Genomic DNA, 111,615 nt, shown 5'->3' with positions numbered 1-111,615 from the left:
GCAATAGGGAAAGACCTCGAAGCCGTCCTTGATCAGGATGGTCGCAGCCTCGACCAGGCCGACGACGTCGGGCTGCAAGGTGTCGTCATCGGCGATCACCTCGAGCTTGATCCAGGATGTCTCGAACAGTTCGCGGGCGAGTTTCGCCGTGGTCACCGCGTCGCGCACGCTGCGGCAGCCGGCGGTGTTGGGCAGCACCGCGACGCCGAGCTCCTGGATCAGCGCCCAAAAGCCCTGCCCCGTGCCGCCGCCGGCGGTCTCGCGGCGCACCGAGACCGTGACGATCTCGGAACCGGCCGCCCGCACCGCCTCCTGCATGATGGCGGGTGACGGATAAAGCGCCGTGCCGATGAGCAGGCGCGAGGAGAAGCTGCGGCCGTAGAAATCGACCATGGCCTCAGCCGCCCTGCCGCGGCGTGATGATCTCGATGGCGTCGCCGTCGTTGAGCGCGGCCTTCGCCCAGGCGGCGCGCGGCACCACCTCGTGATTGACGGCAATGGCGAGATGGCGGTGCTGGTAGTCCAGCTCCTCCAGCAGGGCCGGCAAGCTGGTCGCCGCCGTTTCAGTTCGTTCGCCGTTGACGATCAGGACCATGACATCACCTCTCTGTCGATCAGGTCGCGTTGCAGACCTTGGTGCAGCTGCGCGAGCGTCAGTTCCGCGAGCGCCGGTGCGATGAGAAATCCGTGGCGGTAGAGCCCGTTGACGGTGATCCGCTCCCCGTCGATGGCAATCCGCGGATGGTTGTCGGGAAAAGCCGGCCGAAGCGCCGCGCCGAGCTCGACGATGCGCGCCTCGGCAAAGGCCGGATGCAGCGCATAGGCTGCGGTCATCAGCTCCATGGCCGAACGCAGGCTGACCCCCTCGCCCTCGCTTTCGATCGAGGTTGCACCGATCAGAAAGCGGTTGTCCAAGCGCGGCACGACATAGAGCGGCCAGCGCGGATGCAACAGCCGGATCGGCTGGGTCAATGTGATCTCCGATGTCTCGACCAGCACCGTCTCGCCCTTGACGCCGCGCAGGCCCGGCGCCCGGTCACGGCCGGCGAGCCCGCGGCAATCGATCACCAGCCCGGCCAGCTCGTCGGGATCGCGCGCGGCATCAAAGACGATGCGCCCGCCAGCCTCGGCGATCAGCCGGCGCAGCAGCGGCATGACCAGCCGTGGCTCGACATGGCCCTCGCCGAGGAAATGCAACGCCTCGCGGAAACGCCCCTCGAGCGCCGGCTCGAGGCCGGCAATGGCCGCCGCATCCAGGCGGACATGGCCATCCGTCATCCGGGCGAAGCGCTCGAAATCCGAGCGGTCGCGGGCATGGGCGACCACCAGCGAGCCCTTGAAGGCGAGGTCGGGCAGCGCCTCGCGCCAGAGCGCGAGCGAGCGGATGCCGAGCCGCGTGACCACATCGTCGGCACCTTCGCGCTCGCACCAGGGCGCCAGCATGCCGCCGGCCCAATGGCTGGTCGCCTGGCTCATGGCGTCGTCGCCACGCTCGAACACCGTCACCGCATGGCCGGCCCGCGCGAAGGCCAGCGCTTGCCACAGGCCGGCGATCCCGGCTCCGATGATGCTGATCGGCGCATTGCGCCCTGACGCGTCCTGACGCATCCCTGTCCCTCCGCCGGCATGATCCGGATCAGGTTCAAGGGTCGCCACGGTGCCGGCATCCAAACCGGCGTTGCAGCCTCTCAGCCCCGTCGCGGGGCTCCCCTCAGAGTTTCATGGAATCTGGGCCCCTCGCCCCGCCGCGTCAACCCCCGTCGGCGACGGTGGACAATCCCGCTCCGATGGCGTGAGCTTGGGGCCGAGCCGCCGATGCCCGAGACGGCCGCAGCAAGGAGCCGTGGCCATGCCCAGGGATTGTCGTGGACTGACCGTGACCTGCGCATCGCAAGCGGCGGCGGAGGCCTTCGACCATGCGGTGGCCGGCTATCTGACCTATCGCCTGGACACCGCCGCCCGGCTGAAGGCCTGCCTGGAGCTCGACCCGGACTTCTGTCTCGCCCATGTCCTGCGCGGCTACCTGACGCTCGCCGCCTTCAACCTCGCCGTGGTTCCGGTGGCGCGCGAGGCGCTGGGCCAGGCGAAGCGGACCGCGGCGACCACGACGACCCGCGAGCAGGCCCATGTCGCGGCGCTGGAGGCCTGGGTCGACGGCCGGCTCGATGAATTGCTGGCGCGCTGGGAGGCGATCGTCGCCGACGATCCGACCGATGTCGTCGCTTTCCGGCTGCATCATTTCAACGCCTTCTGGCTCGGCCGGGCCGAGCAGATGCTGAGCACCGTCGAAACCACCTTGCCGCAATGGGAGCTGGGACTGGCCGGACGCGGCGCCGTGCTCGCCTGCCGGGCCTTCGCCAATGAGGAATGCGGCAACTACACGGTCGCCGAGAATTCCGGGCGCGAGGCGATCGCGCTCGATCCCGGCGACATCTGGGCCACCCATGCCGTTGCCCATGTCCTGGAAATGCAGGGGCGGCGCAGCGAAGGCATCCTGATGCTGCGCGAGCTGGAACCGCACTGGCAGGGCGGCAACAATCTCAAGCATCACCTCTGGTGGCATCGTGGCCTCTATCATCTCGAACGCGAGGAGTTCGGCGAAGTCCTGGATCTCTACGACCAGGGCTTTCGCAATCTCGCCTCGCCGATCGTCGCGATGCAGCCCGACCTCTATATCGACGTGCAGAACGCCGCTTCCATGCTGTTCCGGCTGGAACTGCAGGGCGTCGATGTCGGCGACCGCTGGATCGAGCTGGCCGACAAGGCCGAAGGCCGGATCGGCGACTGCCTGAACACCTTCACCTTGCCGCATTGGATGATGGCGCTGGTTCGCACCGGGCGCTTCCAGGCCGCCGACGCCTTCCTGGCCGGGCTCAAGGCCGCGGCGGCGGGCTCGGACACGGTCGCCGGCCTCGTCCGGCTCTATGCAATGCCGATTTCGGCGGCGGTGCTCGCCCATGGCCGCGGCCGTCACCAGGAGGCGGTCGAGCTGATGCGGCCGGCGCTCGGCGGCATGTACCGGCTCGGCGGCAGCCACGCGCAGCAGGACGTGCTGGAGCAATTGTTCACCGACGCGGCGGTGAAGGCGGGTTCCATCGGCGATGTCCGGCTGATGATGGAGCGGATCGCGGGGCGCTACCCGCTGCCGCCGGAAAAGCGCATCGGCTATCGCCACGCGGCCGCGCTGACGGCGTGAGGGAGCGGCGGGTTGGTAGACTGCCGAGTGACGATGATGAGCGCCAAACGCGCCCCTTGTATGAAGAGCAAGACTGAAGTCGTGGATGGCCGGGGCAAGCCCGGCCAAGACGAAAAGTGCCTTCGAGGGCGCGCGTTGGATCGACGATCACATGACGTATCGTGCCCCCGGCCGGCGTGAGGCCCACGTCGTCTTGCCCGGGCTTGTCCCGGGCATCCACGACTTCTCGGCACCGAACTCAACCGGCCATGATTGCCGTGCCGCTGGGGCTAGCCGGCGTCCGGCTTGCTCGGCGGCGGCCCGTCGCCCGCCCAGCTCACCCCCGACGTGATCAGGCGGGCGCTGCGGCCGAAGCTGAGATAGGACCAGACCCAGTCGAGCATGACCGAAAGCCGGTTGTGAAAATCGATCAGGAAGAAGATGTGCACCATGCCCCAGAACCACCAGGCCAGGGTGCCCTTGAGCTGCAGCCGGCCGAGATCGGCGACCGCTTCGCCGCGGCCGATGGTCGCGAGATTGCCGCGGTCGACATAGTGGAACGGCCCGGAATGGGCGCGGCCGGCAAGCCGCGCGGCGATGACCGCGGCGACGTAGGCGCCTTGCTGCTTGGCCGCCGGCGCGATGCCCGGCACCTGCCGGCCGTCCTTGCCGGCGACGTGGGCGGCATCGCCGACCACGAAAATCTCGGGATAGCCATGGACGGACAGGTCATCCTCGACTTCGACGCGGCCCGCGCGGTCGAGCTTGATGTCGCCGCCGAGCCATGAACCGACGGGCGAGGCCCGCACGCCCGCGGCCCAGATGATCGTGCGGCAGGCGATTGCGTCGGCGCCGACTTCGACACGGTCGGCAAAGCAGCCGGTGACCGCGAGGTTCAGGCGCACGTCGACGCCCAGGCGCTCCAGGCCGGCCTTGGCCGCTTCCGACAGTTTCGCCGGCATGGCGGGCAGCACCCGCGGCCCGGCCTCGACCAGGATGATGCGCGCCAGCTTCGGATCGATATTGCGGAAATCCGCGGCCAGGGTATGGCGCGCCAGTTCGGCGATGGAGCCGGCCATCTCGACGCCGGTCGGACCCGCGCCGATCACCACGAAGGTCAGGAAGGCCTCGCGCTGAACCGGATCCGCGGCGAGCTCGGCGTGTTCGAAGGCCTCCAGGATGCGCCGCCGGATCGCGGTCGCATCCTCCAGCGTCTTCAGGCCGGGGGCATGCTCGCTCCATTCGTCATGGCCGAAATAGGCATGGGTCGCGCCGGTCGCCAGGATGAGAAAATCATAGGGTATGGCGCCGGCGCTGCGGCCATGGACCTGCTTGCGCGCCCGATCGACCCGCACGACCTCGTCGAGCAGGACGGTGGCATTGGCCTGGCGCCGCAGGATCGAGCGGATCGGCTGGGCGATCTGGCCCGGCGACAGGCCGGCGGTCGCCACCTGGTAGAGCAAGGGCTGGAACAGGTGATGGTTGCGCCGGTCGACCAGGACCACGTCGACCGGTGCCCTGGCGAGCGCCTTGGCCGCCGTCAGGCCACCGAAGCCTCCCCCGACAATTACCACGCGTGGCCGGCTCATGACATCTCACCTCTCGACAGGTCCTCACCTCACCCTCATATGGGCTGCGGCGGCAAGCGCGTCATCGCCCCGGTCCCCGGAGATCTGCGTGAGTTCAGGCTTTTTCATCACTCACCCGGAAGTGGTCATCGATCCCGCCGTGCCGGTTCCGCGCTGGCACCTGTCGGACCAGGGGATCCGGCGCATGCGGACCTTCGCCGGCTCAACGCAGACGCGCGGCCTGACGGCGGTCTGGGCGAGCAACGAGACCAAGGCGATCGAGGCGGCGGGAATTCTCGCCGGACGCGCCGGATTGCCCGTCGGCGTGCACCCGGGGCTGCACGAAAACGACCGGAGCGCCACCGGTTTCCTGCCGCCGGCGGAGTTCCAGAGCGTGGCCGACCGCTTCTTCGCGAGCCCTGAGGACAGCGTGCGCGGCTGGGAGCGCGCGGTCGATGCCCAGGCCAGGGTCGTGGCCGCCGTCGATGATATTCTCGCGCGCCATCCCGGCGGCGACCTCGCCTTCGTCGCCCATGGCGGCGTCGGCACCCTGCTGCTGTGCCACAGGCTCGGCGTGCCGATCAGCCGGGCTCTCGATCAGCCCTTCGAGGGGCATTATTGGGGCTTCGACATTGCCACGCGGCGGGTTCAACATGCGTGGCGGCCGATCGCACCGCGCTGACGGCGGGGCACGACGCTTTTCGTCGCGGGATAAAGGGCATGAACTCCCGGCCAAGAGCCCGGTATGCCTAGTCCTCGCTCTCGTCCCGACGCGGCGCCAACCCGGCCAGACGCTCGCGCTCACGACGGGTTGCGGCCTCGTTGGCCCAGAACTGCGCCATTTTTTGCCGCTCGGCCGCGTCGCGCGCCATGTTGGTCTGCATCAGGCAATTGGCGTAGCCGTCGCTGCCACGGGCAAATCCGTAGCCGGCGCAAGCCGAGTTGTCCTGGGCACGCTGCTGTTCCGGCGAAACACAGGCGGCGAGACCAAGACAGACGAAGACGCCCAGCGCCGACACATGAGACAATTTCAAAATTGCACCTCCCGAGACCTCCCGCACCGCGGGAGGCCGATATTGATTGGGCGCAACCAGTGACACGGCGCTCGGGCATGTCTCAATCGCTATTAATCGCTTTTTTTGGATTTTGGGGCGTCCGGATCTCGCGCGCTGCTCCCGGTTGCCGGACAGTCGGATGCGCATCAAACTGCTGTTGCAACTCCGCCAGCGCCTTCCGCCCTTGAGAGAGCCCGGTCTCATCTTGAAAGCGGGTTCATCGCGGCAAAAATGTCCTCGTAGCGACCGTCCCGCTCAGCCCGGCGTCGGGCGCGGTCGCGCTCGACCAGCACCTCGCCTCCAGGATGGTTTGCCGCCTCCAGCAGTTGCATGACCTCCGCGACATAGGCGGCACAACCGGCATGGCCCGTGGATCGGACGCTTGCCGATCGCCGGTCAGTTCCGTCCGCACATAAGGCGGCGCCAGTTCGAGCACGGCGACGGGAACGTTGCGAAGCTGGTGACGCAGCGACTGCAACCAGGAATGCAGGAAGGCCTTGCTGGCGCAATAGGTCGGGAAGTCGGCGCGTGGAATGAAAGCCAGGTTCGAGCTGGTCGCCATGATTGTCGCGCCCGGCCGGGTTTTCAGCAGGGGCAGGAACGCCGCCGTCACGCGCAGGACGCCCATGATGTCTCGATGATCGACCGGGCTACGGAAACGTCCCAGCCACGCCCTACCCCATCAGCGCCTTGGCGACCGCCATGAAGGCCGGCAGCGTCACCGGGTCGTTGGCGACATTGCCGGCCTGCGGGTGCGAGCCGTAGCGCACGATCACCATTTCGGCCTTCGGGTCGACATAGATCGACTGGCCGTGAATGCCGCGCGCCATGATGACGCCATGCTCGTTATGGCTGACCCACCACATGTTCCGGTAGGACCAGCCGGGCAAGGTCGCATAGCCCGCCGGCTTGAATTGCGCGGGATCGCCGCCGCGCGCGATATCCGCGATCGCCGCGGCCTGAACGATCTGCCGGCCGTTGAAGGCGCCCCCGTTGCGCAAACATTCGCCGAAACGGGCGAGGTCGCGCAGCGTCGTGTTGAGCCCGCCGCCGCCCGATTCCGTGCCTATGCTGTCGACGCTGAAAAAGGCGTCCTCCTCGGCGCCGAGCTGCGACCAGATCCGGCTCGACAGGAGATCGCTCAGCGACTGGCCGCTGGCGCGCCTGACAATCCAGGCCAGCACGTCGGTATTGACGGTCTTGTAGGCGAAGACCTTGCCATGCTCGCCCTGCTTCTGCTGGCCAACCAGGAAATCGTAGAGGGTGGTGGCGCCCCGGTAATCCGGATCGCGCGCGGCCATGCCATTGGCCCGGCGAAGGCCCCAGACGTCGGAATTGGCGTCGGTATAGACCTCGGTGTAACGCAGCCCCGTGGTCATATCCATGACCTGGCGGACCGTGGCATCACCGAAGGCGCTGGCGGCGAGCTCGGGCACATAAAGCGTCACGGGTGCCGCGGGATCGATCGCGCCGTCGGCGACCAGCATGCCCGCGAGCACGCCGACGAAGGACTTGGTCACCGACATGGCGAGATGTTGCTTGTGCGGTTTCAGCGCACCGAAATAGCGCTCGTAGACGATGCGCCCCCGGTGCAGCACGCAAATGCCGTCGGCATAGGTTTCCGCCAGCGCCTGGTCGAAGGTCATGGGGCGGCCGTCCATGGTGGTCGAGCCGAGCTTGCCGAGATCCTGCTCGTCGCGCGGCAGCGCGCAGACCGGGCCGTCGCCGCGCCAGACATTGGAGGTCGGCACCAGCTGGCGGATATTGCTCCAGGCCCAGCGGAATTCCGGAAAGCTGCGGAACGAGCCGTCGGCGAAGGCAACCGTCCGCTCGGCCGGCGGCGGAAAGCCCCGCATCATGCCGAGCGCCTGGGGATCGCTTTCGGCTGCGCTCGGTGTCGCGGAGGCTTTCGGCGCGGGCGTCGTCATCGGCATGAACTCCAGGGCGGGAATGCGAAGCGGGGCTCGCGGCGTGATTGTCCGGCGGATCCGGCGCTTGCGCAACGTCCGGGCCGGCGGCCCATCCATGCGCTGAGGCCACGACCCAATACCGCTCAGGTATTATCAGTTCAGTCTAAGCATTGCAGCTCGGTCAGCCGTCCTTCGAGGCTCGCAAGAGCTCGCGCCTCAGGATGAGGTTGGTAGTGAACGGCAGTAACGTTGCTTATGGAGCGTCGAGCGTGTCGCACATTCGCCACCGCCGCTCTTGCAATTCTCCACGACCCTCATCCTGAGGTGCGAGCTCTTGCGAGCCTCGAAGGACGGCCAACCGAATTGCAATACTTTGATTTCGAAGGAACGAACTCGAGCGACAGTACCGGTCAAGAAAAGAGCGGGGCCCTGCCCCGCTCTCCTCTCGTCATCCAATCGCCGCTCAGTTGCGCTTGGGCGGGCTCGCCGGCCAGGACCGGATCAGCGCGTCGTAATCGACCGTCTGGCCCTGCGGCTTCTCGTTGGTCAGCTTGCGCTGCGGCGCCACCGTGCCCGCGGTCTCGGCGCGACGGTACCATTCGTCGGCCGAGGTCTTCGGGTTGATGCGCGGGCCGCAGGCGCCCTGGACGCCCGACCGCTCGAGCCGGATCATCACGTCGTCCATGGCGTCGGCGAGCGAATCCATGGCCGCCTGCGGGGTCTTGGCGCCCGACGAGGCATCGCCGATATTCTGCCACCACAGCTGTGCCAGGCGCGGATAATCCGGCACGTTGTTGCCGGTCGGCGTCCACTGGGTGCGCGCCGGCGAGCGGTAGAACTCGACGAGGCCGCCGAGGTTCTTGGCCCGATCGGTGAAGCTCTGATGCCAGATGTCGCTCTCCCGGATGAAGGTGAGACCGACATGGCTCTTCTTCAGGCTGGTCGTCTTGGAGACGCAGAACTGGGCATAGAGCCAGGCGGGCTTGCGCCGCTCGACCGGGGTCGATTTCATCAGCGTCCAGGATCCGCAGTCCTGATAGCCGAGCTTCATGCCGTCGCGCCAATAAGACCCCTTGGGCGACGGCGCCATGCGCCATTTCGGCGTACCGTCGGCATTGACCACCGGCAGGCCGGTCTTGACCATGTCGGCGGTGAAGGCGGTGTACCAGAACATCTGCTGGGCGATATTGCCCTGGGCCGGCACCGGGCCGGATTCCGAGAAGGTCATGCCGGCGGCACCGGGAGGCGCATATTTCTTCAGCCACTCGACATATTTCTCGACCGCATAGACGGCGGCCGGGCCATTGGTGTCGCCGCCGCGCGCGATATGGGCGCCGCGCGGATTGCAGCCTTCCATGCGGATGCCCCATTCGTCGACCGGCAGGCCGTTCGGAATGCCACGATCGCCATTTCCCGCCATGGACAGCCAGGCATCGGTGAAGCGCCAGCCGAGCGAGGGATCCTTCTTGCCGTAGTCCATATGGCCGTAGACGCGGACGCCGTCGATCTCCTTCACGGTGTTGGTGAAGAACTCGGCGATGTCCTCATAGGCCGACCAATTGGCGGGGACCCCGAGGTCGTAGTTGAACTGCTTCTTGAAGGCGTCGCGGATCTGGGCGCGCTGGAACCAGTCGTAGCGGAACCAGTAGAGATTGGCGAATTGCTGGTCGGGCAATTGATAGAGCTTGCCGTCCGGCCCCGTGGTGAACGAGCGGCCGATGAAGTCTTCGATGTCGAGCGTCGGCAAGGTCACGTCCTTGCCCTCGCCGGTCATCCAGTCGGTCAGCGGCACGGCCTGCTGGTAGCGGAAATGGGTGCCGATGAGGTCGGAATCGTTGACCCAGGCGTCATAGACATTGCGGCCCGACTGCATCTGGGTCTGGATCTTCTCCACCACGTCGCCTTCCTGGATGACGTCGTGCTTGATCCGGATGCCGGTGATCTCGGTGAAGGCCTTGGCGAGCGTATTGGCCTCGTATTCATGGGTCGTGATGGTTTCCGAGACGACGTTGAAGTCCTGCCCACGATAGGGCTGCGCCGCCTTGATGAACCATTCGAGCTCGGCCGCCTGCTGGTCCTTGGTCAGCACGGAGGGCTGGAATTCGCTGTCGATCCAGCGCCGGGCGGCGTCGATCTGGGCACGCACCGGCGTCGACAGATAGGGCGCCGCGACGAGGCTCGAGGTTGCTGCGACGAATGCTCTTCGATTGATCTTCATCGTCTCCTCCTGGGTTTGTCTCGTGTCCGGTGTTCCGGATTTTCTTGGTGTCGCGCGTCAGACGTATCGGAACACTCCGAAGGCCCAGACGAGCGAAAAGAGCGTCGCGCCCCAAAGGCTCGAGGCGCCCAAGACCGCGATCCACAGGATGTGGATGATCGCGGCGCTCAAAAGCGAAAGAAACAGCCGGTCGCCGCGGGTCGTGGCGATCCTGAGGACACCTGTCCGTTCGACCTCGGGGTGATTGACGGCGAGCACCGTCATCACCACCAGCGTGCAGAACAGCGCCGCGAAGAACAGGCCGGTCTGCCAGGTCCAGGCCATCCAGGCGAAAGTCTGGGCGAACCAGTCGGCCATCACACCCTCCCCAGGGCGAAGCCCTTGGCGATGTAGTTGCGGACGAACCAGATCACCAAGGCGCCGGGAATGAGGGTCAGCACGCCGGCGGCCGCCAAGAGCCCCCAGTCCATGCCGGCGGCGGAGGCCGTGCGGGTCATGATCGAGGAGATCGGCTTGTTGTTGGTCAGCGTGCGCGCCAGCAACAGTTCGACCCAGGAAAACATGAAGCAGAAAAAGGCGGCGACGCCGATGCCGCTGGCGATCAGGGGCGTGAAGATCTTCACGAAGAAACGCGGGAAGGAATAGCCGTCGATATAGGCGGTTTCGTCGATCTCGCGCGGCACCGAGGACATGAAGCCCTCGAGGATCCACACCGCCAGCGGCACGTTGAACAGGCAATGGGCGAGCGCCACCGCCAGCGGCGTGTCGAACAGGCCGATCGCCGAATAGAGATTGAAGAAGGGCAGAGCGAAGATCGCCGGTGGCGCCATGCGGTTCGACAGCAGCCAGAAGAACAGGTGCTTGTCGCCGACGAAGCGGTAGCGCGAGAAGGCATAGGCCGCCGGCAGGGCGATGCCGATCGACAGGAGCGTGTTGATGACCACGAAGGTCAGCGAATTGACATAGCCCATATACCAGGACGGATCGGTGAAGATCTTCTCGTAATTGCGCAGCGTGAAGCTCTGCGGGTAGAGCGAGAAGGCCGTGGTGATCTCGGTATTGGTCTTGAAGCTCATGTTGATCAGCCAGTAGATCGGCAACATGAGGAAGACGAGATAGACGACCAGGATGGTGCGGCTGGCTCTCACGGCTCGCCCTCCCGCTGGTTCTGGTCCTGGGTCATGACCGTGTAGAACACCCAGCAGACGGTGAGCACGATGACGTTGTAGATGATCGACAGCGCCGCCGCCTTGCCGAGGTCGAACTGGCCGAGTGCGATCTTGACGAGGTCGATCGACAGGAAGGTGGTGGTATTGCCCGGGCCGCCGCCGGTGACCACGAAGGGCTCGGTATAGATCATGAAGCTGTCCATGAAGCGCAGCAGCACGGCGATCAGCAGCACGCGGTTCATCTTGGGCAGCTCGATCTTGCGGAACACCGCGAAGCGCGAGGCACCGTCGATCTTGGCCGCCTGGTAATAGGCGTCGGGGATCGATTTCAGGCCTGCATAACAGAGCAGCGCCACGAGGCTCGTCCAGTGCCAGACATCCATGACGATGATGGTGACCCAGGCGGCCAGGGGATCGCGGACGTAGTTGTAGTCGATGCCGAGCTTGTTCACGACGAAGCCGAGCAGGCCGATGTCGCCGCGGGCGAAGACCTGCCAGATGGTGCCCACCACATTCCATGGAATGAGCAGCGGCAGCGCCATCAGGACCAGCGTCCAGGCGACGCCCCAGCCGCTCTTGGGCATGGACAGCGCGACCAGGATGCCGAGCGGCACCTCGATGGCCAGCACGATGGCCGAAAACATCAGGTTGCGCCCGAGCGCGTCGTAGAAGCGCTGGCCGACCGAGGAACTCGGGTCGAGCACCTCCTGGAACCAGCCGATGCCGTTCCAGAAGAACTGGTTGTTGCCGAACGTGTCCTGGACCGAATAATTGACCACGGTCATCAGCGGCACGAGCGCGTTGAACGCGACGATGACCACGACCGGCAGGACCAGGTACCAGGCGCGGTTGTCGGCGATCTTGTGCATGGTCAGACCTCCCGCTCGGGCGTGACGAGCCGTCCGTCGGCATAGATGTTGACGCGGGCCGGATCGAACAGCACCGACACCGCCTCGCCGCCCGGCACGGCCGCGCCGTCGGGCACGGTCACCGCGAGCGCCCGGCCGGCGACCTCGACGCGGGCCAGCCGGATCCGGCCGAGATCCTCGATGCGCAGGAGCCGCGCCGGAATGCCCGCCCCGGCCGGCCCGAGCCGGGCATAGTTCGGCCGGATGCCGATTTCGACGCCGCCTTGCAACGGCCCGTAACCATGGGCGAGACCGAACTCGGTTCCCGCCACCAGCGCCTTGCGGCCGGCAACCGAACAGGGCACGAAATTCATGCCCGGCGAGCCGATGAAATTGCCGACGAAACTATGGGCCGGCCGCTCGAACAGCTCTTCCGCGCCGCCCGCCTGCAGCACGCGCCCGTCCGACATCACCACCACCGTATCGGCGAAGGTGAGCGCCTCGGTCTGGTCGTGGGTGACATAGATCATGGTGACGTCGAGCTGGCGGTGGATGACCTTCAGCTTGGAGCGCAATTCCCATTTCAGATGCGGGTCGATGACGGTCAAAGGCTCGTCGAACAGGATCGCCGCGACGTCGGACCGGACGAGGCCCCGGCCAAGCGAGATCTTCTGCTTGGCATCCGCGGTCAGGCCGCGCGCCTTGCGGCCGAGATCGCGGCCGAGATCCAGGAGATCGGCGATCTCGCCGACCCGCCGCTTGATCGCGGCTTGGTCCAGGCCACGGTTCTTCAGCGGGAAAGCCAGGTTCTCGCCCACCGTCATGGTGTCGTAGACCACGGGGAACTGGAACACCTGGGCGATGTTGCGCTGGACCGTGCTCGCCTTGGTGACGTCGCGGTCGTCGAATTTCAGCTGGCCCCGGGTCGGCACGACGAGGCCGGAGATGATGTTGAGAAGGGTCGTCTTGCCGCAGCCGGAGGGCCCGAGCAGCGCGTAGGCGCCACCGTGGCGGAAGGTGAAGTCGAGCTCCTTCAGCGCCCAGTCGCCGTCGGCGCTCCCCGGCGCGCGCAAATAGGAATGGGCCATGCGCTCGAGCGTGATCGCGGTCATCGCGCGCCCTCCCCGCCGGAGCCCGCATCGGCCCGGTGCCCCAGCGCGTCGAACAGGAAGGCCTGCTGCGGATCGAGCCAGACGGTGATCGCCTGGCCCGGCTCCAGGCTGCGCACCCCTTGCGCCAGGGCCACCAGGAGATGGGCGCCGGCGGCCAGATGGACGAAGCTCTCCGAGCCCGTGATCTCGGAAACGCGGACCGTCGCCGGCAGGGCCAGCGCGACGTCGCCGAGCGGATCGAGCGACAATTGGTGGGCCCGGAAGCCCATGGCATAGGCGCCGTCGGCTACGTTCGAGAAGCGCCCGGCGGCGGTTTTTCCAAAAGCGCCGAAGTCGAGCACGCCGGCCTGTTTGGTCACGTCGATGACGTTCAATGGCGGGTCGGAAAAGACCCGCGCGGAGGTGATGTCCCGAGGCTGCCGGTAGACTTGCCCCGTCGGCCCGAACTGGGTCAGCCGGCCCTGATGCAGGGTCGCGGTCGAACCGCCGAGCATCAGCGCCTCCGCCGGCTCGGTGGTGGCATAAACGAAGATGGCGCCGGATGCCTCGAAAATGCGCGGCAATTCCTCGCGCAGCTCCTCGCGCAGCTTGTAGTCGAGATTGGCGAGCGGCTCGTCCATCAGGACGAGATCGGCGCCCTTCATCAGCGCGCGGGCGATTGCGGTGCGCTGCTGCTGGCCACCCGACAGTTCCAGCGGCGTGCGCTTCAGATAGGGCTCGAGCCGCAACAGCTTCGCCGCCGCCGCCACCCGGGTTTCGACCTCGGCGCCGGCGATGCCCTTCACCCGGAGCGGCGAGGCGATGTTCTCGAACACGCTGAGCGTCGGGTAATTGATGAACTGCTGGTAGACCATGGCGACGTTGCGCCGGCGGACCGGCACGCCGGTGACGTCGGCGCCGTCCATCAGCACCCGGCCGGCGGTCGGCGGATCGAGCCCGGCCATGATGCGCAGCAAGCTGGTCTTGCCGGCAAGCGTCGCGCCGAGCAGCACATTGAGGCTGCCGCGTTTCAACGTCAGCGACACGCCATCGAGATGTTTCTCGGCCGCGACCGATTTCGAGACATTGTCCAGGACGAGGCTCATGGCGCCCCCCGCTGGACCGTCTCGCTCTCGGCCAGACCGCCGGCGGCGGTGGCCATGAAGGCTTCCAGCGCCGCGAACTCCGTGGCGCTCATGCGTAGCCCCAGTTTCGAGCGGCGCCAGACCACGTCCTCGGCGGTGACCGCCCATTCCCGGTCGATCAGATGGCGCAGCTCGGCCTCGCTCAAGGTGGCGCCGAAATCCCGGCCGAGGTCGTCCGGGCGGCGCGCCTTGCCGAGGATCGCCAGGGCCTGGGTCCCATAGGAACGGGCCAGGCGCGCGGCGTGGGCCTCGGTCAGGAACGGATAGTCGGTCCGCAGCCGCGCGGCCAGCGCCGCGCGTCCCCCGATCGGGAAATCGCCGCCGGGCAAGGCCGCATGCGCGGTCCAATTCGCGCCCAGGGGGCCGGCGCCGATGCCGAGTTTGGCGAGCGCATCCTCGGCGAGCCGGCGATAGGTGGTGATCTTGCCGCCGAAGATCGACAGTAGCGGCGGCAGGCCCAGCACCTCGTCCAGCTCGAAGACATAGTCGCGGGTTGCCGCGCGCGCTTCGCTCGCGCCGTCGTCATAAAGCGGCCGGACCCCGGAATAGCGCCAGATCACGTCGGAGGGTTTGACCGGCGAGCGGAAATAGACGCTGGCCGCCTCGCAGAGATAGTCGACCTCGTCCTGCGTCGCCTCGACCGCCGCGGGATCGCCGTGATAGTCGCGGTCGGTCGTGCCGATCAGGGTGAAATCGCCTTCATAGGGGATGGCGAAGACCACGCGCCCGTCGGCGGTCTGGAAAATGTAGCAGCGCTCGTCGGTGAACAGCTTGCGCACGACGATATGCGAGCCCTGGACCAGCCGGACCTTGGCGCGCGCCGCGACCCCCAGCCGCTCCGACAGCACCTCGGCGACCCAGGGACCGGCGGCATTGACCAGCTTGGTCGCCGATATCACCTCGCGCCGGCCGGTCTCGGCGGCCTCGACGGTCACCCGCCAGCCTTCGGCGAGCCTCTCGGCTCCGATCACCCGGGTCCGGGTGCGGATGACCGCGCCGCGATCGGCCGCGTCGCGCGCATTCAGCGCCACCAGCCGGGCATCGTCGACCCAGCAGTCGGAATATTCGAACGCCCTGGTGAACAGGCCGGGCTTCAGCGGCAGGCCGGCAGGATCGACGGTCAGGTCCAGGGTGCGGGTCGCCGGCAGGTGCTTGCGACCGCCGAGATGGTCATAGAGGAACAGGCCGGTGCGCAGCAGCCAGGACGGACGCAGGCCGGCATGGTGGGGCAGCACGAAGCGCAGCGGGCCGACGACATGGGGGGCGATGCCCCACAGCACCTCGCGCTCCCTGAGCGCCTCGCGCACCAGGCGAAATTCGTAATATTCGAGATAGCGCAGACCACCATGGATCAGCTTGGTCGATGACGACGAGGTGCCGCTGGCCAGATCGTCCATCTCGACGAGGCAAACCGACCGCCCTCGCCCGACCGCATCGCGCGCGATGCCGCAGCCGTTGACGCCGCCGCCGATCACCAGGAGATCGAATGGGCCCTGCAAGCGCAACCTCCGGTATGGCCGTCTGACGCGGCCTGTACCAGACAAAGGCTAAAACGAAGATCGAAACGCACGCAAGCGAAAACAGATCCGAAGAACCACGAACCTCAATCGACCTCGGCCTGGATCAAGGCACCGGCCGGATCGGCCTCGATCAGCGCGACCTGCGCCTCCTCGCACATTTGCCGGACCTCGGCTGACGGCACCATGTCGGTGACGAAACTGTCGATCTGGCTCATATGGCCGATGCGCACCGGCGCCTTGCGGCTGAACTTGCTCTGATCGGACACCAGGATCACGTGGCGGGCATTCTCGATGATCGCCTGGGTGACCAGCACCTCGCGATAGTCGAAATCGAGCAGCGTGCCGTCGCTGTCGATGGCGGAGACGCCGATCACCGCGTAGTCGACCTTGAACTGGCGGATCAGATTGGTGGCCGCCGCGCCGACCACCGCGCCGTCAGCCTTGCGCACCGGGCCGCCGGTGACGATCACCTCGATGCCGGCGTGGCGGTAGAGCTCGTTAGCGACATTCAGATTGTTGGTGATGACCAGGAGGTCGTCGCGAAAAGCCAGCGCCCTGGCCACTTCCTCGGTGGTCGTGCCGATATTGATGAACAGCGAGGAGCCGTTGGGCACCAGAGCGGCGGCGGCGCTGCCAATGGCGCGCTTGGCGGCGGCGGCAGCGAAACGGCGGGCATCGTAGGACAGGTTGGCGACCCCCGAGGCGACCACCGCGCCGCCATGGACACGCTGCAGCACGCGCCGCTCGCAGAGCTCGTTGAGGTCCTTGCGCACGGTCTGCGGCGTCACGTCGAAGCGCCTGGCCAGGTCCTCCACCCCGACCTTGCCGGCGCCACGCGCCAGCGCGAGGATCTCCTGCTGCCGCGGCGAAAGCTCGCTCATCGTTGGCCCCACGCCTCCACCCTGTCGCCTCACTCGGGCTGCCGAGCCGGCAAAGTTCATTGTCCTTTCGATATTGTCACATTCGAACTATTTACGAAATGCCACTGTAAGAGCCGTGTTGTACCCCTCTTCCCACGAAGGCGTGAGCGAGGGTCGACGCGCTGCCGGCGCGGCATCATCCCCTATTCGCCACTCGCTATTCGCCATTCGCCTATAGCAACCCGAGATCCCGCGGACGGACGGTGGCGAAGACCCTTTCGAGGCCGTTCTGGTCGAGCCCGTACATGCGCTGAAACAGGCCGCCGAGCAGTGCGCGATAGTCGGTCAGCACGGGATAGTCGCGGTTCTGGAACAGTTGCGCCTGGTCGACCTTGACCTGCTCACCGACGATGCGGCCGCCCTTCAGGCCGCCACCGAGCACCCAGTAGACGCTGCCATGGCCGTGGTCGGTGCCCCGGTTGCCGTTCTCGCGGAAGGTGCGGCCGAATTCGGAGATGACCACCACGACGGATTCGTTCCAGGCCGGACCGACCTCCTCGGCGAAACCGGCCAGCGCGCGGCCGAGTTCGCTCAGCCGGTCCGCCAGATAGCCGGTGGCGCCGCCCTGGTTGACATGGGTGTCCCAGCCGCCGACATCGACGAAGCCGAGATTGAACTGGTCGCGCATCAGCCGGCCGATGCGCCGGGCCGAGAGCTCGAAGCCCCTGGGCGACACGGCGCCGCGGCTCGCCTCCATCATGTGTTCGGAAATCGTGCGGAACACCTGGTCGCGCACGCGAAAACCCTCGCGCACGGAGGCGCCCAGCGGGTTCGCCTCATACATGGCGGCGATCAGCGCGGCCTGGCGGTCGTCGATGCCCGGCCGGCCGACCGCGTTGATGGCGATGTTCGGCACCGGGTCGCCGCCCTGGAAGGTCAGCGGCATCTGGTCGGTGAAGGCGATCGGCCGGACCCGCGTCAGCTCCTTGGCGAGCCGGGCCATGAAACCCGAGCGGTAGTCGCGCGAGCCGCCGATGTTCTGGCCGAGCTCGATCGTGTCCTGGGTCTCGAAATGGCTGCGGGTGAGGTCATCGGTGCCGGCGAAGGGTACGAAGGCCGCCTGCCCCTTGGCGAAGAGCGGCAGGATGGTCTCGCGCAGCGCCGGGTGCAGGCCCCAGTCGGCGTCGAGTGGCGCAGCCGTGCCGGCGACCGCCGGATCGGGCCGGGCAATGGCGAGCGTCGGCCGCGAGGCGTAGTAGAAATCCGAGGCGACGGGAATGACGACATTGGCGGCGTCATAGGCGCCGCGCAGGAACACGACCAGCAGGCGCGCATTGGTCGCGGGCGCCGCCCAGACCCGCCCCGCCAGCGTCAGCGGCAAGGCTCCGGCCATGGCTTTGAGGACATCGCGACGATCCATGATGGCATCCTCCCGTCCGTTCAGTGCATGAATTCGGGCGAGGACAGGAACAGCGTGTTCCAGTCCTGCGGCGAAATCGCCTTGGCCAGCGCGGCCGTGGTCGGCCCGCTCAGGCCATGGCGCAAGCCATTGAAGAAGAGGGCGTTCTGGAGCAGCGGAAAAGCCGGTTCCTCGGTCGCGTTCGGCCCTTCCGGCTTGAACAGGCCGGCCGCGCCAGAGCCGATCTGCCGGGCGATCTCGAAGCGGACCATCATTTGACCCGGGCCGTTCCAGGCCGGCGAGACCAGCGAATAGCCGTCCGGCGTCGCATGATTGTAGAGGCCCTGGCTCAGGCGATTGAGCCAGTTCTGCACCGGCATGGTGTTGAGGATGACCCGGTCGTCATAAGCGAGCCGCACGGCCGAGAACACGAACCGGACCGGGTCCTTGAATTTCGGCGCGGTATCGATGGCGGTGCTGAATTCCGGCGCGCGGATCATGGCGCCGAGCGTCGCGGCGATATCGCCGTCGCTCTGCCGGAAGGCGTCGGCCATGCGCCGGACCAGGGCCTCCGGCGGCGTATCCGCGACGAAATAGGTGGCGATCTGCCGCGCGACATGGGTGGCTGTCGCCGGCTGGCGCACCAGCATGTCGAGCGCCTCCTCGACCTCGGCGAAGCCGCGTCCCTTGATGGGCCGGCCAAGAAAGACCTTGTCGCCATAATCGTGGCGGGCCGGGTTGAATTCGAACAGCCCGTTGCGGACGAGCTGGGCCTGGAGCTCCGGCCTGAGCCGCGGATTTTCCGGCCGCGCGTCGATGCCGACGCCGGTCAGGATGCGCGCCAGCTCCTCGACGTCGTGCTGGGTGTAGCCGGAGCCGACGCCCAGCGTGTGCAGCTCCATGATCTCGCGGGCATAGTTCTCGTTGATATGGCCGGCGGCATTGTCGGCATTGTCGAGATAACGCAGCATGGCCGGGTGGCTCAGCGTCGCCGCCAGCAGGTCGCGGAACCGGCCGAGCGCATAAGGCCGGATCGCCCGCGCCTCATAGTCGCCGAGCATGGCGCGGATGTTCGCCTTGTACTGGTGGATGTTGAAATGGTTGAACCAGAACCAGGCCATGCGCTCGCGCAACTGGTCCGGCGCGTAGAGGGCGCGCAGGATCGCGGCCGTCGCCGCGGCTCTCGCCTCGGCGTTGAGCGCCTGCTGGAAAGCCTGTTGCGCGGTCTTCTTCTGCTCGGGGTCGCCGATCTGATTGGCCTCGCGCCCCTGCTGGTCAAAGGCCGTCACGGTGTCGAACAACGACCGGCCGAATGGCGTCGCCGCGTCGACCGCCGCCTGGGCGGCGGCCGGCATCGCCGGCTCGGCGGGCGGATGCAATTGCTCGGCAAGCCAGCGCTCGACGCCGACGGCCTGGAAGCGTGCCATGGTCGAGGGATTGGCGCCCCAGGTCAGCGCGTTGATCAGAGCCAGATCGTGAGCGGAGGGCGCGAGACGCACCGGCTCGGCCGCGTTCAGGCGCCCCGGCGCGAACGCGAGAACCGCGAGAGCGAGGACCAGGAGCGTGGAAACCGGACGTCGCGGCATGATCGGCCTCGGTGTCATGCAAGCCGTAATCGAGCCCAGGAGGCGAGACGGACAGGTCCTGGATCCGGCCGCTATTTGGACTCCGGCAATGTGAACACCGCCTGACGAACCGGTTCAGGCTGCTGCCGGCGGCCCGTCATGCGATCAACTCCGATTGAAGACCGGCTTCAATCTCCCGTGAGAAGGCGCCGGAACGAGACCGGGACGGCGTGCCCTCGGCCGGATCGCCTCTCCCGCGATGCCGACCGCTCACTCCGCCGCGACCCGCGCCCGGTCGATGATCCCCTGCATGTCGAGGCCCTGGGGCATGGTTCCGAAGGCCTGGCCCCAGTCGCCGTCGAGGCGGGTGGCGCAGAAGGCGTCGGCCATTGCCGGCGTGGAGAAGCGCAACAGCAGGCTCGCCTGCAGTGCGAAGGCCATCATCTCGACGACCCGGCGCGCGGCGCCCTCGAAATCCCTGACATGGCCGAGACGGCGTTCGATCTCGTCGGTGAAGGCATCGAGGCGCCGGTTGGCGCCCCGTGCCTTGCGGACCTCATCGAGGAACACCGTCACCGTGTCCGGCTCGCGCTGCATCGCGCGCAGCACGTCGAGGCAAATGACGTTGCCGGTGCCCTCCCAAATGCCGTTCAGCGGCGCCTCGCGGTAGAGCCGCTCCATGAGATGGTCGGCGATGAAGCCGTTGCCGCCATGGCATTCCAGGGCCTCGACGACGAATTGCGGGGCGCGCTTGCAGGCCCAGTATTTGGCGACGGGGGTGCAGATCCGCGACAGCAATTCCTCGGCACGGTCGTCGCCGGACCGGTCGAGCGCCTGGGCGAGCCGCATGGACAGCCACATCAGCGCCTCGCTCTCGACCGCGAGATCGGCGACGACATTGCGCATGATCGGCAGGTCGACCAGCGATTTCTGGAAGGCCCGGCGACGGGTCGTATGGTGGATCGCCTGCGACAGGGCCTGGCGCATCAGGCCGGACGAGCCGACCGCGAAATCGAGCCGGGTGACATGGGCCATCTCGATGATGGTGCGGATGCCTTTGCCCTCCTCGCCCAGCATGGTCGCATGAAGCCCGTGGAATTCGACCTCGGAGGACGCATTCGACTTGTTGCCGCACTTGTCCTTCAGGCGCTGCAGTTTCAGGCGGTTGCGTGTGCCGTCCGGCAGCCAGCCTTCGGCCAGAAAGCAGGAAAGCCCCTTCTCCGTGCGCGCCAGCGTCAGAAAAATGTCGCTCATCGGCGCGGAGAAGAACCATTTGTGGCCGGTGATCAGATAGGGCGCACCGGAACCCTGCCGGCCGGTCGCCGGCCGAGCGGTGGTGATGGTGGCACGGGCGTCCGAGCCACCCTGCTTCTCGGTCATCGCCATGCCGACGGTCACGCCGCGTTTCGCCGCGGCATGGATCGGGCGCGGATCATAGTCGGATCGGAGGATTTGCGGCGCCCAGCGGTCGAACAGCGTCGCCTCGTGCCGCAAGGGCGGAATCGACGCGAAAGTCATGCCCATCGGACAGCAGATGCCGTTTTCGCCCTGGTTCCAGAGATAGCTGAGGATCGCCCGCGCCACGTGCGCGCCGGGCCGCTTGTTGGTCCAGGCGAAACTATGAGTCTCGGTGCCGTAGATCAGGCCCATCAGCTCGTGATAGGCCGGGTGGAACTCGACCACGTCGATGCGATTGCCGAAGCGATCGTGGGTCCTCAACTCCGGAAGATGCCGGTTGGCCTGCCGTGCCAGGCCCTGGAGCTTGTCGCTGCCGACGATGGCGCCGGTTCGCCCGATGTGCTCGCGCGCCCAGCCGGCGCCGAACACGTCCGCCGCCTCGACCAGTGCCCGGTCCGCGGCAAAGGCATTGTAGTCGGCCAAGGCGCCGGCCTGGTTGAACACCTCGTGGGTGGCGTAGCCTGCCGCGTCCTCGCGCAGGTCCGCCATCGTGCCGGTGTCGTCCGCCATCACGCCCTCCCTCATCGCGACGGTGGTCGCCTGAGGGATCATGCACCCGCGGCCGGTGGTCGGCGAGCCCCCTAAGGGACCAGGATGGAGGGCGCCGAAATCCTGGCGCGGAACATGTTCTGGTGGCCCGGACTGCCGGCGCGCGTCACTTCGGCGCTGTCGATATCGAGCTGGAGGCCGCGTTCCGCCAGGGCCTCGGCCACCTGGTTCAAGGCCGCGATCGCGGCAATGATCTTGTCGCGTATGTCCTGAGGTATGGCGTCCATGACGGGCTCCGGCCGGCCGGCTGCGAATGGTCGCGTCAGCGGCGCGTACGCCGCCCGACCATGACTATCCAACATCGTCGGCGGCGTGCAGTTCCGCTTCGGAATGGCCGGCATGCGCCCGCATCCGGCCGGCGGCGGAACAAAGTTCGACCTGACTGGTTGTCGAACCGCAATGGTCCAGGCGGCCACATCGTCGCGGCCACATCGTCCCGAGCGCTCCGGCGCCGTTTCGACGGAGGTTCATGCCATGCGCGAGCACATCCACGACCCGGCCCCGCGCTGCCTCTATTCTCCGGAGGACATCAAGCGGATGCGGATCAAATTCGACCAGACCTGCGAGGAACTGGGACTGTTCTGCGAAGACGAGGCCGCCCGCGCCGCTGTCGGCCGCGCCGTGGTCAAGGCCTTCGCCGCCGGTCTCACCGAGGCCCCTGCCCCGACGTCGACCGAGGTGCTTCGCTTCGAAGGCGAAGAAGAGGTCGTGCGGATCCTGATGGAGTGATGCGCGGGCGCTTCGTCCGCCACGCTACGGCATCCGGCAGCGCCGCCGGATCGCTTCGGCATAGGGCTGAAGCGGCGTCAGGTCGAAGGTCTGCTCGACCCCGGCGAATTTGATGAACAAGCGGCCGGCGCCGGCAATGTCGCGCAGGAACACCTCGGCGTAGTGCGCGCTGACATAGGCCGTGCGGCCCGGCGTCGTCCAACTGATCGGCTTCGATGGGCCGTCATCGATCTGATAGATGCCGGCAATCGGCCGGTCCCGCGGCCGGTCGACCCGAAAGCCGGCAGAATAGGAAACGAAGACGCCGGTCTCACTGCAGACGACGGTAAATTTCTCGCCCGAACTCCGATAGGTCAGGTCAAGAACAGCACCGCTGCCAGGCTTGGCCGCGATGTCCTGCACCAGCCATTGGGCTTGCGTTGAACCAGCGCTCAGCAGCGTCCAGAGCAGGGCAATGAGAACAGGGCGGGTCGGCAGGGTCACATCCTTGGCCAGATCTTGCGAATTCATCGGCCATCAATGATCCGGCCTTGCCTCAAACTATATGATCATCCATGCCATGGTCGAGTGCGTTGCGGCACATATCGGCCATTCCTGTGCCGATCGCAGGGGATTTCGCGCCAGATCTTGGCTCTCGCCGCGGCAGATCCGGCATCGGCCCTGCCGGCACCGGCCATCGCGCCCATCGCGCCCGCCTCCGGCCGCTGCGCCCGGCGCTGCCTTCAGCCGGCAAACGGCCGGCATCATGACCGCCCGGCGCCACCGATCCGGCCCGGAACAATCCGCCGAGGCGAGGCGTTGATCGGGCGCCCGGTCGATGGCGGAACCCGGCGAAGGCCAAGATATGGTGTGGGACAATTTGTTGAACTCACTTGCGCGCCGCGATGCGACACTGGATGACCCGGGCGACGACCGGCCTGACGATGCGGCGATCGTCGAGCACGATCCGGTGCTGCGCTACGCGGTCGTCGGCATCTTCGTCATCCTGGCGACCACAGCCCTCAACATCACCCGGGTCATCGCGCTGCCGGTGACCGCCGGCGTGATTCTGGGCCTGGTTCTCGGCCCGGTCGTCGACCGGCTGGTACGGCGCGGCGTGCCGCAACATCTGGCGGCGGCCATCGTCGTGCTCGCCAGCATCGGCGTCACGCTCGCCGCGCTGTCGCTGCTGGCGGTGCCGATCGCCGCGTGGAGCGACCAGCTGCCGGCCATGATGACCGCGCTGAGGACCAAGCTCGCCGGCGTGTTCGCGGTCATCAAGCAGATCGAAGGCGCATTCGAGAGCTTCTCGACCTCGTCCGGCCTGCAGGTCAGCGTCGCCGACAACAGTCCCCTGATGCATTTCGCGATGTCGTCGTCGGCGGCTGCCGGCGGCGTGCTCATCTTCATCGCCACCACCTATTTCTACCTGGCGACCCGCCGTGTGCTGAAGGCGCGGATCCTGCGCCTCTGTCTCGGCCGCGAGGCGCGCAAATCGGCAGGCGGCTTCTTCGAGGAGATCGAGGAGCGGGTCGCCGCCTATCTCGGCATCGTCACGCTCGTCAATCTGGCGCTGGGCGCCGCCACGATGGTCATCGCGTGGATCGCCGGCCTGCCCTTTCCGATCTTCTGGGGAGCGCTGGCCTTCCTGTTGAACTATCTGGCCTTTGTCGGCCCGATCATGGTCGCGGCTCTGCTGTTCGCCGCCGGCCTGCTCACCACCACGACCACGGTCGGCGCGCTCTGGCCGGCCGCCGCGTTCTACGGCCTGCATCTCATCGAAAACAACGTGCTGACGCCGGCCATCGTCGGAACCAAGCTGACGGTATCGCCCTTCCTCGTGTTCATTTCCTTCATTTTCTGGCTGTGGCTGTGGGGCCCGGTCGGCGCCGTCCTGTCGACGCCGATCCTGCTCATCGCCATGGTCGGCTACGAGACCTTCGCCGAATACCGCGCGCGGGAGCGCTGCGAGCCGGCGGATGCCGCCGAGTGACGCCGATCGCCGGGAACCGATCGGCGGCGCCGGCGTTCATCCTCCGATCGAAGCGGCGCGACCCAGAGTTGGGTCCGGCGCAATCCCCACCACCCCATGCCCAGGAGAGCCCGATGGCGACCGCCCCGACAGGAAAACGATTGTCCGCAGTGACCACCGCGGCCGAGGATACCGCCGATCGCATCTCGGAGGCCGCCGGCAAGGCCCGCGAGGAGGCTTCCGAATTGCAGGACACCGTCATGCGCAATGCCGAGGAGATCGCCTCGAACGTCAACCAGAAGCTGAAGGCCGCCGGCGTCGACACCGATGTGATGGTCAAGGCCGCCAAGGGCCAGGCGAGCGAGTTGCAGCGCCTGGTCTCGGATGAGCTGCAGGCCCGGCCCCTGCGGGCCCTCGGCATCGCCGCGGCCATCGGCCTGGTCGTCGGCTTCATGACGGCGCGCTGACATGTTGAAGCTGCTCGGGGCCCTGGCCTTGGCGGAGGCCGGCCAATCCGTCAGGAAAAGCCTGATCGTCCATGGTCTCTACGGGGTTGCCATCCTGATCGGCATCGTCTCCGGCGGCTTCGCCCTGGCCGGGCTGCACACCATGCTCGCGACGCGCTACGACGCCGTCGTCGCGAGCATGGTCATCGCCGCCGGCCTGCTCGTCGTCGCGCTGCTGGTCTTTGCGATCGCCGCCTTCATCCAGTCGCGCCCGCGCAAATCGAGCCCGATGGCCGCGACCGCCCTCGTCGCGGCGCCGCTGGCCGCGAGCGCGCTGACCTCCAAGACCGGCCTCAAGGTCGCGACCCTGGGCGGCATCGTTCTGCTGGGAGCTGCGCTCGGGCGTCATCTGGGCCGTTGAGCCGACGAGATCGCGGGCCGAGCCCGGCCCGCGGGCGCACTTTGCCGCAGCGGCATGGGGCGCCCCGATGTCTTTTGACATAGGCCAAGGAGCCGCTTTAGCCTAACCCGATCCGATGGCAGGTTCGATAAAGACATTCGCCGCGATGACCACTGCATGGCCAACTCAACGCGCGAGGTCTTCGGCCGCCTGGATCAGCGGCATCCTGGCTCTGGCCGCGGTCGCGGTGACCATCCTCATGGTGGCCTGGATCAACCTCCAGGCGCTCCAGGCGGTGCGCCTGGTCGTCCATTCGCTCCAGGCCCGTGAACATGCCGAGCGCCTGCTCGGCCAGTTGCGCGATGCCGAAACCGGCCAGCGTGGCTTCCTGCTCACCGGCCGCCAAGATTTTCTCCAACCCTATGACAGCGGCAAGCGGGCGATCGAGGCCGAAATCGCCGGACTGGCCGCCTTGGTCACCGACAATCCCGCGCAGAGCGTTCGCGTCGCGCGGCTGCGCAATCTGGCGAGAGCCAAGATCGCCGCTCTCGACGAAGCGATCCTGGCCTACCGGGCCGGCGACATGGCGAGGGCTCTCGACCAGGTCAGCCAGGGAGTCGGCAAGGGCCTAATGGACGAGCTGCGCATGACCGTCGCCGAATTCCAGGCGGAGGAAACGCGGCTGCTGGCCGAACGCAACGCCGCCGAGAGCCAGCGCCGCTGGCTCAGCACGCTCGGCATCGGGCTGGCACTGGCTTTCCTGGCCTTCGCGGCCTGGCGGCAGCTCTATGTCGGCAACCGCCGCAACATCAACCTGGCCAAGACCAACAGCCAGCTCGACCAGCGCGTCGCCGAGCGCACACGGCAGCTCGAGAGCGAGAAACTCAGGGTCGAAGCGCTGCTGAAAGACGTCAATCACCGGGTCGGCAACAATCTGGCCATGGTCTCGGCCCTGCTCAACGTCCAGGGCCGCCAAGCGCGCGAGCCGGAGGTCAAGGCGGCGCTGGCCGAGGCCCAGTCGCGCATTCAGGCGATCGCCGCCGGCCAGCGACGGCTGCGCATCGACATCGAGGCCGACGAGATCGATGCCCGCCCCTATTTCGAAGACCTGCTGACCGAGATCGGCAAGGCGGCGGAAGGCCGGCCGGTCACCCTGCGGCTCGCCATGGAGAACATCCGGCTGCCCGGCCGCGACGCGGTTTCCTATGTGGTGCTGGTCAACGAGCTCGTCACCAACGCGATCAAGCACGCTTTTCCGGATGGCATGGAGGGCACCATCACGGTCGGCGTCCATCCCGCGACCGACGACGCCAACGCCGTGCTTCTGCGCGTCGCGGACGACGGCATCGGCATGGCCGGCGAGACCCCTTCCGACGGCCTCGGCCAGACCATCATCAGCAGCCTCCTGCGCAGCATGCGGGCAACCATGGCCGTCGCCCCGGTCGCGCCCGGCACGCCGCGTCCTGGAACCCAGGTCACTCTGGTCTTCCCGAAGAAGGACACCCCGCCCGCGGATATCTAGGCCGCGGCATGCCCGCGTGGGGGGCGAGACGGCGAGCCGAAGCGGTCTCGATCGCCGTGCGGCAACAGCAGCCGGCTATACAGGTCCCAGGGCGCTTTCGACCAGGCGCAGGATCTCCGGCGGCGAGAACGGCTTGCGGATGAACGGCGCCGTGCGCAGCGGCACCGGCAGATCGGCCGGAACCGAGCCCGAGACGAAGGCGAAGGGCGTACCGTCCCTGGTCAGGCGTTCGGCGAGCGCGAAGGTCTTGCCGCCGATGACGTCGACATCGAGCAGCGCGAAGGACACTGGCGCCTGGACCGCCCTTCCCGCCTCCTCCAAGGAGCCGACCACGATGAGTTCAGCCTTGCCGGCGAGCCGGTCATTGATCGTCGTTTCCAGATCCATCGCAATGAATGGATCGTCCTCGACGATGAGAACTCTGGTGGCCGCCAAGATCCCGCCCCTTGCTCATGCACGAATGCTGATGCGAATCCCATGAATTCTAGCGCAAATAGATTAGCGTCGCGTTATCTGATACGATCGATGCCGTTCACGGGATCAGCGGCAGGGCCTTCTGGTCTCGATGCCGGACCGGCCTGGGTGGCTGTCTGGAACGGACCGACATTGGTTGTAACGTGCGCCTGAGCAAGCGGTTCCTTCGGCCCCGCGCGTGACGAAGACTGGGTTGAATGCGGCGTTCCTCCCAATGAATGGGTTCCAAGAGCGCCGCGGGAGACAGGACCATGGCGGTGATCACTGGCATTTTTTTCGTGTCCATCATCATTTGCATCGTCGCGACCGTCATGGGCTTTCTGAGCGGCTTCGGCCGCCGCCTGGGCCACTGACAACCGCCCGATCGCCGGTTATCGCGCCGGCGCACGATCCGGATGACCGGCCGCGGCCGGTGGCAAGGCCTTGCCAGGCGTCCGGCGCAAGGACGCTCCACAGGGAGGAACCAAAGGCGGCAGGTGGCGTTTCCCTTGGGTATTCATAGCCAGCACAGGAGAAACGTCATGTTCGGCTGGGCCATCATGTTCCTGATCGTCGCCCTCGTCGCCGCTGCCCTCGGTTTCGGCGGCGTTGCGGGAACCGCCATGTCGGCGGCGCAGATCGTTTTCGTCGTGGCGTTGATCGCCTTCGCGATTTCCGCTGTCATGGGCCTCGTCCGCGGACGAGGATGACGATGCCCGCGCCGCGAACGCGTGCCCAGGAATCGGAGACGACGAGGCGTTGACTGCAAAAAGGCCGCTGCGGTCGATCCGCAGCGGCCTTCTCTTTTCCGAATGCGGGCGCGATCAGGCCGCCGCCTTGCCGGCCCGCCGATCGAAGAACAGGGCCTGGCTGATCGCCGCCTTCACGGCATCCTGCTGGAACGGCTTGGTGATCAGGAAGGCCGGTTCCGGACGGTCGCCGGTGAGCAGGCGCTCGGGATAGGCGGTGATGAAGATGACCGGCACCGAGATCGACCGCAGGATCTCGTTGACCGCGTCGAGACCGGAGCTGCCGTCGGCCAGCTGGATATCGGCCAGCACCAGGCCCGGCCGCTTGGCCGCGACCAGCGCCACCGCCTCCTTGTGGGTGCGCGCAATGCCGGTGACGTGATGGCCGAGTTCCTGCACCATCGTCTCGATATCCAGCGCGATGATCGGTTCGTCCTCGATGATCAGGACGTCGGTGGCCATCTGCTCGGCGATCTCCCGGCCGGCGCGGTCGAGCAGGTCGGCCGTATCGACCACCGGCTGGGCCATGATGGTCGCGACCTCGGGCAGCGAGAAGCCTTCGACCGTGCGCAGCAGGAACGCCTGGCGCGAGCGCGGCGTCAGCGCGTCGAGATTACGCTCGGCGAACGACCGGTCACCCGAGGCCTCGACATTGATGCCGACCGAGGACCAGAGTTTGAGGAAGATCCGGTAGAGGGCGATGCGCTCGCCGAGATTGCGCTCGTAGACGGTGGGATCCGCGACCAGCGCCTCCAGCGTCGCCACGACATAGGCGTCGCCGCTCGCCTGGGTTCCGCACAGGGCGCGAGCGAAGCGCCTAAGATACGGAAGATGTTGCGCTATTTCCTTCGCGATCGACATCGTAGAGTTCTCCTTGATGGTCCGAAGGCGACCATTTGCCACCCTCGCTTGGCAAGTGTTTTATTTTTGCCCGGACATGGAACTTTCGTCGGCCGCATAGGTTCCATGACCGGATTTGTGTATCTGCGCCCTGCCGCGAACGACGCTTCGGCGCGCCATCGGCAGCAGCGGATCAGGTCGCGCAAAGCGATGAAAGAGGACGAGCATGGCAAACCCGAGAGACGACGACCCGACCCAGGATGCCGAGATCTTCGGCGCTGAACCTGTCCTTGATCGGCGCGTCCAGGATGCCATCGGCCGGTCCCTGAAGGCCCATTACGACGATCTCGTGAAAGCCCCCATTCCCGATCGCTTCCTGGTCCTCCTGGCGCAGCTGGAGGCGAAGGAGCAGCAGGCGCAGCCGAATGGTGACACCGATGAGCGGTGACGCATTCAAGGACGGCCTGGTCGCGGAGATCCCGAACCTGCGCGCCTTCGCGGCGTCGCTCTCCGGCTCGATGCAACTGGCCGACGACCTGGTCCAGGACACCTTGCTGAAGGCCTGGTCGAATGCCGAGAAATTCGAACTCGGGACGAGCCTGCGCGCCTGGCTGTTCACCATCCTGCGCAACACCTATTTCTCGCTCTACCGCAAGCGCGGCCGCGAGATTCAGGACAGCGACGGCACCTATACCGAACGCCTGTCGACCCAGGGCAACCAGGAGAGCCACCTGGATCTCGCCGATTTCCGCAAGGCGCTCGCGACCTTGCCGGAAGAGCAGCGCGAAGTGCTGATCATGGTCGGCGCCAGCGGCCTGTCCTACGAGGAGACCGCGGAGATCTGCGGCGTGGCGGTCGGCACGGTCAAAAGCCGGGTCAACCGCGCCCGCGGCAAGCTCGCGGAACTTTTGCAGATCCACGGCGCCGATGAGTTCGGGCCCGACCGCAAGACGGCAGCAGCCCTCCAGACGACCGGCGCCTCGGGGTCCGGCAACTGACGAAATCAGCCAGGCATGAAGCTTTCCCAGTTCCAGACCGTCCGAGGCCGCCTGATAGGGCTCCTGGTCCTGATCGCGGTGCCGATGGCCTTGCTGTCGGCGGTCGCGGCGGTGACCACCTATCGGTCGGTGCTGGGATCGATCGAGGACCGCCAGCTGGAGGCGGTGGCGAACTATTCGGTCCGGACGCACATCTGGTTCGATGGAACGCTGCGCATCCTGCAGGCAACGGTGGCCGGCATTCAGGCTGCCGAAGCCCAGGCCGAGGAGTGCAATGCGATCGGCCAGCGCGTGCTCGCCGGCGTCCAGGACTACCAGGCCCTGCGCATCCGCTTCGCCGACGGCACGGCCTGCCTTGCTTCGCGTAACGACGTGCTGTCGGCGGCGAAGCTCGACGCCATGATGTCGGCCGGGGCCGCCGGCGCTGCCACGCGCACCCCGGAGGAGCCGGCGGCGCGCTACGACTATGTCGAGATCGACGGCAAGCGCTATTTCGCCATTCATGCCAGCGGCGACGGCCGGACCGGAACCGGCTGGCAGGCGCTGCTCATCACCGAGGTGGCGGCGCTCGAACGAGCCTTCAATCTCGGCGCGCTGACATCAGGCGCCGTGATCGGTCTCATCGGACGCCGCGACGAGGTGCTGATCGCGCGCGGCGACGAGGCGAGCGCCGCCGGCTGGCTGCCGGCGACCGAACCGATCCCGCGGACCCTTTCGCGCTTCGATGGGCCGAGCCGCGCCGGCGCCACGCGCTCCTATTCCGGGGAATGGATCGCCGAACCGAACCTCTATGTCCTGGCCAGCCTCGACCAGACGGCGGCACTGGCCGCCCGCGCCCAGTTCCTGGCCCTTCTGATCATTCCGCTGGCGACGCTTGCCTTGCTCTGCGCCGTCTATCTGCGCGCCATTCACAGCCACATCCTGCGTTGGCTGCGCGGCATCGAACAGGCGGCGCGCCAGGAGCAGCAGTCGTCGTTCACCGCGCGCGCGCTGGTCGCCGAGGAAATGCCGTCCGACATCAAGAGCGTCGCGCGGGCTTTCAACGGCATGGTCGACGCCCAGGAGCAGCGCCAACAGGCCCTGCAGAAGGCGCTCGACCAGAACCGCCTGCTGGTGCGCGAACTGCATCACCGGGTGAAGAACAGCCTGCAGATCGTGCAGAGCTATCTGTCGCTCGCCAAGCGCAACCATTCGGCCGAGGCCAACCTGGCCCTGAGCGAGGCCGAGTGTCGCGTCCAGGTGCTGGCCATCGCCTATCGCTTCGCGCTCGCCCATGGCGAGATGCACCCGGTGCGCGTCGACGTCTTTCTCGACGAGGTCCTGGCGACGATTTCGCGGCTGCTGACACGGCCCGGCCAGACGATCGACGGCGACATCACCTCCGAAGTGAGCTTGCCGATCGACCGGCTGATCCCGCTTGGCCTGCTTGTCGTCGAGACCATGTCGCGCTGCCTGTCGACGGAGCCGGGCGTGCGGATCGCCGTGCGCGTGGCCGACACCGGCGAAGCCCTCGACGCGAGGGCATTCGAACTCAGGCTGACGGCCGACCGTGACCTGGTGCTCGGGCCGCCGCCGAAGATCCTGGCCGGCCTCGCCGCGCAGGCCGAGGCCGTACAGCCGGCCCGCGAGACGGCGACCGAGTTGGCGACGTGGCGGGTGACCGCCTGACCGGCATCAGCGCTCGACCACCTGATGATCGCCGCTGTTCGGCAGCACCAGCGCGAGCGTGTCCTTGGCTGCGGCCGTATCGACCGCCAGTCCGCCGGCCGGCATGCTGATGAGCTGCCCCTGGACGTCGCCGCGCACGCCCGGCTGCAGCATCATGCTGATTAGGCAGATCGCCAGGATCACCAGGATCGCGGCGGCAAACGACATCAACGGAAGAACCGGACGCGATGCGATGGACATGAAGGTCTCCTGCCTCGTTTCGGATCGATGCAGGTCCAACCCGCGAAACCCTGGGTTGTTCCGCGCAGGCAAGTGCCCTTTTCGTCCTCATGCACGCGGCAGCGGCCATCCACGCACGTCCGCTGCCGCGCAAGGCGCGGGCGGCCGGGACAAGCCCGGCCAGGGCACGGAGAGGGCGGCCCCGTGCGAACCGCAGCGTCAAGCCCCGGCCTTGTTCAGGCCGAAGATGCGCCAGAGCGGATTGGTCAGCCGCTCCGAGGTCAGGCGGGCGCCGGCCGGCCGACGCTCCAGGGTGATCTTGCGGTCATGGAACTCCTCGAGACCCGTGCGATGGCCGACGCTGATGACGGTGGCGCCGGCCAGGTCTTCGCGCAGCAGCCCGAGCAGGGCGTTCTGGCTGTCCTCGTCCAGCGCCGAGGTCGCCTCGTCCATGATGATGATGTCGGGCTTCTGGATCAGCAGCCGCGCGAAGGCGATCCGCTGGCGTTCGCCCCCCGAGAGCGTCTGGTCCCACTTGTCCTCTTCGTCCTCCAGGCGCCGGCTGAGATAGCCCAGGCCGCAACGCTTCATCGCCTCGACGATGACGTCATTGCCGACCGCCATGTCGGCATGGGGATAGACCAGCGCCGCCTTGAGATTGCCGGTCGGGATGTAGGGTTTCTGCGGCACGAAGGCGATGGTCTGGCCCGGCGGCACGCTGATCGAGCCCGATCCCCACGGCCATAGCCCCGCCAGCGCACGGATCAGCGTGCTCTTGCCGGTGCCGCTGGCGCCGGTGATCAGGACCTTTTCGCCGGCCTTGATGACCACCGAAGCGTCGGCGATGACGACCCGGCCGTTGCGATGGGCCAGCGACAGGTTGTCGATATGGATCGCGTCGTCCTCGCTGGTGCCGAGCTCGACCTGCCCCTCGCCTTCCATGATCGTGCCGATGTCGAGATCTTCCAGCGTCTCGACCAGTTCGTCGACGCGCTTGAGCGAGGCGTACCATTCGGCGAGCTTGACGAAATTGTCGACGAACCAGATCAGTGCCGACTGCACGGCACTGAAGGCGGCGGTGACCTGCATGACGCCGCCCAGCGTCAGTTCGCCGGCCAGATATTTCGGGGCGATCAGCACCAGCGGGATGATCGGAAACAGCGCGCCATTTGTGTTCATCACGATGGCGATGATGCCTTGCTGGCGGACGATGTGGATCCAGGACTTCACGACATTGCGGTAATTGTCCTGGACCGAGGCCCGCTCGTCGTCGTCGCCCCGGATCAGCGCGATGCTCTCGGCATTTTCGCGCAGCCTGGTCATCTCGGCGCGAAACTGCGCTTCCATCTGGTTCTTGTGCGAGATCTTGGCGACCAGCGGGCGGCCGGTGAAATAGGCGGCGAGCGAAACCGTGACGGCATAGAGGATCGCCGCGATCGCCATATAGAAGGGAATGACGACCGTGGTTCCGGCCAGTTGGAACTCGATCGACCCGGCCACCTGCCAGAGAATGGCGGCAAAGGTCAGCGCGGTTACGGAGGCGGTGATCAGGCCGAGCGCGAATTCGACCAGCGGCTCGACCGACAGCCGGACATCCTCGGCGATGCGGAACTCCGGCGCGGTCTGTTCCTCGGCGACGAAACCCAGCCGGTAATAACGCTGGTCGGCGATCCACCAGCCGGCCAGGTGCAGCGTCAGCCATTCGCGCCAGCGCGTCTGCAAGAGCATGCGGGTGACCACCACGCCCGACAGCGTGACCGCCGAAAACCCGACAATGACCGGCACCCAGCCGATCGCGCCGAGGACCTCGCCCACGGACTTGCGCTCGAGCGCGTCGAAGAACAGGCGCTGCCAGGCGTTGATCCCGACCTGCGCGCCGAGCTGGGCGGCGGCAAAGGCCAGGACCAGCAGCGTCAGCCCCCAGGCGCGCAGCCTGGAACGCCCTCTCCAGAACCCCAGCGCGGTTCGAAAGAATTCGCGCGCCCGTGCGCGCTCGGGAGATGCGGCGGACGGACCGTCATCCCGCGGCAGAGCTTCGTTTTCAGCCATCATGATCATCCATTCGGAGGAGCGCGACCGCGCGGGAGAGCCGCACTCGACCGGAGCCGGACAGGCGTCGCCTCTGACAACGCCCGATGTCTCGGCCGGTTCCGCCGAACCGGCGGAACTTCCGGGTCGCGCGGCCGTTGACGAGCTGACCAAAGCCGGGAGATCCGCATGCTCGTCATCAATGACAAAAGCCGTCTGCCGCGGGCGGGCATCCCCTGCGCCGCCTGCCCGCTCAGGGCCAAGCCGGTCTTTGCCGACAAGAGCGACGTGGATGTCTCGTTCATCCAGTCGATGAAAATCGATCACCGGCTGGTCAAGGCGGGCACCGACATCATCAGCCCGGGCGAGACCGAGGCCGAGCTGTTCACACTGTTCGCCGGCTGGGCCTATCGCTACAAGACCTTGCCCGATGGCCGGCGGCAGATCCTCAACTTCCTGCTGCCCGGCGATATCCTGGGGCTGCAGGCCTCGTTGCTGAGCGCTTCGCAGCATGGCATCGAAGCGCTGACCGACGTCGAGGTCTGCGTCTTCGCCCGGCGCCATATCTGGGACCTGTTCGTCAAGATGCCGGCCATGGCCTACGAGCTGGCCTGGCTCGGCTCGCGCGAGGAAAGCATGGTCGACGAAAACCTCGTCTCGGTCGGCCAGCGCAACGCCACCGAGCGGGTGGCGGCCCTGATCATCTCGCTCTATCGCCGCTCCGAAGCGCTCGGCCACGTCACCGACCGGAGCTTCCAGTTTCCGCTGTCGCAGCAGCACATGGCCGACGCGCTCGGTCTGTCGCTGGTCCATACCAGCAAGACCTGGTCGCGGCTGCGGCGCGCCGGCCTGTTCGTGTTTTCCGGCGGACGGCTGACCCTGGTCAACCCGCGCCTGACCGCCCGCATGGCCGCGCAATTCGAACGCGAAACGACGCCGCGGCCGCTGATCTGACGGCGGGCGCCGGCGCGCTATTGGCGCCGGCCGGGAACCTTGCCGCGGCGGGGGACGTTTCCTTGTTGTCCGCCCGCTACCGCGGGCTCAGCGTCACAACGTGGAGAATGCAAAATGGCGAACCAAGCCACAGGAACCATGTCGGCCCAGTCCAGGCCGGCCCATTCGATCATTGCGGCAGACCAGGTCGTCGGGACCGAGGTCTATAACAGCGCCGGCGAGCATCTCGGCGAGATCCACGACATCATTCTCGACAAGGAATCCGGCCATGTCGTCTATGCCGTCATGTCCTTCGGCGGCTTTCTGAGCATTGGCGAAAAATACCATCCGCTGCCCTGGAGCGTGCTGAAATACGATACGGAGCGCGGCGGCTATGTGGTGCCGCTGACCCGCGACCGGCTCGAACACGCGCCCATGTATGACCGCGCCGGCGAGCCGGACTGGAGCGACCGGACCTACGGCAAGCGCATCTACGACTATTACGGCACCAGCCCCTACTGGATGTAAGCCGGTCCCCACCGATGCGAACGGGCGCGAGCTTGCCGCTCGCGCCCTTTTTACGCAACGATGGCGCCACCCGGCGCGTCCGTGCTGTAGCATGGCGCCGCGGTCCCCCGTTCATTCCGCCGCCGGAGCGCGCAATGCATATCCGCTATGGCTTTCACATCGACATCGTCTGCGACGCGGCGACGCCGCTGATCACCTTGCTCGATATCCATCCCGGGCGCAGGCAGGACCTGACCGAGGCGACCGATCTCGCGGCGGTCGCGCTGGCCGACCCCGGCCTGCCGATCGAACAGTCGCTGCACGAAGATCCGTTCGGCAATCTGTCCCGGCGCATCACGGCGCCGGCGGGCGGCCTGTCGCTGACCGCCGGCGGGGTCATCTTCGACCCGGGCTTTCCCGATACGGTCGCTCCTTCGGCCGGCGAGATCGCGCCGGAGAACCTGCCCGAGGAGACGCTGATCTTCCTGCGCGGCAGCCGCTATTGCGAGACCGATCAACTGTCGCCCATGGCCTGGCAGCGCTTCGGCGCGGTGGCGCCCGGCTGGAACCGCGTGCAGGCGATCACCAGCTTCGTCCACGACCGCCTCGGTTTCGGCTATCAATATGCGCGCGACACCCGCACCGCGGCCGAGGCCTATGAGGAGCGCGTCGGCGTCTGCCGCGACTTCGCGCACCTGGCGATCACGCTATGCCGCTGCATGAACATTCCGGCCCGCTACGCCACCGGCTATCTGCCCGATATCGGCGTGCCCAGGGATCCCGCGCCGATGGATTTCTGCGCCTGGTTCGAAGCCTTCCTCGACGGCCAGTGGTACACATTCGACGCGCGCCACAACATGCCGCGCATCGGCCGCATCGTCATGGCCTATGGCCAGGACGCCGCCGACGTGCCGATCATCAATTCCTTCGGCGCGCATGTGCTGACGCGGTTCGAGGTCATCGCCGAGGAAGTGCTCGGCCAGCGCTTCCCGGTGAGCGCCGAAGACCGCCGCGCCCACGCCGCCCAGACCGCGTCACAACGGCACCGGCCGGGGCGTTGAGGCGGGAGCCGGACGCGGAGGCCCCCGGCCATTCGCGAGCGCGCCAGTCCTCATCGTGTCCCGCCCGGGCCTGTCTTGGGTATCCAAGTCTTGCGCGGCCTCAGGCGAATTCGTGGATGCCCGGGACAAGCCCGGGCATGACGAAAGGGGCGGTGTATCGCATGCGAACCCTCCGGTATTGCCGCGGGGAAACATAACCCGCCGTCTATCCTCGGCGCTCCGCTCTCCACCGCGTCTTGCCCGGGCTTGTCCCGGGCATCCACGTCTTGCACAGCATCAGGAGAATTCGTGGGTGGCCGGGACAAGCCCGGCCAAGACGAGACGGGTGTGACCGCCGACGCCAACCGCCCGTGGATCAAGCGAAAACAAGCACCGGCCTCTACCGCGCATTCCACACGCCGACCACGAAACCGATCGCCGCCGCGATGCCGAGCGCGCGGAACGGCCGGGCGGCGATCTCGTCGATCAGCAACTTCTGCAATTCGGTGGCCTGCCCCTTGGCCGCGCCGACCATGACGTCGGTGTCGACGCCGACGGTCTTCAGCGTCTTGCTCGCGGAGGAGGCCAGATCGCTGGCGCCGCGGACGATCTTGTCCTCGAGCTCGGTCGGACCGTCCGCCCCCGCCCCCTTCGGTCCCGTGCGACCTTGCGCGTCAGCCATGACATATCTCCATCGGATCGGAACATTGCGGGCCACGTGCCCGTCAAGGATCCAACCCGATCGGCCGCCGGAGGTTCCCGTAACGGGAACGGTCGCGCCACGGCTCAGCGCCACATGCCGCGCATGCGCTGGCCGATATCGATCTTCAGCGGCGCGGCGGCCCGCCGCGTCCCCGCATAATCCTGCGCCATCGGCCAGGTGGCGTGCTGGAACAGCGCCAGAAGCGCCGGCGGGATGAACCGCGTGCGCTGGGCGTAGACATGCCGGTCGCCACCGGAGGATTGCTGGTGGGTGAAGAAGCGCTGCGGCACCATCAGATGCAGGTCGTCCTTGGCGCGCGTCATCGCGACGTAGAGCAGCCGCCGTTCCTCCTCGATCTCCGAACTCGTGCCGGCGCCGAGGTCGGAGGGGATGCAGCCGTCGACCGCATTGAGCACGAAGACCGATTTCCATTCCTGGCCCTTGGCCGAATGGATGGTCGACAGGATCAGATAGTCTTCATCGAGCAGCGGCACGCCGGCCTGGTCGCTGGTGGCGTCGGGCGGATCGAGGGTGAGTTCGGTCAGGAACCGCTCGCGCGAGGCATAACCACCGGCGATCTGCTCCAGTTGCAGCAGATCGGCGCGGCGCACGCTGGCGTCCTCGTGCATGCGCTCCAGATGCGGTTCGTACCAGAGCCGCGCCTGGCCGAATTCAGCCGGCCAGCCGGCCCGGCCGGATCGCAGGCCGCCGATGAGATCGACGAAGGCGGGCCAGTCGGCCGCGGCCCGCGGCGGCGGCGGCGCTTGGGCAAGCGAGCCGATCGGGTCTTCGGCCGCGGCCATCCGGTCGAGCAGGCGTGCGGCCGAGCCCGCCCCGATGCCGGGAATGAGCTGCAGCACGCGGAAGCCGGCGACCCGGTCGCGCGGGTTCTGCACCAGCCGGAGCAGCGCCAGGAGATCCTTGACATGGGCGCTGTCGAGGAACTTGAGACCGCCGAACTTGACGAACGGAATATTGCGCCGGACGAGCTCGACCTCCAGCGGACCGCCGTGGTGGGAGGTCCGGAACAGCACCGCCTGGGCCTTCAGCGCCGTGCCGGCCTCACGATTTTCCAGGATCCGGTCGGCGACGTAGCGCGCCTGGTCGATCTCGTCCCTCACCGTGATCAGCCCCGGACGGACGCTGGAGACGCGCTCGGTCCAGAGGTTCTTGGTGAAACGTTCGGTGGCCTCGCCGATGACCGCGTTGGCGGCCTGCAGGATCGGCTGGGTCGAGCGGTAATTGCGGTCGAGCGTGACGATGGCGGCCGGCGGGTCGAACTGGCCGGGAAAGTCGAGAATGTTGCGCACGGTCGCGGCGCGGAACGAATAGATCGACTGGGCATCGTCACCGACGACGGTGAGGCCGGTGCCACGCGGCTTGAGGGCGACCAGGATCGACGATTGAAGCCGGTTGGTGTCCTGGTATTCGTCGACCAGGATGTTGTCGAAACGCGCGGCGAGATCCTCGGCCAGCACCGGCTCGGCGACCATTTGTGCCCAGTAGAGCAAGAGATCGTCATAATCGAGCACGCTCTGGCGTTGCTTGGCCTCGACATAGGCGGCGAACAGCTGCTTCAGCTCGGCGGTCCAGGCAATGCACCAGGGGAAGGCCAGGCGCAGCACCTCCTCCAGCGCCATCTCGGCATTCACCGCGCGCGAATAGATGGCAAGGCAGGTGCCCTTGGTCGGAAACCGCGTCTCGGTCTTGGAGAAACCGAGCTCGTGCCGGCAGAGGTTGAGAAGATCGGCCGAATCTTCCCGGTCGTGAATGGTGAAGCCGGGATCGAGCCCGATCTCGCCGGCATAATCGCGCAGGATGCGCGCGCCGACCCCGTGAAACGTGCCGGCCCAGCTCAAGGCATCGGTCATCACGCCGGCCTTGGCGCCCAGCGCCTCGGCCGCGATCCGCTCGACCCGGCGGGTCATCTCGGCGGCGGCCCGGCGCGAAAAGGTCAGCAGCATGATGCGGCGCGGATCGGCGCCGGCGACGATGAGATGAGCGACCCGGTGCGCCAGCGTATTGGTCTTGCCGGAGCCGGCGCCGGCTATCACCAGGAGCGGCCCGCCGCCACCGGCCGCACCCACGCCATGTTCCACCGCCCGCCGCTGTTCGGGGTTCAGCTTGGTCAGATAGCTGGCGGCAGCGGACAAGGCCGAATCATTCCCTCGGTGGCATCAGCCCCGTGGATGACACGTTTCCTGTTTTGTTCCAATCGCCGGCTGGTTGTACCCGGCTGCCGCGGCCGGCCGCATCAGCGCTGCTGTCCGGCCTCACCGCGCTTCTGGCCGCCCGGCGGCTCCTTCTGGCGACCATCGCCCTGGGTCTGTTGGCCAGGCTTGCCATCGGCCGGCGTCCGCGGCGCCTGGGCATCCTGCCAACCGCCCGGTTCCTTCGGGTGCATCATCGTCGCCTCCTCTGGTCTCCCTCAATCAACGGCCGGCCGGCGCGCCGGTTCCCCCGTGCGCCGAAACGATCCGGCACCGGCGGTCGCCCGCCGGGGGACCCCTGCCCATCAGTTCCTCGACGGTTGGCCGCCATGCGCTAGAATGCGCGCCGGAACCTCGCCGATGGGCTGGCGTTCCGCACCCATGTCCCACGACCTGCGTCCCTGCCCTGCCCGCACCCACCGCATGTCATTCAAACAGGCCGCATGATGAGCGATGCCGCGATATCCCGAACGCTGCCGGACCTGCTGGCGCCGCAGATCTGCCTGCGGCCGGACCAATACGCCGTCTATTTCGATTTCGACGGCACCCTGGTGGATATCGCCAACACGCCGGAAGAGGTCGTCCTGCCGCCGACCCTGACACCCGATCTCACGCGCCTGCAGCGGCGTCTCGGCGGCGCGGTCGCCGTGGTGACGGGCCGGCACCTGGCCGATATCGCGCGGATGATCGCCCCGGCGCGGCTCGCCGGCTCGGGGCTCCATGGCCTGGAGTTCAGCTTCGCCACCAGCGGGCCGGTCGAGCCGCTGCCGCCAGCCATAGCGCCGGCCCTGCTGGCACGCGCGGTGGCGCTCGCGGCGAGCCATCCCGGTGTCCGGCTCGAATATAAGGGGCCTATCCTGGCCGTTCACTTCCGGCAGGCGCCGGAGGCCGGGCCGGCGCTGCTCAATGCGCTGGCCCACCTCCTGGTCGAGCTCAATCTCGATCATCACCTGAAGGAAGGCCGCGCCGTGATCGAGGTGATCCCCAACGGCACGTCGAAGGCAACGGCGCTCAGGGAAATCATGCGACGGACACCCTTCGCCGATCGCATCCCGATCATGATCGGCGACGACCGCGCCGACGAGGACGCCTTCACGGTGGCGGAGGCCGCCGGCGGTTTCGGCCTGAAGGTCGCCGGCGAGCATTTCCGTCATGCCGACGCGGCGTTCCAGCAACCCGCGGAGGTTCGGGCCTGGCTGTCGCGCATCGCCAATGGCAGCCCGCGCTAGGTTTCGGGGCCGGCGCTCGCACAGGCAGGCACCAGGAGGCGCAAGGCACGCGGCCTCAGGTCGAAACGCAGCGGCGTCGCCAGCAGACGGACCTCGCCGTCGTTCAGCACGGTGACCCGCCTGCGCCGCGCGGCGATCGTGATGGCCGGCGCCTCATGGTAGACGATGCCGGCATTGTCGCCCGCCCGCCCGGCGAGAATGGCCGCGGCCATCTTCATCAGCGTCAGCCGGCCATTGTCGCGCGCCGCATAGACCGCGAGCCGGCCGCCATCCAGCCGGCCGCGCTTGGGGATGCGCGACGGCTGGGTCAGGAACGGATTGACCGAGACGATGACGCCACGGCTGTCCTCCCGCCAGGTTCGGGCGCCGTCGCCGAGAACCAGGCGCATCGGCCTGAGGCTGAACGCCTTCATCAGCGTCGTCGCGATCGCCAGAAGCGTCGCCGGAAGCCGGCCGCGCGCCTGTTCGCGATAGCGCTGCAGACGCGCGAGCGGCCCGACGACGCAGGTGCACAGGAACGCCCGTCCATTGACCCGGCCGACATCGATGCTTTGCAGCGTGCCGCCGGCAAGCGCCGCCATGGCCAGTTCCGGATCGAGCGGGATCGCGAGGTCGCGCGCGAGTTGATTGACCGTGCCGAGCGGCACGATCGCCAGCGGTGTGCCGGTCTCCAGGAACGCCTCCGCGGCGGCGAGGATGGTCCCGTCGCCGCCGATGACCACGACGAGATCCGGATCGTCGCGCCGGCAGGCCGCCAGCGCCTCGCCGAGCCGGCCATGTTTCGCCATGAACACCCTGGGATAGAGGCCATGCGCCGCCAGCGTCGACACCGCGACATCGACGGCCTGTCCGGTGCGCGACGTCAGTCCCGAACTGCGGTTGGCCAGGATCGCCACCGAGGCGCCCGCCGCCATTCCAAATGCCATGCTCTCGGTCAATTGTCCCCCTCGAGACGGTCCCGACCCCGCCCGGTCCGCCGACGCCGGACACCGCAGATCCCAGTCGCCGGCGCGATCAATCGGGCTCGTGGTCATTGCGCCCGCGCGGTTCGCCGGGCGGCTCATCGACGTCGCCGGCCGGCCGATCGATGGCCGGGTCCTGGTCGGGATGGCGCGCCGGATCGATCACCGGCGCGCGATCCTGGTCCGGCGGGCGCCGCCGGCGGGCCGGATCGTCCTCGTCGAAACCGGGGCTCTGCCTGGGGATCGGCTGGCCCATCACCGCCTCCTCCGGCTCGGATCGGGGTCGACCGAGGCATCCGGCCGATCGTCGCCGGCCGAGCGCTCCCGGTGCCAGCGGCCGTCGCCGTCCTCATATTCGATCTCGACGGCATCGCCCGGCGTCCGCTGGCGGGCGGCCGCGCTTTCGGCCGCGACGACGGCCTCGTCATGAGACGCGAAAGTTTCCGAAATGACGTCGCCGAGCCGATAGGCCCAACCACCGTCATGCTGGATCACCGCATAATGAACCTCGGCCATGGTCGCCCTCCTGTGACCTGCGAGAAACCCCGCCGGCACCCGGAAGTTCCCCGGGCGAAGCGGCCGGCGCATGGAACCGATCGTCGCGCCCCCTGTTGATGAGGGACAACAGGAGGACAGCATGGCCCATTCCGGAAAATCCCTCGCCGACCGCAAGGCCGAAGATATCCAGGCCGAAGGCACGCGCGAATTCGAGGAAGCCATCGCCGGATCCGGCCCCGTCATGCCGCCGAAACATGACGATCATGAAGCCGATCGCGATCTGACCAAGGCCCTGAAGGACACCTTTCCGGCCAGCGACCCGGTGTCGGCGACCTCGTCCGAAACCAAGTCGGGCGCCCCCTCGAAACCGCGCCGCGAGGCCTGACACGGCCGCAGCGCCAAAATCGTCCCCGCCGCCGCGTCGCGGGACATTGCCCCTTGCCCGGAGACCTCGCCATGTCACCCTTGCTGCTGATCATCCTGATCCTCCTGCTGCTCGGAGGCGGAGGTTATTTCGGGCATCGCGCCTATGGACGGGCGGGCCTCGGCGGCGGCCTCGGCACGGTGCTCGTCATCGTGCTGATCATCTATCTCCTCGGCGGCCTTGGCGCCGGCGTCTAGACCGCCGCTCAGCCGGCCGTCACTCACGATATCGGATTGCCCGCGATCGACGGCCGGCCCAAGGTGCCGGCCTGATTGGCCGTCGCCAGGCCTTGCGCATCGGCCTGGCCTTTCGCGCTCACCACGGCATCGATGACGGGAGCCGTCATTCTCTGCCGCGCCTTGGCGAACACCGACGCCATTCGCGTTTCGATATTGCGGCGCAGGTCGACCAGCACCGCCGGGGGAATGTCATCCTGCTCGCCGATATCGGCGATCTGGGCACGGATGATGTCCTCGAACCTCGCCAGCGCCGCCTCGCCGGCCCCTTTATCCAACCGCCCGAGCGCCTCGGCGAGCCGCGCGAAACCGTCCTCCAGGAACAGGCCGGTAATCGACAGGACGTAGGGGCGCATCCATGGTTCGTCGGTGGGCATCGGAGTTCCTCGGGGATCCGTATTCGGAACGCGCAACTCGGTGTGCGGTTCCTCGCCGAAACACGCGATCCGGAACAACCTCGGGCCATGGCTGGTTGTTCCCTGGCGGGGCGACCAGCCCAGCCGGCGCGTCAATGCGCGGTCGGACGATTGGAGGACACCATGGCCAATAGCCCACACCCCGGCGGATCGAGCCGCGACGTCAACCGCGACGAACCCAACAAGGCCGGCGGAACCTCCCGCGGCAACCAGGGCCAGGACCGCAATCATGGCGACATGGTCGGTGCCGGCACTTTCGCCGATCAGCGGGACCGCGACGACGAAGGCCTGGTGCGGGGGCCGCCGCCGAAACCGCACAAGCGATACAGCCAGGCCGGCTAGACCGGCAGGCCGGCGCCTGGCTCGCCTCCCCGCCCGGAGCTCCGTGCGGGGCTCGTTCCGGCGGGCAGATTGTTCTGACCACGCTTCTCTGTACTCTTGGTCCGTACTCTTGGCTCAGATGCTCGAGAGAAGCCGAGGCGGAGGATTTGCATCATGGCGAAGCTCGTCTTTGGAATGAACCAGTCCTTGGACGGCTACGTCGATCACATGGCGTTTGCGCCGGGCCCGGGCCTTTTTCGCCACTTCGTCGAGCAGGCGCGCGACCAGGCGGGCAGCCTGTACGGCCGCCACCTGTACGGGCTCATGCGTTATTGGGACGAGGATCATCCCGAGTGGGACGCGGCGCGGCGCGACTTCGCGACTGCGTGGCGCCGCCAGCCGAAATGGGTCGTGTCGCGCTCCTTGAAGTCGGTCGGCCCGAACGCGACACTCGTGGACGATGACCTCGCGGCGGCGGTACGCGGGATCAAGGCCCAGCGCGTTGGCGAAATCCAAGTGGGCGGACCGGACCTGGCACGAAGCCTGACCGAGCTCGGCCTTATCGACGAGTATCGCCTCTACCTCCATCCTGTCGTGCTTGGTCGCGGCAAGCCGTTCTTCGCCGGCCCACGGCCACGGCTTCGCCTCGTGGCCAGCGATCTCATGGGCGAGGACGTGATCAGGTTGACCTACGTTCCTGCTTGAACGGCTGTGCCGACCACCGCGATTGGCGGGCCGGCCGGATTTGATCGCCACCGCCGGGCCCTGCAATCCCGACGGTCGTAAAATCTGGAATGACCCTCGCGTGACGCATCGCAGCAAGCATGAGGCGAAGATCCGACGGCCACACGCCCTTGTTGTCGCCCGAGCACAGCTTCGGCGAAAAGCGCATCCGAACCTTACATTTTCCTTGCAATTTCGCACCAGACCTAACGTCATCCCCCCATTGTGGCGCTCTTGGGGGGACGCGACATGTGGCAGGCAGCGCATCGCATTCTGCGGCATGCCGGCAACCGCACCGCCATCCGCCATTCATTGCTCGCGACGGTCGCCTCATCGGCGCTGGCGACGGCGACCTGGGCCCAGGTTCCGGTCACCTATAACGACGGCGACGTCAGCGCGGCGCCGATCGTCGTCGATGGGGTCGCCGGCACCAACCTCATCATCGCCGCCGGCACGGCCGAGCAATCAGGCGTCATATCCGGCGGGCCCAACGCTCTCTTCAAGACCGGCGCGGGCACGTTGGTGCTGTCGGGTGCCAATACCTATACATTCCAGACCAATATCGTCGAAGGAACCTTGGTCGCGGGCAATGACGCGGCGTTCAGCGACAGCATCGTCCAACTGCTGGCCGCAGGCACGACGATCGGTTATCGCGATGGCGTCACCATCAACAATGCCGTCGGCGTGCTGGTTTTCGGGGGAGCCGCCACGTTCGACGTCGGCTCGGGCCGTGCGGTCCAGGCCGGCGAAATCACGTCGCCCTTCGCCAGCGACCTCGTCAAGACCGGCGCGGGAACCCTGGCGCTGACAGCGGCCAACCCCTTCCTCGGCGCCTCGTTTCAGATCGATGCCGGAACCATCGAGGTCGGCAATGCCGGCGCGCTCGGCGGACCGGCGGGAGCCGCGACGATCGTCCTGAACGGCGGCGGCCTGCGTTCGACCGTCTCCGCGACCTTCTCCAACAGCCTCGTGTTCAATCCCGGCGTGACCGGCACGGTCTCGGCGGCGGCGGGCCAGACGATCACCTTCGGGCCGGCCGCCGGGGCCAGCGTGATCCTGTTCGGCGACGGCAGCACGGCGATCTTCGGCAGCGCCACCGATACCGGCACGGTGGAGCTCGCGGCCGATACCGTGACCGTCGGCATCAATGCCAGCCTGCAGGTCGCCGGCGGCACCCTGCGCGACGGCAACGGCCTGTTCGCCGCCCAGCTCGGCACCTTCACCTCGGCGACCGTCGATACCGGCGCGATACTCGACCTCAACGGCTTCTCGGCAACGGTCAGCAACCTCCTGGGCGCCGGGCAGGTCCGCACCGGCAGCGGCGCCGCAATGGTGCTGTCGCTGCAGAACGGCGACTTTTCCGGATCCATCAGCGGCGCCGGCGGCGTCCGGCAGTTGACCGGCGGCACGACGATCCTGTCCGGCGAGAACAGCTATGCCGGCGGCACCACGATCGACGCGGGCGGCACGCTGCAACTCGGCAATGCCACGACGGCCGGCGCGATCACCGGCACGGTAACCAATGACGGCACCTTCAACATCGTCAAGGGCAGTACCAACGGGCTGACGATCACCACCGCCGGCGAGGTGAATTTCTACAATGACACGTCGGCCGGCAACGCCGCCATCACCACCGTGCCGCCCCTTGGCCTGTTGAGCTTCCACGACACCAGCAGCGCCGGCACCGCCACCATCGTCAACAATAGCGGCGTGGCCTTCGGCAATGGCAGCACCGCCGGCGCGGCGACGATCACCAACAATGGCGATATTCTGTTTCGGGACCAGGCGCGCGCCGGCACGGCGACGATCACCAACGAATATGGCAGCCTTCTCCTGATCGGCCTGTACGGCGGCGGCGCGGCCGAAACGGCCTCCGCCGAAAACGCCACGATCATCAACAAGGACGGCGGCACGACCTATTTCAACGGCGCCGCCACCGGCGGCAATGCCAGGATCAGCACCGAAGCCGGCGGCAGCCTCTGGTTCGGCGACAACAGCACGGCCGGCAACGCGACGATCGTCAACAGCGGCGACATGCTTTTCACCGAGCAGGCGCGCGCCGGGACGGCGACCATTACCAACGAGGCCGGAAGCCTGCTGCTGTTCGGGTCACCGGCCCCCGGTTTCAGCACCTTCACGCCATCGGCGGATCAGGCGACCATCCTCAACAAGCCAGGCAGCCTGACCGTGTTCGCGGCGTTTTCGACCGCCGGCAGCGCCACGATCACCACCCAGAACGGCGCGGAAACGTGGTTCACCGAGAACAGCACCGGCGGCGCTGCCCGCTTCATCACCGAAGCCGGCGGCCTGGTCGATTTCGGCTTCGGTGATGGCCCGGGCGGCGACGGCCGGATCAGTGCCGGGTCGATCGAGGGCGCGGGCAACTATTGGCTCGGCTCCAACCGGCTGACCGTCGGCGGCAACAACCTGTCGACCGAGGTGGGCGGCGTCATCTCCGACGGCTGCGGCTGCGGCCCGGGCGGCGGCTCGCTGGTCAAGGTCGGCACCGGCACCCTGACCCTGTCGGGCGCCAATACCTATACCGGCCCGACGATCGTCGAGGCCGGCACGCTGGCGGTCCCCGGATCCCTGGTCTCGGCAGTGACGGTCGATGGCGGTGCCTGGCTGACCGGTGGCGGGACGATCGGTGGATTGGATCTCAGCGGCAATCTCGCCCCCGGCAATGGCGGCATCGGCACGCTGACGGTCGTCGGCAACGCGACGTTCAACGCCGGCAGCGTGACCTTCATCGAGCTGTCGGCTTCGGCGTCCGACCGGATCGCGATCGGCGGTACGGCGGCGCTCGCCGGCGGCCTGCGTGTCGTCCTGACCGGCAGCGGCTTCAGCTTCTCGACCCCTTATACGGTGCTGTCGGCCACCGGCGGCCTGAGCGGCACCTTCGTCAACCTCGGCTCGACCACTCCGGCCATCACCCCCCATCTCAGCTATACCGCGACCGACGTCCTGCTGACGCTGAGCGTCAATGCGCTCACTCCTCTGCTGCCGCCGGGCACCCCGACCAACCCGGCCAATGTCGCGGCCGGCCTCGACCGGGCGGTCGCCGGCGGCGCCGACGTCTCGGCCTTCCTGCCGCTCTACCTGCTGCCGCTCCCGGCGCTGCAGCAGGCGCTCAGCGCCTTGTCGGGCGAGCCCGGCGCCGGAACGCAGGAGGTGGCGCTACGCGCCTCCAGCCTGTTCCTCAACCTGATGCTCGATCCCATGGCCGGCGCCCGCGGCGCACAGGCGTCCTCGGCTAGCCCGTCGCTGGTCCAGATGGCCGATCCGCCGGTCCGCGTGGCGCAGCCGGGGCGCATCAGCGAAGGCTGGAGCCTGTGGACCAAGGCCTTCGGCCAGGCGACCCGGATCAATGCCGATGCCGGCAGCGGCGCGGCGGCCACCCATAGCGGCATCTATGGCGTCGCCGCCGGCGCCGACCGGCGCCTTTCGCCGGATACGCTGGTCGGCTTCGCCCTGGCCGGCGGCGGCACCTCCTATGGTCTGGGAGCGCGCGGCGGCGGGACCGGCGACCTGTTCCAGATCGGCCTCTACGGTTCGACCCGCTTCGGCAATGCCTATGTCTCGGCGGCGATCGCCTATGGCTGGAACAGCTTCGACATCAAGCGCAACGTCAACCTGGCCGGCCCTGAGCTCTATCGCTCGGGCGTGACCGCCCAGACCTATGGCGGCCGGATCGAGACCGGCTGGCGTTTCGGCCAGCCCGGCTTCGGCTGGACGCCCTATGCCGCGCTGGAGGCGATCGGCTATTCGGCGCCGCGCTACAGTGAAAGCGCGATCCCCGCCGGCGGCGTGTTCGGGCTCAGCTTCACCGGCAAGACCGCGGCCTGGCTGCGCTCCGAGCTCGGCCTGCGGCTGGACAGCCGGATCGTGCTGGCGCCGGGCACCGACCTGATCGCCTTCGGCCGCCTCGCCTGGGCCTATCAGCCGACCACGGAACGGTCGCTGGACGCCCAGTTCCAGACGCTGTCCAATTCCGGCTTCACCGTGTTCGGGGCCCGCCCCTCGATGCACACGGCGCTTGCCTCGGCTGGCGCGGAACTGAGGCTCGGCAGCGGGCTCAGCCTCACCTCGTCGCTCGACGCCGAACTCGGGGAGCGGCATCAGTCGATCCGCGGCAGCCTCGGCCTGCGCCACACCTGGTGATACCTCATCTGTCGACCTCCCAGAACATCGGGTAGGATGAGCGGATGAGGTTGTTGAGGTGGCTGCGGTAGCCGGCGGGTATGGTGAACTGGCCCCACATGACCGAGGGCGTCAGCTCATAGGCCAGCGTCTGGATCTCGGCCGCGATGCGCTTGCGGTCCTCCTCGCTGTCGGCCTTGGCGAAGGTTTCGAGCAGCGCCGGCATGCGCTGGTCGCAGGACCAGCCGGGATAGTCGGCACAGGTCGAGGCAATGTAGAAATGCGACAGCGGCGAGATCATGTCGGTGCCGTTAGAATAGACCGAGAACATCGACCAGCCATCCTTCTTGGCCCGGCGCGCCAGGACGGTGCCCCAGTCCATGATCTGCTCATCGACCACGAAGCCGGCATTCTTCATGTTCTGCGCCAGGACATTGGCGGCGGTCTGGCTGATCGAGCCGCCCACCTCCAGCAGGATCACCGGCTGGCCGCGATAGCTGGTCGCCTTCAGCTCGGCCTTCGCCGCCTCGATGTCGAGACGCGCGGCCTGAGAACCGGCGGTGGTCGAGAGCGGCGCGTCGCACATCCAGAACGACGGGCATTGCGGTGCCCGGAACTGCTCGGGAATGCCGATGGCGGTCAGGATCGAGGACTGGTCGGCGAGTTTCCACAGAACCCGCCTGACCGCCGGATCGTCGAAGGGCGGGAACTGGTGGTTCAGCCTGAAATTGCCCTGGAACTGATGAATTCCACCCAGCCCGAGCAAATTGACGCCGCGCGCCCGCTGCAGCAGCGGCAGCATGTCGAACGGCAGATATTGCATGTAGTCGATCTCGCCGCGCATCAGCGCATTGGCGCCGGTCGACTGGTCCGGCATGACCTTGAGCTCGAGCAGGTCGATCTTGACGGTCTTGCCGCCGGCGAGAAAGTCGGGCGGCTCCTGGCGTGGCACGTAGTCCGGGTTGCGCTCGAGCACCATGACATTGCCGGAGCGCCAGAGGTCCGAGCGGAAGCGGAACGGCCCGGAGCCGATGGGCGTGGTGATGCGCTGGTCGCCGGGTGTCCTGGCCAGCCGCTCCGGCATCATGACCGGCAATGGCGCATTGGCCTTGCCGAGCGTCGCCAGCATCAGCGGGAAAGGCTGTTTCAGGCGAATGGTGAATTTGCGCGGGCCGTCGGCGGTGAGCGAGGCGGTGGCGGCGGCCAGCATGCGGCCAAGGGCGTCGCGCGGCGCCCACCGGTTGAGCGAGGCGACGCAGTCGGCAGCGGTCACCTGCTCGCCGCTATGCCAGCGCAGGCCGTCGCGCAGCTTGAACTTCCAGGTGAGCTTATCGGCCGAAGTCTCGAAACTCTCGACCATTTGCGGTTGAATGTCGCCCCTGCCGTCCATCGCGAACAAGGTGTCGAAGACATGGGTTCCGAAGGTGCGCGTGATCGCCGCGGTGGTGAAATGCGGGTCGAAGATGACGACCTCGGATTCCAGCACGACGCTGACCGATTTGGCGGCACGCGCCTCACGCGGGCGAATGATGCCGGCGGCGGCGAGCGCCGCGCTTCCGGTCAACAGCACGGACCGACGGGACATCGACTTGCCTGCCATGCTCGTCTCTCCTTGGTCTTCGAACCCTAGAAGCAGCTGCGGTCAAACGATTGCATGCACTGTCGGACGAGCAAGGTGACCCGGCGGCCGGCCCGACGCAACCGCCGATCATGCCCGGCGTCCGTCTGCCGCAGGGCAGCCCTGAACCGGGCCTTGTGCGTCGCACCAAGCCTGGACGGGCCGGCCAGCGGCGGACACTCTGCGGCGGGCCAAGATCGATGCCGCCCCCACCGTTTCGCTTGCCGGAGCTGCCATGCAAGACGCCGACCTCCTGTTCATGCCGGCAACCCGGGCGGCCGCCCTCGTCCGGTCGCGCAAGCTGTCGCCGGTCGACTATGTCGCGGCCGTACTGCGTGCGATCGAACGCCAGCAACCGCGCATCAACGCCTTCGTCACGGTCACCGCCGACCAGGCCCGGGCCGACGCCCGGCGCGCCGAACAGGCGGTGATGGCGGGCGACCGGCTCGGTCCCCTGCACGGCGTGCCGGTCAGCATCAAGGACCTGGTCGATGTCGCCGGCGTGCCGACCAAGCACGGTTCGGCGATCTTCCAGGACAATGTCGCGACGGCGGATGACGTGCTGGTCCAGCGCCTGAAGGCGGCCGGCGCCATCATCATCGGCAAATCGACGACGCCGGAATTCGGCAACAAGGGCCTGACCGACAGTCCGAGCCACGGCATCACGCGCAATCCCTGGAATCTCGGCCGCACCTCCGGCGGGTCGAGCGGCGGCGCGGCGGCGGCGGTCGCCGCCGGCCTCGGCCCGCTCGGCCTCGGCACCGACGGCGCCGGCTCGGTGCGCGGTCCCGCCGCCTGCTGCGGTGTCGTCGGCCTGAAACCCACACTCGGCGCGGTGCCGGGCGACACCACGCGCGACGCCTTCGGCAACAATATCTATGCCGGGCCGCTGGCCCGCACGGTGACCGACGCCGCCGTGATGCACGCGGTGCTGACCGGCCCATCGGCGAAAGACCCCTGGAGCATCAAGGGTGAAGACCAGCGGCAGCTCTCACCCCGAATGACCGGCAGCGACCTCTCGGGTACCCGCATCGGCTATATCGCGCGCTGCGCCAATCCGCGCGTGGCCGCCGACGTGACCGCCAATACCCGCGCAGCACTCGACGCCTGGAGCGCATTGGGCGCCGAGGTCGACGAGGTCACCGACGCGATCGACTGGATCGAGCTCGAAGGCCGGATTCTCTACCAGGCCAATTTCACCGTGTTCTGCGCGCCCTATCTGCCGCGCTGGCAAAACCAGATGGATCCGGTGACGCTCGCCTTCATGGAGCGCGGCGCGACATTCAGCCTGGCCGATTTCCGCAATGCGCAATTTGCCCGTACGCGCCTGTTCCGCGCCATTCAGGGCCTGTTCGAGCGTTATGATTTTCTGGTCACGCCGACCAATACCCGCTCGGCCCTGCCGGTCGAATTCGACGCGGCCAATGACGAGGTCGAGGTCGACGGCGTGAAGAGCGGCATTACCCGCCAAGGCTGGACCTCCTATCAATATCCGTTCAACCTCACCGGGCATCCCGCCCTCTCGGTCCCCTCCGGCTTTGCCACCGACGGCCTGCCCACCGGCGTGCAGATCGTCGGGCCCTGGGGGGCTGAGACCGATGTCCTGCGGCTCGGCGCCCTGCTCGAACAGGTCCGCCCCTGGGCCCAGCACCGCCCCGCGGGCTTGTGAGGACATGGCCGTGATGAATGAAGCCGACTGCTTCCTGACCGTCGACGAACTCGGCCATCGTTATGCCCAGGGGGAGCTGACGCCGACGGCGGTAGCCCTCCTGCACCTGCAGCGCATCGCCCGGCTCGAACCCGCGCTCAACGCCTTCCAGCTGATCGATGCCGAGGGCGCGCTGAAGGCCGCCGCCGACAGCACGGCCCGCTGGCAGGCCGGCCAGCCGATCGGGCCGCTCGACGGCGTGACCGTGACGATCAAGGATAATGTCGATATCGCCGGCCTGCCGACACGCCACGGGTCGCGCACCTCCGAGGAGACGCCGGCAGCCGCCGATTCACCTGTTGTGGCGCGGCTGCGCGAGGCCGGCAGCGTCATCCTCGGCAAGACCCGCCTGCCCGAATTCGGCTGGAAGGGCCTGACCGACGGCCCGCTGCAGGACGGCCCGACACGCAACCCCTGGAACCCCGGACGGACGCCCGGCGGATCGAGCGGCGGCGGCGCGGCCTGCGTCGCCGCCGGCATCGGCACTTTCGCCTTCGGCAATGACGGCGGTGGCTCGATCCGCATCCCCGCGAGCTTCTGCGGCATTTTCGGCATCAAGCCGACTTTCGGCCGGGTGCCGCATCATCCGCAGGAAGGGCTGTTCGCGACGCTGGTCTCGGGCGGGCCGATGACCCGGACCGTGGCCGAAGCGGTGACGGTGCTGGAGGTGATGGCGCGGCCCGACGACCGCGACTGGTTCGCGCTGCCGCCGCCGGAGCCCGGCTGGCTCAGCGGATTGCGGCCGCGGCTCGCCGGTCCGCGGCTGGCCTATTCGCCCGATCTCGGCGGCATCGCGCCCGATCCCGAGGTGCGGGCGGGCCTCGAGGCGGCGATCGCCGGCCTGCGCGCCGCCGGTGCCGAGATCGTCGAGGTCGGTCCTGTCATCGGCGACCTGAAGACCAGCTTCAACGCCTTCTGGCTCGCGGGCTTTGCCCGTCGCCTGCGCTCCATCCCGCGCGAGCGCTGGGACGAGCTCGATCCCAAATTCCGCGCCGTCGCCGAGAGCGGCCTCGGCGTCGATATCGACGCTTTGCTGGCGGGCGAAGCCGCGCGCGCCGGGCTCGGGCGTCAACTGGCGGCCTTCCACCGCGATTTCGACCTGCTGCTGACCCCGACCATGCCACGCGTCGCGGCGCCGGTGGAAACCGTCTACCACGCCCAGGGCTACGACCGCTGGCGCGACGGCGTGCCCTATACCCTGCCCTTCAACCTGACCGGCCTGCCGGCCGCGACCCTGCCCTGCGGGGTGTCGCGCGACGGCCTGCCGATCGGCCTGCAGGTCTCGGGACCGAAATATTCCGAACGGCTGATCCTGGAGGCCTGCCTGGCGATCGAGCAGATCCTGGCTTTCCCGCAGCCGCACCCGGTGCTGATGGCCCAATTGAACACGCTCGGCTGAACGCCCCCTGTCCTGACGCTCCGCCCGCTTCTTCCCGGCCGGGCTTGTCCCGGCCATCCACGAATGGCCTTGGCCAGGAGCAAGACGTGGATTTCAGGGACGAGCCCGGGCAAGACGCGGCGGGGGCGGACCGAGGCCCTCGCCCCACTTACGACCGGCTCAGTGCCAGCAGGTATTTGCCGTAATCGCTTTTCGACAAGGCCTCGCCGAGGCCCGCGAATTCGTCCCGGGTGATGTAGCCGAGCTGGAAGGCGATCTCCTCGGGGCAGCAAATGCGGAAGCCCTGGCGCTTGGTCAGGGCCCGGACGAATTCGCCGGCTTCCAGCAGGCTGTCCGGCGTGCCGGTATCGAGCCAGGCGAAACCGCGACCGAGGCGCTCGACCCGCAGGTCGCCCCGGCTGAGATAGGCGCTGTTGACGTCGGTGATCTCCAGTTCGCCGCGCGCCGAGGGCCTGATCGCGCGGGCGATCTCGACCACCTCGGCGTCGTAGAAATAGAGCCCGGTCACCGCCCAGTTCGATCGGGGCGTGACCGGCTTCTCCTCGATCGACAAGGCCGTTCCCGCCTCGTCGAACGCCACGACGCCGTAACGCTCGGGATCGGTGACGTGATAGGCGAAGACGGTTGCGCCCGCCGTCCGCCTGGCCGCCTCGGTCAGGATGATCGGCAGGCCATGGCCGTAATAGATGTTGTCGCCGAGGATGAGCGCCGAGGGACCGCCACGGACGAAATCGGCCCCGATGATGAAGGCCTGCGCCAGCCCTTCGGGCCGCGGCTGCTCGGCATATGACAGTTCCAGCCCCCAGCGCCGGCCGTCGCCGAGCAGGTTCCTGAACGCCGGCAGGTCCTGGGGCGTCGAAATGATCAAGATCTCGCGGATGCCCGCCAGCATGAGCGTCGACAAGGGGTAATAGATCATCGGCTTGTCGTAGACCGGCAGGAGCTGCTTGGATGACACCATGGTCATCGGGTGCAGGCGCGTGCCGCTGCCGCCGGCCAGAATAATACCCTTCATCGCGTGGCTCCGATCGTCGTGCTGGCCGGGTCTGCCGCGAGAATTCGCGGAACGCAGCGTTCGAGGGCGTCCTGGACGTCAGGCAGGCAAAGGCCGAAAACCTGCGCGATCCTGGCGCAGTCGAGCCGGGAATTGGCCGGCCGCACGGCGGCGGTCGGGTAGTCGGCCGTGGTGATCGCCTCGACCGGCACCGCGGGGCCGCCATGGCGTGCCGAGACCGCGAAGATCGCGCGGGCGAAAGCGCACCAGGTCATGCCGGGCCCGGCGGCAAGGTGATAGGTGCCGGCAAACGCGTCGCGCCAGGCCGGCCCCGCAAGGCTCGGCGCGAGCGTCAGCAAGGCGTCGGCCAGGTCGGACGCATAGGTCGGCGAGCCCCATTGATCGTCGACCACCCCGAGAGAAGGGCGCTCGCGACCGAGCCGCAGCATGGTTTTCGCGAAATTGGTGCCGAACGGCGAATAGACCCAGGCCGTGCGGACGACGATGTGCTTCGCATTGACCGCGGCGACCGCCCGCTCGCCCGCGAGCTTGGACCGGCCATAGACGCCGGCGGGGTTGACCGGATCGTCCTCGCGATAGGCCGACCGGCTCATGCCGTCGAAGACGTAATCGGTCGACAGGTGAATGACCGGCACGCCGAAGCGCCCGGCCGCCTCGGCCACCGCCCTTGCACCGTCCCGGTTGACCGCGAAGGCGGCGTCGCTGTCGGTCTCGGCCTTGTCGACGGCGGTATAGGCGGCCGGATTGATCACGACATCAGGCGCATGGCGTCGCATGAGCTCGTCCAGCGCGCCCGGCCGGGACAGGTCGAGCTCGGGACGACCGGCCGCGACGAGCGTGACGCCGCCATGCGCCGCGGCCCGCTCGACCAGCGAACGCGCCACCTGCCCTTGCCGGCCGATCACCAGGATATGCATCACGCGGCGCCCTCAGCTCTTCACCAGGCCGAGCCGCTCGCCGCCATAGGCGTCACGCCTGAGCGGCTCCCACCAGTCGCGCCGGTCGAGATACCAGCGCACGGTCTTGGCGAGACCGGTCTCGAAGGTCTCTTGCGCACGCCAGCCGAGCTCCGCCTCGCTCTTCGTGGCATCGATCGCATAGCGCAGATCGTGGCCGGGCCGGTCCTCGACAAAGGTGATGAGGTCGGCATGAGGAAAGGCCTTGGGCATCATCCGGTCCATGAGCGCGCAGATCTGCCGGACGACATCGATGTTCCTGATCTCGTTGCGCCCGCCGATATTGTATTTCTGGCCGGGCCGGCCGCGCGTCAGGACCTGGAACAGCGCGCGGGCGTGGTCATCGACATAAAGCCAGTCGCGGATGTTCAGGCCGGCGCCGTAGACCGGCAAGGGCCGCGCCTCGATGGCGTTGAGGATGATCAGCGGGATGAGCTTTTCCGGGAAATGATAAGGCCCGTAATTGTTCGAGCAGTTCGACACGACCACCGGCAGGCCATAGGTGCGATGCCAGGCGAGCGCCAGGTGGTCGGAGGCCGCCTTGCTGGCCGAATAGGGCGAGCTCGGATCGTAAGGCGTGTCCTCGCAGAACAGGCCGGCATCGCCGAGCGAGCCGTAGACCTCGTCGGTCGAGACATGCAGGAAGCGGAACGCCGCGCGCTGGTCGGGCGAGGCTTTCATGAGATAGGCCCGGCTCGCCTCCAGCATGGTGAAGGTGCCGACGATATTGGTGTCGACGAAAACCCGCGAGCCCGAGATCGAGCGGTCGACATGGCTTTCGGCGGCCAGATGCATGACGGCATCCGGCGCGTGGGTCCGGAAAACCCGGTCCAGGCCGTCGCGATCGCAGATATCGACACGCTCGAAAGCGTAGCGCGGGTCGGACGCCACTGTCTCGAGCGAGGCGAGATTGGCCGCATAGGTCAGCTTGTCGACATTGACGACGGCGACGCCGAGATCGTTGACGAGGTGGCGGCACACCGCCGAGCCGATGAAACCGGCGCCGCCGGTGACGAGAACGCGCATGCTCGAACTCTCCCTCAAGACCCCGCCGGCGGACCGCCATAACCGAAGACGTCGCCGAGTTCGGCCAGCCGCGGATGATGCCGGTCCCGGGCCGACAGGATCGGGGGATGGTCCAGGCTCGGCCAGGCGATCCCGAGCGCGGGATCGTCGTGGGCCAGGCCACGGTCGCATTCGGGCGCATAATAATCGGTCACCTTGTAGATGACCTCGGTATCGGCCTCGAGCGTGCAGAAGCCGTGGGCGAAGCCGCCGGGAACCCAAAGCTGGCCGCCGTTTTCGGCCGACAATTCGACCGCGACATGCCGGCCGTAGGTCGGCGAGCCCGTCCTGATATCCACGGCGACGTCGAGCATGCGGCCCCTGGTGCAGCGCACCAGCTTGCCCTGAACATGCGGCGAAACCTGGAAATGCAGGCCACGGATGACGCCTTTGTCGCGCGACAGGGAATGGTTGTCCTGGACGAAGGCGACGTCGGCGATCTCGGCCCGGAACAGCCGGTCGACGAAAACCTCGGAAAAAAAGCCCCGCTCATCCGCATGCCGTCGCGGCCGGATGAGGCAGACCTCCGGAAGTGCCAGTTTCTGAACGTCCATCGGCAATCCCTCGATGTCCTCGCTGTTTGCGCCGGTCAGCCGCGGCGCAGGCAGAAATGGATGTTGATGCCCTCGACGCAGAAATAGACCAGATCGCACCCGAACTCGGTTTTGCAGAAGGCGACGAGCGCGATCACGCTGGCGGCGTCGAAGGTATGAAAGTGGTGGATGCCGGTGTTCTCTCTCAAGATGTCCTCGGCGAAATCGCGGCCCTTGCCGTCATAGAGCGGGTGACCGGAACTCCTCTCCACGACATCGACCGCTTCGTCCAGGGTATAGCCGAACACGCCGTCGCGATATTTTTGAACCAGCTGGGCAGCGGGTGTCGTCTGGCGCTTGACGTCATAGGTCCGCTCCTTGTTGGGGATCACCGTGTAGACGTGTCCGCCCGGCTTCACGACCCGCATATATTCCGACAGGGCGAAGACCGGATTGGGGCTGTGCTCCAGCGAATGCGAGGAATAGACGAAGTCGAAATCGCCATCGGCAACCCCCGCCAGATCATAGCGCGGCGGCCTCAGGATGATGTCGGGGCGGACCAGGCGGCCCTCGTAGAGATTGTCGATCGGAATCGCCTCCAGAATGCCGCGCATGTCCTCGTCGCCGGTAATATCGGCATAGCTCATCCGGGCTTGCGTGAACCGGAACGGCAGCGACAGGGCCCCGATTTCCAGGCCCTTGCCCCGGCAGAAATCATCGGCCCTGTTGTAGATGTTGATGACGCGGCGAACGCTGTTCAGCGTCAGCCGCGCCGGGCGCGCCAGGATCGCCCGGAGACCTTGCCGCGTCAGCCGGACGCGCTGCTTGAGCCTGTGTGCCAGCACGGTTTGCGATCCCCGGATTGTCGAGCGACGGACGATGCACGGCCAAGAGAATGCACGGTTGCCGTCGGGTCTATTGCGCCGCGACCGGCCGGCTCCATTTGCCGGAGAAGAAGCCCGATCTGGCCAGATAGATGGTCATGGCGGCGGAGACGAAGGCCTCGGTGACGCAGAGCGAGATCGCGGCGCCCTCGGCGCCCTTCCATAGGATCAGCGGCACGATCATCGCCAGGCTCAGCACGCCGGCCGAACCGAGGATGATGTTGAAGACCTTGTTCTTCTGGTGCGGCAGCAGCACCTGCAGGCCGAAGAATGTCGAGAAGGACATGACCACGGGCAGCATGGCGAGCCAGCCGAGCACCCGGCCGGCCGGCAGGAATGCCGGGCCGCCGACCAGCGTCACCAGGTGATCGGCAGCCAGGTAGAGCGCCGCGCTGATGAGGATCGAAACGGCGAAAATGGCGGCGCCGGAGCGCCGCAGCATCGACCGGGCCAGCAAGGGATCGGCCTGGACCAGGCGGCTGATGCGCGGAAACAAGGCATTGGAGACCGGCGCCAGCACCGATTGCGCGGCCTGGCGGATGCGGTCGGCCAGGACGAAAGATCCGGTGGCGGCGGGTCCCATCAGCGCTCCCAGGATGATCGGCGTCACATTGACGTAGAGGCCGATCACCGTGGTCGAGGCAAAGATCGTGCCGCCGTCGCGCAGTTCGTGCCAGATCTGGCTCAATGTCGGCCTGCGCCAGGCCAGCAAGGCGCTGCGCCTGAGCCAGAAAAGGGTCGCCGCGCCGGCGCAGATGCCGGCCATGGCATTGGCGGCGATCATCAAGGGGGCGTCCGAGGGTTGGCGGACCAGCATCACCACCAGCCCCAGCGTGACGCAACGCGCCGAGATCTGGATGATCGAGAAATCGCGCATACGCTCCAGCCCGGTCAGCAGCCAGGTCGGAAAGACCGCCGCGCCGAGCAGCACGCCGATGCCCCAGAGATAGAATGGCGCGTCGCGCGCGAAGAACGGCACGGTGAAGACCAGGACCACCAGCACCAGGGCCATGACGAGGGCCAGAATGGCCTGGCCCGCCATGGTCGCGACGGCGACCCTGGAGATTTCCGCCTCATTGTCGTGCAGCGCAGCGATCTTGCGTGTGGCGCTCCACGAGAAGCCCCAGCTGATGACCAGGGTGAAATAGGTCAGGACCAGCTGGACCAGCGCCACCCGGCCCCAGGCCTCGATCCCCAGCACCCGCGCGGTATAAGCGGCGATCGCCAGCGGCAACAGGTAGGACGACAGCTGCAGCGCGCCGAGCGAGACGATGTTCTCGGCGAGGCTCGGGCGCTTGGCTTCGGGGCGCGCTCCCGCCTGCACGGTCACGGCGCGGGATCCTCCAAGCCTGGTCGGCGGCTGATCTGCGAGGTCCTGTGCTGATGTCGCACGTCGCGTCCTCCTGATCGATCAGATCGAACGGTCATCCCCCTTCACTGCCCAGCAAACATCATGCCGCAGCAGGACCAAGACGATGCGTGAATGAGGAAGGCGCCTTGCCTCCGGGCTGCGAGCGGCCGGCCGGGCGGCCCCGCCAAACCATGCAGCATTCGGCTGGCGGCACAATTAAGGCAGGCCGGTTCCGCCCGCTGCCCCCATTCGCCCGGCACGGATCATGCTTTGTCCATGGCAGGCGAGCCCGGTCAGGCCGTGCCGTGCTTTCCTTCGCGATCGCGGCGGAGACTTTCCCGATGCCGGCCGACCAAGGATGCGCCGATCGAACCGGGTGCCCGACCATGACGATCGCGTCCCTCGTTCCCGCCATTTTCGACCGGCAAGCTCGGCCCGTGATCGTCGACCTCGGCCGGATGCCGGCCAGGTTTCGCGCCCTCTGCCGCCACGGCGTCGAGAGAAGCTGAGATGACCGACCGGCCCCTCTTCATCGCGATCGCCACCGCCGGCCGGCGCGATGTCCTGGCCGAGACGCTGAGCGAGCTGGTCCGTCAGACCCGCCGGCCCGACCGTATCTTCATTTGCCCCGCCGCGCCCGGCGATTTCGACGCCGAGGCCGCCGCAGGGCTGCCGCTGGCGATCACGGTGGTCAGGTCACAGCCCGGCGCCTGTCATCAGCGCAATGCCATCATCGACGCCTTGGGCGCGGTCGCGGACGGTCTCCTGATTTTCTTCGACGACGACTTTTTTCCGCTGCCGACCTATCTGGCGGAGACAGAGGCGCTGTTCGACGCCCATGCCGACGTGGTCGTGGCGTCCGGCCTGGTGCTCGCCGACGGTGCCACGGGCCCGGGGCTGAGCGCGGACGAGGCGCGCGCGATCATCGCCGACGCCCGCGACCAGGCCCCCGATCGCCAGCCGCAGGCGCTCTACAACGGCTATGGCTGCAACATGGCGGTGCGGCTGGGCGTTCTCAACGCCCAACGGATCCGCTTCGACGAGGACCTGCCACTCTATGCCTGGCTCGAAGACGTCGACCTGAGCCGCCGGATGGCGGCCCACGGCCGCATCGTCGGCTCGGCGGCGATGCGCGGCGTTCACCTCGGCACGAAACGGGGCCGGTCCTCGGGCCTCAGGTTCGGTTATTCGCAGATCGCCAACCCCTGGCACCTGCTGAAAAAACGCACGATGCGGCCGGACCGGGCGCTGATCCAGGCCGCCCGCAATGTCGCGGCCAATGTCGCGGGCATCGTCAGGCCGGAACCCTGGGTCGATCGCAAGGGGCGCCTCCACGGTAACGTCCTGGCACTGCGCGATCTCTGCCTCGGCCGCCTCCATCCGCGCAACATCCTGAAATTCGAGTGAGCATCGGAGATCCCACATGGCAGCCAGCCCCGATGATCGCAGCGGAGCGCCCCGGCGGTTTCGCCCATGACGGGACGAGGAGTCCGCTCTCCGCCGCGCGCCCGCGGCGCCCCCGCGAAAACCCGCCCTATGCGGGCTCTGGGGCTTTCGGCCCTGCTCGTCGTCGCGGCGATCGCGGTCGGGCTTCTCACCGGCTGGTCCCGGCAGGCCGACGGCGTCCAGCAGCTGGATCTCTCCGGCTACAGCCTGAGCTTCGCCGAGGAGTTCGACAGCCTCAGCGTCTCGCCATGGGGTCCGAACAGCCGCTGGATCGCTCATACGCCCTGGAACGGCGATTTCGGCGATGCCCGCTTCGTCGACCCGACACCGGGCTTCCCCTTCACCATCGACAACGGCGTGCTCAGGATCGAGGCGCGCAAAAACGCCGAAGGCGGCTGGGAGTCCGGCCTGCTCGCAGCCAACGACCTGAAGGGCAACGGCTTTGCCCAGATGTACGGCTATTTCGAAATGCGCGCCAAGCTGCCGTCGGGCAAAGGCGTGTGGCCGGCTTTCTGGCTGATGGGCACGGAACGCGCGCGCTACGCGGTGGAAATCGACGTGATGGAATTCTACGGCCACGACCCGCGGGTCTTCCACAGCGTCTATCACGTCTGGTCGATGGACAAGGTCTATCCGAGCCGCCACGTGCCACATGTCACCCGGCTCGATGACGATCTCTCGGCCGACTGGCACAGGTTCGGTGTCATGGTCGAGCCGCGCTGGACGACGTTCTATCTCGACGGCCAGTCCTACTGGCGGATCGAGACGCCGCCGGAATTCGCCCAGCCCTTGTTTCCGCTGGTCAATCTGGCGCTCGGCAGCGGCTGGCCGATCGCCGAGACGCCGAACCCCTCGCATATGTTCGTCGATTACATCAGGGTCTATTCGAAGTGAGCGGGCGGCAAACCCGATCGAGGCCGGCGCGATGAAAATCCTGCACCTGGTCAACCATTGCCGGCTCGGCCATGGCAATGTGCACGCGGCGGTCGACCTGGCCTGTATCCAGGCGGCCAAGGGCGATGAGGTGGCCTATGCGGGCGAAGGCGGCGAATTGCGCGACCTGCTGCTGCGATCCGGGGTCGAGCACATCGCGCTGCGGCAGCGCACCGGGAAGCCGCTGGAGCTGCTGCGGGCGGTGATCCGCCTGCGCCACATCATCCGGCAGCGCCGGATCGACATCGTCCACGCGCATATGATGGCCGGCGCGGCACTCGGCTTTTGCGCGACGCGGCTGAGCCGGGCCGCGCTGGTGGCCACGGTGCACAATTCCTTCGACGGCCATTCGCGGATCATGCGTCTGGCCGACGGCATCGCCGCGGTCAGCGAAGCCGAGCGGGTCACGCTGATGCGGCGCGGTTTCGCCGAGCGCAAACTGGTCACCATTCTCAATGCCCCGCTCGGCGGCGCACGCAGCAGCTATTTCGCCGATGAACCCGCCCTTCCCGTGACCCGGCCGAGCATCGCCACAGTCTGCGGCCTGCACCAGCGCAAGGGTGTCGACACCATCATCGCGGCCTTCGCCCTGGTCGCCGCCAAACATCCGGCGGAGCTGCATATCGTCGGCGACGGCCCGGACCGGGCCAGGCTGGAGGCCGCCGCGGCGGCCACCGGCTTCGGCGGCCGCATCCACTTCCACGGCTCGCTGAACGACCCGCAAACCGTGCTGCGCAACACCGACATCTTCGTCCTCGCCTCCCATGCCGAGCCGCTCGGGCTGGTCAATATCGAGGCCCGGTCGGCCGGCTGCGCCATTGTCGCCTCCGATGTCGGCGGCATTCCCGAGGCGCTCGACCATGGCGCCGCCGGCCTGCTGGTGCCGCCGGGCGATGCCGGCGCCTTCGCGCGGGCAATCGACGGCCTGCTCGGCGATCCGGCAAGGCTCGCCCGCATGAAGCAGCAGGCCCTCGGCAATCTCGAGCGCTTCTCGGTCGAGCGTCTCCATGCCGATTACCACCGGCTCTATGCCTCCCTGCTGGCGTCCGGCGCCCCTTCCCCCCAATGGCTCCACGGATCCTGAGCGGAGACGCCGTTCAGGCCGCCGTTTCGGGCAGGCCCGGCCGCGGCTCGGACCGCCCGACCGGGCCGGCGGCGCGCGCCCGCCGACGGGCAAGCCCCGCCAGCATGCCGTAGACAGCGCCCGTCCCGACGCCGAAATCGGCGGAGGTGCCGGCCAGGGCCCCCATGACCAGGCCGAGCAGCAGCACGCCCTTGAGCGCCCAGACGAACTCCGCCCGCCAGGGATCGGCGGACGGCGGCTTCCGGATGAAGCTCTGGACCACGAAAGCGAGCATGAGCGCGGCGCCGATCACGCCGGTATTGCTCAACAGCGCGACGAACCAGTTCGACGCGCGCGCCGAGCCGAGCCCGACGCCGAGCCCCGCGGTGGCCCAGAAACCGTCCATGGCGGTGTCGTTCCAGCGCATGCGCTCGACATAGGACTCCGACGAGACCTTCTGGAACAGCATGAGGTCGATCATGTCGCCGGCTTGCTCGAACACGCGGGTGTCGAGGAGCAGCAAAGCCAGGGCGGCGATCAGCAGCGCCGCCGCAACGACGAATTCGATCTGGCCGCCGGTCGGATGCAGCGACGACGGCGACAGCAGGCGGCGCAACCAGTTGGCGGCGAGCAAGCCGCCGCCGACGGCGAGGCCGACAAAGGCGGTCGACGAGGTCGACAAGGCGGCCATGACGAACAGCGTCAATGCGACCGCCGCCGCAAACCGCCGCATGGCGCCTTCGAAACAGGGATAGAGCAGCCCCGACGCGGCGCCATAAAGCACGCACAAGGCGCCGAAGGAGGAGGCCTCCGGCATCAGGCCGGCCAGCCGGCGGACACCCAGCGCCTCATCCTCGGTCAGCAGCACATAGGACACCGTCCTGAACGGCTCCAGCAGCGGCCCCATGCCGCCGGCGTCCGCCGCCATGGTCGCCAGGCCCGTCGCGGCGAGCGTCGCTCCGCCGACGAGAATCGCCCGGCCCACCGTCGCCATCATGGATCGATCGGCGGCGGCGACCGTGAAGGCGGCGACCGTCAGGACCGAGAGGCCGAGATAGGCAGCCTGGGTCAGGTTGTAGGTGCCGGGGGCCAGAGGCTGGGGTCCCTCGGCGACACCGGCCATCGACACCACATCGACCGTTCCGGCGAACAGCCGCGGCATGAAGGCCGTCACCAGGAGGCTGACGATCAGGAACAACGACAGGAGGCCCAGGCGCTTGACGTCGGCCATGGCCTGCAGGGCCTGCGCGCGCGCGCCGGGATCGAGCACCAGGCGCAGAACGACCGCGCAGGCGCAGACCGCCTGCGGCAGCAGATTGATGCCGCCGACCAGATCGACCGGCACCACAGCGAGCGCCCCGAAGGGAGCGGCCGCGAAGAACAGGAAGATCAGCACCGGCCGTCGGCTCACCAGCCCCCAGGCCAGCAGCAGCCAGAAGATCCCGACCGGCCAGGTCATCGGCCCGCCCTCGCCGGGCCGGGGCAGCGCGGCCCCCCCTGCTCAGTTCGCGATGAAAAAGACATCCCGCACCTGCTGGGCGAAGACCTCGCGTTCCGCCGCGATGACCTGGCGATAAGGACGCTGCGCCGCCTGATGGGTGGGAAAATCGGCCATGATGTCGTCGACCAGCGCACGAAACCTGGCCGGCAGCCGGCCATCGACCGCGAGCTTGTAGATCGCCGGCAAGGTGACGTCTTCATCGAAGGCGGCGGCGCCCCTGATGCCGACCATCACGACGGTGCCCATCGCGGCTGCCTCCCGCGGCAGCCGGTCCTTGCCCGGGTGCTCGCCGAAATCGATATAGATCTTGGCGCGGCGGAATGCCTCCTCGACCTGTTCCCTGGTCATGTCGACGATCGGCAGAAAGCGCAGGTCGGGCCACTGCCGCTTCAGCCGGTCGGTGATCTCGATGCCCTTTTTCGGATTGTACAGGATCAGGTCGTCGCGCGGCGCGGCATCGTCCGGGGTGGGAGCCAGCGAGAGATAGTCGGACAGCAATGCGCCGTTCATGCCCCGGCGGCGCAGCCGGGTCCGGGCATAATGCGACTGGAACAGGTGCCCGGTACCGAGCCGCGTCAGGCACTGGATCAAGCCCTCCTTGTAGAGATTGGCCAACAGCTGCCCCGCCCCGCCCCGGTGCCGGCTCTGGAAGAAGTCGAAACTGAGCCACCAGATGTAGCGCTGCGCCGGCGACCACAGCGGCAGCCGCCGCACCATGGTCTCCGGCACCACGATGCAATCACCGTCGGCCGGATCGATCGCGGTCAATGTCGGGATATCGTAGATCCGGTATCGCTCGGGGACGGCGGCCAGCGGATCTGGAACATAATGGATGGCCGCCTCGCCACCATTCGCCCGGATCTCGTGGACGAGCTGGTGCAGCAATTCCGGCCCGCCGGTCATCGAGGCCGAGGGGGCATAGACGGCGACCCTCCGGTAGCGGGGAGCCAGCACGGTCATGACTTGTCCTCGACGCGCATGCCCGACTTGCCGCTGCGGTGCCGGACCGGATGCGCCCGCGCCATGCGAATGCGGAACAGTCCCAGCACGACGTCCTTCATCAGCACCTTGGTGCTGATCGCCCCGCCGCCGCCGGCCCGATAGGCGCCGCGACCGACCAGCCGGGTCAGGGCCGAGCGGCGCGCGCCGAAGGTCGGGCCGTCATAGAGGCGCGCCCGCAAGGCGTAGGTGTCGCCGAGCCGCCGCCAATAGCTGGCGGCGGCGCGCGCCTGATCGGCGACCGGCACGCCCGCCGGCGTCTTGGCCAGTTCCGCCAGCATATGGGCCCGGTGCAGCGCCATGGCCTCGTGCTTGCGCAGGATGTCGGCCGAGCCGACGAGCTTGCCGCGCAGCCGGGTCATGAAGCTCTTCCTCAGCCCGCCATAGGCGTTGCTGCCATGCTGGCGGTAGGCCACCAGGGGATGGGCGAGCGTGACGACCTTGCCGAGGCTGTGGGCCAGAAAATAGACCCAGCGGTCATGGGCGAGCTGGCTGTTCAAGGTGTGGCTGTCCAGGCCGCGATGCTTGCTGTCGATCAGGCTCAGGAGATCGCGCCGGAACACCTCGGTCATCCCGTAAAACACCTCCCAGGGCGGCAGGTGCAGCGGCGGATAGGTCTCGGTGCGGGCAATGCCCTGGTCGAAATAGCCGAGATAACGCGACTCGCCGTCGATCAGCGTCGCAGTATGGGCGCAGAGCAGCGCGCCCTCCCGCTCCAGGGCCGCGACGCATCGCTCGAGCTTTTCCGGATGCCATTCGTCGTCCTGGTCGCAGAACGCGATGAACTCGCCGTCGCAGAGCATCGCCGCGCTCAGGAAGTTCTCGCCGTAGCCGAGGCGTTGCGCGTTCAGCCGGATGCGCACGGGGAATTTCGCGCGCTCGGCGAAGGCGGAGACGATGCGCAGCGTGTCGTCGCTGGATCCGTCGTCCGTCACCCATAACTCATGCGGAAGATGGGTCTGCCGGCCGATGCTCTCCAATTGCTCCGCAATATAGGGCGCCCCGTTATAGGTCGCCATCAAGACTGAAACTTTACTCATGGCACGTCCTTACGCATATGGAATGAAACGCATGCGTATTTCGGCCTCTTTGTTTCCTCCGGATTATTTATACAACCGCCAATTGCTTTTCGAACAGGGCCAGGGCGCGACCACAGGCCTGGTCCATATTGTAATAGGCATAATCCCCAAGCCGTCCGGCGAACCAGACCTTGCCCTTCAACCCGTTGGCCATGTCCTGATAGGGCACCAAGGCGGCAGCGGTATCCTCCGTCGGTATCGGATAATAGGGCTCATTGCGTCCCGGCACGTAGGCCTCGGGATATTCCTCGACCAGGATCGTGCCATCGGCCTTCTGGCCGGTCAGATGCTTGAATTCGGTGATGCGCGTGAAATCGAACTCGTTGGGGTAGTTCACGGTTCCGACCGGCTGCGCTTCGGCCTCCGGACGTTCGACCAGGCGGAACCGCAAACTGCGGTAAGGCAACGCGCCGTGCTCGAACTTGAAATATTCGTCGATCGGCCCGGTGAACACCACCTTAGCGTCCGGATAGAGGCCGCGCACCGCCTCGAACTCGGTGGAGGTCGAAACCGAGATGTTCTCATGCGCGAGGATCCGGGCGAACATCGCCGAATAGCCGTCCACCGGCATGGCCTGGTAGACGTCCTGGAAATAGCGGTTGTCCCGGCTGATATGAATGGGGACGCGCGCGCTGACGGAAGGGTTGAGCTCCTCCGGTTTCAGCGACCATTGCTTGAACGTGTAGTTCTCGAAGACTTTCCGGTAGATATAGTCGGCGAGATAGCGCAACTGCTCGCCACCCTCCTCCCGCATCTTGAGGATCGGCACCTTGGCACCGTAACCGTAGGTATCGACGAGCGCTTCCGTCATGGCCTCGGCCATGCGGCGAGGGAAAAGATCTTCGAGCGTATTCAGATTGAACGGGATCGGCGCGTACCTGCCGTCGACATGCGCGACGACATGATGAAAATACGGACGCCACGCGGTAAATTGCGACAGGTAGTCCCAGATCTTCTTGCTGTTGGTGTGAAAGATGTGGGGGCCGTATTTATGAACCAGGATATCCCATGGGCCGCGATAGTCGTAGGCATTGCCCGCGACGTGATCGCGCCTGTCGATGACCAGCACGCGCCGGCCCGACTGAGACGCCAGACGCTCCGCGAGGACCGCTCCGGTAAAACCCGCACCGACGATGATCCAGTCAGGTGATGTCACGCGCATGTCAGCACTGGTGGACCGGAAATGGCCGCTCGTTGGAGGCGTGGTCGATCTCGACTTCGCGAAGACTTGCTTTCGCCACCGTTTATCTAGCAAACGACATGCCATGACCGCGGCCGCCATGTGCGACCCCGTCATTCCTCGGGCTGGATCAGGTCCCGTCCAGCCGGGCCATCACGCCGAGATAGCCCAATGCAGACGCGCGCCAGGAAAAGGCCTTGGCTCTCGCCTGTCCGCGCTCGATCAACGTGGCGCGCAACTGCGGATCATCCCGCAAGGCGCAAAAGGCCGACAGCCATTGGTCGGGCCGGTCGGGCGCGGCATAAAGCGCAGCGTCGCCGCAAACCTCCGGCAGGCTGGCGCGGTCGGACGATACCACCGGGCAACCCATCGCAAAAGCCTCCAATGGAGGTAGCCCAAAACCCTCGACGAATGACGGGAAGGCCAGGCAGAGCGCCCCTTCGAGCAAGGCCGCCAGTTCGGCGTCGGACACCCGCCCCACCGAGACCACATTGCCCGCGTCGCTTGCCGCCGCGTCCTGGAAGACATGGGCATCGGCACCGCCGGCAATGGCGATCCTGAGGCCCTGCTCGGCCAGGCGGCCGGCCAAGGCCATGAGCATGCCGACATTCTTGTGCGGCGCGCGGCTGCCCAGAACCACGATCGTGTTCGGCCCGGTGGCCGCCGCGGTCTGGCGCGAATGCCCGGCGCGCCAGCGCGCGACATGCTCGTGGCCGTTCGGCAGCACCGCGATCAGGCTCCGGTCGATGCCGAGCCGGGCGAGCTGGCCCGCCGAATAGGCCGAGACGGTCGCCACCGTCGCCGCCGCGCGCGCCACACGCGGCACCAGCGCCCGGTAGAGCAGCCGGAATTGCCTCGAATAGCTCGCCGGATAGTCGAAGACATTGGTGTCGTGGATGCAGACAATGTTGCGGCGCCCGCGCAAGGGCGCCGTGTTGCACAGGTTCAGGATGTTGCCGCGGGCATGTTTCGGCAAGGAGAGCTGCTCCCAGAAATGCCCGTGCAGTTGCCCGGCCGCGCGCTGCTCGATCATCCTCAGCCCGGGCAAGGCCGGCGCTTGCGCCGGCGTCAGCAGGCACAGCCGGCGTCCCCGGGCGAGCGGATGCCCCTCCTCCAGCAGCGCGTCGAGCGCCAGGACGATCTCACGCGCATAGCGCTGGACGCCGGTCGTCTTCTGGGTCAGGAACCGCCCGTTGATGAACCAGTCCGGCATGGCCATGCGCCCATCCCTCGCCACCGCGACACTTTCATGCAAGGTCCGGTCCGCGGGCTCCCGGAGGCGGCGCCGACGCGATCGACACAACATCGTGAACAAGCGGTAAATAAGGCCACCAGCGGGCAAGAGGTCCCCTAAGCCGGCCCCGAAAGCGCCTAAAATTGTCGGTGTCCTGCTGCCTCGCGGGACGGCATGCCGTCGGCGGATGCAAGCACGTCAATTTTCTGTATAATTATTGTGCGCCTCATCCGCAGGTAGCCGGAAACCGTCCAAATATTGTGCGCCGCACAAAACCGACTTGATGGCCAGTTAAAAAACCGTTAATTATTATCGGTCGAAATGTTTGAGAGGCGTGCGTTCTGTGTCCAAGACGCTTCCATCTCACGGCATTATTTTGGTATTCGCGGCCGATCGCGCCGTCCTGCCCTCGTATAGCAACATCGCAAATCTGTGCGCGAAGCGCACAATAGATATTTGCGGCGCCCTCTCTGCCTTGGTCTTTTTATGGCCGCTGTTCATCATCATCGCATTGGCCATTCGAATATCCGACGGAGGCCCGGCGTTCTTCGCGCAAACCCGGATCGGCAAGAATGGCCGACCGTTCAAATGCTTCAAGTTCCGGTCCATGGTTCTGGAGGCCGACGCGGCCCTGAAAGCCCATCTCGAACGCTGTCCGCATGTCCGGCGGGAGTGGCAGGAGAACCAGAAGCTGGCCGATGATCCGAGGATCACCCGGCTCGGCGCCTTCCTGCGCCGGAGCAGCCTCGACGAGCTGCCGCAACTCATCAACATCGTCATGGGACAGATGAGCCTGGTGGGTCCACGGCCGATCGTTCCCGATGAAATTCACCGTTACGGCGAGAACTTCTCGCACTGCTTTTCGGTGCCTCCAGGCCTCACCGGCCTCTGGCAGGTGAGCGGCAGAAGCGATTGCGGCTATGACGGGCGCATCGCGCTCGACCGCCGCTACGCCAGCAACTGGAACGTCTGGCTCGACGCCGAGATCATCGTCAAGACGATACCCGCCGTCCTGCTGCAGCAAGGAAGTCGCTGACCGAACCGATCGGTGAACCCTGGTCATTCGCCCGCTTGGAGCATGGTGCAGTCGCAATGCTACACGTCCCGGGCCCGGACGGGCTGATCGCAACCAAGGCGCGCCCGCCGATCGATCCCGAGACCGATCGGCTCGATCCCGAGTCGCAGCGGGATCTGGTCATGGCCTTTCGCCTGCATGCGCGCATGATCCTGGCCGCCGTCGCCGTGGCGCTGCTGGTGGGCGCCGCCGTCGTCGTGACGTCGCGGCCGGTCTACCAGGCGAGCGCACGCGTGCTGTTCGACCCGCGACGGCCGGAAGCCGCGCGCCAGGCGCCCGATCGCGAGCTCGTGCAGTTCTCCATCGACGCCGCCCAATTGGAAAGCCAGATCCAGCTGCTGAAATCCGAGCAGGTCTACCGCAGCGTCATCGCCGCCCATGGGCTGGAGCAGGACCCGGAATTCACCCAGCCGTCCCAGTCGATCCCGGCCTGGTTCAAATCGCTGGTCAGCCGCGCCCGCGGCGGCGGCAGCTACAGCATCGTCGTGAGCCAGTTCGACCAGAGGCTTGATGTCCGCCGGCTCGGGCAATCCTATGTCCTGCAGATCACTTTCCAATCCAACGACCCGGAAAAGGCGGCTCGCCTGGCCAATGCGGTGACGGCCGCCTATATCGGCCGCCAATTGGCGCCGCGCATCGAGGCGGTCCGGCGCATGGGCCAGTTCGAGCGGTCCATGCGCGAATTGAACGCCGATGGCGACGCCGCCGCGCAGGCCCTGAAAACCGGCGTCATCGACGTCGGCTCCTTCCCCGCCGCCGATGCCCGGGTGATCACCGCCGCGCTGCCGCCGACCGGACCGTCGGCGCCCCGCACGTCGCTCATTCTCAGCCTTGCCGGCGCCATCGGCCTGTTCGCCGGCGGGATCGCCGCGCTGACCCGGTTCCGCCTGCTCAAGGTCATCCGCGAGCGGTCGCAGATCGAGCGCCAGCTGGGCCTTGCCTGCCTCGGCGCGATCCAGGAACTGGACGAGGACTTCACGGCCATGGACAGCGTCATGGCCGAGGGCGCCGAGAGCTGGGGCGTCAACATCATCGTCGACCAGCCCTCGGCGCCCTTCAGCATCAGCATCAGGGAGATCCGGACCTCCTTCGAGATGACGTTGCGATCGTCCGGGCGGCAATGTATCGGCGTCACCTCGGCGCTGGCAGGCGAAGGCAAGACCGTCATCGCCTATCACCTGGCGCTGGCTTTCGCGGCGGCCGGCCGCAGAACCCTGCTGATCGACGCCAATCCGCAGAACCCCAGCCTGACCCGGCGGCTCGCCGCCAGCATGCCGGACCACCAGGACGACGGTCTGGTCCAGGCAATGGCGAGCGGCGCGGCCGATGGCGCCCTCGTCCCGACGCTGATCCGGGGCCTGTCCTTCATGCCGGTCGGGCGCGACCACCAGTGGATCCACTTCAGCGACCTGATCGATACGCCCAAGGGTCGCGCGCTGTTCGAGGCGCTCCGGGCCAAATATGACCGCATCGTCGTCGACCTGCCGGCCTTCTCGGTGCTGCCGGATGCCTGGGCCATCGGATCGGTCCTCGATTCCTACATTCTGGTCATCGAAGCCGGGCGGACCCGGCAGCGCGACGCCGCCCGGATGGTCACCGCGCTCGGCGCGGCGACCGCCGCGATCGCCGGCGCCGTGCTCAACGAGCGGATGACCTAGGCAAGAGCGGAGGCGGAATTCCCGGCAGCACGATGAAGGTCGCCATCATCCACTACTGGCTGGTCGGGATGAGGGGCGGCGAGAAGGTCGTCGAATCCTTGTGCCGCATGTATCCGGACGCCGACGTGTTCACCCATGTCCATGTTCCCGAAGCCATTTCCGATACGATCAATCGCCACCGGGTCAGGACCAGCTTCATCAACCGGCTGCCGCGCGCCCGGCGCTATTATCAGCGTTACCTGCCGCTGATGCCGCTGGCCCTGGAGCAGCTCGATCTCAGGGGCTACGACCTGATCATCAGCAGCGAGTCCGGACCGGCCAAAGGCATCATTCCGCCGCCGGGTTCGATCCACATCTGCTATTGCCACTCACCGATGCGCTACATCTGGAACATGTTCCACGACTATCGCAACCGGTCCGGGCTGGTGACCCGGGCTCTCATGCCGTTCATCGCCCACTACATCCGGAACTGGGATGCGATCTCGGCCAATCGCGTCGATCACTACATCGCCAATTCGGCAACCGTCGCGTCCCGGGTGCAGCGCTATTACCGCCGCGAGGCGTATGTCATCCATCCGCCGGTCGACGTCGATGCCTTCGCCGTGCTGCCCGAAGCCGGGATCGGCGACTTCTACCTGATGGCCGGCGAACTGGTCGGCTACAAGCGTCCGGACCTGGCCGTTCAGGCCTTCAACCGGACCGGCCAGAACCTGGTGGTGATCGGCGGCGGCGAGATGCTCGCCGAATTGCGCAAGCTGGCCAAGCCGAATGTCCGGATCCTGGGGTCGCAGCCCTTCGGCGTGCTGAAGGATCATTATTCCCGTTGCCGCGCGCTGATCTTTCCGGGCGAGGAGGATTTCGGCATCGTCCCGGTCGAGGCCATGGCCTCCGGGCGGCCGGTGATCGCCTATGGACGCGGCGGGGCCACCGAGACGGTCGTCGACGGGGTGACCGGCGTCTTTTTCGAACGGCAGACGGTGGATGCGATCATCGATGCCGAACAGCGGCTCCGCGCCGGCCGGTTCGACTCCACCGCCATCGCGGCGCATGCGCGGCGCTTCTCGGCCGCGGTCTTCGAGACCCGGATGGCCGAGCACATCGGCGCCTTGCGAAACGGCCAGGGCTCGGGTGCGCGCGCATGAGATCCCGGGAGCCGTGCCGGGCGCGTTATCAAGGATAGCCGCCCTTCGCGCGGCGCCCGATGCGGCGCCATAGTGCTAACGGGTCCCGGCCGGCAGCCTCTGCGCAAAATTCGATCCCGCCGCGCCGCTGAGGGTCCGGGTCGGCGGCGGCCGCTGGACCTTGATGATGTCGCCCGGCAGGACCGGCGCGGAGGCATCGGCGCCGATGTCCTGAAGGCGCCCGTCCTGGCGCCGGACGATCTGGAAGCTCAGCCTCGCCGCCTCGTCGGCCTGCAGCACCTGCAGGCGCGGCCCGGTCACCTGGGAATCGTAGAGCAGGACCTGGAAGGTCGAGATCCGCTCGGTGACCTGGTCGAGATTGACCTGGGTTTCGCGCAGCTCCTTGAGCACCTCGTTGGCGCGCTGGTTGCCCAGTTCGATCATGTTGCGCTGGTTGCGGCTGATGTCCTGGCGGGTTCGCGCCTGGGCGAGCGTCAGGTCGAGCATCATGCTTTCCATTTGCGCGACATTCTGCTCGACCGCCACCTGGCGGCCGCTGACCGCCAGGCCGCGCGCCATCAGGCTGTTGATGCTGTCGAGCTCGCGGCGCGCCAGGTCATATTGCTTCTGCTGCGTGACGCTCTTGGCGGCAAGGGTCCTCAATTCCTCCTCCAGCAGCGCATTGGCCTGGACCAGCAGATCGACCTGCGCCTGCAGCGACTGGCGGCGGGTCGCGAAGATCATGCCCTCTTCGCGCATGCCCTGGGCAATCACCGCCTCGCCCTGGCGCTGGAGGATCTCCTCGGAAAAGGCCAGGTTGCCGTCGCCGCGCGCTTCCGCGTTCAACCGGTCGCGCCGGATGGTCAAGGCGAGCCTCTGGGTCTCGCTGACCTTGATGTCGCCCTGGGCGATGATGCTTTCCCGCTCGAAGCGCGACAGGCTGGTATCCGGGCGATAGAAGCCGCCGGCAATGCTGACCGCCTGAAGCACGCTCATGCCGGGACGATAGGGATATTCGCCCGGGCGCTCGACCGTGCCGACAATGTAGAACGGCCGGTATTGGGCGATTTCCACCGCTGCGTTCGGCGCCCTGATCAGCCCCGCCACCACCTTCAGGCGATCGGCGATGATGCCGGCGACCTCACCGGTCGTCGCGCCCTCGGCATGAACCGCACCGACCAGCGGAATGGCCAGAATGCCGGCGGAATCGATGGTGAACTCGCCGTTCAGGGCCGTCCACTCGAAAGTGTCGCCGGAGGCGGCGCGCCATTCCCACACCTTGACGCGGATCTTGTCCTGCGGCCCGAGCCGGTAACCGGTCTCGGCCGCCGAGGCGGCCGACGTGGCCGCGAGCAGGACGGCGAGGAAACACAGGAGCATGAGCCAGGCACGCCTGGCCCGGGACGAGGTCGACGTCATCGGCGAAAATTGCGGAGACCTGTCACGCAGCATCGGATGCTCCCTTTGCCTGGCCGCCGGCCCCGGGCCGACAGGCGATCATCAAGCAATTTTTCGGCCACGCTGCCGCGACCGCTCACATCCCCCCGACGTCCCGCCAATACCAATACCGGCAATGATGGCTCTGCTATGGAAGGGTTCGACGAAGGGGTGTTCGTCCGATGTCCCGATGATGCATTCGCTCTTCTGGGCGAGATCGTCTAGGTTGCACGACGATTAACTAGAAGATCGCGGCGTTTGGTATCCAGGTAAGGCTCGACTCGATGATCGTCGTATTGGTTGTTGTCGCCATCGCCATTGGAGCCCTCACGACCGTGTTGCTCTGGCCCTATGGGGCAGTCGTTGCTCTGGTCGGCGCGCCGATCGTCGTGAGCGCGATCGTATTCCTCGGCGCCGTTCTTATCACGTTCTGGCTGCCGCGCCCAGCCAAGGAGAACGGGTCCTTTGCCAATGCCTTGCTCGCGAAGCTGAGCAAGTTTACGCTCCGCTAACCCTGTTTGACCGCTGAATTGCTGGCTCGGCCGGCCCGAGCGGCCCGCCCTCAGGCATGGCGCTTGCTTGGGCCGGGATGCCGGTCGAACGCTTGCCGGACCGGAGACATCATCGGGCCATGTCGCCATCGGGCGCGTTCTCGAATGGCGGACGGTCCAGTGGCAAGCCTCCGACGTCCCGACAGCCGGCCATGTCCAGCTCTCGGCCAGTGGAGCGCGTATCGCCATGGCCTTCTTCTCACGCTTTCGAACGACGGATCCGGCGCCCCGCTTCCGCTCCGGCGATCGCGACGGCCATGCCGATCAGGCGCGGCTCCACGGTATCAGGGCGGCGATCCGGCTCTCGATCGCCTCGCTCGACCGCGAGCAACAAGGCCTGAAGCGCAGGCTCGACGACGCCAGCGCTACGGCCGCGAGCATCGCCGGGACCGAAGGCTGCGACCATCGCCAACGCGATCCCGCCGACGAGAAGCTCCTGGCCGAGGCCGAGCGGCAGATGATGGCGGCGGCCCGGCGCCTCGGCGCCTTGCGGGCCCAGCGCGCCGTCTTCGAGACGATGCTCGATCTCGTCGGCAGCGACGGCGAGGCGATGGAAGTGGTTGAGGCCCGGGTGTCGGGCATCCGCAAGACCTGAGGCGCGTGTTCCGGGTGGCCGGCGCCACACGGCCGGCCAACGCTCATCGCGACGGGCCGGCGGCGACGGGATCACTCAACCGGAGCGGCACGGGCTCCGGCAAGCGATGCTGGCTCAGCACCAGCGCCATGACCAGCACCACCGGCACCAGGCCGGCGAGCATGATCCAGATCCTGAGATGCAGCACACGCCGACGCCTCTGCATGATCCTCCCTTTCGACCAGGGCATTGGCGGACCGGCCGGCGCATGACCACGCATGACCGGAGCGCGACGACCCAGGCGGCGAAAGGCATCATTCCACGAACCGGCCATGGCTGGCCATCAGGGATTGCCCGGTCGGCACGCCGGCGTCGACGGCGCCCCCATGGTTGTCCGCTTGCCCGTCACCTCGCGCAGCTCCGGACCGGCTCAGGCGAGATAGTCATGCACGACTTCGCCGAGATCGAGCGTCAGGTCGGCGATGAGATGCACGCCGGACAGGATCTCCAGCACCGGCAGGTCGGCCACCGGCGCCAGGGCGTGCGGGCTGAGCTCCAGCGCCGCCGGGCCGCTCCAGGCGCCCTTGAGGTCGAGGTCGCGCAGGTAATAGCGAACCAGTTCGCAAACCCGCGGGCTGCCGTCGACATCCGGGATGATCTTGAGCAGGAAGCCCGGTTCCTGCAGCGCGTGCAGGGCCTTCTCATCGGGGATGCGCTGGTGCTTGTAGCCCATGGTGCCGGTGGCGATCCGCGCCGGCCCGAAATCGAGCGTGCCGACCAAGGTGTCGCCTTCGACCTTCAGGCTCGGCGCGGCGAGCTTCTTCGGAAAACCCCAGAGCTCGCGGCCGCCTGAGATCGGCGGATCGTCGTCCAGGAACATGGCGTGGACGTAGCCGCCGGTCTGGAAACCGCCCTGCCCGTCCGGCAGCCGGACCGGAATGACCTGGCCGGATTCGGTGTAGTCGCCGAAGCCGGTGGAGTCGGGCATGCGAATGAATTCGTATTTGACGATCGGCTCGACGATCTCGAGCGGCTCGGGAACCACCCGCTCCAGCGCCTCGCGTGTCGTCCGGTAGGTGATGATCAGGAATTCGCGGTTGACGAAGCGATAGGGCCCGGGCGGAAAAGACGGATTTTCCAGGGGCATCGCATAGGCCTTGCTGAGGATGTCGGCGGGTTCCATCGAAACGGTCCTTGGTGCGGCGTCGGCGCGCGGATAAGGTGAAGCAGCGGGTCTGCGGCTCAGGCGAGATAGTCGTGAACGACCTTGCCGAGATCGAGCGTGTAGTCGGCGATCATGTGCAGCCCGGTGACGGGACCGGCGATCGCCAGGTCGCCAAGCGGCGCCAGCGCATGGGGATGCAGCTCCAGCGCCGCCGGACCGGTCCAGGCGCCCTTCAGGGTCACGCCGCTCTTGGTGACCCGGACCAGTTCGCAGATGCGCGGACTGCCGTCGACATGGGGAATGATCTTCAGCAGGAAGGTCGGCTCGACGAAACCCGTTTCGGTCGCCGCGGCATCGGCCCGCTGATGCTTGTAGCCCATGGTGCCGGTGGCGACCCGGATGCGACCGAAATCGAGCGTGCCGACCAGCGTGTCGCGCTCGACCGCCAGCTTCGGGCCGGCGAGTTTCTGCGGAAAGCCCCAGAGTTCACGCCCGCCCGATATCGGCGGGTGGGTGTCGAGGAACATGAAGCGGATATAGCTGCCCGTCTCGCCGCCGAAAGTCACCGGGATCACCTGGGCCGCGCCGCTATAGGCGCCAAAGCCGGTCGAGTCGGGCATGCGGACGAATTCGATGCGGACCGTGGCGTCGGCCACTTCGAGCGGCTTCGGCACGACACGCCGGAGCGCGGCAGGATCGCAGGGATAGCAGACCGTCAGATATTCCCGGTCGACGAAGCGATAGGGTCCGGGCGGGTAAGACGGCCTGTGCAAGGGCATGGCGAATGCGGCTGCTCTGACGTCCTGGGCTTTCATCGGGTCACCTTGCACCTTGATTTCGGGCCGGCACGCTTGGCCGTCCCCGCGGAACACACCTGATCGCGCTGATCTAGGATGGCGGCCACGACAGGCGGATGTCAGGCCTTTCCCACCATGCGAGCGTCGCGCGGGGCGCGATCGCCCCCGTCACAAGACGGATAGCTCGCGCCGGGAAAGATCGAATAGCTTGGCTGGCCGGCCGATGAGCTTTCAAGACGAGCATGGCGACAGCAAAATCGGCCGAGCGAGCGCCGTCCAAACAATAATCCGCGATGCGGAACCTCCGGGGAGAACCGTCATGGGCCTTGTTGATCCCACGGCATCGGGCGCAGGCGCCGTACGGGCGCCGAACGGATGGCCGCCCCGCGGCCCGATCGCCGCCGGCTAGCGCGATGGACATCACCCCGACCGAGGAACAGCGCCTGCTGCGCGACAGCGTCGAGCGCTTCGTCGCCGATACCTATTCGGCGGATCTCAGGCGCCGCAACGCCGCCGAGCCGCTCGGCTTCAGCGCCGAGACCTGGCGGCGCTTCGCCGATCTGGGCTGGCTCGCCTTGCCGATCGATGCGGCCTATGGCGGTCTCGGCGGCGGTACCGTCGAGACCGGCATTCTGATGGAGGCCTTTGGCCGCGGGCTGGTCAGCGAACCCTATCTGGCGACGGTCGTCATCGGTGCCGGTCTGGTCGCCTCCTGCGGGAGCGAGCGGCAAAAGCAAGCCATTCTGCCGCGGGTCGCCGAAGGCAAGCTGCATCTCGCCTTCGCCCATTCGGAACGCGCCGCGCGTTTCGACCTGGCCGCGGTCGACACCCTGGCGCGACGAACGCCCGAGGGCTGGCGCCTCGATGGCCACAAGGTCGCCGTGCTCGACGGCCGCGCGGCCGGCCAGATCATCGTCTCGGCGCGCATCGCCGAAGACGGCGATCCTGCGCTGGCGCTGTTCCTGGTCCCGCCCGATGCGGCCGGCCTGACCATGCGCGACTATCCGCGGCTCGGCGGGGGCGGCGCCTGCACGATCGCGCTCGCCGGCGTCGATCTGCCAGCCGAGGCCCGCCTCGGCGATGGCGACGGCCTCGCGGCGATCGAAGCCGTGGTCGATCGCGCCCTCGGAGCGCTCGGCGCCGAGGCCGTCGGCATGATGCAGGCCGTGCTCGACCGGACGCTCGACTATGCCCGGACGCGCCAGCAGTTCGGCAAGCCGCTCGCCGCCAACCAGGTCGTGCGCCATCGGCTCGTCGACATGTCGATCCGTTGCGAGGAGGCCCGGTCGATGGCTTTGCACGCGGCGCTGACGGCGACCGCCGCACCACGCGAGCGGAGCCGGGCGGCGTCCGGGGCCAAGGCCAAGATCGGCCGATGCGCGCAGTTCGTCGCGGAACAGGCGGTCCAGCTTCATGGCGCCATGGGCGTCACCGAAGAGCTCGACATCGGCGCCTATTTCAAGCGGCTCCTGGCCTTCGAGACGCTGTTCGGCGGCAGCAGTCACCACTACCGCCGGCATGCCGCCCTGGGCAGCATGGCCAAGGCCACGGGTTGAACCGGTCCGACGGGGGACACGCGCATATGGATCTCAGTTTCGACGATCAGGCTTTCGCGGCCGAAGTGCGCGACTTCATCGCCATGCATCTGACGGCGGAGATGAAACGCGCCCAGGCGCTGACTCCATCGGTATTCTCCGATCCCGAGATCATCGCGCCCTGGCAGAAGGCGCTGCATGCCAAGGGCTGGATGGCTCCGGGCTGGCCCCGCGACCATGGCGGCACCGGCTGGACGCCGGTCCAGCGCTGGATCTTCGAAACCGAATGCGCCCGCGCCGGCGTGCCCTCGGTCTCGCCCATGGGCGTGAAAATGGTCGGCCCGCTGATCATCGGCTTTGGCACGGCGGAACAGAAGGCCACTTACCTGCCGCGCATCCTGTCGGGCGAAGACTATTGGTGCCAGGGCTATTCGGAGCCCGGTTCGGGCTCGGACCTCGCCTCGCTGAAGACCCGCGCGGTGCGCGACGGCGACCATTACGTCATCAACGGCACCAAGATCTGGACGACGCACGCGCACCACGCCAACAGGATGTTCGCCCTGGTGCGCACCGAAGTCTGCGCCCGTCCGCAGGACGGCATCAGCTTCATCCTGATCGACATGAAGAGCCCGGGCATCTCGATCCGGCCGATCCTGACCATCGGCGGCGATCATGAGGTCAACCAGGTCTTCTTCGACGATGTGCGCGTGCCGGTCGCCGATCGCGTCGGCGAGGAAGGCAAGGGCTGGACCTATGGCAAATACCTGCTCGAGTTCGAGCGCGGCTCGGGCATCGCCTCGGCCAAGCTGCGCCAGGGCCTCGACGCCGTGCTGGCACTGGCGCGCTCGGAGGCGACGGGCCAGGCCATCGCGGATCCCGACATCGCCTTGAGCGCGTCGGAAATCGAGGTCGATATCGATGCGCTCGAAATGACCGAGCTGCGCCTGCTCTCGGCCATGCGCACCGGCCAGAACCCCGGCGCGGTCTCGTCGCTGTTGAAGTTGCGCGTCAGCGAAATCCGCCAGGCGGTGACCCGGCTCGGCGTCGAGGTGATCGGCCTCGACGCGCTCGCGGTCGAGCCGATGCGGCCGCTCTATGCCATGAACCAGGAGCCGGCCATCCCGGAAGCGGCCCTGCCGGTCGTGCCGGAGCACCTCAACGGCCGGGCCTATACGATCTTCGGCGGCACCTCGGAAATCCAGCGCGACATCATCGCCAAGCTGATGCTCGGACTTTAGGGAGGCACCATGGTCGACAGCCAGGAGCCGGCGACGCTCGTCGACATGGTCCGCCTGCAGGCGCAGGCCCGCGGCGACGCGATCGCCTTTCATTTCGAAGGGCGCGACACCAGTTTCGCGACCCTCGATGCGCGCACCAGCCGCATCGCCAACGGGCTTGCTGCCCTCGGCATCCGGCCGGATGAACGCATCTGCTATCTCGGCAAGAACAGCGACAGCTATTTCGAGCTGCTGCTGGGCGCGATGAAGGCCAGGGTCGTGATGGCGCCGGTCAACTGGCGGCTCGCCGGTCCCGAGATCGCCTTCATCGTCAATGACAGCCGGGCCGCGGCGGTCTTCGTCGGCCCCGAATGCATCGAACAGGTGCGCGCCATCGCAGCGCAAATGCCCGGCGTGAAGACCTTCATGACCACCGAAGGCGGCGCGGCGGACTGGCCGGATTTCACCCCCTGGCGCGACGCGCAGAGCCCGGCCGATCCGCGCCTGCCGACCGGCGAGATGGATGTCGCGATCCAGCTCTACACATCGGGCACGACCGGCAATCCGAAGGGCGTGATGTTGTGCCACCGCAATTTTCTCAGCCTCAGGCGACAGGGCAAGGTCGATACGCCGGACTGGAACCGCTGGTCGGCGGACGACGTCTCGCTGGTCGCCATGCCGGTGTTTCACATCGGCGGCTCGGGCTGGGGCGTGATGGGCCTCTATCACGGCGCCAAGGGCGTGATCATGCGCGAGTTCGACCCCAACCGCGTGCTCGACTTCTTCGAGGCCTTCAAGGTCACCAAGCTGTTTCTGGTGCCGGCCGCGATGCAGATCGTCGTGCGCCATCCCCGGGCAAGCCAGGTCGACTATTCGCGGCTGCGCTACATGCTCTACGGCGCCTCGCCGATACCGGCCGCCCTGCTCAAGGAATGCATCGCCATGTTCGGCTGCGGCTTCGTGCAGATGTACGGCATGACCGAAACCACCGGCACGGTCGTCGTGCTGGCGCCGGAGGATCATGTCGAAGGGCTCGCCCGCATGCGCTCGGCCGGCAAGGCGATGGCCGGCGTCGAGATCGCCATTATCGATCCCTCGGGCCGGCCGCTGCCGGTCGGCGAGGTCGGCGAAATCGCCACGCGCTCCGACGCCAACATGGTCGGCTACTGGAACCTGCCCGAGGCCTCGGCCCGGACGCTCGGCGCCGACAATTGGCTGCGCACCGGCGACGCCGGCTATCTCGATGCCGACGGCTATGTCTATATCCACGACCGGATGAAGGACATGATCATCTCGGGTGGCGAGAACATCTATCCCGCCGAGGTCGAGAACGCGGTCTGCTACCATCCCGACGTCGCCGAAGTCGCGGTCTTCGGCGTGCCCGACGACACCTGGGGCGAGGCGGTGAAGGCGGTGGTGGTGCTCAAGCCGGGTGCCCGGGCGACAGCCGAGGACATCATCGCGGCGACACGCACGCGGATCGCCGGCTTCAAGGCGCCCAAATCGGTCGACTTCATCACGGCCCTGCCGCGCAACGCCTCCGGCAAGATCCTCAGGCGGCATTTGCGCGATCCCTATTGGGCGGGCCGGGAGCGCGGCGTCAATTAGGCGGGCCTGGCCTCCGGCCGCGCAAGGCGGAGGCGGCCCCGTCGACCGAAACTTCGAGCGGGGCGTTGACGTCCGGGCGTTTTGCCACCAGATATCGAGACATGAACAAGCTTCAATCAGCCGCACTGACCACCACGGCGACCGCTTACGGCGGATCGCCTGCTGGTTGCGCACGCTAGAGACAAGCGTCGTTCATTCAGAAAGGCCCCGCCGGCGACGGACGGGGCTTTTTCTATTCTTGATGGTCCCGTCCGCGCTTTTTCCTCGCACAAGGAACCTAGCCATGGACGATCTCGACCACAGAAATCTCGGCGTGAAACTCAATCTCTGGCACCTGCAGGACGATGCGCCGGGCATGGTGTTCTGGCATCCGCGCGGCTACGCGATCTACCGGGTGCTGGAGGACTATGTCCGGCACAAGATGCGCCGTGCCGGCTATGCCGAAGTCCGGACACCGCAGTTATTGCCCAGGGAACTCTGGAGCCGCAGCGGCCACTGGGACAAGTTCGGCGCGCATATGTTCCGGGTCGACGACGGCGAGCAGGCGATGGCGCTGAAACCGATGTCGTGCCCCTGCCACGTGCAGATCTTCAACAAGGGGCTGCGCTCCTGGCGGGAGCTGCCGATCCGCTATGCCGAATTCGGCGCTTGCCACCGCAACGAGCCGTCCGGTTCGCTCCATGGCATCATGCGGACACGCGCCTTCGAGCAGGATGACGCGCATGTGTTCTGCCGCGAACAGGACGTGGAGAGCGAGGTCGCCGGTTTCATCGCCCTGCTGGGCGAGGTCTATCGCGACCTCGGCTTTCCCGATTACGAGGTGGCGCTGGCGACACGGCCGGCGGTGCGCGCCGGCGACGACGCGACCTGGGACTGGGCGGAGGCGAAGCTCGGCGATGCCGCGCGGCGCCGCGGCCTCGCGCCTCACATCAACCCCGGCGAAGGCGCGTTCTACGGACCGAAGCTGGAATTCGCGCTGCGCGACCGGCTGGGGCGATCCTGGCAATGCGGCACGGTGCAGATCGACGGCGTGCTGCCGGAGCGGCTCGACGCGTCCTACATCGCCCCCGACGGCAGCCGCGCCAGGCCGGTGATGATCCACCATGCCGTCTTCGGATCGCTCGGCCGCATGATCGCGATCCTGCTCGAGCACCATGGCGGCGTGCTGCCGTTCTGGCTGTCGCCGGATCAGGTCGCGGTCGCGCCGATCTCGAAAGACCAGGCCGGATATGGCGCGGACGTGGTGGCCGCGTTCGAGGATGCCGGGATCCGGGCCATTGCCTATGACGACGCCGACACCCTGTCGCGGCGCATCGTGGCGGCGCATGACATGGCCGTGCCGGTGATGGCCATCGTCGGCGGGCGCGAGATGAGGGACGGCCGGGTGACCCTGCGCGAGCGCGACGGCGCGCAGGCCGACATTCCGCTGGCCGAGGCGGTATCGCGCCTGCAGGCGAGAGCCCGGCCGGGCGCCCCGGCAACCGGGGCCGCGTGAGGCGTGCGGCATCGGCGGACGCTGATCGCTGTCGGCGACCTCCGGGGGCCGCCGGCCGACCAGCACCGGCGGCGGCCCAGGCAACGCCCGGGTTGGCGCGCGGCGGCCGGACGCCGCGCGCAATCATCGGCTATCGGGCCGGCGTAGCGACCCGCCTGACGCGAACCCCCTGGTGAAATGCCATTTGACTTGACCCGGCGGCACTCGATTAACCTTCGGTAGAGCCAAACCCGGCATGATCCGGGGTTCGGCAGGGAACAACGCAAGACATGTCTCGCAGGCGTTGGACGGCGAACTGGGCGAGCGACAGGCCGACCTTGCGTTGGGTCGTGCCGATCGTCGTGATTGCCGGTTGCTTCTGCGCGCTGTGCGCCCACGTGCTGATCGAGGCCCGCCACGCCGCCCTCGACCGCGCGGCCCTGACCGGCACCAGCCTGGTCGCCGCGATCGAGGCGGATACCGTCCGCAATATCGAGAGCGTCGACCTGTCGCTGGCCGCGGTCGTGGAGGGCCTGAAACGCCCCGACATCAACCAGATCAGCCCTGAACTGCGCCAGATCATCCTGTTCGACCGGTCGGCCACCGCGCGCCATCTCGGCGGCATCATGGTGATCGACGAGACCGGCGAGGTGCAACTGGATTCGCGCACGCTCTACCCGCTTTCGGTCAATCTCAGCGATCGCGATTATTTCCAGTTCCACAAGACCAACCCGTCGACGGAACTCTATATCAGCCGGCCCTATGAGGACCCGATCACCGGGCAGCTCAGCGCCGGGGTCAGCCGGCGCCTGTCGCACCCGGACGGTTCCTTCGCCGGCGTCGCGCTCGGCGCCCTGCGCCTGGAATATTTCCACACCCTGTTCAAGGACACGCTGCTGGGAACCGACGGCCTCATCACGCTCGTCCGCACCGACGGCGCCATGCTCATGCGCTGGCCCTTCCGGGAAGAACTGCTCGACTGGAATCTCCGGTCCACCGAGCTGTTCAAACATTACGCGGAAGCACGAGACGGCCGCTATGAGGTCCGCATCGTGCCCGACGGCATCGAACGGCTCATGGTCTATAGCCAGGTCGGCGAGCTGCCGCTGGTCGTCGTGGTCGGACAGTCGCTGGCCGACATCTATGCGTCCTGGCGCCGCTACGCCTCGATCGTCAGCCTGCTGGTCGCGGCGCTTTGCCTGGTGACCATCACGCTCGCCGTCTATCTGGCGCGCGAATTGAAGCGACGGGCGGAGACCGAGGCCGAACTCGAGTTGCTGGCCACCACGGACGGCCTGACCGGCCTGTCCAATCGCCGGCATTTCAACGAGACGCTCGATCAGGAATGGGGGCGCGCGGCACGCGCCCAGGAGCCGCTGGCGCTGGTCATGCTCGATGTCGACCACTTCAAGACCTATAACGACCAGCACGGCCATCAGGCCGGCGACAGGCTGCTGCAAGCCCTGGGGTCGGCGATCAAGGGCAGCATCCGGCGGCCGGGCGATCACGGCACGCGTTACGGCGGCGACGAATTCTCGATCCTTTTGCCCGGAACCTCGGTGGAAGGCGGCGTGCGGGTGGCCGAAATGGTGCGCGCGCGCCTCGCCCAGGCCGAGCCCGGCGAGGCGAGCGCCGGACCGCGACTGAGCGTCGGCGTCGCCTGCCTCACGCCGAGGCTGGAAGGCTGCCCCGACGAACTCGTCGCGCTGGCGGACCGGGCGCTCTACCGGGCCAAGGAACTCGGCCGCAACCGCACGGAAATCGAAGAGAACCGCGGCGGCCGGCCGACGCTCCGGCTGATGGATGGGCCGCACTGAGGACCGCCCCCTCATGGCCCTGCCGTCGGCCTCACCCGGTCAGCCATGCGAATGCCCGGCGCAGAAAGGCGCGGGCATCGGTTTCAACGGGCGCGCCGTGGGCCATCAGCACCTTCTCGGCGGGCCAGGCGAGAATGCGTTCGAGGGCAGCACGCGCGGCGCGCCGATCGACAAAGGCGAGACGAAATTTGCGTGGCACCGACGGCTCGGGGCCAACCATCAGGTCCAGTTTCGCCACGACCGCCCGCCAGCCGGAGAACATGCCGGCCGGAAATTGCTGGAGCAGGTCGGTAAAGAGCACGGTGCCGCTATTGGCGTGAAAGAAGACCACTTCCGTCGTGATCAGATTGCCCGGCATCGGGACCTGATCGATCTCCCTGGCCCAGCCCGGGTCCGGCGCGTCACCGAGGTCGCCGTCAAAGGCGATGTCCGGGCGCTTCCGGCGCAAGCCCGGCGGGGCATGGACCAAGGCCCCGGGATAAGCGCTCTGCCACTGCGCGAGAAACAGGTGGTGCAACGCGTTGGGCGCAACGATGTGCCGCACCTGGCCGAGGCCATCCACCGCCGCCCGCAGGCCTTCCGTGAATCGGATCGGCGACCAGACGAACAGGTTTCCGTCCGACAAGCGGATGACGGCCATGCGCGTGGGGTAATGAAAACCCGCGACGGCGACCTCGGCTCCATCGGCGATCCAGATGTCTTGGCCGAACTGTTTCAACATGCCCTGCCCCATCCGACCGCGACCGACGACCGTCGCTCCGGCGACGGTCGCTGTCGCAAACGCCTTGCGCGTCCCGCCGCGCTGATGTGCCACGGGGCCGCGTCATCATCAATCGAAGGCCTGGCCAAGCCGCGAGCGCCTGCCGGCCCCTTCCTCCCGGCGCTCCGGCCAGCTGCCTCAGCCATCGACCGGCGCGGCGCGATGACACCCGCGCCTGGACGTCTCGGGAGCCCGACCCTTCCAGAGGCCCGACGCGGCGCTTGCCTGCGCGACCGGGCTGTGGAGACATTCACGGCGGATTCGGAGAGGACAGTGCTTTGAGCGAGAACCCAGGGCTGCGCGAGGCCGAACGCGACGTCGCATTGAACGGCCCCCTCGAGAGCATCACGTTCTCCGGCCTGGGCACCGGTCCGGCCCTGATCGTGATGGGCGCCGTGCACGGCAACGAGAACTGCGGCCCCAATGCGATCCGCCGCGCCATGGCCGCCTGCCGGTCGGGCGAGCACCTGATCCGGCGCGGCGACGTCACCTTCGTGCCGGTCGCCAATCCCAAGGCCTATCTGCAGCAAACCCGCGAAGGCGACCGCAATCTCAACCGCGACCTGCGCGAGAAACCCGCGCCGGCCGATTACGAGGACCGGATCGGCAATCGCATCTGCGCCCTGCTGCGCCGGCACGACGTGCTGCTCGACATTCATTCGTTCCGCAGCCAGGGCGAGCCTTTCGTCTTTTTCGGGCCGGAGAACAACCACGGCCAGTTGGAGGCCTTCCGGCATGCCGAGGCCGAGGGCGCGCTGGCCGGCTGCCTCGGCACCGACGTCGCCATTCACGGCTGGCTGGAAAACTACGCGCGCCTGCTCGCGGCCCGCGCACGGATCGGCTTTCCCGCGATCGCGATCTCCGAGGGTTATGGCACGACCGAATATATCCGCTTCTGCGGCGGCTACGGCGTCACGCTGGAGTGCGGCTCCCATGACGACCCGGCCTCGGCCGAGGTCGGTTATGCCGCCATCGTCAACACCCTCGCCCATCTCGGCCTGACCGACGCCCCGCGTCCGCCGCGGCGGCCGCAGACGGTCATCCATGTCGTCGACATCATCGTCTGCGAGGCAGAGGGCGACCGCCTGGAGGGCTCATGGCGCACCGGCGACGCGGTCGCCGCCGGCGCCCTCATCGCCCGGCGCGCCAATGGCGAGGCGGTCACCGCCCCCTGCCCCGGCTACATCATCTTCCCGCATGCCGGCGCAAAGCCCGGCGAAGGCATCTGCCATTTCGGCGTGGCCAGCGACCGGCGGATCTGAACGCCCCGGTCCGGCATCATCAGAACGACGAGACGCCGGAACTGCTCAGCGCGGCCCGCCATCCGGATCATCTGGAAAATCGTAGAGCCTGCGGGGATTGTCCACCAATATGCGGTCGCGAACGCGCTTTTCCGGCGCCCATGACGGCAGGATGTCAAGAAGATCCGTCGTTTTGAACATGGGTCCCTCGACCGCCACGTGAGGCCAGTCGGATCCCCAGACGCATCGATCGGGGGCCGCATCGACAAGCGCCGCGCCGACCGCGATCGTGTCGAGAAAGGGCGCGCCCGCGACCGTGATGCGATTGGCGCCGGAGAGCTTGACCCAGGTCCTGCCGGTCTCGAGCATCCCCAGCAAGACGGCAAAGCCGGCATGGCCGGTCCTTTGTGAGACCGGCGTGAAGCCCATGTGATCGATGACGACATCGACGGGCAGCCGGCGCAGCCGCGGGGCAAGCTCGGGCAGCATGCGCAGGTCGATCAGGAGCTCGACATGCCATCCGAGCCCGGCAATGCGGCGGGCGAGATCTTCGAGCCGGTCGAGGGCAACCCCGCCGCCAAAGAGAACATTGAACCTTGCGCCGCGAACCCCGCTCCGGTGCATCCGGCGCAAATCGGCCTCGGAGAGGCCGTCTCCGAGCGCGACGATCCCGCGCAATCTCCCGGGATGGCGCGAAATCACGTCGAGCAAGCCGCTATTGTCGGTGCCATGGGCGCTGAGCTGCACGAGCACGCCGCGATCCATATGGAGGGCGTCGAGCATCGCGAAGTAGGCGCTCTCGGACGCTTCCGGCGGGGTATAGCTGCGCTCGCCAACGAATGGCTGGCGGTCAGGCGGCCAAATGACATGTGCATGGGTGTCACAGGCCCCCTTCGGCACCGTGAAGGCCGGCTCCCGATGGTCGGGATCCGGACCCTGGCACAGCTGAACTCGTGCTTGCGGCATGTTCATCTTCTTGCTCGGCTCAATGGGCGTGAACGTCTTCAGCTCACGGCGGAGAGGTCGCGGCCGCGCGTTTCGGGCAGGCCCAGGAGACCGACAAGAACCAGGGCATAACAGCCGACCGCGACATATCCCATGGCCTGGCCGAGCGGCAGAGCGGGCGAGATGAAGCCGACAAGCGCCGGAAAGAGAGCGCCGATGCCTCGGCCGGCATTGTAGACGAAACCCTGCGCCGTTCCCCGGACCCGGGTCGGGAAAAGCTCGCTCAGGAACGCCCCGATGCAGCCGAAAATGCCGTTCGTCGCAAATCCGACCAGGAAGCCGACAGCCAGCAGCTGGCCCTGCGTGATCGGCGCGACGGTGTAGACGCATACGAGACCCGCCGCGAGCAGCGCCATGCCCAGCACGGTGCGCTTGCGGCCGATGGCGTCGGCCAGGAACCCGGCGAGCACGAAGCCGCAAAAGGCACCGCAGGTCGCCAGTGCCACATAGCCACTGGCGCCGGCAATGGAAAGCTGCCGCTCCGCCCGCAGGAAGGTCGGCAACCACGTGATGATCGAATAGGCTCCGCCCATGCCGCCGGTGGTGACCAGCGCCGCGAAGAAGACGCGCGATCTCAGGGGAGCGCGGAAGATCGAGAGCATCTCGCCGACGCTCGTGGGCGTCGCGCGCTGATTGATCGCGGGCTCGGGGATATTGCGCCTGATATAGACGATGAGAAGCGCCGGCAGAATGCCGATCCAGAACATGACCTTCCAGCCGGTATCCGGGCCGAACCAGGTGAGAACCACGGCAGCGACGACGGCCGCCAGGCCCCAGCCGACAGCCCAGCCGCTCTGAACCAGCCCCCCGACCCGCCCCCGATGCGCCGGCTTGACGATTTCGCTGATCAGGACGGCTCCGGCCGCCCATTCACCGCCGAAACCAAAACCTTGCAGGCAGCGGACCACCAGCAACTGCTCGAAACTGGTGGTGAAGCCGCTCAGAAACGTGAAGAACGCGAACCAGGCGATGGTGATCTGCAACACGAGAACCCGGCCGTAGCGGTCGCACAACATGCCGGCGACGCAGCCGCCCAGTGCCGACGCGAACAGCGCGGATGTCCCGAGGAGCCCGGCCTGGCCGGACGTCATGCCCCAGGCGACCATCAATGACGGGATGACGAAGCTGTAGATATTCACGTCGAACGAGTCGAGCGACCAGCCTGCCCATGCTGTCGCAAACGTGCGCCTCTCGGTCGGCCCCAGGGCGCCCCACCATCCGGACGGATCCGTCGCGGCGGCGGCGGCCGGCGTCATTGCCAGCAGATCGTCTTGCGAGCTCACGATATCACTCCCCATTTTGTTGATTTTTATAGCAACGCTTGGATCCGCGCCTGCTTTCGACCTAGCACAGCCAAAAATGATCCAGAATTCGCGATCGGCGAACGACAGGTTTCATTCTTGCGAAGAGACCCATGATGCGCGGTCGGCTAAGTCATCGACCGGAGGCGGATGACCGACGCAAGCCGGCAATGTCTCGCGCGCCGACGAGGTGCGCCATGCGCGTCATCCATCGTGGCGCGAATGGCTCGCCGGGAGCCGGAATGCTATAGGGGTGCCGGAGCACCGAGAGGGCCAACCGGGTCTTGCCGGCAGGACTGACGACGATGTCGCTTCGCAACTTGATCCATCGGGTCGACCTGGTGTCGCTGCAGCTGTTCATCGCCGTTTGCGAGGAACGCAATCTGACGCGCGCGGCCGACCGCGAGTCGATCTCGCCCAGCGCATTGAGCAAAAGGCTGTCGGATCTCGAAAGGATATTGGGAGCCGAGCTGTTCCTGCGGCACGCCAAGGGCATGATACTGACCGATGCCGGCACATCGCTCCTTCGTCACGCGCGCCGGATCGTCTCCAGTGTCCTCGAAATGGGTTCCGAACTCCGGGAGCATGCTTCCGGCATACGCGGCAACGTCAATATACTGGCGAATATTTCGGTGATCGTCGAATTCCTGCCGGAGGATCTCTACCTTTTTTCCCAGGTTCACAACCTCATCAAGATCAATCTGGAGCAGCGCATCAGTCCGGCCGTCGTGAAGGGCATTGAAGACAAGGTGGCCGAGATCGGCATCTGCGAAGTGCATGGCGAGAGCGGCGACCTGAAGGTCTGGCCCTATCGCGCGGATCGGCTCGTGGTCATCGCCCGCGACGACCATCCCCTGGCCGCCCTGGACCAGGTACCCTTCGCGGATACGCTCGACTTTGAATATGTCGGCTTTCATGTCGACTGTCCGGTCTATTCCCGCTCGCGTTTCGCCGCCGCCCGGCTCGGGCGCGAATTGAAGGCGGGGATCCATCTGCCGGGCTTCGATACTGTTTGCCGGATCGTCGAAGGCGGCCTCGGCGTCGCGCTGATGCCCGACCGCGCATTCGAGCTGGTCGGGTCGGGAATGAACCTTGTGGCCATCCCGCTGCTCGAAGAGTGGGCGGCGCGCGAGCTCAAGATCGTGACGCGCGATCCCGACACGCTGTCACGGCCCGCGCGCCTCCTGATGGACCACCTGACGCAGAGCCGCGCGCCGGCGGGTTCGGCCTCGAAGCTCGGACTGCTCTGACGAAGACGGCCCGGCCATGGCGCGGTCCGGGACGCGCGCCGCCGGGCCCTATTCGGGTTTGACGCCCGCGGCCTTGACGACCTCGGCCCATCGGGCGATCTCGGAGGGAAGGCTGCTCGCGATGGTCGATCCGGGCGTCAGCGCGATGACCACGCCCTGCGCCGCGAGACCGGCGCGGATGTCGTCGCGCCGCAGCGTCTTCGAAACGGCCTGAAACAGCCGCTCGATGATCGGCGGCGGTGTTCGCGCCGGTGCGAACAAGGCGAACCAGGCGTCGGCATCGACCCCGGTCATGCCGGCCTCGGTGATCGCAGGCAGGTCCGGCATTCGTTCGATGCGCCGTGCCCTGGCGACCGCGAGAGCCTTGACGCTTCCGGCTTCGACGAATGACACGACGCTTGGAATGGAAACCAGGCAAAAGTCGATCCGTCCGGCGATCAGCTCCTGCACCATGGGACCGGCGCCGCGGAACGGGACATGGACAAGCCTTTCGATGCCGGCCCGCATCCGGAACAGTTCGGTGGCAAGTTGCGACGACGAGCCCTGCCCCGTCGAGCCGTAGATCAAGCCCTGCGGCCTCGACCGCGCCAGGGCGATGAGACCCCGCACATCCGACACGCCCAGGTCGTTTCGGGTGGCGATGAGATGAGGAATGACGGCCAGTCCGGCGACCGGCGCGAAATCCTTCACCGGGTCATAGGCGATCTGCGCAAGAAGGCTCGGATTGGTGGCATGGGTCTGCTGCGTTCCCAAGACGAGCGTATGGCCGTCCGGCTCGGCCCTGGCCACCACGGTGCTGGCGATCGAACCCGCCGCCCCACCGCGATTTTCCACCACGACATTGACGCCGAGGTCCTGCCCCATCGCCGCAGCCAGGATCCTGCCGACGCTGTCGACCGACCCTCCCGGCGGATAGGGCACCACCAGCACGACAGGACGGCTTGGATAATGCCGCAGCCCGGTGTCGTCGGCATGCGATCGCCCCGGTGCCGACAGGACGGACAGAGCGGCCAGCATTGTTCGGCGCGTCAGCATCTTGGTTCCCCCAGATCAAACCAAAACCGGCAGAATTGAACCGCGGCGCCCGGCATCGAAGCATGGATCCGCGGATAGCGGACGAAGCACCGTTCTGCGCCGGTCGCCCGTGTGGGGTCCGCACCGAGATCGAACACGGACCACACGCCTGACGTCTTCGAGGTCGGCCCGCCGCGGGCGGTTCACAGTCCTTGCGACGCCAGCCAGTGCTGGATGCGGCCGGCAATGGCATCCGAATTGTCGTCCATCATCAGCATGTGCGAATTGCCGCGGATGCCGATCGCGGGAAGATCCAGAACCTCGACCTTCCCGCCGACCGCCCGGAGCGCGGACAGATATCTGTTCGGCGCCTGCACGAGGCGGCCCCAGACCGGGACCGCAGGCATGTTGTCGCCCCAGACGGCGAGATGCGGCACCGACTTCAGCCTGGCGAGATCGATCATCGCGGGGTCGGGTGCAGCCGATGGCTCGACAACGACCAGGGCCTTGACCTTGTCGGGGGCCGTCAGGGCCGCGGTGAAGGCAAAGTTTGCCCCTTGGCTATGGGCGACGATCACACAGGGACAGACCTTCTGGACGAGGGCGTCGTAGGCGGCCTGGGTCGCCGCGTCGTTCGTGACCCAGCGCGGCACGAACTGCTTGGCAAACTGGTCGTAGGCGTCGAGCGGGAACCGGACACCGGCAAAGGCCTCGCGCCGGCCACCGGGTTGGTAGGACGGGCCGAGCCGAAACAGCTCCCAGCCCTCCCGTTTGGCGCGAAAGAACGGTGCGCTCCGGTAGATCTCCGGGTAGCGGGACCAGGACGCCCGGCCGCGTTCGACCGCATCCGAGACAAAGGTATCGTAGCCGGCGTGGAGGAAAAAATGCTGCCAGCCGGGGGCCCCGTCCGGCTTGGTCTCCCAGGTGACGCCGGTCAGCCCGCCGCCATGCCAGAACAGAAGAGGGACGCTGCCCCTCGGCCGGCTCAGCCTCACATAGTGCACGTACATCTGGCCGGTTTCGAATTCGCCGTTCGGATCGCTCCGGACCGGCGGAGCGCCGGGCGTGAATATCAGGTCCTGCGTAGCGAGACCGGCAAGGGTCTCCTGGCGGCCGCCGACGTGAAAACTGCCGACTTCCCTGACCAAGTAATCGGCCGCCGCTGGTGTCGCGCCCGCGAGGATCAGGGCCGCAATCCAGGTCCAGTGTTTCATATGTGCCCCATTCCGGATGGACCTGCCCTGGCGCAAATCACCGCTGACGAGCGACGGAGACGCGTTGCCGTCCCGGCGCCGACGGATCGCGTCGACAACCTCGAATGCAAGTCCTGCCAAGACGTGGCGGCATCGAAGCGGCGGCCCGCGGCCGATGCCGCGGCGCGGTTCAGGATAGGGCCAAGGCCCTGGCTTCCGGCGATCGTGAAAGCCGTTGACCGCAATATCGCCGGGCGATCAGCCCCGCGGAATTGGCAAAGCCAGAACGTCGCGTTTCGCGCGGACGAACACGCCTCTATGCCGGGCCGGAAGCGGCCGAGCACCGGCGCCGTCAAACGCCAGTCCGGCTGCCGCGCCGCCGTCGCGCCGTGTCGCGGCCCTAGCGTTGCGGGCTGAGCGCGAGCTGGGTGGCAATGCCGTCACGCTCGTAGACGTCGTGCCGAAACCGCACCACGCCGCCTGGATTGGCCCAGGCGGTCACATAAACCCAATAGACCGGGATCGGCTGCGCCGGGCGCGCGTCGATCCGCTCGTCGGTCTGCAGGACGTGGTCGATCTCGGGACGGGTCCAGGGCGTGCCCTGCAGCGCCCAGGCGATCAGGCCACGGATATCCTGGATCCGGGCACAGCCCGAGGAGTGAAAGCGCTGGTCCTCGTCGAACAGGCCCTTGGCGGGGGTATCGTGCATATAGACCGCGTGGACGTTGGGGATGTTGATCCGCACATTGCCCAGGGAATTGCCGTCGAAAGGGTCCTGGCGAAACCGATATCGCAGGGCCTCGGTCGAATTCCAGTTGATCGACGCGGCGTCGACCTCCTGGCCCTCGCCGTTGAAGATGCGAATGCGGCTTCGCGCCAGATAGTCCGGCTCGGCCTGCATTTTCGGGATCAGATCCTTGCGGATGATCGATGCCGGGATCGTCCAATAGGGATTGAAATTGATGTCGGCGATCCGGCTCGAAATGACCGGCGACTGCCGGTCGGCCTTGCCGACGACCGCCACATGGCGCGACACGACGGCGTCGTTCTCCACCGCCTCGGCTTCGGCCGCAGGAATATTGAGCACGACATAGCGGTTGCCGAGAAAGCCCGAATAGGCCCGCACCCGGACGAGATTGGTTTCGAGCTGCCTGAGCCGCGTCTCGGCCGGCACGTTCAAGGCTGCCAGCGTCGACGCCCGCACTTGCCCGTCGGCCATGATGCCATGGCGCCTCTGGAACCGCTTGACCGCGGCCTCGATCGCCGCGTCGAACAGATCGCCGCCGCCAGCATTGCCAGCGAGGTCGCCGGTCGCCACCAGATGGGCGCGCAACAGCGAGACGGCCCGGCCGCGCGCGCCGATGCGCAGCCGCTCGCCCACCGGGACAGGCCGCCAGCCGCCGCGCGCGACGATGGCGGCATAGGCGTCGATCGCCCGTTCCAGGCCCAGCACCGTGTCGGTTCCCAGCACCGGACGGCTGCCCGTCGCCGCATATGGCCGAAGCGGCATTGACGGATTGCCGTTTGCGGCCGCCCCGGCGCGCCGATCTTCCGCCCCTTGCGCAGGACCACCGCCGACAAGCAATGCCGAAGCCGCCGCGCCGATCAACATCCGGCGGCGATCGACCCCGACGACCAGGGGACAATGGGACGTTGCTTGCGGCACGAGAAATCTCCGACGCTCGAACAGAGCCTGCGGGTCCGATATTCGTCGCGATCTACCTCTTTTATAGTTAACGACGGCCCCTGACCGAGCGTCATTTTACAACGACACTTCGCCCCCCTGCGTCAGCCCCGCTCCACAAGGCACCGTGAAGCAATGTCCGAGGCGTTCCTCGCGCCCCGGATGCATGGCCAGCGATGAGTGTCGTTCAGATTCCATCAATCATAACAAATCAAATTGAATCTTTTTCGGCGCGATCAACTCCTGGCGAACGAAAGATCGGGTATTTTTGGGTCGCATTGGCAGTTCGGGACAATTGGGCCCGGAAACGGGAAAAATATCTCGTTTCCCCACAGATGATCTGTATGAACATACGCTTTACTTATGCTCCTGCAGTCCTGCTCACGTGTCTCGGCCTCGCCGGATGCGCCGCGAGCCCGCAGCTCGAGGGTGCGGGGGCGCCGCAGCAGGTCGCCGAGATGACCGGCTCGATCACCAGGTCGCCCCCATCCGCCGCCCGGACCGCAAGCCGCCCCGCGGCTTCCGACGACGGGGGACGGCCGGCCGCCATCATGCCAGGCGCGTCGCACGCGCCCCTGCCGGTCAGCCGGCCCACCGCGCTCGCCATGATCGGCACGCCCGCCGCGCCGGCCATTCAACGGCTTTCGGCGGATGCGGTACAGATCCATAGCCGGCGCTTTCGCGACGCCAAGCCGATCAATTTCGGCTCGGCCTCTCCCCGCAGGCTCGCGGTCCACGGCGTCGACGTGTCACGCTGGCAGGGCGATATCGACTGGGTGAGGCTGCGCAGCCAGGGCGCCAACTTCGCCTATATCAAGGCAACCGACGGCGGCGACCATCTCGATCCGATGTTCCACCGCAACTGGCATGCGGCAGACGCCGCCGGGCTGAGGCGCGGCGCCTATCATTTCTTCTACTGGTGCCGGTCCGCCAGCGAACAGGCGGCCTGGTTCATCCGCAATGTCCCGCGCGTCGAGGGCGCCCTGCCCCCGGTCATCGACGTCGAGTGGAACGGCGAGTCGCGCTGCACGCGGCGTCCGTCGCGCGAGCAGGTGCTGGAAAAGATGCGGGTCTTCATGGAGCGGCTCGAGGCCCATTACGGCCAGCGCCCGATCATCTATACGGCCCCGGACTTCTACCGCGACAACCTGCGCGGCGCCTTCCAGGATTATCCGTTCTGGCTGCGCGCCGTGGCGCAGCACCCGTCCAAGGTCTATCCGGGCCGCAACTGGCTGTTCTGGCAATATTCCGGGTCGGGCCTGTCGCATGGCGTCACCGGCCGGATCGACCTCAACGTCTTCCATGGCGACGAGAACGCCTGGCGTACCTGGCTCGCGCGATCGTCGCGGCTCGCGCGGTCTTAGAACCAGCGAGGCTCTACATCGTCTTGGCTGGGCTCGTGCCTGATTCCCACGACGTGTGTCGCGATCGGCAACCGCGGCCAATTCGTGGATGGCCGGGACGAGCCCGACAAGGACGAGAATGTCGGTCGGCGCATGGGCGCTGAAACGACCGAGCTTAGTCCCGGACGCTGGGCAGCATGTTCATGACCGCCGATCGCGGTGCCCCGGTCGCGGACACACGATCCCCGGACAAAAGAACGATCGCAAAAAGAGGAGCCAGGATGGGTGTTCCGACGACTGCCAGGACCAACGACGCCCGCACGATACACCTGACAAGCATGTTCTGAACTCGAAACCGACACATGACGCAGGGTAGTTGAACAAGATCCAACGCGATTTGAATTGTCGGTTCAGCCGGTATTCATTTCGGTGTCGGGAAAGTAATGACGACAGATCCATTTTGATGCAAACAATTCGTGGATGCCCGGGACAAGCCCGGGCAAGACGATGTGGTGCGAGCAAGAGGAGGTGGTGCGTGCAAGAAGAAGTCGTGCCGGGCCACCATCGCCTGGCTCTCTCCGTCTTGGCCGGGCTTGTCCCGGCCACCCACGACTTCAACCCGATTGCCCTCGGGGCGTAGCCCATACAGGGCGCGCATCACCTAATCGATGATGGCGATCGCCCGCGTCCAGCCGGCCGAGGCGCGTTCGATCTTCACCGGGAAGCAGGACACGGTGAAACCGGTCGAGGGCAATTGCTCGAGATTGTGCAGCTTCTCGATATGCGAATAGCCGATATGCCGGCCCGCCTTGTGGCCCTCCCAGATCAGGCTGGCGTCCCCCGTCTCGGCGTATTTTTTTGCCGTATAGACGAAGGGCGTGTCCCAGCTCCAGGCATCCGTGCCGGTGACCCTGACGCCGCGTTCGAGCAGGTACATGGTCGCCTCATAACCCATGCCACAGCCCGAATTGACATAGTCCTGCCGGCCGAATTTGGCGCCGGCGCTGGTATTGACCACGACGATGTTCAACGGCTTCAGCGTGTGCCCGATCCGCGCCAGCTCGCGCTCGACATCGTCGGCGGTCACCACATAGCCGTCGGCGAAATGACGGAAGTCCAGTTTCACGCCCGGCTGGAGGCACCACTCGAGCGGCACTTCGTCGATCGTCCAGGACCGCTCGCCCCGGTTCATCGTCGGGTGATAGTGCCAGGGCGCATCCAGGTGGGTGCCGTTATGGGTCGACAGGGTCACCCGCTCGACCGCCCAGGCCTGGCCATCGGGCAGGTCCTGCGGCTTCAGCCCGGGGAAGAACTTGAGCATGCGATCCATGCCCTGCTGGTGGTCAATATATTCGATGGTCGGATGGCCGCCGGGCGGATCGGCGGGCACGTCGTTCTGCAAGGGCACCGAAATATCGACCAATCGGCGTGACATGGCGTTTCTCCTGGGTTCTTGATCGCTGTTTTCTTGGTCGTGACGGCGGCCGAGCGCGGGATCGCCTTGAGGCATCATCCCGGACGAGCGGCCGCCGCAATCGTGTCAGGCCGCGGTGGCGTCAGGTGTTCTGGCGCTCGACGCGGTTCTTCAGGATGCCGATCTTCTCGATTTCGAGCTCGACCGTGTCGCCATGCTCGAGAAACAATCCGAGCTCCAGTCCGCAGCCGTCACCGACGGTGCCCGAGCCGATGAACTCGCCGGGCATCAGGGTCTCGTCGCGCGAAATATGGGCGATCAGCTCCTCGAACGAAAACAGCATGCCCTCGCTGGTGGAATCGCAACGCGTCTCGCCATTGACCCGCGCCTTCATGGCCAGGCGATAGGGGTCGCCGATCTCATCGGGCGTGACGATCCAGGGGCCGATGACATTGCCGCCGTCGAAGCTCTTGCCCTTCGAGGGACCGAGCCGGCCGGCCATCTCGATGCGCTGCGCGTCGCGCGCCGAGAAGTCGTTGAAAATGGTGAAGCCGAAAATATGGTCCTTTGCCGCCTTCGCATCGATATCGGATCCCCTGCCCTTGGTGATGCAGGCGAGCTCCAGCTCGTAATCCATGATCTGGCTGTATTTCGGCCATTTGACCGTCGAGCCGGTGCCGGCGACGCTGAAGCGATTGGTGATGTAATAGATCGGCACCTGCCGGTAGACCTCGGGCAATTCGCCGAGCGGCTGGGCATTCAGCCGCGCCAGCTCCGCCATGTCGCCGTTCCGGCGCGCGGCGTTTTTCTCCATGCCCCGGCCGCCCTGCAGAATGTGCTTCTGGAACGACATGGCGTCGCGCATCTGCCGGGGCTCGGGCAGCGGCGACAGCAGCTCGACCGCCGTCAGGTCCCGGGACAGGTCGGCCTCGCCGGAACGGCTGTCGAACAGCCGCCGCGCCTGGTCGAGCGCGGCGTCGCCGCCGTCGATCAGGTCCAGCATCGACTGGAAAGCCTGGTTCGGCGTCCCCGCGCGATCCGCCGCCGAGGCCAGGTCGAAGACCCGGCTGTCGCCGGAATGAACGATGCCGATGCGGGCCTTGCCGCTGTGTCGAAACGTCGCGAGTTTCATGGTCGCTCCTCCTTGCCTAAATAAATATATACGTACAGAATATCGATAAAATGAACGAGTCAAGCCAAACGCTTGATCATCTGGGAGGAGCCAGACACATGTTGAAATCACTCATCGGGACGATCGCGGGCGCCACCATGCTGCTCGCAGGCGCGGCCCAGGCCCAGCAAAGGGTCAAGATCGGCTGCACCGCGACCACCGACTGCGCTTCCGCCATGGTCGCGATCGATCAGGGGATCTTCAAGCGGCTCGGCCTCGACGCCGAGATGGTGCTGATCGGCATCAACTCGAACATCCCCGCGGCGCTCATGTCCAACTCGATCCAGATCGGCGGGCCGACCGCCACGGTGTTCCTGCAGGCCGCCGACGGCGGCCTCGGGCTGGTCGGCATCGCCGGCGCCTCGGCCATGACGCCGGCCAACAACCAGTTCACCGCCGTGGTCGTGCGCAACGGCCTCAGCCTGACAAAACCGGCCGATTTCATCGGCAAGAAGGTCGGCGCGCCCGGCTTCGGCGCCTATCTCCACGTTCTCTTCGTCAAATGGCTGATGGACAATGGCGTCGATCCGGCCAAGGTCAATTTCGTCGAAGTGACCTTCCCGACCATGAGCGACATTCTGCGGTCCGGCGCCGTCGATGCCGTGCTGTCCGGCGAGCCGATCGTGACCCGCATGCTCAATGCCGGCGTCGGCTCGGTCGGCGCGCGCTACGTCGCGGAGCTCGGCCGCAACGACCCGATCATCTTCTACGCCGCGTCCCGGACCTGGGCCGCGCAGAATCCGCAGGTCATCAGCGCCTTCCGCGCCGGCATTCGCGAGGCGGCCGAGATCGTCAACAACGATCCGGATAAGGCCTCGGAATCGATCGCCCGCTTCACCCGGCAGCAGATGGATCTCGTCAGGTCGAGCCCGCGCAGCCATGCCGCGCCGGTCTTGACCAGCGCCATGCTGTCCTGGTGGGTGACCGTCATGGCCCAGCAGAACCTGCTGCAGGGCAATCCCGATCTCGGCAAGCTCATCCTCGAATAGGAACCAGGCGATGACGTCTCCAGCCAGCGATCCCGTCCAGGACGGACCTTCCAGCGACACGCTGACCGACCGGGCCATTGCCCTGGTGCAGCGCGACATCCTGGCGGGGGCGCTGACGCCGGGCGCGCGGCTGAGGATCGTCGAACTGGTCGAGCGCTACGAGATCGGCGCAACACCGCTGCGCGAGGCCCTGTCGCGGTTGGTCTCGCGCGGCCTGATCCTGGCCATCGGCCAGCGCGGGTTCCGCGTGGCGAGCGTCAGCCGCGAGGACCTGCTCGATATCACGCAGGTGCGTGTGCTCGTCGAGATGGAGGCGCTGCGCCTGTCGATCGCCCATCGCGCCGACACCTGGGAGGCCGGCATCCTCGCCAGCCTCCACCGCCTGCGGCGCTATGTCGAACGCCAGGGCGAGAGTTTCGGCGAGGGCACGGAAGAATTCGATATCCTGCACAAGGCCTTCCATTCGTCGCTGGTCAGCGGCTGCGGATCCCCCCGGCTGACCGAGGCGATTTCCAACCTCTACGACCAGGCCTATCGCTATCGCCGCGTGATGATGCGGAGCCTTTCCGATCCCGACCGGTTCATCCGGTCGCACCAGAAGCTGGCCGACAGCGTGCTGTCGCAGGATCTCGCCGCCGCGAGCGAGGCCCTGTCCTCGCATCTCAGGACAACCCTCGACATCGTCTACCCCCAGGTCCCCAAATGAACGTGTCCAGCACGAGCCAAAGCCAGCGGACCGCCGAGCCCGCGCCCCGAAGCACGGGAAGCGCCGAGCCGCATTTCGACTTTTCCGGCGTCAGCCTGACGCTCGGCGCCAAGACGATCGTCGAGAATATCGACTTTCAGATCGGCAAGGGCGAGTTCGTCTGCATCATCGGCGCATCCGGATGCGGCAAGACCACGGCGCTGCGCCTCGCCGCCGGGCTCTACCAGCCCACCGGCGGCGCGGTCACCTTCGCCGGCGCGCCCATGCTGTCGCCGCGCCAGGACATCGCGATCATTTTCCAGGACTATGGCAAGGCACTGCTGCCCTGGCGCACGGCGGCCGGCAACGTGTCGCTGGCGCTGGAGGCGGCCAAGGTGCCGAAGGCGCAGCGCGGCGCGCTGATCCAGGACTACCTGACCAAGGTCGGACTGCCCGACCATGCGCACAAATATCCGACCGAGATGTCGGGCGGCATGCAGCAGCGCCTGCAGATCGCGCGCTGCCTGGCCCAGGACCCGCGCGCCCTGCTGATGGACGAGCCGTTCGGCGCACTCGACGCCATGACGCGCCAATCGCTGCAGGACGAGGTCCTGTCGCTGGCGGCGGCAACCGGGGCGACCGTGCTGTTCGTAACCCACGACCTCGAAGAGGCGATCTATCTCGGCGACCGGGTGATCGGGCTGCTGCCCCATCCCGGCCGCATCGGCATCGAGCTCAAGATCGACCTGCCCCGGCCGCGCGATCAGCTGACGACACGCGAGGATCCCGAATTCCTGCGCCTGAGGCGCACCCTGTTCGATTTCATCAAGGCTTCGGAAAGCTGAGGGGCCGGCATGAACAACGACCGACTGAAGGGACTGCTGCTGCCGCTCGCCGCCGTGCTCGCCATGGAGGCCTGGCTGCGCTGGTCCGGGATCCAGAGCGAGTCGCTGGCGCCGCCGAGCCAGGTCATCGTCGCGCTGGCCGCGGCGCTCGCCGACGGCTCGATGCTGGCGGCCACCGGCGAGACCTTGATCGGCGCCTTCACCGGCCTGGTGATCGGCGTCTCGATCGGGCTGGTTCTCGGCCTGCTGCTCGGCCTGCTGCCGCCGGTCGACCGGCTGATGGAGGTCACCGTCGAATCCATCCGCCCGATCCCCTCGGTCGCCCTCTTGCCGATCGCGCTGATGGTCTTCGGTTTCGGCTATATGATGGAATTCTCGATCGTCGCGAAGACCTGCACCTTCGCCACCCTGATCATGACCCGGGCGGCGGTCAGGGGCGTCGAACCCAGGCTGCTGGAGGTCGCCCGGGCGCTCAGGCTGTCGCCGGTCGCGCGCATCTGGAAGATCGTCATCCCGGCAGCGCTGCCGCGGATCTTCATCGCCTTTCGCCTGGCGGCCGGCGCGGCGCTGATCGTCGCGGTCACGGTCGAAATCACCATGAACCCAATGGGCCTGGGCTTTGCCATGATGACCGCGCAGCAGGCGCTTCGGCCGGACCTGATGCTCGCCTATCTCGTCTGGATCGGCATTGTCGGCTTCCTCTGGAATGCGACGCTTCTGTTCGCGCAGCGCCGTTTCTTCGGCCGCGCGGCCATTGTGGAGGGCGAGCTGTGAGCCTGTCATCGCAAATGCTCTGGCGCCTCGCGAGCCTCGCCGTCGCCGCTGGCTTTGTCATGCTGTGGCAAGTGCTGGCCAATTCGCAGCTGATCTCGCCGGTCTTCCTGCCGGGCCCGGATCGGGCCTGGGCGGCCCTGGTGCGCGGCTTCACCGCCCGTGACCTCGGCGCCAAGGTCCTCGGCACGCTGCAGCACATGGCATTCGGCTGGCTCGCTGCCTCGCTCGCGGCGATCGTGCTCGGCTCGCTGATCGGCTCGTCCCGGCGCGCGCGCATCTATGTCGCGCCGTCGCTGGAATTCCTGCGGCCGCTGCCGGTCTCCGCCATCATTCCGGTCGCGATCGCGCTCTATGGCCTGAGCGAAGCCATGGCCATCTTCGTCATCGCCTTCGGCACGCTCTGGCCCATGCTGCTCGCCACCATTCACGGCTTCGCGGCGGTTGAGCCCCGGCTCTACGAGGTCGCCCGCAGCCTGAACCTGTCGCGCCTGGAGACCATCTTCAAGATCGCCCTGCCCTCGGCCATGCCCGACATTCTCGCGGGCATGCGGATCAGCCTGACGGTCGCGCTCATCCTCTCCGTGGTCTGCGAGATCGTCGCCGGCCTGAACGGGCTCGGCCAATGGATCCTGATCTCGGCGCGCATGTTCCGCGCCCCCGACCTGTTCGCCGGCGTCATGCTGCTCGGCCTGATCGGCTATCTCGCGGCGGCCTGTATCGGCGAGGTCGAGCGGCGGCTGCTGGCCTGGCGCATGCGCGGGCATTGAGGGCGCGGATGCAGGAGATGCGTTCCGCTATCCCGTGAGCAGGCGCGTCACCAGGTCGGGCGTGTTCGTGACGTCGTATTTGCGGAGCAGCCGGGCCTTGTAGATGTCGACCGTCCTGGGGCTGATCCCCAAGGCGCGCGCCACCTCCTTGCCCGTCCGCCCCTCGATCAGCAGGGCGGAGATGTCGCGCTCCCGCGGCGTGAGAGAGCCCCGGATCGTGGTTTTCGAGGCGCTCCGGGCGGATAGCTCGGTGAAAACCCACAACGTGTTCTTGTAGGGCTCGCGCGGCGTGTAGGTGAGCCCCCGCACATGAACCCAGAACAGCTCGCCGTTGAGACGGCGCATCACGCGATCGTCGGCGAAGACGCGGTCGCGCCCGAGCACGAGGCCGACCCGAACGCCCGTGCTCTCGAAATGCGTCTGCGAGGGATAGAGATGTTCGAAGGTCGTGCCGACAAAAGCCTCCGGACGCCCGCCGAACATCGCCCCGAACGCCTTGTTGCAGGCGCAGATCAGGCGATCGCGGGCAATCACCTGGCCGACCGGCGCATCCTGAAAGGCCCGTCGATAGTCGATCTCCGCCGGTCCGGCCTGTCTCGCCATGTCGCCTCCCGGAGCGCCGGACACTTAAGTGCCCGACACCTATCGCCTTAGGTGACGACGAGTTTTAGCCTGTTCGGACAAGGCATCAAACGGAAGGTTTTCGGTCCGTGCCCACAGGTCGGGCAAGGCGGCCCGCGCCACGAATCTGGCGGCCAGGGCCGGGACTGCCCGATGGACGATCGCCCGACAAGGAGACTTCGCCATGCGACTTACCGATTTCAAAGCGCTGACATTCGACTGCTACGGCACGCTCATCGACTGGGAGAGCGGCATGGTCCAGGCGCTCCGGCCGCTGACCCGCCAGATCAAGCGCGAAGTCACGCGCAATGAAATTCTCGAAATGCATGCGCGCCACGAGGCGAGCCAGGAGCTCTATACGCCGGCCAAGCCTTATCGGGAGTTGCTGGCGATCGTCTATAAGCGGCTGGCGGAAGAATGGGGCGTCGCCGCAAGCCATGAGGCTTGCGCCACATACGGCCGGTCGATCGAACATTGGCCCGCCTTCGAAGACTCCGCGGAAGCACTGCGATATCTCAAGAAGCACTTCAAGCTGGTCATCCTGTCGAATGTCGACAATGAATCCTTCCTGCACAGCAATCGGCGGCTGCAGGTAGAGTTCGACGCGATCTACACCGCCGAAGACATCGGATCCTACAAGCCGAGCCCGCGCAATTTCGACTATATGCTCGAAAAGCTGAGCGGCCTCGGGGTTCGCCGCGAGCAGGTGCTCCACACCGCCGAGAGCCTGTTCCACGACCACAAGCCCGCCAACGCCTTCAACCTGGCGTCCTGCTGGATCTATCGCCGACACGCCGACCAGGGTTTCGGCGCCACCATGGACCCGGGCGAACGGCCCAAGGTCGATTTCAAGTTCAACAGCATGGCGGAATTGGTGAAGGCCCACCAGGAACAGCTACGCGCCGAGGGTGAGGCGTCGCGGGGTTGAGGCCGGAGAGCGATGCCCCCTGAACGGCCGCCATACACGAAAAAAGGCCCACGTCCGTTTCGGGCGTGGGCCAATTGGAAGTCTACAATCGCAACCTATGATACGGCTCAGCCGGCTGTCTGGATCATGACAGAACACCACATGGCCCAGGCCGCCGTGAAACCTGGCCCCCACACGAGCGACGGTTTGCTGCGCCTTGCCTGGTGGCGACCTGGCTAGGCGCGACGATCCGTGAGTTCGGCGCGGTGGCGCGGCAGGCAGGCCGGATAGTTCGCTTGCAGATAGCCGATGATCTGCTCACGAATGGCGCAGCGCAGGTCGAAGGTGCGACGCGAATCCGAGGCCGAGGCGAGGATCCTGAGCTCCAGGCAGGTCTGCCTGAAGTCGGTGACCTGGACGTTGACGACGCGCCGGTCCCACAGCGGCGACACCGCGACGATGGCCTCGACCTTGGCGCGGATGACCTGAACCGGCGCGGTATAGTCGAGATAGATCATCACGGTTCCGATGAGGGTCGCCTCCTCGCGCGTCCAGTTCTGGAATGGCCGCTCGATGAAATAGCTGAGCGGCAGGACGAGCCGCCTGAGATCCCAGATACGAATGACGACATAGGTCGCGGTGATCTCTTCGACATTGCCCCACTCGCCCTCCACCAGGAGGGCGTCGTCGATGCGGATGGGCTGCGTGATCGCCAGTTGGATGCCGGCGAAAATGTTCTTCAGCACCGGCTGCAGGGCAAGGCCGGCAATGACGCCCGCGACGCCGGCCGAGGCCAGGAGACTGACGCCATATTGCCTGACGCCGTCGAAGGTCATGAGACAGGACGCGAGCGCGACCGCCACGATCATGGTCGCCGCCACGCGCTGCAGGATATGCGTCTGCGTCACGTGTTTGCGCGCCAGCAGATTGTCGCTGGAATCGAGCTTGAACCGCCTGAGATAGACGACGGTCCAGACATGCAGCGCGGTATGGGCCGTCCAGGCCAGCAGGATGACCGAACAGAGCACGACGACCTGGTGGACGATTGCCCCCTGCTCGGGCGTCAGCGGCGCCAGCGGCTGAACGATCAGCACCGTCGCGACCACGAAGGCGAGCCGCAGCGGCCGCCGGTTGCGCGAGACGATCGAACGCCAGAACAGGTCGCGGTTCCGGACGAGCTCGGTGGCCATGCGAAAGGCGACCCTGTGGGCCAGCACCGCCAGCGCGATGGCGGTGACGAGCAGGAGCGCGCTGATCAGCCAGGGCGGCATCCAGGACAGGTGATCGAAAAGCTGCCGGCAGCAGGCCATGAAACATCCACGGTGGTCTCGGGGTCGCAGGAACGATCGCACTCATGCGATCACCTGGACCAACCCCTATCGGCGGGTTGTGTTTCATGACATCGCGCCGCCGCGGCGTGCCGGGCCCGGTGCGCTGGCCGTTCAGGGACGCCGAAGCGCCTCGCCGGCGCCGGTCGTGATGCCCTCGTCGATCCTCGCCATCAGGTAAGGAAAGAACGGGTTCGACGTCATCCGGAGCAGCGAATCCAGATTGATCACCAGGGCGCCGCTCTCGCCGCGCGCCGCGAAGGAGCCGAGATTGACGCCGAAGGTTTCACTGCCATCGGGATGCGAGCCATAAAGCGCGTCGTTTGTCGGGAACGGCAAGGCGATATGCGACAGCGAATAGGCGTCGGGCGGATAGGACAGTCCGAGGCCATGGACCTGTTCCGTCACCGCACCGGCCTCGGTGGTCCGCGCCTCCATGGCGCCGGTTTCGGGATCGGCATTGGCAATGATCGTCGTCCGGAATGGGCGCGGCGCATTGGGCAGGAGCCGGCTGAGCACGGTCTCCGTCGCCGGACGGAACAGCAGCCCGAGCTTGGCGGCGCGATTGAGGTCGAACAGCACCAGTTCGCTGCCGTTCGCCGGCAGCCGGGCATAGAGGGCCGATACGATGGCGCTGGTGCTGACGGTGGAATCGATCACCGACTGGAAGGTCAGGATGGGCGGCAGCCGGCCGAGCGTTCCAGCTTCGGCGCCGCGCAGCACGGCCTGCTGCAGGGCCGCGGTCAGGCGGTGCGACTGGCGCGCGCCATTGACCGGAAAGGAGTTGTATTTGAACGGGTTGAACTCCGGCAGGACGCTGAGCCAGGCGGCCTTGGCGAAGGCCGGAAAGATCGCGGGCAAATCAGCCAGCCAGGCGAAACGGGCAAACCCGGTGACGCCGATCATCGGCGAGATCAGGACAAGGCGGTCCGGCCGGCGCAAGGCCGGATCGCCCAGCGCGTCGAGCGCATAGGTCAGCGCCAGCGCCCCGCCATTCGAATAGCCGACGAGGTGCAGGGGCTTGGACGACCCGACGCGCCGGAGCGCCTCGCGCACGGCGAGCCGGGTCGCCGCCAGCCAATCCTCCCACGCGACATCGGTCAGGGCGGCGGGCACCGTGCCATGGGCGGGCAGCCGGATGGCAATGGCGAGATAACCCTGCGCCCGGTAGCGTTCGGCGATATGGCGGACGCTGTAGGGCGCGTCCGTCAGGCCGTGCAGCAGCACCACCGCGCCGGCCGGAGCACCGGCCGGCTCGAGCACGAAAGAGCGGTTCCAGTCGCGGCCGAACCGGCCCGGATAGACCGGGCTGCCGTCGAAATAGCGATTGATCGGAATCCGATCCGCCTCGTCGAGCTTTTGCGTGACGTCGGTGCGCAAGGCCTCGAAGATCCTGGCTTCGGCGGCGACATAGGTGGCCCAATCACCCCTGTCGAGCTCGGTCCGGCTCAGTTCGCGCGGCACATAGGTGTGCCAGGGCTCGAGCGCCGGCCCACGTTCCGAATCATAGATGCGGACCGCGAGGACGGTGACGAGCACCACGGCGAGAACGACCAACCAGCGCCTCACCGATCTCATCATGCTGGCCTCCTCGCGCCGGGCTGCGGGTCGCAGGCACAATCAGGGCGTTGCCGGCCCGCGGCAAGAGCATTGCACGGATGCGATGGTCATCGCCGCCGAGGGCCGGGCGACTGGCGAAGCGTGGAGCCGATCAGTCGGCCGCGGCGGCACGCCGATCCTGCTCGGCTCCGGCATGATCACCCAAGGCCGTCCGCACGCGGGCGCGCAATTCCCAGGCAGGCCTGAAGTCGGGTTTCAGGTCGATGACCTCGTCGAGATCGAACGAGGCCGACGAGAGCCGGCCCGCGCCATGCATGGCCTCGGCGCGCGAGAACAGCGCGTAGACGAGGTTGGTTTTCTTCTGTTCGTCGGTCGCGGCCTCCTCGCGCACAAATTCGGCGGCAGCGGTGAAGTCGTCGATTGCTCCGGCCCGATTGCCGCGCGCGCCCCTGATATCGCCGCGCAGCATGAACAGCGCCCAGCTCCTCTGCCCGGCGAAGGCCCGATTGGCGTCGGCCTCGGCCTTCTCGAATTCCCGCAGTGTCCAATATCCGTGGGCTCGGTAGAAATAATAGGCGCTCAGGTCCGGATCCCCTCGCCTGCTCGACCGGATGAGCGCGTCGCAGCCGCGGACCCGATCAGGCGCGGTCAATGTTTCACCGACACACCGCTCGACGGCCTGCTCGCGGCTGTTTCGGGCGAGAACCGGACCGGCGCAGGCGATCACCGATGAAGCGGCAAGCACGATGCAAAGAATGCGTGATCTCATTGACGCTCCAGTTCGTTCGGCCTCGTGAGAAGGGGCCGAGGAGCGCTCCTCGTCGGATGCGAACCGTGGCCGAGTCTCGGAGGCTTTGTCCCGCGAAAGAGGCTGGTGAACGGCAGCGCGAACCGGCTCTCGGCCGCCGCGGCCAAGCTGGCGGCGTCACGTTGCGGACATTTGTCACGATGGAATGGACCGGACATCCGCCAAGAAACACGCGGGTATCGGGATGACGCGGCGCGCCATGGTGAGCTTGCGCGCTGTGCGATGGCCGGCATTGCTGGCCTGCCGATCAACTGGCTCTCGCAAGCCTGGATGATGCAGATCTCGCCCAAGGCCGAATCCGACGCGGCCATCGCCGAGTGCGAGATGTCAAAGCACCGACGATCCAGTGAGATGTCCAATTTTCGTACACGAATATTATTGACGCCCGACTATTAATCGTGTACGAATAACAAGTGAACATCACCTACGATGAAGCGAAGCGACGCCAGAACATCCAGAAGCACGGCCTCGACTTCGCCGATCTCGATATGGATTTCTTCGCCACGTCCATGGTGGTGCCGGCCAATGCCGACCGCTTCATGGCTATCGGTAAATTTCAGGGCCAGACGATCATCGCCGTCGTGTTCGCCCCCTGGGCACAGAAGCGATCTCGGTGATTTCAATGCGGCCGGCGAGCCGCAAGGAAAGGAGCATCCTATGACCCGCGCGAAGCGACTGACGGACGCCGAAGAGGCCGCCATTCAGAGGCAGATTGCCAACGCCCCCGAGGCACCCGAGGCAACCGACGAACAGCTGCGGAAGGCCAGGCCTTTTGCGGAGGCGTTCCCGGATCTGATGGAAGGCATCAAACGCTCGCGAGGTCGGCCGAGATCGCCAGCGGCGAAAGAAGCGGTGACCCTTCGTCTCGCCCCCGCCACGCTGGCGAAGTTCAAAGCGACCGGGAAGGACTGGCGAATAACAATGAGCAGGCTGCTCGACAAGGCGAAGGTGTGAGCCCCGATAAGCCGTCGGTTGCTCGCTTCAACTGGCCGAAGGAGGGAAATAAGTACGTACCATCATAATTGCCGATGATCCGGCGCAAGGCTTAGCCACCTCCCCATTGCGCCCTGAGGCACCCCGCTAAATCCTGCAACGGTGACGGCGTCAGGATCGCATTTTCTGATTGAGGGATGACACCCGCGATTCCCGGCAAGATTTGGCAAGTGCATACCCTCCACCGCCCGGCGAACGAAGGCCCGCGTTGCGCAGACGACGTTTGTGCGAACAATGAAAGAGCGCGGACGCTATGGGCCACGAGGACGATGCAGCCAGACATCCGGCAGGCGAAGGCGAAAACAAACGCCGCGACCGTCGCCGTCAGCTGCTACGAAATGCTCAAAGGCGCACGCTTGAATGGCTGGGGGACCTGGATTCGAACCAAGACTAGCGGAGTCAGAGTCCGCTGTTCTACCATTAAACTATCCCCCACCAGCGGACCTTGCGGCCCGTCGCCGGTGCGAGGCGCGGTCATAGTCGATTAGCCGGTGGGGTTCAAGAGCCCCCCGGTGAGAATTGCACCGCGACGCTGCCTCCTGTGCAAAACGACGGAGCGCCCGAGCGCGCGCAACCGCCTGGCGCTGCGATTGCCGGCCTTCCGGCCCCATCGCGAAATCCGCGGCCGATCCTCGCAACAGGCACTGCAGGATCGTTCAATCGGCGCCCCGGCCGCCTGCATAAGCTTTTGTTCGGCAGGACAGCGACAGAGACCCATGCACGCAAACCTGCCGCGAGCCCGCATTGTAAGTCAAAAGGGAGCACTCACATGTTGAACACTCTGGCCATGATGGCATCGGCAGCGACCATTGCTCTTGGCGTTGCTGTCTCCGGCGCACGGGCGGCCGAGCCACTCAATGTCAAATCCGTCGTTCTTGTGCACGGCGGCTTCGTCGACGGGTCCGGATGGGAAGCGGTCTATTACCTGCTCAGGAAGGACGGCTATAACGTCACGATCGTCCAGAACCCGACGACCTCCCTCGCCGACGATGTCGCCGTTACCAGGCGGGCCATCGCGGCCGCGCCCGGCAAGGTCATCCTGGTCGGCCATTCCTATGGCGGCGTCGTGGTCTCGGAAGCCGGCACCGATCCCAAAGTGGCCGGCGTGGTCTATATCGCGGCCTTCGCCCCCGATGCCGGCGAGTCGGTGGCGAGCCTGATCGCCAATCCGCCGGCAGGCGCGCCGGTGCCGCCGATCCTGCCGCCCGTCGACGGCTTCCTGTTGCTCGACCGGGCCAAGTTCGCCGAGTCCTTCGCGGCCGACGTCCGCCCCGACCTCGCCGGCTTCATGGCCGATTCGCAGATCCCCTGGGGGGTGAGAGCGCTCGAGGGCAAGGTGACGGCGCCGGCCTGGCGGACCAGGCCGAGCTGGTATCTGGTCGCGACCGAGGACCGGATGATCCCGCCGCCGGCGCAGCGGACCATGGCGGGCCGGGCCCGCGCCACCACCGTGGAGGCGCGCGGCAGTCACGCCATCTACGTGTCGAACCCGAGCGCCGTCGCCGGCATCATCCAGCAGGCGGCCGCCAACGCCCCGGGGAACTAGAACACCCCCAAAGACGTCGAAAGCCTGGGTGCCGGTCCGGCGCCCAGGCCTTCCCGCACGGGGCCTTCCTTGCCAGGCCCTCCTGGCCCATCTCTTCCTGCACATCGCGGCGGGCTTGGACCGCATCACGGATCGAAGGGCCATCGGCCAGCCTGACGGCGCGCCCGCCTTCGGGCCGACATCCGGCGCCGGGGTCCAGCGCGCCAAGACGCTGCTCGCCACCAGCGGCACCGCGCGGACCAATATCGTGCCGGCCTGCAGCTTCGCCCGCCCGGGCCACCTGCCCCGCATCGTCGCATGCCGCGCCGGCGCGACGCCGGGCATGGCGCGATTCCCGTCGCTGCCTCGCCGTCACGCCGGCCCTCACTGTCCGGCGACAGACCCGGGAAACCCCTGGCGGGAATTGCCCTTCGATGCAGGTTTGCGCGCAAAGCTTGCGGCGCGGGCCTCGGCTGATACACTCGCGCCCAACTGAACAGGATCAATCGGTTGGCCCGTCGAGCGTTCGCGCGTTCCGGGGCAAACGGTGGAAAGGTCGCCATGGCCCACGAACCGCAGAACGGCGGTTCGCCGGGAGAATCGGGCGTGCAGCCGGCAACCCCGGCCGCAGGCGCGCGCGACGGGCATATGGCTCCGGCCAACCGCCCGCCGCGGCGGCTCTATGCCGCGCTCGATCTCGGAACCAATAACTGCCGCCTTCTGGTCGCCAAGCCGGAGGGCGCGAGCTTTCGCGTGGTCGACGCCTTCTCGCGAATCGTCCGGCTCGGCGAAGGCCTCGGCCAGACCGGGCGCCTGAGCGAAGCCGCCATGGACCGGGCGATCGAGGCGCTGAAGGTCTGCCGCGGCAAGTTGCAGGACCGGCAGGTGGCCCGGGCCCGGCTGATCGCCACCGAGGCCTGCCGCGCGGCGGCCAATGGCGCGGAGTTCATCGCCCGGGTGAAACACGAGACCGGCCTGGCGCTGGAAATCGTCGACCGCCAGACCGAGGCGCATCTGGCGGCCCAGGGCTGCGTGCCGCTGGCCGACCCGCATGCGCGCGGCGTCATCCTGTTCGATATCGGCGGCGGTTCGTCCGAGTTGGTCTGGCTCCTGCCGCGCGGACCCGGCAAGTCGGGTGGACCGCCGACCGCCGACATTCTCGGCTGGACCTCGCTGCCGGTCGGCGTGGTGACGCTGGCCGAGCGCCATGACGGCAAGCGGGTGACCCGCGAGAGCTTTGCCGTCATGGTCGACGAGGTCGCCGCGATGGTGGCGCGCTTCGTCCATCGCGACGCGATCCGCGGCCAGCTGCAGCATCTGCACATGCTCGGCACCTCCGGCACGGTGACGACGCTCGCCGGCGTGCATCTTGGCCTGCCCAAATATGACCGGCGACGGGTCGACGGCGCCTGGCTGGCGGCCGGCGAGGTCGACACCATCCTCGACCAGTTGCTCGACATGACCTATGAGCAGCGCATCGGTCATCCCTGCATCGGTGCCGAGCGCGCCGATCTGGTGCTGGCCGGCTGCGCCATCCTGGAGGGCATGCGCCGGCATTTTCCCTGCCAGCGCCTGCGGGTGGCCGACCGGGGCCTGCGCGAAGGCATTCTCGTCGGGCTGATGCGGGCCGACGGCGTCTGGCGGCGGCCTTTCTATCGACCCCATGACGGAGGCCGGCGATGAGCGCCAAATCAGGTGGCGGCAGCCGCGAAATGACGGTGCGGCTGAAAACCGCCAAGAAGCGCACCACCAGCCAGCAGCGCTGGCTGGAGCGCCAGCTGAACGATCCCTATGTGGCGCGCGCCCGGCGCGAAGGCTGGCGCTCGCGTGCCGCGTTCAAGCTGATCGAGATCGACGACAAGCTGAAACTGCTGAAACCCGGCCAGCGCATCGTCGACCTGGGGGCAGCGCCCGGCGGCTGGCTGCAGGTGGCGGCCAAGCGCATCGGCCTGGAAAAGGGCCAGGGCAAGATCGTCGGCATCGACCTCCTGGCCATCGATCCCGTGCCGGGCGTCGAGTTCATCCAGGGCGACTTCACCGCCGACGACGCGCCCGACCAGCTGAAGGCCCTGCTCGGCGGCGAGGCCGACGTGGTGCTGTCGGACATGGCGGCCAATGCCATGGGCCACAAGCAGACCGACCACATCAAGATCATCTATCTCGCCGAGCTCGCCATCCATTTCGCCCGCGAGGTGCTGGCGCCCGGCGGGCATTTCCTCTGCAAGGTGCTGCAAGGTGGCACCGAGGGCCAGCTGCTGGTCGACCTGAAGCGCGACTTCACCACGGTGAAACACATCAAGCCGCAGGCGAGCCGTGCCGATTCGAGCGAGCTCTATGTGCTGGCCATGGGGTTCCGGGGGCGGCAGCAGGCCGCCCCGGAGTGATCGCCGCGGCCTGAACCGCACCCCCGGCCATTCAGGGCTGGCGCAGCGGCTCGTTGCGGGCAAGCACCGCCGCGGTCTCGCTGATCATGCCGTCGCTGGCCATGCGGCCGAGCACCCAGTCGCGCCGCGAGCGGGCACGCCCGGCATTGTCGGCGAGATCGATCCGATAGAGGTTCGGCGCCTTG

At 67.1% G+C, this 111,615-nt stretch carries 110 protein-coding genes, 1 tRNA gene, 1 pseudogene and 1 riboswitch (2 of these 113 running past the window's edge); of the genes and pseudogenes, 51 read left to right on the top strand and 61 right to left on the bottom strand.

Annotated features, from left to right (window positions below):
- The 3 genes from AC07WJ_RS25365 to AC07WJ_RS25355 all read right to left on the bottom strand — a co-directional run.
- A protein-coding gene (locus AC07WJ_RS25365; protein WP_494937452.1) for a thiazole synthase crosses the window boundary here: on the bottom strand, positions 1-393 show its 5' portion. Its footprint begins 390 nt before the window's first position; only the first 393 of its 783 coding nucleotides appear in the window; its start codon is at positions 391-393; its stop codon lies beyond the left edge, outside the window.
- 4 nt (positions 394-397) lie between these two features.
- Complete coding sequence (thiS, locus tag AC07WJ_RS25360; protein WP_494937451.1) at positions 398-595, bottom strand: sulfur carrier protein ThiS; 198 nt, start codon at positions 593-595, stop codon at positions 398-400.
- Positions 586-1,608 carry an FAD-dependent oxidoreductase gene (locus tag AC07WJ_RS25355; RefSeq protein WP_494937450.1) on the bottom strand — a complete coding sequence of 341 codons (1,023 nt, stop codon included), beginning with the start codon at positions 1,606-1,608 and terminating at the stop codon, positions 586-588. Before AC07WJ_RS25355 ends, thiS begins: the two co-directional genes overlap by 10 nt.
- Positions 1,597-1,722, bottom strand: a riboswitch (TPP riboswitch). It overlaps the preceding gene by 12 nt.
- Positions 1,723-1,849: 127 nt before the next feature.
- Between AC07WJ_RS25355 and AC07WJ_RS25350 the strand changes: the two genes are divergently transcribed.
- Complete coding sequence (locus AC07WJ_RS25350; protein ID WP_494937449.1) at positions 1,850-3,196, top strand: tetratricopeptide repeat protein; 1,347 nt, start codon at positions 1,850-1,852, stop codon at positions 3,194-3,196.
- Positions 3,197-3,465: 269 nt separating this feature from the next.
- On the opposite strand, the gene AC07WJ_RS25345 is transcribed toward AC07WJ_RS25350, so the two are convergent.
- Positions 3,466-4,764: an NAD(P)/FAD-dependent oxidoreductase gene (locus AC07WJ_RS25345; RefSeq protein ID WP_494937448.1), complete on the bottom strand. Its 1,299-nt coding sequence runs from the start codon at positions 4,762-4,764 to the stop codon at positions 3,466-3,468.
- Between the two features lie 88 nt (positions 4,765-4,852).
- Here AC07WJ_RS25345 and AC07WJ_RS25340 point away from each other — a divergent pair, with 88 nt between their 5' ends.
- Entirely contained in the window at positions 4,853-5,425 is a 573-nt protein-coding gene (locus AC07WJ_RS25340; RefSeq protein ID WP_494937447.1) for a histidine phosphatase family protein, read from the top strand.
- Between the two features lie 67 nt (positions 5,426-5,492).
- On the opposite strand, the gene AC07WJ_RS25335 is transcribed toward AC07WJ_RS25340, so the two are convergent.
- The 15 genes from AC07WJ_RS25335 to AC07WJ_RS25265 all read right to left on the bottom strand — a co-directional run bounded on the left by AC07WJ_RS25335 (position 5,493) and on the right by AC07WJ_RS25265 (position 21,757).
- Positions 5,493-5,945 carry a hypothetical protein gene (locus AC07WJ_RS25335; RefSeq protein WP_494937446.1) on the bottom strand — a complete coding sequence of 151 codons (453 nt, stop codon included), beginning with the start codon at positions 5,943-5,945 and terminating at the stop codon, positions 5,493-5,495.
- Positions 5,946-6,015: 70 nt separating this feature from the next.
- Positions 6,016-6,426 carry an SDR family NAD(P)-dependent oxidoreductase gene (locus AC07WJ_RS25330; RefSeq protein ID WP_494937445.1) on the bottom strand — a complete coding sequence of 137 codons (411 nt, stop codon included), beginning with the start codon at positions 6,424-6,426 and terminating at the stop codon, positions 6,016-6,018.
- Positions 6,427-6,472: 46 nt separating this feature from the next.
- Positions 6,473-7,726 carry a serine hydrolase domain-containing protein gene (locus AC07WJ_RS25325; RefSeq protein WP_494937444.1) on the bottom strand — a complete coding sequence of 418 codons (1,254 nt, stop codon included), beginning with the start codon at positions 7,724-7,726 and terminating at the stop codon, positions 6,473-6,475.
- A 445-nt stretch (positions 7,727-8,171) separates the two neighbouring features.
- Entirely contained in the window at positions 8,172-9,926 is a 1,755-nt protein-coding gene (locus AC07WJ_RS25320) for an ABC transporter substrate-binding protein (protein ID WP_494937443.1), read from the bottom strand.
- A gap of 57 nt (positions 9,927-9,983) precedes the next feature.
- Positions 9,984-10,283, bottom strand: a complete 300-nt coding sequence (locus tag AC07WJ_RS25315) for a DUF2160 domain-containing protein (protein WP_494937442.1) — start codon at positions 10,281-10,283, stop codon at positions 9,984-9,986.
- Positions 10,283-11,029, bottom strand: coding sequence for a carbohydrate ABC transporter permease (locus tag AC07WJ_RS25310; protein WP_494937546.1), 747 nt, complete (start codon positions 11,027-11,029; stop codon positions 10,283-10,285). Before AC07WJ_RS25310 ends, AC07WJ_RS25315 begins: the two co-directional genes overlap by 1 nt.
- Before the next feature lie 41 nt (positions 11,030-11,070).
- On the bottom strand, positions 11,071-11,964 hold the full coding sequence (locus tag AC07WJ_RS25305; RefSeq protein WP_494937441.1) for a carbohydrate ABC transporter permease: 894 nt from the start codon (positions 11,962-11,964) through the stop codon (positions 11,071-11,073).
- 2 nt (positions 11,965-11,966) lie between these two features.
- Positions 11,967-13,055 carry an ABC transporter ATP-binding protein gene (locus AC07WJ_RS25300; RefSeq protein WP_494937440.1) on the bottom strand — a complete coding sequence of 363 codons (1,089 nt, stop codon included), beginning with the start codon at positions 13,053-13,055 and terminating at the stop codon, positions 11,967-11,969.
- The gene (locus AC07WJ_RS25295; RefSeq protein WP_494937439.1) at positions 13,052-14,140 is read right to left on the bottom strand and encodes an ABC transporter ATP-binding protein; all 1,089 of its coding nucleotides are present in this window, start codon (positions 14,138-14,140) and stop codon (positions 13,052-13,054) included. Before AC07WJ_RS25295 ends, AC07WJ_RS25300 begins: the two co-directional genes overlap by 4 nt.
- Positions 14,137-15,678, bottom strand: a complete 1,542-nt coding sequence (gene glpD / locus AC07WJ_RS25290) for a glycerol-3-phosphate dehydrogenase (RefSeq protein WP_494937438.1) — start codon at positions 15,676-15,678, stop codon at positions 14,137-14,139. The genes AC07WJ_RS25295 and glpD overlap by 4 nt, the downstream gene beginning before the upstream one ends.
- Before the next feature lie 104 nt (positions 15,679-15,782).
- Positions 15,783-16,580, bottom strand: a complete 798-nt coding sequence (locus AC07WJ_RS25285) for a DeoR/GlpR family DNA-binding transcription regulator (protein ID WP_494937437.1) — start codon at positions 16,578-16,580, stop codon at positions 15,783-15,785.
- A 211-nt stretch (positions 16,581-16,791) separates the two neighbouring features.
- Complete coding sequence (locus tag AC07WJ_RS25280; RefSeq protein WP_494937436.1) at positions 16,792-17,979, bottom strand: DUF1501 domain-containing protein; 1,188 nt, start codon at positions 17,977-17,979, stop codon at positions 16,792-16,794.
- 20 nt (positions 17,980-17,999) lie between these two features.
- Positions 18,000-19,544 (bottom strand): DUF1800 domain-containing protein, encoded by a 1,545-nt coding sequence (locus AC07WJ_RS25275; RefSeq protein WP_494937435.1) that lies wholly within the window; start codon positions 19,542-19,544, stop codon positions 18,000-18,002.
- A 249-nt stretch (positions 19,545-19,793) separates the two neighbouring features.
- Positions 19,794-21,491, bottom strand: coding sequence for an acyl-CoA dehydrogenase family protein (locus AC07WJ_RS25270; RefSeq protein WP_494937434.1), 1,698 nt, complete (start codon positions 21,489-21,491; stop codon positions 19,794-19,796).
- 71 nt (positions 21,492-21,562) lie between these two features.
- Positions 21,563-21,757, bottom strand: coding sequence for a hypothetical protein (locus tag AC07WJ_RS25265; RefSeq protein ID WP_494937433.1), 195 nt, complete (start codon positions 21,755-21,757; stop codon positions 21,563-21,565).
- A 247-nt stretch (positions 21,758-22,004) separates the two neighbouring features.
- On the opposite strand from AC07WJ_RS25265, the gene AC07WJ_RS25260 reads away from it, so the two are divergent.
- Positions 22,005-22,259 carry a hypothetical protein gene (locus AC07WJ_RS25260; RefSeq protein ID WP_494937432.1) on the top strand — a complete coding sequence of 85 codons (255 nt, stop codon included), beginning with the start codon at positions 22,005-22,007 and terminating at the stop codon, positions 22,257-22,259.
- A gap of 24 nt (positions 22,260-22,283) precedes the next feature.
- On the opposite strand, the gene AC07WJ_RS25255 is transcribed toward AC07WJ_RS25260, so the two are convergent.
- Complete coding sequence (locus AC07WJ_RS25255) at positions 22,284-22,769, bottom strand: hypothetical protein (RefSeq protein ID WP_494937431.1); 486 nt, start codon at positions 22,767-22,769, stop codon at positions 22,284-22,286.
- A gap of 352 nt (positions 22,770-23,121) precedes the next feature.
- On the opposite strand from AC07WJ_RS25255, the gene AC07WJ_RS25250 reads away from it, so the two are divergent.
- From AC07WJ_RS25250 to AC07WJ_RS25235, 4 genes are all read left to right on the top strand, one after another.
- Entirely contained in the window at positions 23,122-24,231 is a 1,110-nt protein-coding gene (locus AC07WJ_RS25250; RefSeq protein WP_494937430.1) for an AI-2E family transporter, read from the top strand.
- Positions 24,232-24,371: 140 nt separating this feature from the next.
- Positions 24,372-24,677 (top strand): hypothetical protein, encoded by a 306-nt coding sequence (locus AC07WJ_RS25245; RefSeq protein WP_494937429.1) that lies wholly within the window; start codon positions 24,372-24,374, stop codon positions 24,675-24,677.
- Between the two features lies 1 nt (position 24,678).
- Positions 24,679-25,077 (top strand): hypothetical protein, encoded by a 399-nt coding sequence (locus AC07WJ_RS25240; RefSeq protein WP_494937428.1) that lies wholly within the window; start codon positions 24,679-24,681, stop codon positions 25,075-25,077.
- A gap of 145 nt (positions 25,078-25,222) precedes the next feature.
- A complete protein-coding gene (locus tag AC07WJ_RS25235) occupies positions 25,223-26,578 on the top strand; it encodes a sensor histidine kinase (RefSeq protein ID WP_494937427.1) in 1,356 nt (451 codons plus the stop codon).
- A 75-nt stretch (positions 26,579-26,653) separates the two neighbouring features.
- Here AC07WJ_RS25235 and AC07WJ_RS25230 read toward each other — a convergent pair whose 3' ends face one another.
- On the bottom strand, positions 26,654-27,013 hold the full coding sequence (locus AC07WJ_RS25230) for a response regulator (RefSeq protein WP_494937426.1): 360 nt from the start codon (positions 27,011-27,013) through the stop codon (positions 26,654-26,656).
- A gap of 560 nt (positions 27,014-27,573) precedes the next feature.
- Here AC07WJ_RS25230 and AC07WJ_RS25225 point away from each other — a divergent pair.
- The gene (locus tag AC07WJ_RS25225; protein WP_494937425.1) at positions 27,574-27,741 is read left to right on the top strand and encodes a DUF1328 domain-containing protein; all 168 of its coding nucleotides are present in this window, start codon (positions 27,574-27,576) and stop codon (positions 27,739-27,741) included.
- Positions 27,742-27,855: 114 nt separating this feature from the next.
- On the opposite strand, the gene AC07WJ_RS25220 is transcribed toward AC07WJ_RS25225, so the two are convergent.
- Positions 27,856-28,641: a response regulator gene (locus AC07WJ_RS25220; RefSeq protein WP_494937424.1), complete on the bottom strand. Its 786-nt coding sequence runs from the start codon at positions 28,639-28,641 to the stop codon at positions 27,856-27,858.
- Positions 28,642-28,846: 205 nt separating this feature from the next.
- Here AC07WJ_RS25220 and AC07WJ_RS25215 point away from each other — a divergent pair, with 205 nt between their 5' ends.
- Genes AC07WJ_RS25215 through AC07WJ_RS25205 form a run of 3 tightly spaced genes read left to right on the top strand, consistent with a single transcriptional unit; the run spans position 28,847 to position 31,286 of the window.
- The gene (locus AC07WJ_RS25215; RefSeq protein WP_494937423.1) at positions 28,847-29,068 is read left to right on the top strand and encodes a NepR family anti-sigma factor; all 222 of its coding nucleotides are present in this window, start codon (positions 28,847-28,849) and stop codon (positions 29,066-29,068) included.
- Positions 29,058-29,618: a sigma-70 family RNA polymerase sigma factor gene (locus AC07WJ_RS25210; protein ID WP_494937422.1), complete on the top strand. Its 561-nt coding sequence runs from the start codon at positions 29,058-29,060 to the stop codon at positions 29,616-29,618. The genes AC07WJ_RS25215 and AC07WJ_RS25210 overlap by 11 nt, the downstream gene beginning before the upstream one ends.
- A 15-nt stretch (positions 29,619-29,633) precedes the next feature.
- Entirely contained in the window at positions 29,634-31,286 is a 1,653-nt protein-coding gene (locus tag AC07WJ_RS25205) for a sensor histidine kinase (protein ID WP_494937421.1), read from the top strand.
- A 6-nt stretch (positions 31,287-31,292) separates the two neighbouring features.
- Here the strand turns inward: AC07WJ_RS25205 and AC07WJ_RS25200 are convergent, their stop codons facing one another.
- Both AC07WJ_RS25200 and AC07WJ_RS25195 read right to left on the bottom strand, forming a co-directional pair.
- Positions 31,293-31,526: a hypothetical protein gene (locus AC07WJ_RS25200; protein ID WP_494937420.1), complete on the bottom strand. Its 234-nt coding sequence runs from the start codon at positions 31,524-31,526 to the stop codon at positions 31,293-31,295.
- A 198-nt stretch (positions 31,527-31,724) separates the two neighbouring features.
- Positions 31,725-33,554, bottom strand: a complete 1,830-nt coding sequence (locus AC07WJ_RS25195) for an ABC transporter ATP-binding protein/permease (protein ID WP_494937419.1) — start codon at positions 33,552-33,554, stop codon at positions 31,725-31,727.
- A 168-nt stretch (positions 33,555-33,722) separates the two neighbouring features.
- Between AC07WJ_RS25195 and AC07WJ_RS25190 the strand changes: the two genes are divergently transcribed.
- The 3 genes from AC07WJ_RS25190 to AC07WJ_RS25180 all read left to right on the top strand — a co-directional run bounded on the left by AC07WJ_RS25190 (position 33,723) and on the right by AC07WJ_RS25180 (position 36,034).
- Positions 33,723-34,487 carry a Crp/Fnr family transcriptional regulator gene (locus AC07WJ_RS25190; protein WP_494937418.1) on the top strand — a complete coding sequence of 255 codons (765 nt, stop codon included), beginning with the start codon at positions 33,723-33,725 and terminating at the stop codon, positions 34,485-34,487.
- Between the two features lie 114 nt (positions 34,488-34,601).
- Complete coding sequence (locus AC07WJ_RS25185; RefSeq protein WP_494937417.1) at positions 34,602-34,994, top strand: PRC-barrel domain-containing protein; 393 nt, start codon at positions 34,602-34,604, stop codon at positions 34,992-34,994.
- Positions 34,995-35,128: 134 nt separating this feature from the next.
- Positions 35,129-36,034, top strand: a complete 906-nt coding sequence (locus AC07WJ_RS25180) for a transglutaminase-like domain-containing protein (protein ID WP_494937416.1) — start codon at positions 35,129-35,131, stop codon at positions 36,032-36,034.
- 379 nt (positions 36,035-36,413) lie between these two features.
- On the opposite strand, the gene AC07WJ_RS25175 is transcribed toward AC07WJ_RS25180, so the two are convergent.
- From AC07WJ_RS25175 to AC07WJ_RS25165, 3 genes are all read right to left on the bottom strand, one after another.
- On the bottom strand, positions 36,414-36,695 hold the full coding sequence (locus AC07WJ_RS25175; RefSeq protein WP_494937415.1) for a hypothetical protein: 282 nt from the start codon (positions 36,693-36,695) through the stop codon (positions 36,414-36,416).
- A 104-nt stretch (positions 36,696-36,799) separates the two neighbouring features.
- Entirely contained in the window at positions 36,800-38,869 is a 2,070-nt protein-coding gene (locus tag AC07WJ_RS25170; RefSeq protein WP_494937414.1) for an ATP-dependent helicase, read from the bottom strand.
- Positions 38,870-38,970: 101 nt separating this feature from the next.
- A complete protein-coding gene (locus AC07WJ_RS25165; RefSeq protein ID WP_494937413.1) occupies positions 38,971-39,123 on the bottom strand; it encodes a hypothetical protein in 153 nt (50 codons plus the stop codon).
- A 246-nt stretch (positions 39,124-39,369) separates the two neighbouring features.
- Here AC07WJ_RS25165 and otsB point away from each other — a divergent pair, with 246 nt between their 5' ends.
- Positions 39,370-40,155 carry a trehalose-phosphatase gene (otsB, locus tag AC07WJ_RS25160; protein ID WP_494937412.1) on the top strand — a complete coding sequence of 262 codons (786 nt, stop codon included), beginning with the start codon at positions 39,370-39,372 and terminating at the stop codon, positions 40,153-40,155.
- On the opposite strand, the gene AC07WJ_RS25155 is transcribed toward otsB, so the two are convergent.
- From AC07WJ_RS25155 to AC07WJ_RS25145, 3 genes are all read right to left on the bottom strand, one after another.
- Entirely contained in the window at positions 40,152-41,081 is a 930-nt protein-coding gene (locus AC07WJ_RS25155) for a diacylglycerol/lipid kinase family protein (protein ID WP_494937411.1), read from the bottom strand. The two genes, otsB and AC07WJ_RS25155, sit on opposite strands and share 4 nt — an antisense overlap.
- Before the next feature lie 88 nt (positions 41,082-41,169).
- Positions 41,170-41,373, bottom strand: coding sequence for a hypothetical protein (locus AC07WJ_RS25150; RefSeq protein WP_494937410.1), 204 nt, complete (start codon positions 41,371-41,373; stop codon positions 41,170-41,172).
- On the bottom strand, positions 41,373-41,633 hold the full coding sequence (locus AC07WJ_RS25145) for a DUF2188 domain-containing protein (RefSeq protein ID WP_494937409.1): 261 nt from the start codon (positions 41,631-41,633) through the stop codon (positions 41,373-41,375). The genes AC07WJ_RS25150 and AC07WJ_RS25145 overlap by 1 nt, the downstream gene beginning before the upstream one ends.
- Positions 41,634-41,754: 121 nt before the next feature.
- Between AC07WJ_RS25145 and AC07WJ_RS25140 the strand changes: the two genes are divergently transcribed.
- Together AC07WJ_RS25140 and AC07WJ_RS25135 are read left to right on the top strand one after the other, a co-directional pair.
- A complete protein-coding gene (locus tag AC07WJ_RS25140) occupies positions 41,755-42,000 on the top strand; it encodes a hypothetical protein (protein WP_494937408.1) in 246 nt (81 codons plus the stop codon).
- Between the two features lie 71 nt (positions 42,001-42,071).
- Entirely contained in the window at positions 42,072-42,236 is a 165-nt protein-coding gene (locus tag AC07WJ_RS25135) for a DUF3309 family protein (RefSeq protein WP_494937407.1), read from the top strand.
- Between the two features lie 23 nt (positions 42,237-42,259).
- On the opposite strand, the gene AC07WJ_RS25130 is transcribed toward AC07WJ_RS25135, so the two are convergent.
- Positions 42,260-42,787, bottom strand: coding sequence for a hypothetical protein (locus AC07WJ_RS25130; protein WP_494937406.1), 528 nt, complete (start codon positions 42,785-42,787; stop codon positions 42,260-42,262).
- 27 nt (positions 42,788-42,814) lie between these two features.
- Between AC07WJ_RS25130 and AC07WJ_RS25125 the strand changes: the two genes are divergently transcribed.
- The 3 genes from AC07WJ_RS25125 to AC07WJ_RS25115 all read left to right on the top strand — a co-directional run bounded on the left by AC07WJ_RS25125 (position 42,815) and on the right by AC07WJ_RS25115 (position 47,896).
- Positions 42,815-43,033, top strand: coding sequence for a hypothetical protein (locus AC07WJ_RS25125; RefSeq protein WP_494937405.1), 219 nt, complete (start codon positions 42,815-42,817; stop codon positions 43,031-43,033).
- Positions 43,034-43,186: 153 nt separating this feature from the next.
- A complete protein-coding gene (locus AC07WJ_RS25120) occupies positions 43,187-43,717 on the top strand; it encodes a dihydrofolate reductase family protein (protein ID WP_494937404.1) in 531 nt (176 codons plus the stop codon).
- Positions 43,718-43,984: 267 nt separating this feature from the next.
- A complete protein-coding gene (locus AC07WJ_RS25115) occupies positions 43,985-47,896 on the top strand; it encodes an autotransporter domain-containing protein (protein WP_494937403.1) in 3,912 nt (1,303 codons plus the stop codon).
- A 4-nt stretch (positions 47,897-47,900) separates the two neighbouring features.
- On the opposite strand, the gene AC07WJ_RS25110 is transcribed toward AC07WJ_RS25115, so the two are convergent.
- Positions 47,901-49,475: an ABC transporter substrate-binding protein gene (locus AC07WJ_RS25110; protein WP_494937402.1), complete on the bottom strand. Its 1,575-nt coding sequence runs from the start codon at positions 49,473-49,475 to the stop codon at positions 47,901-47,903.
- Between the two features lie 253 nt (positions 49,476-49,728).
- Between AC07WJ_RS25110 and AC07WJ_RS25105 the strand changes: the two genes are divergently transcribed.
- On the top strand, positions 49,729-51,162 hold the full coding sequence (locus AC07WJ_RS25105) for an amidase (protein ID WP_494937401.1): 1,434 nt from the start codon (positions 49,729-49,731) through the stop codon (positions 51,160-51,162).
- Positions 51,163-51,175: 13 nt separating this feature from the next.
- Positions 51,176-52,600 carry an amidase gene (locus AC07WJ_RS25100; protein ID WP_494937545.1) on the top strand — a complete coding sequence of 475 codons (1,425 nt, stop codon included), beginning with the start codon at positions 51,176-51,178 and terminating at the stop codon, positions 52,598-52,600.
- Between the two features lie 148 nt (positions 52,601-52,748).
- Here AC07WJ_RS25100 and rfbA read toward each other — a convergent pair whose 3' ends face one another.
- The 6 genes from rfbA to AC07WJ_RS25070 form a co-directional block, all read right to left on the bottom strand.
- The gene (gene rfbA / locus AC07WJ_RS25095; RefSeq protein ID WP_494937400.1) at positions 52,749-53,615 is read right to left on the bottom strand and encodes a glucose-1-phosphate thymidylyltransferase RfbA; all 867 of its coding nucleotides are present in this window, start codon (positions 53,613-53,615) and stop codon (positions 52,749-52,751) included.
- Positions 53,612-54,532, bottom strand: coding sequence for a dTDP-4-dehydrorhamnose reductase (gene rfbD / locus AC07WJ_RS25090; RefSeq protein WP_494937544.1), 921 nt, complete (start codon positions 54,530-54,532; stop codon positions 53,612-53,614). Before rfbD ends, rfbA begins: the two co-directional genes overlap by 4 nt.
- A gap of 12 nt (positions 54,533-54,544) precedes the next feature.
- Complete coding sequence (rfbB, locus tag AC07WJ_RS25085; protein ID WP_494937399.1) at positions 54,545-55,597, bottom strand: dTDP-glucose 4,6-dehydratase; 1,053 nt, start codon at positions 55,595-55,597, stop codon at positions 54,545-54,547.
- A gap of 14 nt (positions 55,598-55,611) precedes the next feature.
- The gene (rfbC, locus tag AC07WJ_RS25080) at positions 55,612-56,190 is read right to left on the bottom strand and encodes a dTDP-4-dehydrorhamnose 3,5-epimerase (RefSeq protein ID WP_494937398.1); all 579 of its coding nucleotides are present in this window, start codon (positions 56,188-56,190) and stop codon (positions 55,612-55,614) included.
- Between the two features lie 35 nt (positions 56,191-56,225).
- Positions 56,226-57,014 carry a methyltransferase domain-containing protein gene (locus tag AC07WJ_RS25075; RefSeq protein ID WP_494937397.1) on the bottom strand — a complete coding sequence of 263 codons (789 nt, stop codon included), beginning with the start codon at positions 57,012-57,014 and terminating at the stop codon, positions 56,226-56,228.
- A 70-nt stretch (positions 57,015-57,084) separates the two neighbouring features.
- Positions 57,085-58,383, bottom strand: coding sequence for a flippase (locus tag AC07WJ_RS25070; protein WP_494937396.1), 1,299 nt, complete (start codon positions 58,381-58,383; stop codon positions 57,085-57,087).
- A gap of 531 nt (positions 58,384-58,914) precedes the next feature.
- On the opposite strand from AC07WJ_RS25070, the gene AC07WJ_RS25065 reads away from it, so the two are divergent.
- The 3 genes from AC07WJ_RS25065 to AC07WJ_RS25055 all read left to right on the top strand — a co-directional run bounded on the left by AC07WJ_RS25065 (position 58,915) and on the right by AC07WJ_RS25055 (position 61,867).
- Positions 58,915-59,811 carry a glycosyltransferase family 2 protein gene (locus AC07WJ_RS25065; protein ID WP_494937395.1) on the top strand — a complete coding sequence of 299 codons (897 nt, stop codon included), beginning with the start codon at positions 58,915-58,917 and terminating at the stop codon, positions 59,809-59,811.
- Between the two features lie 129 nt (positions 59,812-59,940).
- Positions 59,941-60,744, top strand: a complete 804-nt coding sequence (locus AC07WJ_RS25060; RefSeq protein WP_494937394.1) for a glycoside hydrolase family 16 protein — start codon at positions 59,941-59,943, stop codon at positions 60,742-60,744.
- A 31-nt stretch (positions 60,745-60,775) separates the two neighbouring features.
- Positions 60,776-61,867, top strand: coding sequence for a glycosyltransferase family 4 protein (locus AC07WJ_RS25055; RefSeq protein ID WP_494937393.1), 1,092 nt, complete (start codon positions 60,776-60,778; stop codon positions 61,865-61,867).
- Positions 61,868-61,880: 13 nt separating this feature from the next.
- Here AC07WJ_RS25055 and AC07WJ_RS25050 read toward each other — a convergent pair whose 3' ends face one another.
- The 5 genes from AC07WJ_RS25050 to AC07WJ_RS25030 form a co-directional block, all read right to left on the bottom strand.
- A complete protein-coding gene (locus tag AC07WJ_RS25050) occupies positions 61,881-63,305 on the bottom strand; it encodes a hypothetical protein (RefSeq protein WP_494937392.1) in 1,425 nt (474 codons plus the stop codon).
- 42 nt (positions 63,306-63,347) lie between these two features.
- On the bottom strand, positions 63,348-64,307 hold the full coding sequence (locus AC07WJ_RS25045) for a hypothetical protein (protein ID WP_494937391.1): 960 nt from the start codon (positions 64,305-64,307) through the stop codon (positions 63,348-63,350).
- A complete protein-coding gene (locus AC07WJ_RS25040; protein ID WP_494937390.1) occupies positions 64,304-65,386 on the bottom strand; it encodes a glycosyltransferase in 1,083 nt (360 codons plus the stop codon). The genes AC07WJ_RS25045 and AC07WJ_RS25040 overlap by 4 nt, the downstream gene beginning before the upstream one ends.
- 67 nt (positions 65,387-65,453) lie before the next feature.
- A complete protein-coding gene (glf, locus tag AC07WJ_RS25035) occupies positions 65,454-66,707 on the bottom strand; it encodes a UDP-galactopyranose mutase (protein ID WP_494937389.1) in 1,254 nt (417 codons plus the stop codon).
- Between the two features lie 28 nt (positions 66,708-66,735).
- Positions 66,736-67,824, bottom strand: a complete 1,089-nt coding sequence (locus AC07WJ_RS25030) for a glycosyltransferase family 4 protein (protein WP_494937388.1) — start codon at positions 67,822-67,824, stop codon at positions 66,736-66,738.
- A 358-nt stretch (positions 67,825-68,182) separates the two neighbouring features.
- Between AC07WJ_RS25030 and AC07WJ_RS25025 the strand changes: the two genes are divergently transcribed.
- Genes AC07WJ_RS25025 through AC07WJ_RS25015 form a run of 3 tightly spaced genes read left to right on the top strand, consistent with a single transcriptional unit; the run spans position 68,183 to position 71,714 of the window.
- Positions 68,183-68,875, top strand: coding sequence for a sugar transferase (locus AC07WJ_RS25025; protein WP_494937387.1), 693 nt, complete (start codon positions 68,183-68,185; stop codon positions 68,873-68,875).
- 56 nt (positions 68,876-68,931) lie between these two features.
- Positions 68,932-70,572: a Wzz/FepE/Etk N-terminal domain-containing protein gene (locus AC07WJ_RS25020; RefSeq protein WP_494937386.1), complete on the top strand. Its 1,641-nt coding sequence runs from the start codon at positions 68,932-68,934 to the stop codon at positions 70,570-70,572.
- 32 nt (positions 70,573-70,604) lie between these two features.
- Positions 70,605-71,714 carry a glycosyltransferase gene (locus tag AC07WJ_RS25015; protein WP_494937385.1) on the top strand — a complete coding sequence of 370 codons (1,110 nt, stop codon included), beginning with the start codon at positions 70,605-70,607 and terminating at the stop codon, positions 71,712-71,714.
- 75 nt (positions 71,715-71,789) lie between these two features.
- On the opposite strand, the gene AC07WJ_RS25010 is transcribed toward AC07WJ_RS25015, so the two are convergent.
- A complete protein-coding gene (locus AC07WJ_RS25010) occupies positions 71,790-73,145 on the bottom strand; it encodes a polysaccharide biosynthesis/export family protein (RefSeq protein WP_494937384.1) in 1,356 nt (451 codons plus the stop codon).
- Between the two features lie 269 nt (positions 73,146-73,414).
- Between AC07WJ_RS25010 and AC07WJ_RS25005 the strand changes: the two genes are divergently transcribed.
- Positions 73,415-73,642 (top strand): hypothetical protein, encoded by a 228-nt coding sequence (locus AC07WJ_RS25005; protein WP_494937383.1) that lies wholly within the window; start codon positions 73,415-73,417, stop codon positions 73,640-73,642.
- Between the two features lie 226 nt (positions 73,643-73,868).
- Positions 73,869-74,276: a hypothetical protein gene (locus AC07WJ_RS25000; protein ID WP_494937382.1), complete on the top strand. Its 408-nt coding sequence runs from the start codon at positions 73,869-73,871 to the stop codon at positions 74,274-74,276.
- A gap of 43 nt (positions 74,277-74,319) precedes the next feature.
- On the opposite strand, the gene AC07WJ_RS24995 is transcribed toward AC07WJ_RS25000, so the two are convergent.
- From AC07WJ_RS24995 to AC07WJ_RS24985, 3 genes are all read right to left on the bottom strand, one after another.
- The gene (locus AC07WJ_RS24995) at positions 74,320-74,481 is read right to left on the bottom strand and encodes a hypothetical protein (RefSeq protein ID WP_494937381.1); all 162 of its coding nucleotides are present in this window, start codon (positions 74,479-74,481) and stop codon (positions 74,320-74,322) included.
- A 204-nt stretch (positions 74,482-74,685) separates the two neighbouring features.
- Positions 74,686-75,438, bottom strand: a complete 753-nt coding sequence (locus tag AC07WJ_RS24990; protein WP_494937380.1) for an acetoacetate decarboxylase — start codon at positions 75,436-75,438, stop codon at positions 74,686-74,688.
- Between the two features lie 59 nt (positions 75,439-75,497).
- Entirely contained in the window at positions 75,498-76,235 is a 738-nt protein-coding gene (locus AC07WJ_RS24985; protein ID WP_494937379.1) for an acetoacetate decarboxylase, read from the bottom strand.
- 395 nt (positions 76,236-76,630) lie between these two features.
- On the opposite strand from AC07WJ_RS24985, the gene AC07WJ_RS24980 reads away from it, so the two are divergent.
- The 5 genes from AC07WJ_RS24980 (at position 76,631) to AC07WJ_RS24960 (ending at position 83,868) form a co-directional block, all read left to right on the top strand.
- Positions 76,631-77,773: an acyl-CoA dehydrogenase family protein gene (locus AC07WJ_RS24980; protein ID WP_494937378.1), complete on the top strand. Its 1,143-nt coding sequence runs from the start codon at positions 76,631-76,633 to the stop codon at positions 77,771-77,773.
- A gap of 26 nt (positions 77,774-77,799) precedes the next feature.
- Positions 77,800-78,990: an acyl-CoA dehydrogenase family protein gene (locus AC07WJ_RS24975; protein ID WP_494937377.1), complete on the top strand. Its 1,191-nt coding sequence runs from the start codon at positions 77,800-77,802 to the stop codon at positions 78,988-78,990.
- Positions 78,991-78,999: 9 nt separating this feature from the next.
- Positions 79,000-80,577 (top strand): fatty acid--CoA ligase, encoded by a 1,578-nt coding sequence (locus tag AC07WJ_RS24970; protein ID WP_494937376.1) that lies wholly within the window; start codon positions 79,000-79,002, stop codon positions 80,575-80,577.
- 283 nt (positions 80,578-80,860) lie between these two features.
- Positions 80,861-82,072, top strand: a complete 1,212-nt coding sequence (gene thrS, locus AC07WJ_RS24965; protein WP_494937375.1) for a threonine--tRNA ligase — start codon at positions 80,861-80,863, stop codon at positions 82,070-82,072.
- Between the two features lie 269 nt (positions 82,073-82,341).
- On the top strand, positions 82,342-83,868 hold the full coding sequence (locus AC07WJ_RS24960; protein WP_494937374.1) for a sensor domain-containing diguanylate cyclase: 1,527 nt from the start codon (positions 82,342-82,344) through the stop codon (positions 83,866-83,868).
- A gap of 31 nt (positions 83,869-83,899) precedes the next feature.
- On the opposite strand, the gene AC07WJ_RS24955 is transcribed toward AC07WJ_RS24960, so the two are convergent.
- Complete coding sequence (locus tag AC07WJ_RS24955; RefSeq protein WP_494937373.1) at positions 83,900-84,589, bottom strand: DUF4336 domain-containing protein; 690 nt, start codon at positions 84,587-84,589, stop codon at positions 83,900-83,902.
- Positions 84,590-84,906: 317 nt separating this feature from the next.
- On the opposite strand from AC07WJ_RS24955, the gene AC07WJ_RS24950 reads away from it, so the two are divergent.
- Complete coding sequence (locus AC07WJ_RS24950) at positions 84,907-85,890, top strand: M14 family metallopeptidase (RefSeq protein WP_494937372.1); 984 nt, start codon at positions 84,907-84,909, stop codon at positions 85,888-85,890.
- 45 nt (positions 85,891-85,935) lie between these two features.
- Here the strand turns inward: AC07WJ_RS24950 and AC07WJ_RS24945 are convergent, their stop codons facing one another.
- A complete protein-coding gene (locus tag AC07WJ_RS24945) occupies positions 85,936-86,769 on the bottom strand; it encodes an amidohydrolase family protein (protein WP_494937371.1) in 834 nt (277 codons plus the stop codon).
- A gap of 104 nt (positions 86,770-86,873) precedes the next feature.
- Positions 86,874-88,157, bottom strand: a complete 1,284-nt coding sequence (locus tag AC07WJ_RS24940; protein WP_494937370.1) for an MFS transporter — start codon at positions 88,155-88,157, stop codon at positions 86,874-86,876.
- A 302-nt stretch (positions 88,158-88,459) separates the two neighbouring features.
- On the opposite strand from AC07WJ_RS24940, the gene AC07WJ_RS24935 reads away from it, so the two are divergent.
- Positions 88,460-89,425 carry a LysR family transcriptional regulator gene (locus AC07WJ_RS24935; RefSeq protein WP_494937369.1) on the top strand — a complete coding sequence of 322 codons (966 nt, stop codon included), beginning with the start codon at positions 88,460-88,462 and terminating at the stop codon, positions 89,423-89,425.
- 48 nt (positions 89,426-89,473) lie between these two features.
- On the opposite strand, the gene AC07WJ_RS24930 is transcribed toward AC07WJ_RS24935, so the two are convergent.
- The 3 genes from AC07WJ_RS24930 to AC07WJ_RS24920 form a co-directional block, all read right to left on the bottom strand.
- Complete coding sequence (locus AC07WJ_RS24930; RefSeq protein ID WP_494937368.1) at positions 89,474-90,460, bottom strand: Bug family tripartite tricarboxylate transporter substrate binding protein; 987 nt, start codon at positions 90,458-90,460, stop codon at positions 89,474-89,476.
- Between the two features lie 182 nt (positions 90,461-90,642).
- On the bottom strand, positions 90,643-91,653 hold the full coding sequence (locus AC07WJ_RS24925; protein WP_494937367.1) for an alpha/beta hydrolase: 1,011 nt from the start codon (positions 91,651-91,653) through the stop codon (positions 90,643-90,645).
- A 379-nt stretch (positions 91,654-92,032) separates the two neighbouring features.
- A complete protein-coding gene (locus AC07WJ_RS24920; protein ID WP_494937366.1) occupies positions 92,033-93,142 on the bottom strand; it encodes a L,D-transpeptidase family protein in 1,110 nt (369 codons plus the stop codon).
- A 524-nt stretch (positions 93,143-93,666) separates the two neighbouring features.
- Here AC07WJ_RS24920 and AC07WJ_RS24915 point away from each other — a divergent pair.
- Positions 93,667-94,680 carry a glycoside hydrolase family 25 protein gene (locus AC07WJ_RS24915; protein WP_494937543.1) on the top strand — a complete coding sequence of 338 codons (1,014 nt, stop codon included), beginning with the start codon at positions 93,667-93,669 and terminating at the stop codon, positions 94,678-94,680.
- A 640-nt stretch (positions 94,681-95,320) separates the two neighbouring features.
- On the opposite strand, the gene AC07WJ_RS24910 is transcribed toward AC07WJ_RS24915, so the two are convergent.
- The gene (locus AC07WJ_RS24910) at positions 95,321-96,094 is read right to left on the bottom strand and encodes a cyclase family protein (RefSeq protein ID WP_494937365.1); all 774 of its coding nucleotides are present in this window, start codon (positions 96,092-96,094) and stop codon (positions 95,321-95,323) included.
- A gap of 121 nt (positions 96,095-96,215) precedes the next feature.
- Positions 96,216-97,205, bottom strand: a complete 990-nt coding sequence (locus AC07WJ_RS24905) for a fumarylacetoacetate hydrolase family protein (RefSeq protein WP_494937364.1) — start codon at positions 97,203-97,205, stop codon at positions 96,216-96,218.
- Between the two features lie 98 nt (positions 97,206-97,303).
- Here AC07WJ_RS24905 and AC07WJ_RS24900 point away from each other — a divergent pair, with 98 nt between their 5' ends.
- From AC07WJ_RS24900 to AC07WJ_RS24880, 5 genes are read left to right on the top strand one after another with little or no spacing between them, the layout of a single operon-like run.
- On the top strand, positions 97,304-98,233 hold the full coding sequence (locus AC07WJ_RS24900) for an ABC transporter substrate-binding protein (protein ID WP_494937363.1): 930 nt from the start codon (positions 97,304-97,306) through the stop codon (positions 98,231-98,233).
- A 10-nt stretch (positions 98,234-98,243) separates the two neighbouring features.
- Positions 98,244-98,939, top strand: a complete 696-nt coding sequence (locus AC07WJ_RS24895) for an FCD domain-containing protein (RefSeq protein ID WP_494937362.1) — start codon at positions 98,244-98,246, stop codon at positions 98,937-98,939.
- Positions 98,940-98,941: 2 nt separating this feature from the next.
- A complete protein-coding gene (locus tag AC07WJ_RS24890) occupies positions 98,942-99,763 on the top strand; it encodes an ABC transporter ATP-binding protein (RefSeq protein ID WP_494937361.1) in 822 nt (273 codons plus the stop codon).
- 9 nt (positions 99,764-99,772) lie between these two features.
- Positions 99,773-100,537, top strand: coding sequence for an ABC transporter permease (locus tag AC07WJ_RS24885; RefSeq protein WP_494937360.1), 765 nt, complete (start codon positions 99,773-99,775; stop codon positions 100,535-100,537).
- Entirely contained in the window at positions 100,534-101,304 is a 771-nt protein-coding gene (locus AC07WJ_RS24880) for an ABC transporter permease (RefSeq protein WP_494937359.1), read from the top strand. Before AC07WJ_RS24885 ends, AC07WJ_RS24880 begins: the two co-directional genes overlap by 4 nt.
- Positions 101,305-101,331: 27 nt before the next feature.
- On the opposite strand, the gene AC07WJ_RS24875 is transcribed toward AC07WJ_RS24880, so the two are convergent.
- On the bottom strand, positions 101,332-101,907 hold the full coding sequence (locus AC07WJ_RS24875) for a LuxR C-terminal-related transcriptional regulator (RefSeq protein ID WP_494937358.1): 576 nt from the start codon (positions 101,905-101,907) through the stop codon (positions 101,332-101,334).
- Between the two features lie 202 nt (positions 101,908-102,109).
- Here AC07WJ_RS24875 and AC07WJ_RS24870 point away from each other — a divergent pair, with 202 nt between their 5' ends.
- Positions 102,110-102,853, top strand: a complete 744-nt coding sequence (locus AC07WJ_RS24870; RefSeq protein ID WP_494937357.1) for a haloacid dehalogenase type II — start codon at positions 102,110-102,112, stop codon at positions 102,851-102,853.
- A 215-nt stretch (positions 102,854-103,068) separates the two neighbouring features.
- Here the strand turns inward: AC07WJ_RS24870 and AC07WJ_RS24865 are convergent, their stop codons facing one another.
- The 3 genes from AC07WJ_RS24865 to AC07WJ_RS24855 form a co-directional block, all read right to left on the bottom strand.
- A complete protein-coding gene (locus AC07WJ_RS24865) occupies positions 103,069-104,142 on the bottom strand; it encodes a mechanosensitive ion channel family protein (protein WP_494937356.1) in 1,074 nt (357 codons plus the stop codon).
- A 132-nt stretch (positions 104,143-104,274) separates the two neighbouring features.
- Positions 104,275-105,741 carry an alpha/beta hydrolase gene (locus AC07WJ_RS24860; RefSeq protein WP_494937355.1) on the bottom strand — a complete coding sequence of 489 codons (1,467 nt, stop codon included), beginning with the start codon at positions 105,739-105,741 and terminating at the stop codon, positions 104,275-104,277.
- A 130-nt stretch (positions 105,742-105,871) separates the two neighbouring features.
- Positions 105,872-106,189 carry a hypothetical protein gene (locus AC07WJ_RS24855; protein ID WP_494937354.1) on the bottom strand — a complete coding sequence of 106 codons (318 nt, stop codon included), beginning with the start codon at positions 106,187-106,189 and terminating at the stop codon, positions 105,872-105,874.
- A 405-nt stretch (positions 106,190-106,594) separates the two neighbouring features.
- On the opposite strand from AC07WJ_RS24855, the gene AC07WJ_RS24850 reads away from it, so the two are divergent.
- The 3 genes and pseudogenes from AC07WJ_RS24850 (at position 106,595) to AC07WJ_RS24840 (ending at position 107,482) form a co-directional block, all read left to right on the top strand.
- A complete protein-coding gene (locus tag AC07WJ_RS24850) occupies positions 106,595-106,924 on the top strand; it encodes a hypothetical protein (RefSeq protein ID WP_494937353.1) in 330 nt (109 codons plus the stop codon).
- A gap of 17 nt (positions 106,925-106,941) precedes the next feature.
- Positions 106,942-107,189: pseudogene (locus tag AC07WJ_RS24845) on the top strand (BrnT family toxin).
- Positions 107,186-107,482 carry a BrnA antitoxin family protein gene (locus tag AC07WJ_RS24840; RefSeq protein WP_494937352.1) on the top strand — a complete coding sequence of 99 codons (297 nt, stop codon included), beginning with the start codon at positions 107,186-107,188 and terminating at the stop codon, positions 107,480-107,482. The pseudogene AC07WJ_RS24845 and the gene AC07WJ_RS24840 overlap by 4 nt, the downstream one beginning before the upstream one ends.
- Before the next feature lie 400 nt (positions 107,483-107,882).
- On the opposite strand, the gene AC07WJ_RS24835 is transcribed toward AC07WJ_RS24840, so the two are convergent.
- Positions 107,883-107,956: transfer RNA gene (locus tag AC07WJ_RS24835), tRNA-Gln, on the bottom strand.
- Between the two features lie 334 nt (positions 107,957-108,290).
- Here AC07WJ_RS24835 and AC07WJ_RS24830 point away from each other — a divergent pair.
- The 4 genes from AC07WJ_RS24830 (at position 108,291) to AC07WJ_RS24815 (ending at position 111,430) form a co-directional block, all read left to right on the top strand.
- Complete coding sequence (locus tag AC07WJ_RS24830; protein WP_494937351.1) at positions 108,291-109,067, top strand: alpha/beta hydrolase; 777 nt, start codon at positions 108,291-108,293, stop codon at positions 109,065-109,067.
- A 115-nt stretch (positions 109,068-109,182) separates the two neighbouring features.
- On the top strand, positions 109,183-109,542 hold the full coding sequence (locus AC07WJ_RS24825; RefSeq protein WP_494937350.1) for a hypothetical protein: 360 nt from the start codon (positions 109,183-109,185) through the stop codon (positions 109,540-109,542).
- A 65-nt stretch (positions 109,543-109,607) separates the two neighbouring features.
- The gene (locus AC07WJ_RS24820; protein ID WP_494937349.1) at positions 109,608-110,729 is read left to right on the top strand and encodes a Ppx/GppA phosphatase family protein; all 1,122 of its coding nucleotides are present in this window, start codon (positions 109,608-109,610) and stop codon (positions 110,727-110,729) included.
- On the top strand, positions 110,726-111,430 hold the full coding sequence (locus AC07WJ_RS24815) for an RlmE family RNA methyltransferase (RefSeq protein WP_494937348.1): 705 nt from the start codon (positions 110,726-110,728) through the stop codon (positions 111,428-111,430). Before AC07WJ_RS24820 ends, AC07WJ_RS24815 begins: the two co-directional genes overlap by 4 nt.
- A 31-nt stretch (positions 111,431-111,461) precedes the next feature.
- Here the strand turns inward: AC07WJ_RS24815 and AC07WJ_RS24810 are convergent, their stop codons facing one another.
- Positions 111,462-111,615: the end of a helix-turn-helix domain-containing protein gene (locus AC07WJ_RS24810; RefSeq protein WP_494937347.1), read on the bottom strand. It continues 974 nt past the right edge of the window; 154 of the gene's 1,128 nt are visible here — the last part of the coding sequence; its start codon lies off the right edge, out of view — the gene reads right to left on this strand; the stop codon is at positions 111,462-111,464.

Source organism: Phreatobacter sp. GW821-FHT04C01, from assembly GCF_059420385.1.
Note: the sequence above shows the minus strand (reverse complement) of the source record. Positions and strands in the feature narration are given on the sequence as shown.

Coding starts and splice junctions, on each gene's coding strand:
- rfbB (WP_494937399.1), bottom strand. CDS start 55,597: ATGCGCGTTCTCGTCACCGGCGGCGCCGGTTTCATCGGCTCGGCGGTG.
- AC07WJ_RS25185 (WP_494937417.1), top strand. CDS start 34,602: ATGGCGAACCAAGCCACAGGAACCATGTCGGCCCAGTCCAGGCCGGCC.
- AC07WJ_RS24970 (WP_494937376.1), top strand. CDS start 79,000: ATGGTCGACAGCCAGGAGCCGGCGACGCTCGTCGACATGGTCCGCCTG.
- AC07WJ_RS25215 (WP_494937423.1), top strand. CDS start 28,847: ATGGCAAACCCGAGAGACGACGACCCGACCCAGGATGCCGAGATCTTC.
- thrS (WP_494937375.1), top strand. CDS start 80,861: ATGGACGATCTCGACCACAGAAATCTCGGCGTGAAACTCAATCTCTGG.
- AC07WJ_RS25110 (WP_494937402.1), bottom strand. CDS start 49,475: ATGGCAGGCAAGTCGATGTCCCGTCGGTCCGTGCTGTTGACCGGAAGC.
- AC07WJ_RS24955 (WP_494937373.1), bottom strand. CDS start 84,589: ATGTTGAAACAGTTCGGCCAAGACATCTGGATCGCCGATGGAGCCGAG.
- AC07WJ_RS25330 (WP_494937445.1), bottom strand. CDS start 6,426: ATGGGCGTCCTGCGCGTGACGGCGGCGTTCCTGCCCCTGCTGAAAACC.
- AC07WJ_RS25100 (WP_494937545.1), top strand. CDS start 51,176: ATGAATGAAGCCGACTGCTTCCTGACCGTCGACGAACTCGGCCATCGT.
- AC07WJ_RS25350 (WP_494937449.1), top strand. CDS start 1,850: ATGCCCAGGGATTGTCGTGGACTGACCGTGACCTGCGCATCGCAAGCG.
- AC07WJ_RS25305 (WP_494937441.1), bottom strand. CDS start 11,964: ATGCACAAGATCGCCGACAACCGCGCCTGGTACCTGGTCCTGCCGGTC.
- AC07WJ_RS25050 (WP_494937392.1), bottom strand. CDS start 63,305: ATGACCTGGCCGGTCGGGATCTTCTGGCTGCTGCTGGCCTGGGGGCTG.
- AC07WJ_RS25275 (WP_494937435.1), bottom strand. CDS start 19,544: ATGCCGCGACGTCCGGTTTCCACGCTCCTGGTCCTCGCTCTCGCGGTT.
- AC07WJ_RS24885 (WP_494937360.1), top strand. CDS start 99,773: ATGAACAACGACCGACTGAAGGGACTGCTGCTGCCGCTCGCCGCCGTG.
- AC07WJ_RS25295 (WP_494937439.1), bottom strand. CDS start 14,140: ATGAGCCTCGTCCTGGACAATGTCTCGAAATCGGTCGCGGCCGAGAAA.
- AC07WJ_RS25005 (WP_494937383.1), top strand. CDS start 73,415: ATGATCGTCGTATTGGTTGTTGTCGCCATCGCCATTGGAGCCCTCACG.
- thiS (WP_494937451.1), bottom strand. CDS start 595: ATGGTCCTGATCGTCAACGGCGAACGAACTGAAACGGCGGCGACCAGC.
- AC07WJ_RS25210 (WP_494937422.1), top strand. CDS start 29,058: ATGAGCGGTGACGCATTCAAGGACGGCCTGGTCGCGGAGATCCCGAAC.
- AC07WJ_RS24855 (WP_494937354.1), bottom strand. CDS start 106,189: ATGCTGCGCGGCGATATCAGGGGCGCGCGCGGCAATCGGGCCGGAGCA.
- AC07WJ_RS25235 (WP_494937427.1), top strand. CDS start 25,223: ATGACCACTGCATGGCCAACTCAACGCGCGAGGTCTTCGGCCGCCTGG.
- AC07WJ_RS24860 (WP_494937355.1), bottom strand. CDS start 105,741: ATGATGAGATCGGTGAGGCGCTGGTTGGTCGTTCTCGCCGTGGTGCTC.
- AC07WJ_RS25205 (WP_494937421.1), top strand. CDS start 29,634: ATGAAGCTTTCCCAGTTCCAGACCGTCCGAGGCCGCCTGATAGGGCTC.
- AC07WJ_RS25320 (WP_494937443.1), bottom strand. CDS start 9,926: ATGAAGATCAATCGAAGAGCATTCGTCGCAGCAACCTCGAGCCTCGTC.
- AC07WJ_RS25045 (WP_494937391.1), bottom strand. CDS start 64,307: ATGACCGTGCTGGCTCCCCGCTACCGGAGGGTCGCCGTCTATGCCCCC.
- AC07WJ_RS25270 (WP_494937434.1), bottom strand. CDS start 21,491: ATGGCGGACGACACCGGCACGATGGCGGACCTGCGCGAGGACGCGGCA.
- AC07WJ_RS24895 (WP_494937362.1), top strand. CDS start 98,244: ATGACGTCTCCAGCCAGCGATCCCGTCCAGGACGGACCTTCCAGCGAC.
- AC07WJ_RS25040 (WP_494937390.1), bottom strand. CDS start 65,386: ATGAGTAAAGTTTCAGTCTTGATGGCGACCTATAACGGGGCGCCCTAT.
- AC07WJ_RS25190 (WP_494937418.1), top strand. CDS start 33,723: ATGCTCGTCATCAATGACAAAAGCCGTCTGCCGCGGGCGGGCATCCCC.
- AC07WJ_RS25010 (WP_494937384.1), bottom strand. CDS start 73,145: ATGCTGCGTGACAGGTCTCCGCAATTTTCGCCGATGACGTCGACCTCG.
- AC07WJ_RS24840 (WP_494937352.1), top strand. CDS start 107,186: ATGACCCGCGCGAAGCGACTGACGGACGCCGAAGAGGCCGCCATTCAG.
- AC07WJ_RS25165 (WP_494937413.1), bottom strand. CDS start 39,123: ATGATGCACCCGAAGGAACCGGGCGGTTGGCAGGATGCCCAGGCGCCG.
- AC07WJ_RS24900 (WP_494937363.1), top strand. CDS start 97,304: ATGTTGAAATCACTCATCGGGACGATCGCGGGCGCCACCATGCTGCTC.
- AC07WJ_RS24870 (WP_494937357.1), top strand. CDS start 102,110: ATGCGACTTACCGATTTCAAAGCGCTGACATTCGACTGCTACGGCACG.
- AC07WJ_RS25105 (WP_494937401.1), top strand. CDS start 49,729: ATGCAAGACGCCGACCTCCTGTTCATGCCGGCAACCCGGGCGGCCGCC.
- AC07WJ_RS24960 (WP_494937374.1), top strand. CDS start 82,342: ATGTCTCGCAGGCGTTGGACGGCGAACTGGGCGAGCGACAGGCCGACC.
- AC07WJ_RS25120 (WP_494937404.1), top strand. CDS start 43,187: ATGGCGAAGCTCGTCTTTGGAATGAACCAGTCCTTGGACGGCTACGTC.
- rfbA (WP_494937400.1), bottom strand. CDS start 53,615: ATGAAGGGTATTATTCTGGCCGGCGGCAGCGGCACGCGCCTGCACCCG.
- AC07WJ_RS25220 (WP_494937424.1), bottom strand. CDS start 28,641: ATGTCGATCGCGAAGGAAATAGCGCAACATCTTCCGTATCTTAGGCGC.
- AC07WJ_RS24865 (WP_494937356.1), bottom strand. CDS start 104,142: ATGGCCTGCTGCCGGCAGCTTTTCGATCACCTGTCCTGGATGCCGCCC.
- AC07WJ_RS25265 (WP_494937433.1), bottom strand. CDS start 21,757: ATGGACGCCATACCTCAGGACATACGCGACAAGATCATTGCCGCGATC.
- AC07WJ_RS25060 (WP_494937394.1), top strand. CDS start 59,941: ATGCGGGCTCTGGGGCTTTCGGCCCTGCTCGTCGTCGCGGCGATCGCG.
- AC07WJ_RS25335 (WP_494937446.1), bottom strand. CDS start 5,945: ATGCGCATCCGACTGTCCGGCAACCGGGAGCAGCGCGCGAGATCCGGA.
- AC07WJ_RS25175 (WP_494937415.1), bottom strand. CDS start 36,695: ATGGCTGACGCGCAAGGTCGCACGGGACCGAAGGGGGCGGGGGCGGAC.
- AC07WJ_RS24995 (WP_494937381.1), bottom strand. CDS start 74,481: ATGCAGAGGCGTCGGCGTGTGCTGCATCTCAGGATCTGGATCATGCTC.
- AC07WJ_RS25135 (WP_494937407.1), top strand. CDS start 42,072: ATGTCACCCTTGCTGCTGATCATCCTGATCCTCCTGCTGCTCGGAGGC.
- AC07WJ_RS25125 (WP_494937405.1), top strand. CDS start 42,815: ATGGCCAATAGCCCACACCCCGGCGGATCGAGCCGCGACGTCAACCGC.
- AC07WJ_RS24925 (WP_494937367.1), bottom strand. CDS start 91,653: ATGAAACACTGGACCTGGATTGCGGCCCTGATCCTCGCGGGCGCGACA.
- AC07WJ_RS25150 (WP_494937410.1), bottom strand. CDS start 41,373: ATGGGCCAGCCGATCCCCAGGCAGAGCCCCGGTTTCGACGAGGACGAT.
- AC07WJ_RS25345 (WP_494937448.1), bottom strand. CDS start 4,764: ATGAGCCGGCCACGCGTGGTAATTGTCGGGGGAGGCTTCGGTGGCCTG.
- AC07WJ_RS25325 (WP_494937444.1), bottom strand. CDS start 7,726: ATGACGACGCCCGCGCCGAAAGCCTCCGCGACACCGAGCGCAGCCGAA.
- AC07WJ_RS25180 (WP_494937416.1), top strand. CDS start 35,129: ATGCATATCCGCTATGGCTTTCACATCGACATCGTCTGCGACGCGGCG.
- AC07WJ_RS24920 (WP_494937366.1), bottom strand. CDS start 93,142: ATGCCGCTTCGGCCATATGCGGCGACGGGCAGCCGTCCGGTGCTGGGA.
- rfbD (WP_494937544.1), bottom strand. CDS start 54,532: ATGCATATCCTGGTGATCGGCCGGCAAGGGCAGGTGGCGCGTTCGCTG.
- AC07WJ_RS25310 (WP_494937546.1), bottom strand. CDS start 11,029: ATGTTGCCGATCTACTGGCTGATCAACATGAGCTTCAAGACCAATACC.
- AC07WJ_RS24990 (WP_494937380.1), bottom strand. CDS start 75,438: ATGGAACCCGCCGACATCCTCAGCAAGGCCTATGCGATGCCCCTGGAA.
- AC07WJ_RS25155 (WP_494937411.1), bottom strand. CDS start 41,081: ATGGCATTTGGAATGGCGGCGGGCGCCTCGGTGGCGATCCTGGCCAAC.
- glf (WP_494937389.1), bottom strand. CDS start 66,707: ATGGCGGCCGCGGTCATGGCATGTCGTTTGCTAGATAAACGGTGGCGA.
- AC07WJ_RS24820 (WP_494937349.1), top strand. CDS start 109,608: ATGGCCCACGAACCGCAGAACGGCGGTTCGCCGGGAGAATCGGGCGTG.
- AC07WJ_RS25115 (WP_494937403.1), top strand. CDS start 43,985: ATGTGGCAGGCAGCGCATCGCATTCTGCGGCATGCCGGCAACCGCACC.
- AC07WJ_RS25000 (WP_494937382.1), top strand. CDS start 73,869: ATGGCCTTCTTCTCACGCTTTCGAACGACGGATCCGGCGCCCCGCTTC.
- otsB (WP_494937412.1), top strand. CDS start 39,370: ATGATGAGCGATGCCGCGATATCCCGAACGCTGCCGGACCTGCTGGCG.
- AC07WJ_RS25200 (WP_494937420.1), bottom strand. CDS start 31,526: ATGTCCATCGCATCGCGTCCGGTTCTTCCGTTGATGTCGTTTGCCGCC.
- AC07WJ_RS24975 (WP_494937377.1), top strand. CDS start 77,800: ATGGATCTCAGTTTCGACGATCAGGCTTTCGCGGCCGAAGTGCGCGAC.
- AC07WJ_RS25065 (WP_494937395.1), top strand. CDS start 58,915: ATGACCGACCGGCCCCTCTTCATCGCGATCGCCACCGCCGGCCGGCGC.
- AC07WJ_RS24905 (WP_494937364.1), bottom strand. CDS start 97,205: ATGAAACTCGCGACGTTTCGACACAGCGGCAAGGCCCGCATCGGCATC.
- AC07WJ_RS24875 (WP_494937358.1), bottom strand. CDS start 101,907: ATGGCGAGACAGGCCGGACCGGCGGAGATCGACTATCGACGGGCCTTT.
- AC07WJ_RS25285 (WP_494937437.1), bottom strand. CDS start 16,580: ATGAGCGAGCTTTCGCCGCGGCAGCAGGAGATCCTCGCGCTGGCGCGT.
- AC07WJ_RS25300 (WP_494937440.1), bottom strand. CDS start 13,055: ATGACCGCGATCACGCTCGAGCGCATGGCCCATTCCTATTTGCGCGCG.
- AC07WJ_RS25255 (WP_494937431.1), bottom strand. CDS start 22,769: ATGAATTCGCAAGATCTGGCCAAGGATGTGACCCTGCCGACCCGCCCT.
- AC07WJ_RS25015 (WP_494937385.1), top strand. CDS start 70,605: ATGAAGGTCGCCATCATCCACTACTGGCTGGTCGGGATGAGGGGCGGC.
- AC07WJ_RS25030 (WP_494937388.1), bottom strand. CDS start 67,824: ATGGCCATGCCGGACTGGTTCATCAACGGGCGGTTCCTGACCCAGAAG.
- rfbC (WP_494937398.1), bottom strand. CDS start 56,190: ATGGACGTTCAGAAACTGGCACTTCCGGAGGTCTGCCTCATCCGGCCG.
- AC07WJ_RS24910 (WP_494937365.1), bottom strand. CDS start 96,094: ATGTCACGCCGATTGGTCGATATTTCGGTGCCCTTGCAGAACGACGTG.
- AC07WJ_RS25020 (WP_494937386.1), top strand. CDS start 68,932: ATGCTACACGTCCCGGGCCCGGACGGGCTGATCGCAACCAAGGCGCGC.
- AC07WJ_RS24985 (WP_494937379.1), bottom strand. CDS start 76,235: ATGAAAGCCCAGGACGTCAGAGCAGCCGCATTCGCCATGCCCTTGCAC.
- AC07WJ_RS25145 (WP_494937409.1), bottom strand. CDS start 41,633: ATGGCCGAGGTTCATTATGCGGTGATCCAGCATGACGGTGGTTGGGCC.
- AC07WJ_RS25240 (WP_494937428.1), top strand. CDS start 24,679: ATGTTGAAGCTGCTCGGGGCCCTGGCCTTGGCGGAGGCCGGCCAATCC.
- AC07WJ_RS24980 (WP_494937378.1), top strand. CDS start 76,631: ATGGACATCACCCCGACCGAGGAACAGCGCCTGCTGCGCGACAGCGTC.
- AC07WJ_RS25260 (WP_494937432.1), top strand. CDS start 22,005: ATGCGCGAGCACATCCACGACCCGGCCCCGCGCTGCCTCTATTCTCCG.
- AC07WJ_RS25355 (WP_494937450.1), bottom strand. CDS start 1,608: ATGCGTCAGGACGCGTCAGGGCGCAATGCGCCGATCAGCATCATCGGA.
- AC07WJ_RS24930 (WP_494937368.1), bottom strand. CDS start 90,460: ATGCTGACGCGCCGAACAATGCTGGCCGCTCTGTCCGTCCTGTCGGCA.
- AC07WJ_RS24815 (WP_494937348.1), top strand. CDS start 110,726: ATGAGCGCCAAATCAGGTGGCGGCAGCCGCGAAATGACGGTGCGGCTG.
- AC07WJ_RS25055 (WP_494937393.1), top strand. CDS start 60,776: ATGAAAATCCTGCACCTGGTCAACCATTGCCGGCTCGGCCATGGCAAT.
- AC07WJ_RS25280 (WP_494937436.1), bottom strand. CDS start 17,979: ATGGATCGTCGCGATGTCCTCAAAGCCATGGCCGGAGCCTTGCCGCTG.
- AC07WJ_RS25225 (WP_494937425.1), top strand. CDS start 27,574: ATGTTCGGCTGGGCCATCATGTTCCTGATCGTCGCCCTCGTCGCCGCT.
- AC07WJ_RS25195 (WP_494937419.1), bottom strand. CDS start 33,554: ATGGCTGAAAACGAAGCTCTGCCGCGGGATGACGGTCCGTCCGCCGCA.
- AC07WJ_RS25140 (WP_494937408.1), top strand. CDS start 41,755: ATGGCCCATTCCGGAAAATCCCTCGCCGACCGCAAGGCCGAAGATATC.
- AC07WJ_RS24830 (WP_494937351.1), top strand. CDS start 108,291: ATGTTGAACACTCTGGCCATGATGGCATCGGCAGCGACCATTGCTCTT.
- AC07WJ_RS25315 (WP_494937442.1), bottom strand. CDS start 10,283: ATGGCCGACTGGTTCGCCCAGACTTTCGCCTGGATGGCCTGGACCTGG.